The sequence below is a fragment of the Halovenus amylolytica genome (assembly GCA_004015825.1).
In the GTDB taxonomy this organism is placed as follows: Archaea; Halobacteriota; Halobacteria; order Halobacteriales; family Haloarculaceae; genus Halovenus; species Halovenus amylolytica.
In genome coordinates, this window is sequence record ML137215.1 from 1 (window position 1) to 113,790 (window position 113,790).

Consider the following 113,790-nt stretch of genomic DNA (forward strand, 5'->3'; position numbering starts at 1 on the left):
CCCAAACTGAGGTCTGGTTGACACAAGCCAAGATAACGACGAGCCAGATGTCGCCGGGGTCGAGGGGGCTCCCCTCGACGCCCGGCAACGGGAGTGGAGAAATGACTTCTTCCGCTATGTCTTTCACGTCCGACGCCGAAAGGTACCTGTCTGGATCGGGGATCTTGAACACATCCAGATCCAGACACTTTCTGATGGTTAATTCAGCGATTCAATTCCACTGATTACGCTGGTTGGGAAGTACCGGAGTTGCCATCGAGCGATACCAATAACGTAGAACTCTCGGCGTGATATGCTCGATCGAGTTCGCTCCCTTGCGTAATGCCGTGATGTTTCACGAGTTCTACTGGAACCGCAACATAGGTTGCACCACTACGTTGCTGCGCCTTTGCAGAGCCCTCGGGTGAGAGACTGTCTGAGTTGATGAGTGCCTGCTCGACTCGTCGTTCGGCACCTGTTTGTGACATCTCTATTCTGAAAGAGAGTGGCAAACAAAAATGTGCGAATCACCGACCTGTCTGGTTGCAACCGTTGTTCCCGGCTGCCTGTCGGTTTACCACATTGATCCCCGTGTACTGGCCCGTATCGATACATGTTACGGTCAGTAAAACTCGAAGAACTGTAGGGGATCGGAGGGATTGTGAACTACGCCGAGACGTGCTCACTTCGTTGCGCGCGTCTCGTCTATTCAAATTCTCCTCGCGTGATGGACTTACGGCTCACCGTGCGGTTCGCCGAAAGTAAATGGGCTCGGAGGGATTTGAACCCCCGATCGGCTGATATCTCCGGTGTGTGCCTCGGTACTCCAGAGGGTCATCAAGGCAGGCGGTGATCAGCCACCCGCTCAGTATATCAGCTGGAGTATCGTCACCGGGCACGTTTGCCTCTGGAGTCAGCCGCCTTCCCGGACTAGGCCACGAGCCCTCACTCACCCATTGGGTGAATCCTCCTAAATGGATTTCGATTACTCCCTGTCGGTGTCGCTCCAGTCACAGTCCTGGCACTTCCAGCCGGTGACAAATTCGAGTGCCGACGGCATATACCCCACTTCGAGGACACTCCCACCGCAGTCGGGACACTCCCTGTCGGCATCACTGATCGGCTCGGCATCCATCACATCCTCGCCTTCGATGAGTTCGGCCAGTTTCCCTGGCGTAACCATACGACCCTGCACGACGCGATTGTCGGCCATACCGTTGGAACGTTCTCGGCTCCCCTAATTCTGCCGAAGACCGAGCGGGAGTCGCTTCATTACTACAGACGAACATATGGGGTACTGTTATCTGTCGGCTACTCGTTTATCAGGCTGTATGACAGAGGAGACCATTCACGAATCCAGAGAGGTGCGAAGCCGACGAGGAATTTCCACATTTTTCCGTCGGCTCTCCCGGCGACTCCGCCGTGGCGAGAAAGTTCCGGTCAACGACGGTCAGACCGTCGCCTTCGATCCGCCAGCAGAAGCCGAGTTCGAAGTCGAAGTAGAGCGTCAGGACGGCGAGGTCCACTTCGAAATCGAGATGGACTGGCCCGAGGAGGATGGTGGTGTCGATACAGACGCCGACACGAGCAAGGCCACCTTCCAGGTCTACGAGGACAACGCAGGCGAGTACCGCTGGCGACTCCGCCACGACAACGGCAACATCATCGCCGACAGCGGCGAGGGGTATACCTCCAAACAGAACGCAAAAAAAGGGCTCGAGAGTGTCAGACGGAACGCGCCGGGTGGCTACGTCGTCGATCTCTCGAAAGACGAAGAAGCCGAAGACGAAGGCGGCAGTAACGCCACCTTCGAACTGTTCGAGGACAAGGGCGGAAAGTGGCGCTGGCGACTCCGCCACGACAACGGCGAAGTCATCGCGGACGGCGGCCAGGGCTACTCCACGAAGCAAAAATGCAAACAGGGACTCAGAAGTGTCAAGACAAACGCGCCCGGTGCGGCAGTCGAAGACGTAGACGAGTAACGAACGCGCGGATCCCTACTCGTCGCCGAGGATGACCCGCTCGGTCATCTTCCGGGGGTCGAGGACGTCGTCGGCTTCCTCTTCGGTCAGGTAGCCTTTCTCGACGGCGACCTCGCGAACTGATTTGTCTTCTTTCAGCGCTGCCTTCGCGACTTCACTGGCCTTGTCGTAGCCGATTGCCGGGTTGAGCGCCGTCGCCAGCGCCATACTCTGTTCGACACGCTCGGCGCAGTGTTCCTCGTTGGCTTCGAGTTTCCGGACAAACCTGTCACCGAAGACCTCGCTGGTGTTCGCGAGGAGTTTCGCCGACTGGAGGAAGTTGTACGCGAGCACCGGTTTGTAGAGGTTGAGATCGATCTGTCCCTCTGCAGCACCGGCCGAAACGGCGGCATCGTTGCCGACGACCTGTTTGTGGACCTGGTTGACAGACTCCGCGACGACGGGGTTGATCTTGCCGGGCATGATCGACGAACCGGGCTGGTTTTCCGGCTGTTCGATCTCGCCGAGGCCGTTTCTCGGCCCGGAGGCAAGCAACCGGAGATCGTTCGCGATCTTGTTGAGACTCCCTGCGACAGTTCGAAGCGCGCCGTGGGCCTCACTCATCGCGTCGTGGGCCGCCTGTGCCTCGAAGTGGTTGTCCGCTTCACGGAAGTCGATGTTCGTCTCCTCTGAGATGTACTCCGCCGCCAGTGCCGGGAACTCTGGATGGGTGTTCAGTCCGGTCCCGACGGCAGTTCCACCGAGCGCGAGTTCGGAGAGATGCTCTCGCGTGTTTCGGACGCGCTCGACCCCTTTCTCGACCTGGGTCCGATAGCCACCGAACTCCTGGCCGAGTGTGACCGGTGTCGCGTCCTGCAGGTGTGTGCGGCCAGTCTTCACCACAGTCTCGAACTCGGACTCCTTGGCTGCGAGTTCGTCACGCAGGGCCGCGAGTGCTGGGAGGAGGTCGCGTTCGACTGCTTCCAGCGACGCGACGTGCATCGCGGTCGGGATCACGTCGTTGCTCGACTGACCGTAGTTGACGTGGTCGTTCGGGTGGATCTCTCGCGTACCGATCTCGCCGCCGTACAGCTCCGTCGCACGGTTCGAGATCACCTCGTTTGCATTCATATTCGAGGACGTTCCCGAGCCAGTCTGGAAGATGTCGACCGGGAACTGGTCGTCGTGCTCGCCCGCGATCACCTCGTCGGCAGCCTCGACGATGCAGTCTGCCTTGTCCTCTTCGAGGAGGTCGAGATCCCGGTTTGCCTGCGCGGCGGCCTTCTTGACGATGCCGAGCGCGCGGATGAACCGGCGCCCGAATGTCAGATCCGAGATCGGGAAGTTCTCGACGGCTCGCTGTGTCTGTGCACCCCAGTAGGCGTCTGCCGGGACCTGCATCTCACCGAGACTGTCTCGTTCCGTTCGGTAGTCGTCGTCACTCATAGCTGTGGCTTCGAACGGGGCTGCGTAAAGAGTATTGATATCCTGCCGCAATCGTCCAGACAGAAGAGAACGGGGTACCTGGTCGGAACTGACCGAGTAGATTACTGGCCGGAGCCGGGCTCTTTTGCGCCGAGTTTCGCCGTCCCGGACGGTTGCTCCCCGAAGGCCGATCCCTTGTCGATGGTATCGAGGATGCCGGCGGCTTTCCGGCGGTTGACCTCGCCGATCCGGTCGGCGATCGTCTCGATCAACTCGACAGCGGAGTCGTTGACCGCACTTTCCTCGTTTTTGACGACGGGATCTGTAGTTCCGTCGGCACCGTAATCCTCGTGGATCGGGAGCGAGCCGAGGTTCTCGACACCGTAATCTTCCGCGATCTTCTCTGCACCGCCCGAACCGAACGGATCGTGCGTGTCGCCACAGTTCGCACAGTGGAACTGGCTCATGTTCTCGACGATGCCGAGAACGGGTGTGTCGTGTTTCTCGAACAGTCTGAGTCCTTTCCGTGCGTCGTCGACGGCCATCTGCTGGGGTGTCGTCACGATCACCGCACCGGCAACTGGCAGCGTCTGCAACAGATCCAGCGATGCGTCACCGGTCCCCGGCGGGAGATCCACGACGAGGTAGTCGAGCGTCCCCCACTCGACGTTTTCGAGGAAGTTGGTCATCACGTTGTTGACCATCGGACCACGCATGATCGTCGGATCGTCCTGATTTTTGGTCAGGAAATCCATGCTGATGATCTTGACACCGTCCGAAACGCCCGGCACCATCCGTTCCTCGTCGGCCAAGACACCTGGCTCCTCGTCGATGGGGAGAATCCGCGGGACGTTCGGACCGTGGATATCGGCATCGAGCAAGCCGACGCGTGCGCCGAGGTTGTCCAGCCCGGCAGCCAGATTCGCCGCGACTGTCGTCTTCCCCACACCGCCTTTCCCGGACGCAACCGCGATCACGTTCCGGATGTTCGGGAAGACCTCGTCGTCGAAGCCCTCGATCCCCTCTACGTTCGCGTGCAGGTCTGCTTCGAGTCCCTCTTCGTCCAGTACGTCCCGAATCTGCTCGCCGATCTCCATCTCTGCGGGAGCGAACGGGGAGTTGATCGCAAGCGACAGCTTCGCCGTCTCGCCCTCGATCTGAATATCCCTGACCAGCCCGAGCGAAACAATATCTTCTCCGATCGCCGGATCTTCGATCTCGCTCAGTCGTTCACTCACCTCTGCTTCCGTTGTCATAGAGGCACATTCGAGTTCTATTGGCCTATCCCTTTCGGGTTCGGCCCGACCAGGTCGACGGAGAAGGCTCTCGGGGTTCGAACCAGCGAAAATAAAAAACACCGATTAGCTGAAGAAAAACAACCGTATGACCATAGTTATCGCGTAGAGCCCGCCCCACAGCGAGAGGACGAGCGACGCGAACACTGACATCCCGAGAACGGTTGTACTCAGCGATCGCGGTTTCCCGAGGAACCAGCCGAGGAAGGCTGTGTACACCGGGAGCCCGATAACGCCGAAGATGACCCAGATACCGGGGTAGATCACGTCCCAGGTCATGCTCTCACCTCCTCACCCTCGTGGTCGTCGTGGTCGTCGTGGCTTTCGACAGCGTGGAGCTCGACGACCGGAACAACCTTGACGATGACCAGGAAGAAGATCGTACACAGCGATGCTGTCCCTGCCACCGAAAGCAGTTCGACGGTGCTCGGGAAGTAGTGACCCGGAACCGCGTGGTACAGACTGAACGTCGGGTACTCGAGCCCCTCGAAGACGAACAGTACCTTCTCGGTCAGCGTCCCCATCAACACCAGGAACGACGCAGCGAGCGACCGATTGAGCGAGAACACTCGCTTATCGACTGCCTGCGCGAAGACGTATGCCAGGACGATGGCGATAAACGTCATAGCTGCGATGTACTCGGGTGTCGTGATCTTGGCGAAGGAGAACTTCGATAGATCCTTCGGTGCGGCGAAGACGCCGGTGATGATCTGCTGGAGCTGCAGCCAGGTAAACAGCAGACTGAACAGACCGAGCCACGCGGTCAGTCCGCGGAACATGTTGTCAGTGAGGACGTGTTCCCAGTCGTATGCCCACCGGAGGGAATACGAGATGATGATGACGCCGGCAATTGCCGACATCAGTGCGATCGTCAGGAAGCTTGGCCCCTGCACAGCGCCCTGCCAGCCGGGCATCGACGGCAGCAGTGCGAACAGCCACGGAATCACACCACCGTGAAGCAGGAGTGGCGCGAGCACGATGATACCGAGCGCGAGCCACCAGACCATCCGTTCGATGATCTGATCTTCTTTCTTGGTGTAGCCGACCGTGAGGGCGGCGTACAGTGGTGCGAAGTATTTCGGCATCTTGTGTCGCAGTCGGACGATGTCGTATCGAAGCGTCAGCGCCAGATACGTCGCGGTCATCACGAAATACAGCGTGATGACCGTCACGTCCCACACCAGTGGTGAGGACTGCACCGTCCACGGATACGACTCGATGACGCTGGTGACGAGCCGGTCGGGACGACCGGTGTGGACGACGATGTAGATGCCGGCCATGCTCAACGCACCGATCGTCAGCAACTCGGCGACGCGTGCGACTGGCTGGTAGCGTGTCATCCCGAACAGCCTGACGGCTGCAGAGAGGATGATCCCGCCGTGGGCGATCCCGACCCACCAGATGAACGCGCCGATGTACAGGCCCCAGGTGACACCGCCACCGCTCCCCCAGTCTGCGAGGTTCGTCACGACGAGCCCTTCCTGGAGCTGATAGCCCCAGGCAGCGAGCCAGACCAGTGCAATCGCTGCAGCCACGCCGAAGGCGATAAACCACCGCCACGAGGTGTTCTTGATCGGCGTCAGTATATCGTCAGGTTCTGCATCTATTGCGGACATGGTTTATGCCTCCTCACTCTCGGTGTCTTCTGGCGGACCGCCAGCACCGTAGTCGAGGTGGTGTTTCCGGTTGTCCTTCACCGTGACAGGCCACTGGATATCCCGCTGGATATCCTCGTAGCCTGGGATATCGTCCACGGTCGACGGATCGACCTGCTCGTCGTCGGGTCCTGGCTCGTTGCCGATGTAGGTGATGTTCGGCTCCGTCCCGAGATCTTCGAGCAGTTTGAACGTCGACAGCTGAGAGGTGTCGTGTGGTGCCGGTGGATTCTCCCAGTCTTCCTGCGTGTAGATATCGTCTCGGGGTTGTGGAGTGGATCCCTCCTCCTCCCAGCCGAACCCATCCTCTTCGGGATCGGCCTCGTTCTTTTCGGTCGGGGACGGATTGAGGTTCTTTCGGCGTTCGAGATAGCGGACACCGCGGTCGTAGTCGTCACCGATTTCGGCGTCCATATCGCCGAAGTGGATCGCACTCATGCCCGTTTCGTCACAGGCGTTCATGCACGCGACGGTCCCTTTCGGGTTGTCGGTGTGTCCGTCCTGGCGGGATGGACACATCGTACACTTGCCCATCACGCCAGTCGGTGGGCGGCTGTCCGCCCACCAGCCACGTGCGTCGTAGACGTGGTCGTTGGCCTCCGAGAGTGCCTCGTGGCGGTCGGAGCCCTCCTCGGCGTAGGTCCCGGCACGGGCCTCGAATCCGTCGCCTGCATCCATCTCCTGAACCTCTGCTGGTGTCTCGTCGAGGAACTCCAGACGACCCATCTCGACGTCTGGTTCGCCCCACTGGAAGTAGTTGACACCGTACGGGCAGGCCACCTGGCAGTACCGGCAGCCGATACAGGTCTCGTAGTTGGTCAACACGAGCCCGTCTTTCTCGCGTGTGTGTCGTGCCCGAACGGGACAGACTTTCGCACACGGTGCGTTCGAACAGTGCTGACACGGTCGGACCAGGAAGTTCCGCTGTCCGGACTGGTCGTCCTCGTAGGCGAAGACGTACATCCAGTTGGCACCGGTCGAGGTCCCGTTCTCGTTGATACAGCCGGCAACACACGAGAGACAGCCATCACACCGATCGAGGTCGATGACCATTCCCCAGCGGTGCTCCCGTTCGTCTTCGCCCTGCGGACGAACACCACTGACCTGTTCCGGGATCTCGTCGTCCTGCTCGTTTTCGTGGGTCGCGTAGGCGCTGTAGCCGAGGAATAGACCTGCTGCACCCATCTTTTTCATCATGCTCCGCCGGGAGACGTCGTCGCCACTCAGGTCGACGTCCTGGAGCGACTCGAGCATGGACTGGTCGTCGCCGACCTCGTCGAGGTCGACCCCGTCGAGGTCGTCGAAGATCGGCCGTTCGTCGGCCTCGAACTCGTCTTCGACGTCGTCGTGATACTCGGCGTAGAACTCTTCTTCAGATATTTCTCCCGCAACGAGACGCTGTGCATCGCGAGCCATCTGCATACCGAGATCGGCATCGTATTCCGTCTCTTCGAGTTCGGCTCGCATCTCGTCTTCCCACTCTTTGCCCATCGGGTGGAACGACTCGTCGGTCTCGTAGGGGTGTCGTGGCTCGTCAGATTCCGATGATTCGTCAGTACTCATGGAAGATTCCTCCGGCTGTAGAGCGAGTTACGACTGCGTGCTTCGTAGCCGGCAGCTTCGTCATTCGACGATCACCGCTCCGTGCATACCGAGCGTGGAGTGGGGGTCGCACTGGTACATGTAGTTGCCCGACTCGAGTGTCTGCGAGAAGGTGTGACCTTCCTCATCGACGGTCTCGCTGCTGAAGTCTGTCGGTCCTTCCTGAACGTTGACGTTGTGCGCGCCACCGTTGCCGGTCCATTCCCACGTGACCTCCGTCCCGGAGTCGACTTGGACGGCCGCTGGATCGAAGGCGAGTCCTTCGTCTCCGGCGCCGACCTGAATCGTGACCGAACTGCTGCCAGTCTCGTCGGCGGCTGACCCGTCGTAGCCGTTCGCATCGTTGTCGCTCAGATACGTATCGACTTCTTCGGGGACGTCGACACCCGATCCGCCGTCGTCGCCGCCATCGTCACCGTCGCTGTCGCCGCCGCCACTACAGCCTGCAACTGCGATTGTGAGCGCTGTACCACTTGCCGCCAAAAACTTGCGTCGATCGCTGTTAATACCAGTCATCTGGCTTCAATGCGGGGGTTGCAACCACACATGATTGAAAGCTTCGGTTGCTGGACGAAAATCGGATAAGGGACGACGCTCGCATTCACGTCCCCCGTCTGTTACTGTCCTGCGGGAAACTGTCAGTCGACGATTACTGCGCCCCGATGGCCCGCCGCGGAGTGTGGACGGCATTCGTACAGATACTCCCCGGGCTGGTCGAACTGGGAGCTCACTTCGTAGCCGGTCGACTCCTGGGCTGTATCGATATCGAAAGTACCGTCCGAACTGGTCACGGTGTGGCCATTCGATTCCCACTCCCAGATCACGCGCGTCCCGGGATCGATTCGCACCAGTGCAGGATCGTACGCGAGGTTTCCACCGGGTCCAACCGCGACCACAAGTTCGCTTTCACCGGTTCGATCCGTGATCGAGCCGTCGACGTTGTTCGCACTGGAGAGGTGATCTGCGACCGGTTCGGGAACCTCGTCGTCGAATTCGACGTCCTCCTGGCCGAAACAGCCGGCAACCGAGATCGAAACCGACGTCGCACAGGCTGCCAGGATCGCTCGTCTACTTGGTGGCATTGCTACCGGTGGCTCGGTTGGCTGTAAAATTGAGTGCTTCGATCAGATGCGAGGTCCGACTAGAGATAGGATGCGTCCCACCGCGTCGGCTTCCGTGAGTTCCCACATTCGTCACACTGGATCCGACCCATCGCATCCATCGCGTTTGCGAGGTTGCCACACTGGGTACACCAGTAGCCGTAAATCTCCTCGCCTGCCTTCTGTGTGTAGACTACCTGGAACGGTGCGATCGATCCCCGCTCGGTATTTTCGTGGTCGATATAGACCGTCTGGCCGTCGTGTTCGTGCTCCTCGATCCCCTCCTCCTCGATCTCGGCCCAGACGTTTTCGACGTAGCTGGTGCCATCGATCTCGACTGTCTCCTCGCCAACTTTCGAGAGTTCCCGGTTCTCGTAGAACGCGTTCCCGCCCGCGTTGTCTGCGAGCACCCGTGCTTTCATACTCTGTACCCCTTCCGCGGCGAGATGGTTCCGCGTTGCTTTGTACAGCGTCTCGCCGTACTCTTCACCGCGGTAGTTGGGGTCGACGTGGAGCCAGAGTAACTCTGCGGCCTCCTCGCTGGTCCGTTCGCTTTCGGAGAAGGCAACGACCTGATCGTCGACATCGATGACGAGTAGCAGTTTGTCGTCGTCGGCGAGCATATCTTTCAGTCGGTTCTCGTCGTACCACTCCTCGATCGCGCCGTTGATCGCGCTCGGATTCAGCGAGTACGATGTCTGGAGGGAGCGACGAGCAACATCTCTGATAGCTGGTCGATCTTTCGGTTGTGCTTCTCGTACTTCCATACCTACCGTTCGAGACGGTCTGCAATAAACGTGCATCACACGTCCGAGGAAGTTCCGGTCAGGCGAGAGATCCGTTCCCTGACACAGTCTAGACAGCCGGCAGGATCAGTCGTCACCTGGAGACGGACGGTCGACAGGTGTGTTCCGCTGCTCACTGACGTGTCGGTAGACGAGCCTGATGATCTCGGCGGCGATCCCAGTCAGCACGACGACAGCCAGAATCTGGATGACGACCGACGCCAGCTCGACCGACGATGCAGTCCCAACCCACGATGGGTCCAGCACTGTCCGGACGTTACGGGAGGCAATGTACAGAAGCGCAGAGAGACTCGCTGTGAGAATGAACCCGGCCCCCAGCAGGAATCCGACCACCTGCTTGCTGGCATCCCAGTTCACGATCCAGACAGCGACTGTCAGCATCGACAGCCCCGCAAAGACCTGGACTGACGCACCGAAGAGTGGCCAGACGGTCGCCCAGCTCCCACTCGCGACCAGCAGATAGGCGAGCAGTGCCTGCACGCCTCCGGTGAGATACTTGTTGGTCACGGCCCGGGACATCCGGGTTGGGGTCGTCTCCGAGTCGACCATATCGGTGAGGAAATAGCGGCCGAGCCGGATCGACGTGTCGACGGTCGTCAGGGCGAACGCGGAGAGGACCAGCGCCATGAAGGGAGCACCGACGCCCGCCGGGATGCCGATGCTCGTCAGGATGAGTGCACCCCCATCGGCGAAGGCCGGCAACGCGAGGTTGATACCCGACCCCGACGGGACGGTCGGGATCACCGCGACGGTGCCGATGGCGACGACCGCGAGCAGCCCCTCCGCGAGCGTCGTCCCGTAGCCGACTGCTGTCGCATCGGTCTCCTTGTTGATCTGTTTGGGCGTCGTCCCACAGCAGACCATCGAGTGCAGTCCACAGACCGCCCCACAGAAGATAGTGGGGATCAACATCGGAAGCAACGGCCCCATCCCCTCGAAGGCCGGACTCATGAAACCGGTAAAGGGATCGAGGCTCATCGTCAGTGACGTGTCGGCGGTGCCGAAAAGCGTCCCGACGACGATCGAGAGGATCGCCCCGCCGAGTCCGGCATACAGCAGGTACGACGAGAGGTAATCCCGGGGCTGCAGTAGCGTCCAGACGGGGAGGACGCTGGCAGCGAAGGCGTAGAGCAACAGGACGACGAGCCACGCCGAGACGTTCGCGGAGATGACCGTCGGAAGCGGGATCGACGCGCCTGCTGGGATCAGTGTCAGTGGGTATTCGAGGCCGACGAAGACACCGCCGAACACCGCGGGGACGAAGATCACCGTCGCCACCCAGAACGGGACCGGTGTGTACCGTCGGACCAGCGCGAAGGCGAACGCGAGGACGAGATAGACGACCGAGGCCGTCGCCGCGGCCGGGAAGGCGTCGAAGACGACGGCGGTAACGAGCGAGAGCACCCCGATGACGAGGAGATTCGCCACGACAGCCAGTGTCAGGAGAAGCCGCTTCCCGCGCCTGTTGATGTACGTCCCGAAGATGTGACCGACCGACCGTCCGTCGTGGCGCATGCTGCTGGTCAGTGTCGCAAGATCGTTTAGCCCGCCGTAGACGACTGTTCCGATGACGATCCAGATCAGTGCCGGGGCCCAGCCCCAGGCGAGCGCAGCCGTGATCGGGCCGACGATGGGTGCACCACCCGCGATCGACGAGAAGTGGTGGCCGAACAGTTCGAGTTTTCGTGAGGGGACGTACTCGGAGCTGTTGTCGTGGGTGTGTGCCGGCGTCGCAGTGTCGTCGTCGAGTTCGAAGTATCGACTGAGCGACCGCGCGTAGACGACGTACGCGAGCGCGAAAATGCACACGACGACAGTGATGACCGTCAGTAGCTGGGGCATGAAATGTTAGTAGCTGTCAGGGGTGGCGATAATCGAACGGTCAGTCGTCCGAGGCGGCTTCCTCGCCCACGCTCTTCTCGTCGTCTTCGATCGACGTGACATCCTCTTCGTCTTCGATCGACGTGACATCCTCTTCGTCTTCGAGCGTCGTGACTTCTTCTTCGTCTTCGACGTAGCCTTTCTCGCTCATCCACTCGGTCGTCCCCTCGATTCGCTTCTCGTCGGGGGCCCGGACGGGGAGGAAATTCCGGAGTTCGAAGTCGGTCCGGAGGCGGTCGAAGTCGACGTCTTCGAAGCTATCCTCCTCTTCGGCAGCGGCCTCTTCGAGGAGATCCACGTAGACGTCGCGGTAGTGATCGAGGTCGTTGTTGATGTCCTCGACGGCGCTGTTGAGCGCGTTTCGGAACGCTTCGACCTGATCCGGATCGATCTCTGCGGGTGCGACCAGAGCGGCGCGGCACGGCCCCTCGTAGACGGATTTGAGTTCCTCGTCGTACTTGCCGAGGGTGACGTACGGTTCGAGGACGCCGATCGCGTCGATCTCGCCGGCTTTGACCGCGTCGAACCGATCTTCTGCAGAACCGATGTGTTCGAGGACGATTTCGTCTTCCTCGAAGCCCTCGTTTTCGAGCATCTCCGGGATCGAGTAAAACGACGTCGCGTACTCGTTGATCCCGATCGAGCGACCTTTTAGATCTTCGACGGAGTCGATATCCGAGTCGGCCGCTGCGAACAGGACGCGATCCCACTCGCTGTAGGATCCGATGATCTGTCGATCCGTCTCGGAGGATTCCTGCACTGCATTCCACTCACAGACGCCGTGGGTCTCACCCTCGTCGTCGAGTTCCTCCCACCAGTCTGTCTCGTGGGCGTTCTCCCCCTGGTCCGAGAAATCCTGTGTCCCCGGTGCGAAGTAGGAGAGATCAGTTTCCACGCCTTCCGCTTCGAAGTAGCCATTCTCCTCTGCAACCTGCTGTACGAGCTCCCACGTGAAGTACTCGTGAGCGATGTCGATGTCAGCCATGCAATCCAACAGAGGGGACACCCATACAAACGTCGCACCACCGCGGTAGGAATCTCACTGACCTGCGAGACCGACCGTCCACTCACGATCAATCCACCGTCGTTTAGCGGTGTTTTAAATGCTATAGAGCGTCTTTCAGTGCCAATCCCGGCGTTCGTTCAACCGACAACATTTGCCGAGATTGCGGTCGTACTGAAATCGTCGTACGATCCGATTTCGCCGGGCAAAGCGGATCGAACCGTGTTCTGCTCCTGCTGGCCATCTCACAGTTCTCGGATACAGTTGGGCGTCGATTTGACACCCTCTGTCTACTACAGGGGTATCGATCCGGCGAGGGTCTGCACCGGTGTTTGATCTCACACGGGTGTTCACACGTCACTTCCGCTGTTCCTGTGCCAGAGTCGGACTCCGATGTAGCCACCGAAACCACTCAGCCCGACGATAATGGCCACAGTAAACAGCAGTACGAAGACGATTCCGAGGCTGATGACCAGCCCAGCCCCACCGAGTCCAAGCTCCCCGGCTGTGACAACAACGCCACCAAGCAGAAAGGCGAAGAGGAGGACAACCGGGAGTGAAGCCACGACGCCCGCGTAAGTCCCGACACGAATCCCATCCCCGTTCTCTCCACCCCGGAGATAGCCGGCCACCAGCCCACCGAGGATCGGTGAGAACGGCACGAACGAGGTGACTCCGGTCACGACTGCGCCGACGATCGCGACTGTGGTGGTGTCGGGCCGGTTGCGGTCCGCCCGGTGGCGCAGCCGACTCCGGTAGAGCAAGAACCCTCCACCGGCGACGACCATCAACACGCCTGTGAGGATCAGCCCTGTCCCGCCCCACGTCGACAGCGCAACCGAGATATCCACCAGTTCGGTGTCCGTCAGCTGCGGGGCGGTGATCGTTCCGTCGGCGACGAGTTCGGTTATCAGATCACGATCTCCCAGCGTGTACAGTCCTGCACCGACAGTCGTTACAAACAGGCCAGCAACTACGAGAAATCCCGCCGCGAGCCAGCTGATGAGTTTGCTCAGCTCCTCTGATGGTTGCTGAGTCGGCCGTTTCTCCGCCGATTCGGTCGGTAATTCGGCCATATCTATCCCTACTCTCTAGTAGATGATAAACAGATTGCGCAGTTGCAGAACTGGCGACGTACTGCTAGCACTGTCGGTGTTCCACGGCTCGGTGCGGGTTCAAATCCCTTTCTGCGCGCTTCACTCGCTCACAAAAGTTCGCTCGTCGTAGTGCTCGGTGCGGGATTTGAACCCGTGTCATCGGCTCGAAAGGCCGATATGATTGGCCGGACTACACCAACCGAGCACACTCTCCCGTCTGTGGCTGTTGATAATAAACCCTGTCTTTCGTCGCCGAGAACTGTCACTGAAATATTGTTCTCTGTCGATAACTCAAATCGCTGTTTGTGTCACCATCGTGTATATATCCAAAACTGCTGTATCGACAACTGTATGCAACGGAACTACCTTGCCGCCACCGTACTCACAGTGCTCGTCGCGATGGCACTCGTGACCGCCGGAGGGATCGTCGCCTCCGGTAGTGTCGGTGCTCAGGATACTGCTGACACCGAATCGACGGACAGACAATCGATCCAGGTTTCCGCGACGGGAACTGCCGAAGCTGAACCCGATCAAGCTGTTGTCAGAGTCGCCGTCACCGCAGAGGGTGAAGAGATCGCCAGCGTGCGTGACGACCTCGCGACTGGATCTGCCGAGTTGACCGACGCGCTCGACGAACTCGATGTCGACTACGAGACGACCGATTACAACATCAGACAGCCCCGCGTCCCACAGGAAGAACGTGAACAACCACCGTACGAGGGGGTGCACGCCTACGAAGTGACGATCGACGACCCCGATCGGGCCGGTGAGGTTATCGACGCCGCAGCCGGTGCCGGCGCAGAGGTCGGAAACGTACAGCTCACACTCTCCGACGAGCGACGGACTGAACTGCGCGACGACGCCATCGAAGCCGCGATGAACGACGCCCGCCACCAGGCCGATACGATCGCAGCGTCGAGCGATCTCTCCGTCACTGGTGTCTCGACAGTCGATGCGTCTCAGCAGCGGTTCAGCCCGGTTAGCTTCGATACGGCCCGCAGCTTCGCAGAAGATCAGGACGCCGGTGCACCACCGACAGAGATCCAGTCGGGTGCCGTGTCGGTAACCTACAGCGTCACCGTCACCTACAACGCGAGTTCCTGAGACGCGGATTATTTTCCTTCGAACTCCGGATCTTCGTCGCTTTGCATCTTGCTCACACCTTCGAGCATATCTTCAGTCCCGACAAGGTGACCGAACGCGAACGCTTCCGTCTCCAGACCTGCGTCGGTCTGGTCGCGGCCGGCGTGGATTGCCTTCTTCGCGTACTCCATCGCGAGTGGCGGGCCAGCAGCGAGGTCGGCGGCGAACTCGATGGCCGCCTCGTTGAACTCGTCGTTGTCCACGAGTTCTGCGACGAATCCCCACTCCTGCATCTGTTCGGCGTCGAACCGGTCGGCCGTGAAGATGATCTGTTTCGCCCGACTCTCGCCGATGAGGTTAGCCAGTCGCTGTGTCCCACCCCAGCCCGGGATCAGTCCGAGATTAAACTCCGGCTGGCCGAACTCCGAGCGCTCGGTCGCGATCCGGAGATCGGCACAGGCGGCGAGTTCCATCCCACCACCCAGTGCATAGCCGTCGATCGCAGCCACGACAGGGACCGACGCATTCTCGAGTTTGCCCCAGGTCTCCTGGCCTCTCCGACCGAGCTCGACACCGTCGATTGGGTTCGCGCTCCCAGCCATTCCTGCTGCGTCTGCACCTGCACTGAAAGCCCGGTCGCCCGCACCCGTCACGAGAATCGATCGCACGTCGTCGTCCGCGTCGAGCAATTCGACTGCTTGACCGAACTCGTCTAGCATTTCCGGAGTGACGGTGTTCAGCTGGTGTGGCCGGTCGAGTTCGATCTGACCGACCATCTCGGCCGGATACTCGACGTTGATCGTTTCGAACTCGACGTCGCCGTCGTCCTCGTCGCCGCCGTAGAAGCCACCCGCCTCCGCGGCCGCTCTGAGCCCGTCGCTGACCTCGTAGCGGGCCGATCCGGTCTCCTCGGCGACTGCGTCGAGCGTCTCGATCGCCTTTTCCAGTCCAGCAGCGTCACAGAGTTTGGCGGGACCGTCGGGGAAGCCCGCACCCAGCTGGACGGCCTGATCGATGTCGCTCGCTGGCGCAACATCTTTCTCGATGAGTTTGCCAGTCTCGTTCGCGAGTACGGCGATCAGCCGGTCGTAGACGTCCTCTCGGATCGCGTCGGCCGGGAACTCTGCGCCCTCGCCGTCCTCGTAGTCGTAGAATCCTTTGCCGGTTTTCTTGCCCAGATGGTCGTTTTCGACCGTCTCTTCGAGAAGGGGTGCCGGTTCGTATGCCGCACCGAGCATCTCGTGCATGTACTCAAGCACGTGGTAGGTGACGTCGTTGCCGACCTGGTCGCTAAGTTCGAACGCCCCCATCGGAATCCCCAGCTCGAATTTCGCCGTCGAGTCGACCTCCTCGATCGTGGCTGTTCCCTCCTCGACGATCCAGCAAGCCTCGTTCATCAGTGGGACGAGAATACTGTTGACGATGAAGCCCGGCTCGTCTTTCCGAACACGGACGGGCGTCTTGCCCATCTCTTCGGCCAGTCCTTCGATGAGTTCGATGGTCTCGTCGTCGGTGTGTTCGCCGCGGATAACCTCGACGAGATCCATCCGGACCGGTGGGTTGAAAAAGTGCATCCCACAGAACTGTTCCGCTCGGTCGGTCATCTCCGAGAGATCCGTAATCGAGAGACTCGACGTGTTGGAGGTGAAGATCGTATGGTCTGGTGCATGCTCGGTCACTGCCTCCCAGACGTCGCGTTTGATATCGATATCCTCCGGAGCCGCCTCGATGACGACATCACTGTCGGCCAATGCCTCTTCGAGATCGACCAGCGGCGTGACGAGTTCTTTCGCTTCCTGGGCTTCCTCCTCGCTGATCCGGTCTTTCTCGGCCAGTTTGTCCAGACTCCACTCGATCTGGTCGTAGCCGTCCTGGACGAACTCCTCTTTGATATCACGGAGATTCACAGCGTAGCCCGCCAGCGCGGCGACCTCTGCGATTCCGTGACCCATTGTGCCCGCGCCGAGAACTGTGATTGTCTCCACGTCTTCGAGTTCCATTGGTACAGCTAGTATGCTCTGTCCCGCTTGATTTCAACGTTTTCCTTCGCTGTACCAACAACTCCTGCAAAGTTCATGATGGTTGTTGCTCGTGGTAATATAATTTGCTCTAAGAGATACAAACGATACGATAATAAATTTTGTAGATGTATCGTAAACCAACTAGCGCCTAGTTTCTAACAGTGGCAAAAAGTATTATACAGTGATAGAGAGAACATTCGGTATGGAGTTCGGACTCACGCAGGAACAGAGACAGATCCGCGACGAGGTCCGCAAGTTCGCCGAAAACGAGATCAGGCCAGTCGCGAGCGAGTACGATCGCGAGGAGAAGTATCCACACGAGGTGGTCGACGAGGCGGCGAAGATGGGGCTGCTGGGGGCACACATTCCGATGGAGTACGGTGGGGCTGGCTACTCGACGCTCGAATCGATGTTGATAAGCGAGGAACTGTTCGCCGCAGATCCCGGCATCGGTCTCTGTGTTATCTCCAGTTCGTTCGGGACGGAAGCGATCGTCGAGTACGGCACCGAGGAGCAAAAAGAGGAGTATCTGGAGCCGGTCGCCCGGGGCGACGCGATAACTGGGGCGGCGATCACCGAACCTCACGCTGGCTCGGATGTCTCCGCGATCTCGACGAGCGCCGAGAAAGACGGCGACGAGTGGGTGATCAACGGCAACAAGATGTGGATCACGAACGGCACTGTCGCAGATTACGTCGTGGTGCTCTGCGAGACCGATCCAGATGCGGAGGGTCGGTACAATGGGTTCTCCCAGATAATCGTCGAAACCGACCGCGATGGGTTCACGGCCGAGAAGATCACCGGCAAGATGGGGATCAGGGCCTCGGATACGGCGGAACTGATCCTCGACGACGTGCGCGTGCCAGAAGAGAATCTGATCGGGACACGTGGGGCTGGGTTCCTCCAGCAGATGCAGTTTTTCGACGCGACTCGGACTGGTGTCGCGGCGCAGGGGGTAGGAATCGCCCGCGGGGCCGCAGAGCGCGCGCTGGAGTACGCCGAAGAGCGCGAGCAGTTCGGCAAATCTATCGGCGAGTTCCAGGCGATTCAGCACAAGCTCTCGGAGATGTTCACCGACATCGAGGCCGCACGCCTGCTAACCCTGAAATCCGCCTGGGCCGTCGAGAACGATTCGGAGGCAAATCTGACGAAGTTGGCCTCGATGGCAAAGGAGTTCGGGTCACGTATCGCTGTCGAGGTTGCAGACGAAGCACTCCAGATTCACGGTGGCTCTGGGTATGTGGATGATTTCGACGTGGAGCGGTTCTACAGAGATGCGAAGATTACGCAGATTTACGAGGGGACGACGGAGATTCAGAAGAATATCATCGCGCGCGAGCTTCAGGGGAAGGGGATCGTGTAGGAGAAGCTATAAACTGTCTATTCCGTAGTTTTGAGAGGCCAGTCGAAGGTGGACGATCCACTGACGTGGTCGAGAACAGCAAGAAAGCCCCGCGGCTCTGAACTCGGGGGACCCATCTGCGCTCCAGTCGGTGGCCGCGGGTCACACCCGCGGGCCCGGGAGACGGAGTCTCCCGACGCTTGATGGGTCCGCCTTCGTCCAGAGCCGCGCCCCCTTTCAGTTCCACCCGCGTAGCTTGGTTAACCAGCTGATAGGGGTGGGACTGATAGTGTTTGTTGCGGTAATTTTCGTGACCACGTTACAAATATCGGTGTTTCACGCCATGTAATCAATGTCTTGTTACACGACGGCGGTAAAGACTCGCAACAAACACTATGAAAGGGGCTGTCTGCTTGATCCGTCCCGGACGCCGCAAGCACCGCAGTGCAACGAGGAGCGCAGCAAGTCCCGGACGGTCAAGCGGACAGGGGCTTTCTTGCTGTTCGTATCTATGCGACCTGCCCTGGTTTTATAATCCCCTAGGAGAGCAACGCAGATCTTTTTAAGACGTGGCGAAAAGAGTGTGGTATGTTTGGAGGAGGCGGTGGCGGACTCGACTCACGCAAAATGCAGCAGATGATGAAGCAGATGGGCATCGACATCGACGAACTCGATGCCGAGGAGGTAATCATCCGGACAGCAGACGAAGAACTCGTCTTCGAGAATCCGGATGTCCAGCATATGGATGCCCAGGGTCAGGACACCTACAACGTGGTCGGCACCCCGAACACCAGAGAACTCGGCGAGGGATCGACGACGGAAGCCGACGAATCGACCGACGATTCCGACGACGGGATTCCTCAGGAGGATATCGAAACGGTCGCTGATGCTGCCGGTGTCAGCCAGGATCAGGCACGCGAAGCACTCGAAGCGAACGATGGTATGCCCCTCGACGCGATCGAGAGCCTGGAAGAGTAGTCGTGGCACTCCTGTTCGTCTCCGACGACCGCGAGTATCTACTCGACGCGGGTGACCGACTCGAAACCGATCTCGGCATTCTCGAAGTCCCGGAGGATGTCTCGCCGGGTGACACTGTCGAGACCCATCTCGGCACCGAGTTCGTCGCCCGGAAGCTCCGCGGCCCGGATCTCTTCAATCACTTCGAGCGCACCGGTGCACCGATGATGCCCCGCGATATCGGCCTCGTGATGGGCCACACTGGAATCGCACAGGGTGATCGCGTCCTCGATGCCGGGACAGGCACAGGTGTCCTCTCCGCCGCGCTCGGGCGTGCGGGAGTGGACGTGCTCACCTACGAGCAAGACGAATCTTTCGCAGCGGTCGCTCGTGAGAACATGGCGCTGGCTGGCGTCGAGGATCGCGTCGATGTCCGGGTCGGCGACGTCACCGAACATCTCGACGACCTCGCGACGTTCGACGTCATCACACTCGATACGGCAGATGCGGCTGTGGTCGTCGAGCACGCGCCAGAACTGCTCGTCCCGGCTGGCTACGTTGCAGTCTACTCACCCTTCGTCGAATCGAGTCACGACGTCGTCGACACTGCCCGGGAGGTCGGTCTCGAAGCAATCGAAACACTGGAGACGATCCAGCGGGAGATGGATTTCGGCGACCGTGGCTCACGGCCATCGACAGCCGGCGTCGGCCACACTGGCTATCTCACGTTCGCACGAAATCCGGTGTAGTCCGGACGCCACTTCTGTTAGTTACTGGTCTTTTTCTGCGACACCACGGAGCAAGGAGACGAACTCCCTGCGGTACTCGTCCGGGGAGACACCGAGTGACTCCTCGTCTGAATCCAGATCGAAATGCGAGTCGAGAGTGACTGCGGGATAGCCGCCAGTGACAATACGGACCGTACCCGACGATGTCCAGACGGCGACCCAGCACTCTAGGGGGAGATCGAACGCTCCCTGTGACGAATCAGTCGCGGAAAAACACGTCAACCGCGCACGGCTCCGATCGGGGAGCCGGATCCGTTCTGTGTTTCCTTCCTCGATATCGACGAGTCCTCGCTCTTCGAGTCGCGTTTTGAAGGTCCGTCGCGCTTCCGACCGGAGCGTCGGGGCGAACATAGTCGGACTTACCCCTGGCGGTGGCGGTGGTTCGAATGACAGCCGTGTGACCGCGAAAAACCGGAGCTGCTGATCGATTTGGCCGTCCGTCGCCACACGGAGTGCATCCCTGGTCCGCTGGTCCTCGTACCGACGTGTCACTCCGCGGATCCGCATCGCGGGCATCTCGAAGAGAGTCTCCCGCTGGATCTCGGTCTGTTCCCACCCGCCACGTTCCAGGTCGGCTTCAGGGGCTGCTGGCGGTGTGAGTTCCTCGGTCATACCCTAGTGGTCGTCTTCACGCCACTTGTGTTCACACTCGGTGCACACAAAAAACCGGGTCTCGCTCTCGTCTGCCGCACGGATCTGTTGCATGTACCAGTACGCCCTGTCGTTGTCACACTGTGGACACTGCGCTGTCGTCGTTGGCCGACCCGAATCTTCCGCATCACTGATGTCGACGATCTCCGTCTCTTCCTGGCCAGTCGTCGTAACCATCCCTTTCTCCGATCCCTCGTCGCGGGCCTTCTCGTAGCCACAGCTTCCGCATATCCAGGTCCCGTTCTCGGTTTTCATCATAGAGCCGCACTCGTCACAGAATTCCATACCCCGGTTACACGCTGGTAGAATTATAAAATGCTGGTTTCGTCGGGACCCGCTTTCTCCACACCAGCAACTCCCCGGTGCTATTTTGCATACGATCCCCGAACCACCAGTATGTCTGTCAACAGATGGGACGATCCCGAACGAATCGACGAACTGGACGGCGAACGTCGGGTTCTCGGTTATACCGACGAGATGATGCTGGTTCATTACAGGCTGGAGGAGGGAGCAGTCGGCGAGCCACACAGCCACGACGAGACGACGCAGGCGAGTTTCGTCATCGAAGGGAGTCTCGACCTCACCGGGGAGTTTTCGACGACAGTCGAGGCTGGCGACTCGTATATCATCCCGCCAGGGACAGAACACGGTGTCCGTGTGCTCGAACCCTGCAAGGTAATCGATGCATTTTCGCCGCCGCTGAAAACATATCTGCCAGAGTAGCTAGTTTGCTTCCCACTGCTCGCAGGCGTCCATATCGTCCATCAACTCCTGGTCGAATCCACAGTAGGGGCGGATCTTCCCGTCGACGCGGACGTATTTGAAGTGCGCGCAGTTCCCACAGTACTTGTCCGGAATCCCTCGCTGCCGGGCTGCTTCGGTGATTTCGTCGTCGACGAACGGATCGTCGGCGACCGCGCTGCCCCCGTCGCTCGTGGGTTGTGGGTTCTGTGACTGGGTGGCTGTGGTATCCGAACCGCGCGTCACAGCCGCTTCGTTGGTCTGTGTCGGAACCGAGCCGTCGGGGTCGTTTCCGAAGAGCCCGACGCTGCCAGTGCCCGATAGATCTGGACTCTTGCTGACGACTTTGACCTTCCCCTCTTCGGTGATCTCGATGCGGGCCGTCCCACCGGGGTCTTGCCGCCGGTCGAAGGTCGCGACGCTGATGAACAGACACCAGACCGTGATGAGCGTTCCGAGCGAGTAAATCGCCGTCGTTGCGATCGCGAGCTGGGGGTTCGACGACAGCCACTGTTCGGGATACGCGAACTGGAAGAGGATGACACCGAAGGTAGCGAGTGTCGCGCCGATCGTCGCTGCCCCGCGGGAGGCGTTCCCTGCCGGGAGCACGACAAAGATACCGACGAAAACGGCAGGAATGCCGAGGCCTGCGAGAATGCCCGCTACCTCTCTCGCTGCGAGTGAATCCAGTCCCAGTATCGTCGAGAGATCTGTCGTCGCGATCGGAATCGAACCGACGACCATCGCCGCACCGATCACGAAAAGCCCCATCCCGAGCCGTCGCTGGCGGGGATCAGCGACGGTGTTGATACCGCCCTCGTACACGTCAGTGAGGCTAGTCATAGATCTCTATACTGTAGCCCACTACAAAGTTTCCCGTCAGACCTCCGTCTGACGTTTGTGAGTATCGCGACTATGATGTCACTGGGCGTGAGGACTGACCGGACTACTCGTGGAGGGTGGTCGAAGCGACACACTGCAAGACCCTCTCTCACCTCTACTCCCGCTCATCGAGGCGAAAGCACTAATCAGACGGCCGGCAAATGCCCGGGTATGGCAGATGACGAAGAAGAAGCGGAAGAGCCCGCTATCGAACTCGGCGACGCCCCTCCAGTCCAGGGTGCACCGATCGCCCGCATCTCGGCACGGTTCATGTGGGGGATCGAGAAAAGCGCGATCGAAGCCAGAGAGGGCGAAACGGCCATCAGAACACCGGAGGGACCGCGTGAACTGCACGATATCCTCTCCGAGGTCGACACCACTTACTTCGCGACCCGCCAGGAGTTCGAATCATCGATTCGAGACGTGATCGGCACTGGACCGGTACCAGTCGACAGCAGCGCCGAACGGGAAGCGTCCGAAACTGCCGACTCAGCCGAGTCGTCGGAGTGATGGGTTTTTCGCAGGTGGGCCCGAACAAACAGTATGGCACTTCCAATCGATCCAGAAGCCCTGACAGAAAGTGACATCGGTGAGAAGCGAGCGACTCTCGAGATGGACCACGAGGAAGCCGTCGAGTTCGTCAGAGAGTGTTGTCTCGAGGCTGGATTTGGTATCCCCGTGGAGTTCTCCCCATCGGAGATGCTCAACGAGAAGGTGGACGCAGACCGTGATCCGTACTACGTGCTCGGTGCCTGCAACCCGAGTGTAGCAGATCGGGCACTCGACGCCTCCGACAAACAGATCGGTGGACTCTTCCCGTGTAACGTGATTCTCTGGGAAGAAGAGCCTGGCCGCCAGCACGTCTACCACGTCTCGATTATGCGCATCGCACGCCTCGTCGGGATGGCCCCTGACGACGACACGATGGCGGAGATTATCGCAGATACGGGCGAAATTACCGAGGAACTGTTCGACCGAATCGAAACGGAATCTCCCTGAGACCGTCTGTTTGGTCGACTAACTCACGAAGTTAGCCCTGTAATACTGGCCACAAAACATATCGCAATCTCACGATTGAGAACTGAGGACGTACACTGAAGTGTGATGCAGTAGTGAGTGTATCCTGATGGGAGGGACAGATGGCCCGACACAGGATGCTCATCGATTAGCGCCAGCCGCAGACGACGAGCAGACGGTGTACGGTTCCTGCTCGCCGGGCTGGCATTCGGCCGGTGAGCACACTGTCTGTGTCCACGAGTGGATCGAAGACATGCAGTCGGCCGGTATCGAACGCGTCTGCTGTTTGCTGCCCGGTTCCCAGCTCGATACCGAGGGTGCGAACCTGCATCTGTACCGCGAGGCCTTTGGCCAGAAGCGAGTTCTCCACGCACCAGTCCCAGATCACCACCTCGTCGACGAGACGTTACTCGCAGACGAGATCCTTCCATTTCTCGATAGCGCCAGTAGAGCCGACGAACCGGTCGTCGTCCACTGTCTGGCGGGGATCGGTCGGACAGGACAGGTGCTCGCAGCGTGGCTCGTCTACGATCGAGCGTATCACCCCAAACAGGCGATCGACACCGTTCTCGAACTCGGTCGCGACCCCTACGATGCAGTCAATCACGGGAACGCGACACGCTCGGAGCTGTATCAGTTACTGGAATCTGTCGGCACAGACTGATCGACCGCACCGCCTCTTATATCCAGTCGGGCACAACGTCCCAGCAATGACGACGATCAAAGATAGCGTCCACGATCACATCGAGATCGACGGCGTCGCCAGCGCCCTGCTCGAGACGCCACCGGTCCAGCGCCTCCGCCGGATCAGCCAGCTCGGTACTGCGGTTCTCGTCTACCCCTCTGCGAACCACACCCGGTTCGAACACAGTCTCGGTGTCTACCATCTCGCTGACCGCGCACTCGGCCACCTCGGGATCGAGGGCAGACAGGCCGAGCGCGTCCGTGCCAGTGCACTCCTCCACGATATCGGTCACTCTCCGTACAGCCACAACATCGAGGAGTTACTGTACCGTCACACCGGGAAGTACCACGACCAGGTCGACGAGTTGATCGACTCCGGGCCAGTCGCGCGGGTGTTGACAGAGCACGGGCTCGATCCCGACCGGGTCGCCGGGCTGATCGCTGGCGAGGGCGAACTCGGCCAGCTCGTGTCGGGCGAACTCGACGTGGATCGGATGGATTATCTGGTCCGTGATGCCCACCATACAGGCGTCCCGTACGGAACGATCGATCACGGGCGACTCGTGCGCGAACTCCGCTTCGTCGACGGCAGTCTCGTCCTCGACGAGGGGAACGTCCAGAGCGCCGAGAGTCTCCTGCTCGCCCGCGCACTCATGAATCCGACAGTGTACGAGCACCACGTCTCCCGGATCGCGAAAGTGATGCTCCGACGGGGTGTCGAACGCGCGCTCGATGCTGGTGCGGTCGATCCGGAAACACTCCGACGGATGGACGACTATGCCCTCCGAACGATGCTTCGAGAGTGTCCGGAAAGCGAAACGATTGCCCACCGGCTCGACAACCGGAATCTCTACAAACGAGCCGTCTGGGCGGAGATCGAGGCCGTCCCGGAGGAGTTGCTGACCGCGGACCACGAGCGACAGCACGAACTGGAAGCCGAGATCGCCGACGAGGCTAACGTCGATCCCGCCGACGTGATCGTCGATATTCCGGCGGAGCCGGCGATGGCGGAATCGACCTCCCGGGTGCTGGTCAACGGGGAGGTTCGGCCGCTCGAAGAGCAGTCGACGCTCGTCAGCGCACTCCGGGCAGCCCAGCGTGATCAGTGGCGACTCGGGGTCTACGCCGCCGCGGACAAAAGCGACCGCGTCGGGGACGGGGCCGTCCGCGCGCTGGGGCTGGATCTCGACGGGACACGTGTCCGTGACGTCCGCCCGGGGCGACACGTCCCACTCGACGAATTTAACTGATCACTCGACGCCGACGACCTTGATCTCGAATTCGAGACTCTCCCCGGCGAGTTCGTGATTGAAATCCACTGTAACAGTATCCTCGCCGATTTCGGTCACCTCGCCCGGGAGCCCAGTTTCTTTGACTTCGACCTCGAAGCCCATCTCCAGTTCCCGATTACCGATCATCTCCTCGAACGCCTCGCGGTCGTACTCCGCGATACGGCTCTCTTTGTGTGGGCCGTAGCCTTTCTCGGGTGGAATCGACACGACTGTGCTCTCTCCCGGTTCCATCCCGATGAGTGCTTCCTGTAGCCCCGGAATGACGTCGCTGTCGCCGATCTCGATCGTCAGCGGTTTGAAATCCCGGTCCGGGTGTTCCGATGCCAGCCCACTCTCTTCCGCCAGCCGTCTGTCGGACGTGTCGAACAGGTCTCCGTCTGGAAGTCGGCCAGTGTACTCGATAGTCACTTCGTCGCCGTCGGATATTGTCATACTGGTGTCTCTGTGAGCGAACCTGATAAACGGGTCGGCATAGCACCGACGCTGGTGAGAGTCCGACGAAAAGACCGCGAAAAACAGCGCCGTATTAGAGCTCTTCGGCCAGATCCTCGGCGTCGATATCCGCATCTTCGAGCGCTTCTTCGATATCGCCGCCGCCCATGCCGCCGCCACCCATCATGCCGGGCATACCCATTCCCATGCCGCCGCCGTCGATGACTTCCTGGATGACAATCCGGTCGACGCCGGTGAAGTCGATCAGCTGCTGGCCGATCTGCTGTTTCTGCATCATCCACTGCTGGTTCATCGTCAGTTGTGGGGTCGCCTCGATGTACAGCGACTCCTTCTCGACTTCGACAGTCTCGTACTCGGGTTCGCTTTCCTCTTCGTCCTCGTCGTCGGACTCTGCCTCCTCATCTTCGTCTTCTTCGACGAGTTGCTCTTCTTCGACGGTGTCCGTCTCGAACCAGATTTCGAGATCCAGACCGAGGAACATATCGAGCAGGCCGCTGGCTTTCTCTTCGCGATCGGTCACTTCCTCGACGATCTCGTACTCGTACTCGACGTCGTCACCCGCGAGTGGGTGATTGAAATCCACGCGTGCGCGACCGCCGATGATGGTCTCGATGAACCCTTCGTCGCCGTCGATCCGGACCTGCCCGCCGGGGTAGCGGTCGTCTTCCGGGATCTTGTCCTTGCTGATCGTCCGGACCTGGTCCTCGTCGAACTCGCCGAAAGCCTCCGCGGCCGGGACGGTCACGGTCCCGGAGTCGCCGACCTCCTTGCCTGTGATGTCGTCTTCGACAGATGGGAAGATGTGGCCCTCCCCCAGCACGATCGTTCGTGGGCCGAAATCCTGCTCTTCCGTGTCCACATCCTCCGCTTCGGCGACTTCCTCGTCGGTCGTATCGACGAGGCGGTCGTCCTCGACAGTTCGGGCGGTGTAATCGATTTTGACGAAATCTCCGTCCTGCAGTCCGTCTACCTCTTCTTCCTCGCTGTCCGCTGTCTCCGCCGACTCCGCTTCGGAATCATTGCTCATACCGTTTAGGTCACTCGTAATACTCTTAAGGACATTGTTTCGCCGCGCTCGGAGTGTGTCGTGCCGCTGGATTCTACTCGTCCGGAACCAGTTTGGCACAGTGTTTGATTTTTACAATTGGTTAATAGAGTGCGATAGTACTAGATGTTTATAATGAAATATGGCTACTTTCCATCTAATTCCAGAGCTAGATGTCCTACAAATACTATATACGGTTGATTTATGTAGCACTTCTTTGGATTGTGAATTGAGATGTCAGATAAGCTGTCAGAAAGCGAACTTCCGCGAAGAATGTATCTCAAACTGGCTGCGGCGGCCGGCGGTGCAGCGGCACTCGCAGGTTGTTCGAGCGGTGACTCCTCGGAGGAGTTGCCGGATAACTCCACCGACCCGGAGCCCACGTCGGACACCGAGGCTGAACCGTTATCGAACGGAATCCCGGATATCCGGATGAGTACTGCCTCGTTTGCATCGGAGCGATCCTTCGACAACGGGGCTTACGAGCGGATGCACCTCTACAGGAAACGCCAGGCCATCGAGACGCTGCTCGAAGACCCCGAAGTAAACGACCTGGTAAGCAGTTGGATCGGAGCCTTCGAGGTCTACGAGGTGTTGACAAACCATCTCGAAGTCATCAGCCTCCAGGGTCCACCCTCGTTTTCAGTCGAAGAGAGTGGCTTTGTCTACCCCGGCGAGGAGGTCCCCGACGACGCCGAGGCGACGTTCAACGTCACGGCAGAGGACAGACAGACCGTCTACGGACTGATCGACCGTCACACCGACGAAATCGTGGCTCTGGAAATCACCGAGCCGGAGGATATCACCTGGGAGAAGACCCAGGACGCCGAAGACATGAAGATCGGACGGATGATCCTCGAAACTGATCTCGTCCAAGAAGAGTTCGGTGATCTCCGCGAGGCGACCTGGTATCCCTCCTTCAAGGGATCGGGCGGCGGATTCACTGCGCTCGGTGCTGGCGATCTCCAGCACGGAATGGGCGGCACGGCAGTGCTCAACGTCGAAGACGATGGAGAGCGGAATATTATCAGTGCCTTTTTCGACGGCTCTGGCGAGGAGCCAGAGATGATCAACATCACAGTCGTCGAGGACCACGTCGAGTATCAGCCACCGAGTCTCGCTGAGGAGATCGCAACGATGGACGAATCCGTGCTGGGAGAGGTTCCTGGTGTCCCATTCGAGAAACGGCCGTACTACACGGCGAACGAGGGGTGGCATCGTATCGAACCGCCAGAGAAATCCCTCGAACAGAACGGCTGGTCGATCGAGTGGCAAGAGCCGAACTATCAGGGTATCACGATGACCGGGTCGTACAATGGCAAGCCAGTGTTCGAATCGCTGGATACGCCGACGACGATCACTGCCTACTACCTTCCACCCCGTGAAGGGCGGAACACGCTGGAGTATTATTTCCCCGACGACGATTCGGTGTTGAACGGTGATCTCGGCTTCTGGGACGTTCACGGCACTGGCTTCGGTGGCCCGGGGCTGCTCGGGAAGGTCGATTTCCCCGAGAACAACGGACGGCCAGCAGGGTTCCAGCTCAAGACCCACTACCATACCGGTGCTGTCGGGGCTGAAAGCGTCGACTTCCACTCCGGATTCCGCTTTGGCCCGTACAACTACGATATCGCCTACGACTTCTACGAGGACGGTGTCATGCGGCCCGTCTTCCGGCGTGCTGGCCCGGGATTCGTCAGACAGTTCGTGAACAAGGTGCAGGCAAACTCGGACACCTACGGCGAGGACGGGAGCTACGAGGAGCCTGTCGTCCAGCACTACACCTCCACGCAGGCGTTCGATATCACCCCGGGGACCGACGAAGGCGTCGCGGTCGAACTGTTCGACGGCGAGGAGTGGAGCCAACCCGAGGAGGAGCTCTATGTCGACGGCGAGACGGGAATGAAAGTCCGGTTCAGCAACCCCGACGGCCCCGAGTCGGTCGATATGCCACTCGACGAAGACACGGAGATCGTCGTCGTGCGCCGCCACGAGGACGAGATCGGTCCCGGCGAGTCGACCGCGGAGCGCCTCGAAGACGAGGGGACCCCCTCGGAGTTCTATCATCCCGCACAGTACGTCGACGGCGAACCGATCCAGGGCGAGCGGCTGATCGTCTGGCTGTTGATGGTCGGCGCGACCAACCAGGTGCCCTACGCCTCCGGGACGACGAACTTCACGACGGCCGCACAGGTCGAGCTTTCGGGCTACGAGTAAGACGATGGAGCTACCGGAGTTTCCGTTCGACAGCGACTCACAGCTGTCGCGTCGGCAGTTCGTGCGCGCAGCCGTGGCTGCCGGTGGAACGGCCGCACTGTCGGCCTGTCTCGACACGGAAGACCGGGAATCACTGGACGCGCCGACGGGTGTCTCCGACCCGGGGACGCTTCCGGACCGACAGCACGCCTGGAACGACGTCCTGCCGGTCGATTCGGATGGGAACGTCAGCCGAGCATCCCACCACGTATTCCTGAGTCTCTCGCTAACCGGCGAGCCGGACTCAGCTGGCCGCGAGCAGGTCGAAACGACACTCAAGACGCTCGAACGCGCACTCGAATGGGGACCCGACGGCGTGCTGTTCACCCTCGGCTATACGCCGGCGTATTTCGACCGGTTCGATGGCTCTCTGCCCGACTCGGTCGATCTTCCCGACCCGGAGCCGATCACGGCCATCACAGCCGAAAGCCAGGTCGAAATAGACGACAGCGACGCAATGTTGCATCTCGCGAGTGACGATCCTGCGGTCGTTCTCGCCGTCGAAGAGGCACTCTTCGGCGAGACGGACAGTCTCAACGGCACTGCAATCGACGAAGGACTCACACCGGTGTTCGAGCGAACGAGCCGTCGGACGGGGTTCGTCGGTGCTGGGCTGCCGGCTGACCGCCAGACTGGCCTGGATGGAATCCCCGAAGGTGAACCCGTTCCCGAGGAAGCGCCTTTCTTCATGGGTTTCCGGTCAGGATTCAGGGAGAGTCAGGCGACGGAAGATCGTGTCACGATAGAGAGCGGTGCATTCGCCGGTGGCTCGACACAGCACTTCGAGTCGATGGAACTGGACCTCGAGATCTGGTTCGACGACAACGACCACGAGCAACGTGTCGCCAGGATGTTCAGTCCCGAACACGCCAGAGAGGAGTCTGTCGGGGCCGTCGGCGAAAAACTGGAGACGGAAACTGGTGCCCCTGCCGTCACAGAGGAAATTCACGAACACGCACGCGAGGAGGGAGCCGTGGGCCACGCCCAGAAACTCGCCCGGGCCCGCGACGACGGGCAGCCGGTGCTGCTCAGACGCGATGTCAACACGACTGACGGTGACGCTGCCGGACTGCATTTCCTCTCGCTTCAGCGGGAAATGACGGAGTTTACACGAGTCCGAGAAGCGATGCTCGGTGAGGAGTTCCACCAGCACGGACTCGGCCCACGACAGCCAAACGGCATCCTCCAGTACATCCGTCTTCGTCGCTGGGGGAGCTATCTCCTCCCACCCCGGTCGCTCAGGTCGCTCCCCCAGCCGAGCCCCTGACTCGGCAGCCGTGAGTTAAATAACAATTATTTGATTAAATCCGGATAGTAGAACCTGCTGTATCGAATGTAGCATCTGGATCAGAGCCGAGGAACGGCCGGAAAGAGGACGGAAGTTTTAATTTGGTGAAAATACCATAGATCTCTATTGTGGCGTCAGATATATTTCAATTATTCTATATTACCTCCTTTATCGTCGCCGCGACGGTCTGTTTCTCCGGGTTGATCGGTATCCGGTCGCTGGATCATCCCGATGTGCGGTATGGGCTGGCTTCGTTGCTCGCGCTCAGTGGGGTCTGGTCGGTGCTTACAGCACTGCAACTCGCCATTGTGCCACCAGCGTTCCAGCGCTGGATCCATGTCGGTGCGTTGATCGTCGGCATCTCGACAGTGTTCGCCTGGCTCGTGTTCGCGTCGGCCTACGCCGGTCGGCAGTATCACAGGAACCGACTGCTGCAGGCGAGTGCAATCGGTATCTTTCTGGCGATTATTTCGGTCAAACTCACGAACCCGATCCACGGCCAGTACTTCACCAGTTCGGTCGCGACAGAGCCGTTCCGTCACACAGCGTTCAGTTACAGAGCCCCCCACTGGTTCGTGACTGGGTTCTCGTATACCGCTGCTGCCGTCGGATTTCTCTGGCTGTTCGAATCGTTCGATCAGCGGGGATCACAACCGTTTGCGCTGTACGTACTCGTTCTCGTAACTGGGGCGCCGATACTGCCCTACGCACTCTCCGGGTTCTCGGAGTGGGTGCTCAGCATCAATTACGAACCACTCGGTGTCGCAGTGTTCGCGGTCGGTGTCCTGTTTTACGCGCGCACCGAGTTCGAACATCACAGTTCGCCCGGGAACGCCGCACTCGCAGACAGTCTCTCCGACGGCGGCATCATTCTGGACGACTCGAATATCGTCATCAACTACAACGACCGGGCAACCGAGATTCTCGGCGTCGAGCGGATTCCACGCGTCCCGATCGGTGAGATCGATCCCGACCTCGCGAGGCTAGCTCGTGGTGATACCAAGCGGGTGACCTACGAGGTGGATGGATACGATCGGACGTACGAACTCGGCCGGTCTGCTGTTTCGGATTCACTGATCGCCTCCGATATTATTACCCTGAAAGACGTGACCAGGGCGACACGACTGGAACAGCTGATGGGATTGCACCGCGAGATCAGCGAATCCCTGGTGAGTACCACCGACCCCTGGGAGCTGATCCGGGCGGTTCCGGAGACGTTCGCACAGATCGACGCGTACGACCTCGTCTGGCTGTACCCAGTGGCAGACGGGGGAGTCGACGGTGTAGCTACTGTCTCGCTAACCCGCGACGAGTCGCTCGGTCACTCTTCCGAGGAGTATCCGGGGATCGCTGCGGGCGAGGCTACGGCTTACGCCAGATGGACAGCCGCGAACGCCGAGCAAAGGGAGCCAGTGCTCGGTGCAGCAACCGGCCAGACGGCCACTCATGTCAGAGTGGACGACGGCGGGACAGCGTGGGAGCGGCAAGCGGCAGACCACGGGATAACCGGCTGTCTGGCCGTCCACATGGAGGTCCCGGGCGAGCAAAGCTACGTTCTCGGTGTGTACACCACCGCGCCGAACGGGTTCGACACGCCCGAACGGAACGTCATCGAGGAGGTGAGCCAGCGTATCCCGGAGGCGATCGAGACCATCGAAGCACACGACGAGGCACTGTTGTACAAAGAGGCGATCAAACACGCGGGAACTGCGATCACCATCACAGACGACGACGGGGGAATCCAGTACGTCAATCCGGAGTTCGAGTCGCTTACTGGCTATACGGAAACAGAGGCGATCGGAGAGACACCCTCGATTTTGAGCTCGGGGGAGATGAGTGACCAACACTACGAACAGCTCTGGGCGACGATCCGCTCGGGAGAGGTGTACGAAGAGCAGTTCGTCAACAAGACCAAAGCTGGTGACCGGTATATCGCCCAGGAGACGATCTCACCGGTGACCGGCGAGGACGGCGAGCCGAAGGCGTTCGTCGCGATCCAGTTCGATATCACGGATAAGCTGGTCCGCGAGCAGCGCCTCTCTGTCCTCAACAGGGTCCTGCGCCACAACCTCCGCTCGACAGTGAATATCATCAACGCACACGCGACGCTTCTCGAAGACCGGATCGACACGACCGAACAGGGGTCCGAAATACAAACGTCGATCGAGACGATCCGAGACCAGACCAGCCAGTTGCTCGGCCAGTCCGAAACAGCACGCGAAATCGAGCAGATCCTCGCTCTCGATGGGACTGGTCGCGAAGTAACAGCCGTCGAAACGCTCGCCGAACACGCACAGACGACGGCATCGGAACTGGGTGGTAACTGTACGATCGATCTGGATTCTGATCTCGATGAATGCACTGTCGACGCCGAGCTCGAACTGATCGTCGAAGAACTCGTCGAGAACGCCGTCGTCCACAGTGACGGGCAGCCGTCGACAGCCGACGTCTCTGTCTCCTTCGTCAAGGACGCGAACGATCTCATTCTCACTGTCGAAGACGACGGGCCAGGTATGTCAGACCAGGAACTGGTCGTCGTCGAGAAAGGCGAGGAAGATCCGCTCCGACACGGCAGCGGCCTCGGTCTCTGGATGGTCAACTGGCTCTCGATCTCCCGGGGTGGATCAGTCACGGCGACGACCGACGAGAGCGGGACGACGATTCAGGTCAGTGTTCCACTCCGGGGCAGGCCTGACGAGCAGGACGCGAGATACCCGGCGTAGTGGTGTCGTCACAGTTTTGCGTTCCCCCTGTCCACGTCTCCCTATGTACGAAGTCGAACTGAAGGTTCGAGCAGACCACGACACTGTCGGGGAGCGTCTCGACGAAATCGGTGCACAGCGGATCGGCACTGTCTCCCAGGAAGATGTCTACTACGACGCGCCGGACCGGGATTTTGCAGAGACTGACGAGGCACTCCGGATCAGGACCGAGAGCGCAGACGAACCCGTGACCCGCCTCACCTACAAGGGCCCGCTCGTCGAAAGTGAGTCGAAAACCCGGCAGGAAGCCGAAACAGCGGTCGCCGATCCAGCCGAAATCCGTGCTATTCTCGACGGTCTCGGCTACGAACCCGCCGCAACGGTCCGGAAAGACCGGGAACAGTACGCCGTCGATGGCTGTACTGTCACGCTCGATGCTGTCGATGGGCTGGGGGAGTTCGTCGAGGCGGAACTGGAAGTCGAAGACGGAATCGACGAGGCACGGGGACGACTCGAAACTGTCCTCGAAAAGCTGGGGCTCGATCCGGAGGATCAGATCCGAACGTCCTATCTCGGACTCCTGCTTGCCGAAGCGGACGCGGATCCGACTGATCCCTAGCGAGCATCGCGTAATTACTCTTGAGTATGGTGGGGGCAAAAATTGTTTCCGAAAGTTATAATCCCGCAGCTACCGAATTCTGCCCCAATGAGTGAACGGAACATCCACGTAGAGCCAGCGGCGGCCCAGGCCGTCGAAGACCAGCATATCGAGATCGTCGAGCGAAAGGGGATCGGCCACCCCGATTCGATCTGTGACGGTGTCGCAGAGGAGGTCGCGCGCGCACTCGCACACGAGTATCTCGACCGCTTTGGCAAACTGCTGCATTTCAACACCGACGAAACTCAGCTCGTCGCTGGAACGGCTGCGCCGGCCTTCGGCGGTGGCGAGATGCTCGAACCCATCTATCTGCTCATCGTCGGCCGCGCAACGAAAACCTACGACGGCGAGCGCATTCCGGCGGAGACGGTCGCACTCCGGGCGGCTCGCGAGTATCTCGACGAGACCTTCCCGAATCTCGACGTCGGATCGGACGTGATCGTCGACGTCAAACTCGGGGAGGGAAGCGGTGATCTCCAGGAAGTGTTCGGCGAGGAATCGAAGGTCCCGAACGCGAACGACACGAGCTACGGTGTCGGTCACGCCCCGCTGACGGAAACCGAGGAGATCGTCTACAACACGGAACGGGAACTCAACACGACCTACGCCTCCGACAATCCGGAGATCGGCCAGGATATCAAGGTGATGGGCAAACGCGAGGGTGACCAGATCGACGTCACTGTCGCTGTCGCGATGATCGACGAGTACATCGACGGGATGGAGTCGTACAAAGACTCCGTCAGTGCTGTCCGTGAGTACGTCGAGGAACTCGCCACAGAGTACACGGACCGGGAAGTGACGGCCCACGTCAACACGGCCGACAACTACGAGGAGGGATCGATCTATCTCACCACGACCGGCACCAGCGCCGAGCAGGGTGACGACGGCTCCGTCGGGCGTGGCAACCGTGCGAACGGGCTCATCACGCCGAACCGTCCGATGAGTATGGAAGCGACGAGCGGGAAGAACCCGGTCAACCACATCGGCAAGATCTACAATCTGCTCTCGACGGAGATCGCCCAGGCCGTCGCCACTGACGTCGACGGCATCCGACAGCTCCAGATGCGCCTGTTGAGCCAGATCGGCCGACCGATCGATCACCCACACGTCGCCGATGCGCAGGTGATTACCGAGGAAGGTGTCGAAATCGAGGAGATCCGTGAAGATATCGAGGCGACCATCGACCACGAACTCGCGAACGTGACGGGAATCACCAAGCGCGTGATCGAAAACGAACTCTCGACGTTCTAATCGAGCGAGCTGTTCGAGGCACGAACCGGCCGACCAAAGGCTGTTTATTGGGTGGTAGCCAACGGACAGCCATGCATCCGCCTGGAGCCGGGACCGTCCTCGTCAGGTACGGCGAGGTCGGGATCAAAAGTGATCAACTCCGCACGCGCATGGAAAAACAGCTCCAGGCGAATAGTCGCGCGATTCTCGACGACCGCGACCTGCCGGGCTCCGTCGAGCAGGCCTACACCAGACTCTACGTCCACACCACGCCGGCCCGGATCGACGAAGTGACCGATGCGGTTACAGACGCCTTCGGCGTCGTCTCGGCAAGTCCAGCACTGCGGGTCGATCCGACGATGGCGGCGATCTGTGACGCGCTGGCCGACGCTGCCCGTGACCAGTACGATGGGCAGACGTTTGCCGTCCGGGCCCAGCGCGCCGGGCCACAGTCGGCCCACCCGTTTTCGAGCCCCGAACTCGAACGCGAGGGCGGGTCGGTCGTCCACACGGCGGCCCAGGAAGAAGGGTACGAGCCGACTGTCGACCTCGACGACCCCGAGATGACCTTCTCGGTGGAGTGTCGCCAGGACGATGCCTACGTCTTTCTCGAACGGCGTGACGGTCCCGGCGGGCTTCCAGTCGGGACACAGAAGCCCCTCGTCGCGCTCGTCAGCGGCGGCATCGACTCCCCGGTTGCGGCCTGGCTCACGATGAAACGCGGGGCACCCGTCATCCCGCTGTACGTCGATCTCGGCGAGTACGGCGGGGTCGACCACCGGATGCGGGCAATCGATACTGTCGAGCGTCTGCGCCGGTTCGCACCGAACGTCGACTGTCGACTGCGTGTCGCTCCGGGCGGCGAGGGGATCGAACAGATCGCAGGCGTCACCGAGATGTACCGGATGCTGGTCGCCCGCCGGTTCATGTTCCGGATCGCCGCAGCCGTCGCCGAGGATGTCGGCGCAGTCGGCGTCGTCACTGGTGAGTCGATCGGGCAGAAATCCAGCCAGACTACCGCGAATCTCCGGGTGACCAGCGCGGCGATCGATCTCCCGATCCATCGACCGCTGCTCTCAATGGACAAGCCGGAGATTACCGAGCGAGCGAAGAAAATCGGGAGCTACGACGATTCGACGATCGACGCCGGCTGCCAGCAACTCGCCCCGGAAGCCCCGGCGACACAGCCGCCACTCGAACGGATCGGGGCCGCCGAACCCGACGATCTCGCCAGGCTCGCTGCGGAGGCGGCAGCGGCGATCACCGTCGCTGATGGCGATCCGTCAGCTTGATTGCTCGTCTGGGTGAGTGATGCGTATGGCCGTTCGACTCCTCCACTACTCCGATCTGGAAACCGCGCTGGACGACCCCGACCAGTGTGGTTCCCTGGCTGGTGCCCTCCACGCCAGCCGGGACGACGGGACGCTCGTCGTCGGGAGCGGCGACAACACCGCGCCATCGGCGCTGTCGCTTGCGACCGAAGGCGGGTGTGCACACGAATTTTTCGACGCGGTCGATCCGGACTGTGAGACCTTCGGCAACCACGATTTCGATTTCGGGGCCGACCGTGCGGGCGAACTCGCGGCAGGCACCGACCACTGGCTCTGTGCGAACGCGACGGTCGCGGGCGAGCAGTTCGCCCCGGAGGCAACAGAACCGAACAGGCTGGTCGAAGTCGATGGCACCCTCGTCGGCATCATCGGCGTTGCCCACCCGGAGACTGACAGTATCAACCCAAAAGCCGAAGCTGTCGAATTCAGTGATCCAGTCCGAATTATCCGGGAGCAGGCCAGTTCGCTGCGTGGGGCGGGTGCCGAGTATATTGTCGTCGCCTCTCACTGTGGCCACGGCGACGAACGGATCGCCCGGGAGACGTCGGTCGATGCCGTCCTCGGTGGCCACGTCCACGACGTGCATGCCGAGCTGATCGAGGGCACTGCTGTCGTGCGCCCCGGCCGGGCAGGGGAGCGGTTTTCCGAGGTACTACTCGGGGATAGTACAGAGATTGCGATCCACGAAGTCGACGACCAGCCTGTCGACGAGGGAGTCCGAGACGAACTGGTGGATCGAGTTCAGGCGTTGCTGGCAGAACACGGTCTCGACGAAGTCGTCGCAACAGCAGAAGACCCGATCGAACGAACCGAAGAGACGGCGACGGTCGCAGAGAGCCGGGTCGGAAATCTCGTCGTCGACGCGATGCGCTGGAAAACTGGTGCCGATGTCGCTTTGAGCCCGCCGGGTGCGATCCGATCGGGCCCGCCGCTCGGGGACGACGTCACAGTTGCGGACCTGATCGCGCTGACACCCTACGACGATCAGCTCGCAGTCGTCGAACTCTCCGGCGAGCGACTCCGGGAAGCATTCGTCGCGGTTCCGTTCGGCTACTACAACGACGGCTACCCGAACCGGCACTGCAGTCACGTCAGCGGTGCTCGGATCGTCTGGGACGACAGTTCGGGTGAACTGAGAGACGCGACTGTCGCCGGCGAACCGATCGACGACGACCGGCGGTACACGATCGCGGTCGCCGACTATCTCGTCGAGACCAGCCACGTCAACGATGCGTTCGACGAGGCTGACGTGATTGGGCGGTACGGGCTCGCACGCGATGCGATCGTCGAGTACGCACGCGAGGTCGGGCTCGATCCCACGCTCGACGGCCGAATCCAGCGACCGAGTCTGGCCTAGTGATCTGTTTCAGCCAGCCGGAACTCACGCTGTGACGAGTCCTTCGAACGAGTACGTAGCTCCCGTCAGTGCTTCACTACGCTCCCACAACTGTCTGGCGTCGGCTTCGTCGTAGGAGGCGTCGCTTGACTCCTGGCGTTCGGGTGCGCCGCGCATATTCATCAGTCCACCCGGCCCGTAGTACTCGCCGCCCTCGACATCGAGCGCGGTCGCGGCGTAGAGCAACGGGAGCGCTCCGTTGCTGGCTGACTGCGCGAACACACCGTTTGCGACACGCATCATCGCATATTTGATCCGCGATCCGGACTGTTCCGGCCCGCGATACTGGAGATTCGTATCCGCGTAACCGGGGTGGCAGGCGACGCTTTTCGTCTCCGTGATGCCAGCGTCACGCAGTCGTCGCTGCAGTTCGTACGCAAAGTGCAGGTTCGCCAGTTTACTCTGTCCGTAGGCCTCCCACTTGCTGTACGATCTCTGGCGGTGGAGATCGTCGAAATCCAGTTCCCCGGCGGTGTGAGCCCCACTCGAATGGGTGACGATCCGCGTCTCGCCCTCAGTTCCGACGATCAGATCGAGGAGCTGGCCGGTCAGCGCGAAGTGCCCGAGATGGTTCACACCGAGTTGCATCTCGAAGCCATCCTGGGTTTCACTGCGCGGAATCGCCATCACGCCCGCGTTGTTACAGAGGATGTGGAGGTCGTCGTAGACCTCACGGACCTCCTCGGCGAAGGATTCGATCGAATCCAGCGAAGCGAGATCGCACTGTCGGACGTTGAGCGTCGCGCCCGTTCCACCGGGGAGTTGCTCTGCAACCTCCTGGGCGGCCTGTTCACCGCGCTCGGGACTCCGGCAGGCCATGATGACGGTTGCCCCCTTCTTTGCGAATGCTTTCGTCGCCTCGAACCCGAGCCCACTGTTTGCACCCGTGATCAGCACCGTCTTCTCCGAGCAGTCCGGCATCTGGTCTGCTGTCCAGGATTCTGACATTGCCACTCGTTAGGTCTCGTCGCTTACAACTGTCCGGGTTCCGGCTGTTTCTCCCACTGTCAGTCCCGCCGACCAGAAACCGGTATTTAGAACACCGTCGGTCCCGCAGGCACAGGCATGGTTACAGCAAGCGCTCCTGGGAAGGTGTATCTCTTCGGGGAGCACGCGGTCGTCTACGGCGAACCGGCGGTTCCCTGTGCGATCGAACGGCGGGCGACGGTCACAGTGACCGAACGCTCCGACGGACTCCGCGTCCAGGCGGACGATCTCTCTCTGAACGGGTTCACTGTCGAATACGAGGGGAAAGCCACCGACCGGCCGGATATCGACGTCTCCGAATCACTCGTCGACGCGGGAATGGGGTATATCAACGAAGCGATCGAACAGGTCAAAGACGCGACTGGCGCGGAAAGTGTCGGCTTCGACGTCGAGATCAACAGCCAGATCCCGCTGGGGGCGGGACTTGGCTCCTCGGCGGCCGTCGCCGTCGCTGCAATCGATGCCGGCACGCGCGAACTCGGCGTCGAACTCCAGCCCGAAGAGATCGCAGACCGCGCGTACCAGGTCGAAAAGAAGGTCCAGGATGGGGAGGCCTCGCGTGCGGATACGTTCTGTTCTGCGATGGGCGGCGCAGTCCGTGTCGAGGGTGACGACTGCCGGCAGATCGAGGCCCCAGAACTTCCGTTCGTCGTCGGCTACGACGGCGGTGCGGGAGATACCGGTGCGCTCGTCGCCGGGGTACGACGGCTCCGTGAGCAGTACGATTTCGCCGCGGACACTGTCGAGGCAATCGGCGATATCGTCCGGAACGGCGAGCAAGCACTCGCAGACGGCAATGTCGAAGAACTGGGCCGACTGATGGATTTCAACCACGGCCTGCTCTCGGCGCTTGGTGTTTCCTCGCGCTCGCTGGATGCGATGGTCTGGGCCGCCCGCAACGGTGAGGCCCACGGCGCGAAACTGACCGGTGCAGGCGGCGGCGGCTGTATCGTCGCCCTCGACGAGACGGCGGAATCACTCACTGCGATGGAGTATACCCCCGGCTGTGAACAGGCCTTCCGGGCCGAACTGGATACGACGGGTGTTCAGATGGAGGCCGAGTGATGGTCACGGTTCTCAAACTCGGCGGCAGCGTCATTACGGACAAAGATCAGCCCGAGACCGCCGACCAGGGCGCTATCGAGACCGCAGCCGCTGCGATCGGGGGGTTTCTCCAGGCTGACGAACAGCTGGTGGTGGTCCACGGAGGTGGCAGCTTCGGCCACCACCACGCCGCCAGAGTCGGTGTATCGAGTACCGATGGGAGCCGTGACGTCGCCGGGTTGCTGGCGATACACCGCGCGATGGGCGACCTGACGGATATTGTCCTCGATACGCTCCACGATCACTCGGTCGATGCACTCCCAGTTGCCCCGCTGTCGGCGGCCCACCGGACAGCGGACGACACCGTCGAGTTCCCGTCGAGCCATATCAGAACGATGCTCGACGAGGGATTTACACCGGTTATCAACGGCGACGTTGTCGCCCACGCCGGGAAGGGCGCGACAGTTCTGAGTGGGGATACCATCGTCGTCTCACTGGCCCAGTCGCTCGACGCCGACCGTGTCGGACTCTGTTCGACTGTCGGGGGTGTTCTCGACGATTCAGGGGATGTGATTGCAGAGATCGAGGCCTACGACGATGTCGCGGACGTACTCGGTGGGAGCGAGTCGACCGATGTTACCGGTGGGATGGCCGCCAAGGTGAGACAGCTTCTGGACCTCGACGTTCCAGCGTCGGTGTTCGATCTCGGTTCGCTGGCGGCGTTTCTCGACACCGGCAGTGCTGGCACCGTTGTGCGGTGACGGCTCCTGGTGCCGAAATACCTTTAGGGATTTCCCACATGGCCCATTATATGTCCATAATAACTTTTAGGGAGAGTCTGAAGTATGGCGGTCGTCTGTTTGCCCTCTGGTTTGCGGTCACTCTCGTTGGCGGCGGATTGACTGTTCTCGGGGGCTATCTGGCAGTGCCCGAAGTTCGGGGCCTGATCGCGAGTGGGACTGGCGCTGTCGAGACCGCGACACTCGCGGGCGGACTCATCCTCGCATTTTTCGGTCTCGCTTCGCTTATCGTCGGTAATTTCGCACTCGTGTACAAGTTCCTCGGGGACGCCGTTTCGAAGGGAATCAGGGCCACGTCGGCGGAGACACTCGATGGGGCGGTCGCTGTTACGTCCGAACCCAGTGGCGAATCGACGGATAGTTCTCCCGAGACAGCAGCAGAGTCGTCAAAACCGGCAGAGACTGCACCAACGAGTTCGGACGAGGCCGTTCAGGGGCCAGCAGCGGTGCCGGCGTCCGAACAGCCAACTGCCGAGACAGTCAGACAGCCAGCCAGCCACGACGGTAACCAGCCGACACCGGCACAGGAAGAGACGACCGAACCAACAGCGACCGACCAGTCGCCGGTGGATGAGGAACCCGTCCAGGCCAGCCGGGAACCAGCCACCGAATCAGCACCGTCAGCCCAGTCTGCAGCGGCCGACAGCACGCCCCGGACGGAGCCAGCCGTCGAACAGGAGTTCGCACCTGAGAAAGAACAGCCCGGTATCGATCAGCCCGAGAGACGAGAGCGAACAGCAGAGGAAATTGCGTTCGGGGCGGAGGGCTCGGACCGACCCTCGGAGCAGCCACCGGAGACCGAAGAGACGACCGCTGTCACCGACGACGAGTGGTTCGACGAAGAAGCTGACCCGGAGCAGGATACCGATCGTGGTGCGGAGACGTTCGAAGAAGAACCAACAGAGGAGGCCGACAGAAAGAACGTGGAGACGGCAAACGACTCCTCGGCAGACCCCCTTTCAGATCAGTTCGACGAGTGAGCTACGAAACCTTTCACTGCAGTCGTAAATCAGCGGCCCAACCGACGTTCTTTTGACGCTTGCGATAAAAGTAGTCAGTATCCGAGCGAACGGTCGCCACGGGCCTCTCGGGCGACCGGCGCGCCGCTGGCGGATTACGCTGGGGCTGATGGCCCCGGCGTGAGACAGCGGCCGACCGACAGAGTCGGGACTCCAGGACAGCCGACTATCGGCTGTGTTCGTTGTCGCCGGTCACCCCGGGCGTGGCGACCGCCTCGGCGTGATTCCAATGGAAATCGAAATTGCAACGATTGGCGGCTACGAAGAGGTCGGGCGACAGATGACGGCTGTCCGTGCGGGCGACGACGTCGTCGTCTTCGACATGGGCCTGAACCTCTCGAAGGTACTGATTCACGACAACGTCGAAACGGAGCGGATGCACTCGCTTGATCTGATCGACATGGGCGCGATTCCGGACGACCGCATCATGTCCGATCTGGAAGGCGACGTCAAAGCGATCGTGCCGACACACGGCCACCTCGATCACATCGGGGCGATCTCGAAACTCGCACACCGCTACGACGCACCTGTCGTCGCCACGCCTTTCACGATCGAACTGGTCAAACAGCAGATCCAGGGCGAGGAGAAGTTCGGCGTCCAGAACGACCTGATCAAGATGAACCCCGGCGAGACGATGAGTATCGGTGACCGGAACGAACTCGAATTCGTCAACGTCACCCACTCGATCATCGACGCCATCAACCCGGTCCTTCACACCCCCGAGGGTGCGATCGTCTACGGGCTCGACAAACGGATGGACCACACACCGGTCATCGGCGATCCGATCGACATGGATCGGTTCCGAGAGATCGGCCGTGAGGACAACGGCGTTCTCTGTTATATCGAGGACTGTACCAACGCCAACAAGAAGGGCCGAACGCCCTCCGAGTCGGTCGCCCGACGCCACCTCAAAGACGTGATGCACAGTCTGGAAGATTACGATGGCGGGATCGTCGCGACGACGTTCTCCTCCCACATCGCGCGTGTGAAGAGTCTCGTCGAGTTCGCAGACGATATCGGTCGTCAGCCGGTCCTGCTCGGCCGGTCGATGGAGAAATACTCCGGTACGGCAGAGCGACTCGACTTCGTCGACTTCCCCGACGATCTGGGGATGTACGGCCACCGGAAGTCCGTCGACCGGACATTCAAACGGGTCATGAACGAGGGCAAGGAGAACTTCCTGCCGATCGTCACCGGCCACCAGGGTGAGCCACGCGCGATGCTCACACGGATGGGCCGTGGCGAGACACCGTTCGAACTCGACAACGGCGACAAAGTTCTGTTCTCGGCCCGCGTGATTCCGGAGCCGACCAACGAGGGACAGCGCTACCAGTCCGAGAAGCTCCTGGGCATGCAGGGTGCGCGAATCTACGACGACATCCACGTCTCCGGCCACCTGAACAAGGAGGGTCACTACGAGATGCTGGATGCGCTCCAGCCACAGAACGTCATCCCGGCTCACCAGGATATGAGCGGCTACGCCGACTACGTCAACCTGGCAGAAGACAACGGCTACAAGGTGGGTCGTGATCTCCACGTAACGCGTAACGGGAACCTAATCCAGCTGGTCGAGTAAACGATGACGCGCCAGCAGGCAGTCGAAGCCATAATCGAGAAACGTCGGAAGATGGTCAACAGCGCGATCGAGGAGGATCTCCCGATCGACGAGCCGAGACGGCTCTACGAGGCCTCACGCTACCTGCTCGAAGCCGGCGGGAAGCGACTCCGGCCGACGATTACACTCCTCGCAGCGGAGGCACTCGCTGACGTGGCGGTCGGTAGCGAGGAGTTTCGGGCGTTTCCAGCCGCTGATAGATCGCCAGTCGACATCATGGCGGCGGCAGTCAGCATCGAGATCATCCAGTCGTTTACGCTGATCCACGACGACATCATGGACGACGACGATATGCGTCGCGGCGTGCCTGCGGTCCACAGGGAGTACGATCTCTCGACGGCGATTCTCGCGGGGGACACGCTGTACTCGAAAGCCTTCGAGAACATGCTGGACACCGGCGCGCCGGCCGAACGCTCGGTTCGTGCGCTCTCGGAACTCGCGACCACCTGTACGGAGATCTGTGAAGGACAGTCGCTGGATATACAGTTCGAACAGCGACCGGCCATCACACCCGACGAGTATCTCGGGATGGTCGAACTCAAAACAGCCGTGCTGTACGCAGCGGCGGCCTCCATTCCGGCCGTCCTGCTCGGGCACGACGAGGCCGTCGAGCCACTCCACAGCTACGGACTCGATATCGGTCGCGCCTTCCAGATACAGGACGATCTCCTCGATCTGACGACACCGACCGAGAAACTCGGCAAGCAACGCGGCAGTGATCTCGTCGAGGGTAAACAGACGATCATCACCGTCCACGCTCGTGATCAGGGTGTCGATATCGAATCGCTCGTGGATACGAACTCGGTCGAGGCAGTCACCGAAGCGGAGATAGACGACGCCGTGGCCGAACTCGAACGTGCAGGGAGTATCGAGTACGCCCGCTCGACTGCCCGCGAACTGGTCGACAGTGGGAAATCCCACCTCGACGTGCTTCCGGAGAACGAGTCGCACGAGCTGCTCAACAACATCGCCGATTACCTGATCGAACGGGAGTACTGAGCGACGCTGCGTTTCGTGAGTCCAGATTCACGCTATCTGGTACCTACCGAGCAGTGCTGTTCTGCCGAACATGTAATCTGCTTAATTATTGTCTGACAAAATTTAATTACCAGTTGTGACAGTTTTTGTCACATGGCAGTTCAGAATGTCGAAACGAAGTGGCGAACGGATGGGAGCAACTCCTCGGCCGACCAGACGATCGCAGTGGCGGTGATAGAGGCAATCAGCGAGGTAACAGACGACTGCTCGCCCGAGGACGAAATCACACTGTACGATTACATCGATCCCGACGCTCTAGAGTCGATGCTGGCACATTCTGGGTCGAACGCAGCGACAAACTGGGAGATCCAGTTCGACATTGACGAGTACACTGTGACGATAACCAGTGACGGGCAAGTAGCAGTAACGTAATCGAATCTTCCTGGGCATTGGCTCATTTTCTGGCACGCTCGTAGAACGAAGACTCGAAGGCCCTACTCCGTCTATTGGCGGTATGGAGTTTGCAGACAGTCTCGAACTGGCGGCGTCGCTTCCGGACTCTCTTGGCCCGCTGGTTGCCGATATAGATGGGACGCTCACGAATGATACCCGCACGATCGATCCTCGCGTGTCTCCGATCATCAACTCCTGGCCCGCGCCAGTCGTGATCGCGACCGGCAAGGCGATGCCGTACCCGGTTGCACTCTGTGAGTTTCTCGGTATCGAGATCAACGTCATCGCCGAAAACGGCGGTGTTGCCCTCGCCGGTCGATCCGGTCGGATCCAGTTCGAGGGCGACAGAGCGGCCGCCGCAGCGGTCGCCGAAGAGTACGAACGCCAGGGGTACGACGTCGGCTGGGGAGCCGCAGATCTGGTCAACCGCTGGCGGGAGACGGAGATCGCGGTCAGCCGTGACTCACCGCTTGCACCACTCAGATCGATCGCAGCCGACCACGGCCTCGAAGTCGTCGACACCGGCTACGCCTATCACGTCAAATCGGCCGAACAGAGCAAGGGCCGGGCGCTATCGGTCCTCGCCGAGGAACTGGGATACGAACGGGATGCGTTTCTGGCTGTCGGAGACTCGGTCAACGATGTCGCCACGTTCGAGGTTGCAGGACTGTCAGTCGCCGTCGGAAACGCCGACGACGCTGCAACCGAGGCGGCCGACCACGTTACCGAGTCTGCGTTCGGAGATGGCTTTCTCGAAGCTGTCTTGTGGCTCTCCGAACAGGGAAACTCCTGAGCGAGATCGGCGTCTAAGCTCTGCTACACCCAGTATCCTCTCCGAACGGCACAGTATCAAAATATGAAATTTGACGGCAGGGTATAAAATAAAAGAACTGTATTTTTAACTATGGAAACGGATACCACTCTGTACCGAAGCTGCACGCCGGTGGTAGATACCTGGTACAAGAACGACGGGAGTCGGACCATACCCGAAGCGATCGTCGATGCAATCGCGGAAGCAGAGGGGAAAGAGGTGACCGATATTTCACCGCTGTACGAGAGTATCGATCTCGAAAGTCTCTCACGGCTGTTCGAGGGATACGACGGCACAGATCAGGATCCTCTGATCAGTTTCTCACACGAACACTGGAACGTCTTCGTTCGCGCCGATGGCCGTATCCGGGTCTGCGATGGCACACGAGCGACCGATCCCAAGCCCGTCTTCGAAGGCCGCCCAGTTCCGTAACGCTCGTACTGGTGGTTATACGAAACTGAAGAATTTCGCACACCCTGGGTGCGAATCGCTTTGGGAATGTATCGCCACCAGTATCACTCCCGGTCCGGGTGCCAGCTCTCGCTTCGCTCTGTGCCCGTCCGGAGCAATCCCTGCATCGTTCTCACCTCTCTGGGGGTCGGATCTGCACGTCCCAGCAGTCGCCGGAACAGCCGCCTGGCTTTGGGCTGTTTGTTCTCCGGGTGGTCGATGGCGTCCAGATACGCGGCGAACTGATCGTGGAGGCGCTCGATCTCCGGCTGCGGGGCACGTCTGTGAAGGTCCTCCGGGTGCTGGCTCTCCGAGAGTGCCAGGTCGCGGAGTTCGTACAGCACGATGGTCGCTGCCTGGCCGAGATTCAGCGAGGGGTATTCGGCACTCGCAGGGATGGAACAGATCGTGTCGATCCGTTCGAGTTCCTCGTTCGTGAGCCCGACGCGTTCCCGTCCGAAGACGATGGCAACCGTGCTATCGATGCCTTCGAGAGAATCAGCCAGTTCCCGCGGGGTCTTTGCTGGATATCGCATGTGATTCGCGGGGTCCTCGTTGGTCGTCGCCGTACAGCCGACCGTATAGTAGTTCTCGGTCAGATCCTCGAAGGAGATCTCGTCGGCGTTCGGGAGAATATCCTCGCGTGCCTGGCCGGCGAAACCGTAGGCCTCGCCGTCGGGATCGAGTGCCGGTGGATCGACGAGAAGCAGTTCCGAGAGCCCGTAGTTTTTCATCGCACGGGCGATGGTCCCGATATTCCCGGGGGTCTTCGCTCCCACGACCGCGACGGCGATCTCCGGTCCAGCTCTCTCCTCGGGCGAGGCCATTGTTGGACACGCTACGTCAGGTGGCACAATAAGTAGACGGAAGTCGGGACCATTGAAGTACGAGCCACCCATCGACAGTGTATGGAACCGGATCTCACCGAACTGGATGCACATCTCGACTCGGCCGGTGTCGATGGCTACCTCCTCGATGCCGACTCCGAGGACGCAGATCAGTACTATCTCTCCGGCTTCGACGCACCGGACCCATTCATCACACTCTATACGGGCTCTGTTCATCTCCTCTTTACACGGAGTCTGGAGTACGGACGGGCCAAAACAGAGGCACGGGCAGAGACAGTCGAGCGCGGCAGTGATTTCGACTACCAGCGAAAAGTGGAGGAGTACGGCATCGCCGAGGGCCGAAGCCGTGTCCTCGCTGCATTTCTCGAATCCCACGGTGTCGACTCCGTCTCGGCACCACCGCGGTTCCCGCTCCAGACCGCGGACGGCATCCGCGAACAGGGGATCGAGGTTACCGCAGACACCGACGCGACGATCACGGAGGTACGCGCGACGAAAACGGCGGAGGAGGTCGAACACATTCGCGAGGCACAGCGGGCCAACGAGGCTGCGATGGCACGCGCAGAGGAACTTATCGACACGGCAGATGCCGATACTGACGGGACACTCCACCACGACGGTGAGGTGTTGACCAGCGAGCGCGTCAAAGAGGAGATCGAGGTGACGCTGTTGCGCCACGGCTGTGCACTCGACGAGACGATCGTGGCCTGTGGCACGGACGCCGCGGAGCCACACGACCGCGGTAGCGGTCCCCTCACAGCCGGTGACCCGGTCATCGTCGATATCTTCCCGCGGAACAAATCGAGCCGGTACCACGCCGACATGACACGGACATTCTGTTACGGCGAACCGAGTGAGACGCTCGAAACGTGGTACGAACTGACAAACGAGGCCCGGCGAGCAGCCATCGAGGCCATCGAACCCGGTGTCGAGACGAACACTGTCCACGGTGCCGCCTGTGACGTCTACGAATCGGCCGGCCTCCCGACACTGCGCGAGAACCCGACGACCGAGACGGGATTTACACACAGCACTGGTCACGGGGTCGGACTGGACGTCCACGAGCACCCGAGTGTCGCAAACAGCGGGGAAACACTCGAACCCGGCCACGTCATCACCATCGAACCGGGGCTGTACGATCCGGACGTGGGTGGTGTCCGGATCGAGGATCTTGTCGTCGTCACCGAGAACGGCTACGAGAATCTGACCGACTACGAGACAGAACTGATCCTCGGCGACCTGTAACTCCCTCGCACTCCACTCGCCGGAGTATATCATTAACATTTATTAGGGATGGCCACAGAGAGAGTAGTACAATGATCGTGCTTGGGGTACGCGTACGCTGCCTGTCATAACTATTCTGGAAACGCGTCGCGCGCCAACTACCTTCGACACACCCCAATCATGAGCACACAACAGCCTTCGACCGCACAGACAATCCAGACAATCCCGACAACCGCCACGGAGGACGCGCCGTTGACCTTCGATCCGTTCAACACGAATCCGACGCCACAGATGTTTGCCGACAAGTGGCAGTCGACCGAAGAATAACCCTTCGAGTAGTTTCCTCGCAGTTCGGTACTGTTTCACCGTCCGAAACCCTCCCTGCAGATATACGGCTCTCCCGACAGACGAGAGGATATGAGCGAGCGCCACCAGACGGCGGCTGCCGACCGTTCGGTTCTCGGTCGGCTGTTCGGTGTCACCACCGACCGGGAGAGCTATCGATCACTCGCCTACCTGTTGCTTCGATTTCCAATCGGAGTCGCGTACTTCACGACGTTTGTCACAGGGCTCGTGCTCGGTCTCGCACTGATCCCACTCGGTGTCGGTGTGCCACTGCTCGTGATCGTCCTCGGTGTCGCCGATCACGCCGGCCTCGTCGAAGCAGGGTTGCTCCGTCGCGTCCTCGGTCGAGACGTGAGCTGGGAACCGATCGATCCGAACCAACTCCCGGTCTGGCAGTATCTCAAAACGGTCGCCACCGACGGACGGAGTTACTTGCTTTTCGTCTACTGTCTGGCGACGTTCTGGATCGGAATCATCTCGTTCACACTGCTCGTAACCTGGTTCAGCTTCTCGGTTGTCTACCTCGTTGCCCCGCTTGTCTTCTGGCTACCGGGTGTCTCCTATCGTCCTCAGGCAGGCACAGAACAACTCGTCGAGATCGGGCCAACGACGATCACGACGAGTAATCCGGTGTTCGACCTTTTCACGATCACGACCCTCCCGGAGGCACTGCTCGGATCGGTGATCGGCGTGATCGGTTGTATCGCTGGCCTGCACGCGTTCAGCGGCGTTGGCCAGGTACTGGCCAGCCTGACAGAACAGTTGCTCACACGGCGGTAGTCAGTATGTCGGGAGCCGGGCCGATTCGTCCGATCCATCGACGAAGGGGAGGTCGACACCCTCTGCTGGACGTTCGTCACCGTCGATCCGGATCGTGAGTTCGGCGTCGTCGAGTGCTGTGGCAACACCTTGATCGAGCAACGCGAGTCCGATCGGTTTTTCGAGTGTCGGGCTCTCGACGCCACGCGTCACCTCCCCGGCAGTTTCGTCACCGTCGAACACCGTCGCGCCGGCGTCGGGCACCGCGTCGGTAGTCAGGCCGACGAGCCGCTTGGTCGCGCGGCCACGGTTTTCGACCCGTGAGACGACCTCCTGGCCGACGAAACAGCCCTTCTCGAAATCGACCGCGTTTCGCAAGCCGAGATTGTTCGGCACCTCGTCGTCCAGTTCGGTCTCGAAAAGCGGTGTGCCGGCTTCGAGTGTCAGCGTCTCCCAGGTCCGGTAGCCGAAGGGTGCTGCGTTCAGGCCACGGTTTGCGAGCGTATCGAAAACGTCCTCGGCCTCGGAGACAGAACAGATTATCTCGTACCCCTCCTCGCCAGTCAGTCCGTCCGTTCGGATGACGGTGACACCTGCATCACCCATCCCACCGCGCACGAAGGAGAGATGCTGTTCGGGTGTCTGTTCGACGAAAACGCTCGCGATCTTTTCGGTCGCCTTCGCGCCGTGGACACCGAAAATAGCGAACTCGTCGGTCGCGTTCTCGATCTCGACATCCTGGATGAACGTCTTGCCACGCCACTCTTCTGCGAGTTCCTCGCCGTTGCCCGGCGGGACGAACACGAGCAACCGCTCCCCGGCGTTGTAGACGTACATATCGGTCCGGATGCGGCCCTGTGGATCGAGCAAGAGCGCGTAGACGCCAGTCTGGTCTTCGCTCGGCACACGGTTCGAGAGGGCGTTGTCGACGTAGTCGATGCGGTCGTCTCCCGTCACCACGAGTACGTCGTAGGCCATCTCGATAACGCCGGTGACATTGCGAACGGCTCGATGTGTTCGCTCCGGTCGGCCGTAATCTCTGACGACCTGTCGACCGCCGCGCGTCTCGTAGGTCGCGTCGTGGCGGTCGTGTACGTCTACGAGTCCAGTCATTGGACTCAGTTGCGTGTCAGGAAATGTAAGTCCCCCGAAGATCGGATCGGGTGAGGTGTTCAGGACGTTTGTCGCCGTGACAGTGCGATCGTCAGCCCTGCGATCACCAGGACAGCAACAGCAATCCCGAATCCGGTTCCGACGCTATCCGTGCTACCGTCTTCTGTCTCGTTGTCTGCTGTTTGCTCGACTCCCTCGATGCTGATCGAATCTTCCAGCCCACGGTACTCCACGCTGATGGTGTTCTCGCCAGCGTCAGAGACGGTGAACGTCGCACTACCCTGCGAATTCGTCTGGGCAACACCCTCCCCGTTGAGAGAGACAGACGCCTCCGGGACAGGATCACCGTACGCGTTCGTAATCGTCACCTGTGTTTGCTGTCCGGCAACAACAGCCGTCTGGAGTGGCTCGATACTGATCTCCGGCGTCCGACGGATCGTCAATTCGAAGCCTGCTGGCTGTTCACCGACCTGTAGCTCCCTCGTCTTCTCGGTGTAGCCTTCTTTGGCGACCGTGATATCGTAGTTGTCGTTGACTGCCAGACGAGTTACCTGCGTCCCGTCGCTCGTCGTCGTTCCGGCGGAGGAGCCATCGACTGTGATCGCCGCTCCCTCGACAGGGGAGTCGAGATAGTTGTCTGTGATGTTGAACTCGATTTCGACGTTCCTGCTCTCTATTTCGATCTGCTCGGTTACGTCGTTCCCGTCGAGGTCGAGCGTCGTCTCGTTGATCAGATAACCCGGCCTGTTCGTCTCGACAGTGTACTCCCGTTGCTCGATCTCTGCAATTTCGGCGACACCGTTTCCATCGGTTTCGATGGTGGCAACCTCCGCGCCGTCGTCGTGTTTCCCCACGTTCGTGTGTGTGAGTGTGAGTTGGACATCTTCGACCGGTTCGCCGTTCTCCTCGTCGACGACCGTTATCTCTGCAGCCCCCGGTTCTAACATCTCGATACTGACTGTGTTGTCCGGATCGTCGACCGTTTTCGGAATATTCTGGACGTACTCGGGATGTTCGACCGAGACCTCGATATCGGCATCAGTCGGGACGTCGATGAGTGCGTTTCCGTTCGACCGTGTCGTGGCAGTCCCGTCCCCGTCCCCCCAGGACGCCGTTACCTCGGCATCCGAAATCGGGTTTCCGTCCCCGTCGGTGACACTCACTGTCATGGTCGTCTGTTGCTGTGCAGAGACAGTGCCCACTGCCCCAATGGTCAGACCAACAACCAGTACAACCACCACTACTGTCGCTCCCAGTCGCTTCATACGAAATGAATCGGAGGGGAGGATTATATGCGTACCGGCGCTCACTGCGAGTTCTCGACGACCCGCTCGGCGAGGGGTTCGATCTCCCCCGCAGTCGTGGTCAGGAAAGGGCCTGGAACCGTCCGGACGACCGTCGATGCTGCGACTGCATAGGTCAGCGCCCTGGCTGTATCCGAGCCCTTGATCAGTTGCTGCAAGAAGGCACCCACGAAGGCACCGGTCTTGCCTGTCGGATCGACATCGCTGCTCTCGATCGGATCCCGCTCGTGGATGATGTTCGTCCCCGGCGTATCCCGAAGTGCAACAGCGCCACCGCTGGATCGCAAAATTACCATAATCTCCAGTTCGTAGTCGGATGCAATCGTGTTTGCAAGCTCCCGGGGCCCTCCGTTCCGGTCGAGTGCCTCGCGTGCATTTTCCTCGCGGGCGAACAGGACGTCGATATCGTCGGCGAGCGTTTCGAGTACACCGCTGTAGGTCTCCGGCGGGGCGAGGCCAGCACTGTAATCGAGCGAGACGGCAGTCAACGCTCCACTGCCGCCGGCTGCCCGGAGTAGGGCACCGGTGGTTTTCGCTGCCTGTTCGGAGAGGACGGCAGTCCCCAGCCCGGCAAAGATCGTTTCGGTGTTCTGGACCGCCTCCATCGGAAAGTCGGCTGGTTTGGCCGTGGCAGCGGCCGTATGTCCCCGGTCGTGCCAGTACTGGCTCTCTCTGGGGTCTGCACCGGATTCCCGGAACAACAGTCCCTGTCGGAGTTCGCCGTCGTCACTCCAGGCAATATGTGTCTCGATACCCTGTTCTTCGAGTTGGGTTTCGACACGGCGGCCCAGCGGCGTCTCCGGTAGTTTCGAGAGCCAGATCGGTTCGGCACCGAGTTCGTGGGCTGCGATCGCCGCGTTGCTCGCCGTCCCGTCGGCATAGATCGTCGTCTCGCGCGCCATCTCCAGGCGCTGGTTCCCCGGCGGTGAGAATCGAAGCGGTGTCTCCCCGAACGTAATTAACTCTGCCATACCAGGCACATGCACACTGGGGGTCTTAAGTCAACTGCCCAGTTACAGATTCTGCAACTGCTCGGAGAACCACAAGAAAGTGTCCGCATCGCTCAGTATCAGACAGACGCCCCGAGACCACAGTCTACATGCCACCGCCACCCCGAACGCAGATATGGACGCGATCAGCCGACTCCTCGCCGAGGCACGTTCGACCAACGAGCGACGGCTGGTCGTCCTCACGGGTCCAGCCGAGACAACGCGGCGACGAATCGAGGACCTGCTCTCTGCGACCGATATCGATCCGGGAGCGACCAGCTACGTCGGACCGGAAGACGCCTTTCACTGTGAATCGCTTTCTCACCACGAGGCCGACCGCTTACTTGGGACGTCCAGAGAGGCCGTCGTCTACGACTGTCACGAGCGGTGTGAACCGACGTCGCTCGGACAGATTGTCGGGACTGTCGTCGGTGGCGGGCTGGTCGTCCTGCTGACACCACCGCTCTCTGCATGGCCCGACAGCCGTGACGAGTTCGACCGATCGCTCGCTGTGCCGCCGTTCGATCTCTCTGAAGTGGGAACTGCGTTCAGACGCCGACTGATCGAAACACTCCGGACACATCGAGGGATCGCGGTTATCGACGCCGAAACCGGCACTGTCGAACAGGATGGGCGCTGTCATCCTGCCCCGCGGCTCCCGAAACAGCCACCAACCGCACCAGCAGACCATCGCTTTCCAGACGCAGCCTACGACGCCTGCAAGACCGGGGATCAGGTCGAAGCCGTCCGAGCCTTCGAGAGACTCCGGGACGTCGACGAGGCGGTCGTCGTCGAGGCCGACAGAGGTCGCGGCAAGTCGAGTGCTGCCGGGCTCGCTGCGGCCTCACTCGCCAGTGCTGGGCAGGATGTCCTCGTCACTGCGCCGTCTTCAGGGAGCATCGCGGCACTGTTCGACCGGGCGTCGGAGTTACTCGAAGCGATTGAGACCCCATTCGAGCAGCGCGATGATCGCACGGTCGAGACCGAACGCGGCCGGATTCGCTACGAAGCCCCGACGGAAGCTGCGACCCTTCCCGACGACCCCGACACCGTCTTCGTCGACGAGGCAGCCGCGATTCCGGTTCGACTGCTCGGCGACCTGCTCGCTGCCCGATCGATCGCATTCACCACCACAGTGCGGGGCTACGAGGGGACAGGCCGCGGTTTTTCGGTCAGATTCCGGGGAGCGCTGGCGGAGAGTCGGTTCACAGTCACGGAGCTGTCTCTCTCCGAGCCGATCCGGTACGCCGCCGGTGATCCGGTCGAGGTGTGGCTCTTTCGCGCGCTCGCGCTCGATGCGAGCCCGCCGGTCGACGCAGTCGTCGAAGACGCGGCGCCGGACACTGTCGAGTATCGCCAGATGTCGAGTGCCGAACTGCTGGCCGACCCACACCTCCTCCGCGAGCTGTTCGGGCTGCTCGTGACCGCTCACTACCGGACGGAACCGAACGATCTGGCACGCCTGCTCGACGCACCGAACGTCTCTATCCACGCACTCACGAGTGACGACCACGTCGTCGCCGTTGCGCTGCTCGCTCGCGAGGGGTCGCTCCCGGAGACGCTTCGAACTGCGATCTACGAGGGCCAGCGAGTCCAGGGTAACCTGATCCCGGACGTGCTGACGAGCCAGCTACGCGACGAGAACGCGGGCAAACCGGACGGCTGTCGTGTCATGCGGATTGCAACGCACCCCGCTCGCAGATCCCAAGGGCTGGGTTCACACCTGCTCGACCGGATCGGCGCGGATGCCAAAGAGCAGGGCGTCGACTGGCTGGGGGTTGCCTACGGCGTCACGCCGGAACTCGTCGAGTTCTGGATGCAGAACGGCTACCGGACGGTCCACCTCTCCACGACGCGCAACGACCGCTCGGGTGAGCACTCGGTCGTCATGCTGCGACCACTGTCAGACCAGGGAAAACAGCTCCACCATCGCCACACGGAATGGTTCCTTCGTCGGACGCCAGAGACACTCCGTGAATCGCTCTCGACGGTCGAGCCGGCGGTCGTCCGGGCGGCCTGTCGATCGACGAGCGGTGACCCGGCGCTCGATCTCACGAAGTGGGAGTGGCGACACGCCGCCGGTCTCCCACACGGGAAGGCGATATTCGAGACAGCACCACGGGCTGTTCGCAAACTCTGTTTCAGATATCTTGTCGACGACGCAGATCTACTCTCCCCCGAACAGGAGCGACTGTTGATCCGGAAAGCTCTGCAGGGACAACCCTGGGCGACTGTCACCGAGATGGAAGGGTTTCAGACGGAGTCGATCTGCAAGCGAACGCTCGGCTCTGCCGTCGAACCGCTCGTCGAACAGTACGGGACAGCTGCTGCAGTTGCCGAACTCGAACGGTACCGGTAGTCTCAGTCGTTTTGTGTCACTGCAACCGGTATTTTCTCAATCACTCCCTGCGAAGTGTCAGTAATGACGACAACTGTCTCCGAAATCATGACCACACCCGTCCTGACTGTCGACCCCGAGAGGAGCCTCGACGAGATTGCGGACGCGATGCTCGATCAGGGGATCAAATCGATCGCAGTCATCGACGACGACTGTACTCCCGTCGGGATTCTTACCTCGACCGATTTCATCGAGGTCGTCTCGGCAGACCAGTCCGGCGCCGAACTGACTGTTAGCGAGTACATGACAACAGAGATCGTCACTGCGCCGGCGGAGATCTCGGTCACCCAGGCCGCCGCGGAGATGGTCGAACACAAAATCTCCCATCTCCCGGTCATCGAAGATGGCACTGTGGTCGGCATAGTCACGTCGACCGATATCGCGAGGCACGTCGGAACCGAAAAGTAGTGTTCTCGCCGCAGACTTCCGAGGTTCAGGCAGTCGTGGCGATCTGTTCTGCCTCTACGCGATCCCGAACGATCCCGGTGAAGTTCTCGAATACTGTCTTCGCCTCACAGGCTGCCGCGTAGTTTTCCTCGTCGATGCCGTCGAGTACTGCTTCGAGTCGCTCGTCCGAGAGTTCGTCTTTTCCCTTCGTGACCGATTCGGCCGTCGCCTCGTCGTACTCGGGGTGAAACTGGACGCCGAAGACGTTGCCCTTCCGGAAGCCGTGAACGCCGTACTCGTTTTCAGCGATGCGCTCTGCCCCCGGCGGCAGCGAACCCACTCGATCGGAGTGTGTCGTAAAGACGGTAAACTCCGGATGGATCCCATCGAAAAGCGGGGAGCTGTCGTCGTGTCGCACCTCCCGGTAGCCGATCTCGTACTCGCCCATGTCCTCGACGGAGCCGCCGAGTACGTTCGCGAGTAGCTGGTGGCCGAAACAGACCCCGAGAAACGGCATTCCGGTCTCGATTGCATCCCCGATCCACCGCTTGAGATCCTGGATCCAGGGCTCGTCCCAGTAGACCGAGGCCCGGGAGCCAGTGACGATACAGCCGTCGTACTCGAAGGTCTCCGGTAGCTCCCGCTCGGTGACGTGAAACTCGACGAGATCCGCGTCGACCTCCCGCCGGAAGTTCCGTCGGGTATCCGCACCATCGTGGGCAGCGTTCAGCAACGCAATGCGAAGTCGGCTCATTACACACGGAAACGTGCTCGTCGGATAAAAGACCCCCTCAACTGGTGATTTCTGCCGTCCTTTGCGACACGCCTGAGAACTATTTCTCGCGGCTGTGCGCTGTCAGAAATCCGTCGATCCGGTCGGTGACGGCACGCGAGTGTTCGATGTGACAGAGCCGTTTGCCCGCCACTGGCTCGAACGTGCCGCGGGGTAGATCCGCCGCAAGCTCTCGTCCGACGTCGATTTCGACCACCGGATCGTCGAGGCCGTGACAGACGAGCGTCGGGAGTGTCTGTTCGTACAGTGGCCCTGCCTCGAAGTCACACATAGCTGCTACCTGGGCCTCGAAGCCGGACTTTTCTGCATCCTCCTCTCTGCGCCACTCACAGATCCGATCGATCGTCTCCGACTGATCGGAGCGAAACTCCGCCGAGAAGGCACCGTTCAGGGACTCTTTGAGTTCGTCCATCGACGGATCTGGCGGGTGAAGTGCCTGGAGTGTATCCCGGTCGACGAGGTCACCGCGCGGTGCTGTCCTGAACAGTGTGAGCGTTCTGGCCCGGCCGTACTCCCGTGCGTACCGGAGTGCGATCATCCCACCGAGTCCTGCTCCGATAACGTGGGCGCTTCGGACCTCGGTAGCGGCAAGAACGGCCTCCAGGTCGGTTGCGAGCGTCTCGATATTGTAGGGTCCGTCTGGTGTGTCAGACTGGCCCGTTCCGGGGAGATCCCAGACAATCGCTCTGTAGGGGCCCGCGAGGCCGTCGTACTGCCAGGCCCACTGCCAGGCACCGTAGCCCACGTCGGGGACGAAGACCACGGGCTCGCCGGATCCGGCGGTGTCGTAGTGGAGGGTGACGCCATCCGAACGTGTCGTTGGCACGGCTATCTCTTCGACTGGCTACGAGAAATCGGTACCGGAAACGCCTCGCCCCCTCGATTCGAGGAGTTTGCGAACACGGTCCCGGTCGACAGTCCCGGAGTGGGTTCGCGGGATCTCTGTGGTGACGGCGATCGTTTTCGGGCGCTTGTAGCCAGCGAGATTCGCCCGGCAGTACTCGATTGCCTGTTCTCGGATCGCTGCAGCATCGAACGCTTCTTGGGCAACCGCGACCACCGCACCGACCCGCTGGCCCCACTCGGGATCGTCGAGTCCCAGGACTGCTGCATCCGTGACGCCGGGTGCCTCCTGCAACGACTCGGCGACGTCAGTCGGCGAAACGAGTTCGCCGCCGGTGATGATCGTCTCGTCGCGGCGGCCGAGTACCCACAGCCGCCCGTCCTCGTCTCTGTAGCCGATATCGCCAGTGTGTAACCCCCACTCGCTGAACGCGTCTGCAGTGTTCGAGGCGTCCAGATAGCCCGGGCTGACTGTCGGGCCGTCGACGACGATTTCGCCGCGCTCCCCGGGATCGAGGAGCTGACCGTCTTCGACGATCCGAACCGTCGTCCCGAGCAGTGGCTGCCCCACAGTGTCGGGAAACTCCGCCGTCTCGGCTGGCAGTGCCGTCGTGGCCTGTGAGGCGGTTTCGGTCAGCCCGTAGGTCGGATACACCGGGAGACCGGCCTCCCGGGCGCGGTCGAGCAGTCGACCCGGAGCGGGTGCACCGCCCAGTAGAATCGTCCGGAGCCGGTCCGGATCGATACCCTCGTCGAGCAACCGTGTGAGCTGTGTCGGAACCAGCGAGACGCCGGTAACGCCGTCGGATTCGAGAACCTGTGCGGTTTGGGAGGCATCGAACTCCTGTTGCACGAGGAGTTCGGTTCCGTAGAGAACCGACCGGATCGCCGGTGCGAGACCACCCATGTGGTACATCGGCAGACAGCACAGCCAGCGATCGTCAGGATTCACACCCAGCCGGAGCGCAGATGCGAACGCACTCGAAGTGAGATTTCCACCAGTCAACTGTACAGCTTTCGGGTCACCAGTGGTCCCGGAGGTAAAGAGGATCAGACAGGTGTCCTCGAAGCTGGGAGGTGCTGGATCGAACGGCTCCGATTCGCTGAAAAGTGGTGCCGTCCCCTCGACGGTGGGCTCGTCGACCGAGAACAACGGCGTGGTCTCAGTATCGATCACGTCGGCTGCGAGTTGCTCTGTCTCCCGTTCACAGAGACAGATATCCGGTTCGACCCGGTCGATCTGTGTGGAAAGCGAACCGGTAGCGAGTGCAGTGTTCAGCGGGACGACCTCCCAGCCCAGCCGCACTGTCGCGTAGAATCCGACGACGAACTCGGGCGATGGCGACAGTGCAATCCCGAGTCGAGTCGGCCCAGACTGGTCACTGTCCCGGGCGTTCAGTGCCCGCGCGGTTTCTGTGACTGCCTCGTCCAGTTGGCGGTACGTGTAGGACTCCCCGGTCTCTGCCGAACGGAGGGCAGTCCGCTGTGGCGTCGCCTCGGTTCTGGTTGCGAGCAGATCGAACCGCTGGAGCGGCCCCGACATCTCAGATCGGGCTGTCGACGATACCGAGGCCGTCTTCCTGTGGGACCCTGATCTGGCCGTCCTGGACCGGGGCCGGATCGCGCGCCAGATCGGTCGCGAGCCGTCCCCCTGTGGCGAGTCCGCAGGGCCGGATGTCCGGGATCGCAGCAGCGGCGTGGACTGCACCGACACGGGCGACGACGGCGTCGATCGTCGTCGAGATCACCGGGACGATTCCTGCCTCCCGGCAGCGCTTTGCTGCCGCGACAGTTCGATCGGGCCCGCCGAGCACCATCGGTTTGAGAATCAGCACGTCGGCTGCGTCCGACTCGATGATATCCACGACATCGTGTGCAGCCAGGGACTCGTCGAGTGCGATATCGACGCCACGTCCCCGTAGTCCCGCGTGTTCGCTCAGATCGGCCGTCGGGAGTGGCTGTTCGATGTAGGAGACGTCCAGGGCTGCGAGCCGATCGATCGCCTGGATCGCCTGCTCGCGGGTCCAGGCCCCGTTCGCGTCGGCACGGAGTTCGATCTCGTCGCCGACTGCGTTCCTGACGGCACGGACCCGTTCGACATCCTCTTCGATCCCGTTCGTCCCGATCTTGAGTTTGATCGAACGGTATCCCTGTTCGACCGACTGGGCTGCCCGCTGTGCGAGTGCCGCGGGTTCGTTGGCCCCGAGTGTAACGTTGACCGGCACCTGTTCGACACTGCCCGACCCGCCGAGTGATCTGTACAGCGGTTGACTCTCCTCTTTCGCACGCCCGTCAGCGAGCGCGAGTGAGAGTCCGTGGCGCGCTGCTGGGGCTTCCAGTTTCGCGAGCGCGATCCCCCAGTCGAGTTCCTTCGCGATCTCCTCGCCGCGGATCAGTGCGTCCTGGCACTCCTCGTAGGACTCCGTCCAGCCAACCAGTGGCGTGGCCTCGCCGATCCCATCGAGTTCGTCAGTTTGGACCCGGATCAGAAATCCCTCTCGGGCGTCTATCGTCCCGCGTGCTGTCTCCAGTGGCGAGTCGAGCTGTACGGTAAACGGCTGTGTTTCGAGCATCTCAGATCACCTCCGGGACCAGAAGTCCCACTGCGAACAGGATCGCGTACAGCGCGAGCAACTGACCCGTCTGCTCCAGTGCGGGATTGAGGCTTTCTCCGTCGGTCTGTTCGAGGACGATAGTTGCGATCCTGGCTGCCAGCGGAGCCGAGAGCAGGGGAAGGAGTACCGCGATGTGGTAGCCGAAACCCAGCCACAGCAGGGCCGGGACGGCGTAGGCAGCAGCCAGGAGGCCACCGAACTCGACCCGGGAGAATCTGTAGCCAAACTTGACCGCGAGTGTGCGTTTGTCTGCCTCGCGATCGGTTTCCAGATCACGGATGTTGTTGATCACGAGGACACAGGTTGCGAGCGCGCCGGCGGCGACACCGCCCAGTGCTGTGGCGGCGGTCACCGTTCCTGCAGGGAGCCCCAGCGGGAACACACCCGCCCCGGTAGTCGTCACTGCCTGCACGTAGTAGGTGCCGGTGACGGCGACCAGTCCGAAGTAGACGAATACGAACAGATCACCCAGTCCGTAGTAACCGTAGGGGTAGGGGCCACCCGTGTACAGAATGCCGGCGAGGATACTGGAGAGACCCACAGCGAGAATCGGCAGGCCGCCGATACCCACGAGGTAGAGCCCGACGACAACCGCCAGTCCATACGAGCCGATCATCGCCAGTTTCACCCGCTCAGGTTCGATCAGGCCACCAGCAGTGACCCGCGTGAACCCCTCGCGGTCGTCCGTATCGGCCCCGTTGACCGCGTCGTAGTAATCGTTCGCGAAGTTGGTGCCAATCTGGATGAGCAAAGCACCGACGAGTGCTGCGACTGCAGGCAAGGGTGCAAATACGCCGTCCGCGACTGCCAGTGCGACGCCGATCAGGACCGGCGCGCCACCGGCTGGCAACGTCTGTGGCCGTGCAGCCATCAGCCAGGCCTGCCGCCGTGAGACGTCAGCAGTCGCTGTCATTACACAATAGTACGGACGGGAGGTTCAAAGATGGCTCGCTTCTAGTAGTGCCACGGGAACTGTCGGAACTCCGGCTCGCGGTTTTCGTTGAACGCATCCCGCCCCTCCTGGGCCTCCTCGGTCATGTAGCCGAGTCGTGTCGCCTCGCCTGCGAACACCTGCTGGCCGACCATCCCATCGTCGGTCATATTGAAGGCGTACTTCAGCATCCGGATCGCCATCGGAGATTTGCGGGTTATCTCGTCGGCCCACTCCAGAGCGGTCGCTTCGAGTTCTTCGTGAGGTGTCACTTCGTTGACCATGCCCATCTCGGCGGCCGCTTCGGCGTCGTAATCCCGACCCAGGAAGAAAATCTCGCGGGCTTTCTTCTGGCCGACCTGTTTCGCGAGGTAGGCCGATCCGAAGCCGGCGTCGTAGGATGCCACGTCGGCGTCGGTCTGTTTGAAGATCGCGTTCTCGCTGGCGATCGTGAGATCACAGACGACGTGCAGCGAGTGGCCACCGCCGACTGCCCAGCCCGGTGCGACACAGATGACGGGTTTGGGCATGAATCGGATGAGTCGCTGGACTTCGAGGATGTGGAGTCGACCGAGTCCCTCCTGTGCGGCGGGTTCCGCGTCGTCGTCCTGGTACTCGTAGCCCGATTCGCCGCGGATCTGCTGGTCGCCGCCAGAACAAAAGGCCCAGCCGCCGTCTTTCTCGGATGGCCCGTTGCCGGTCAGCAGAACACAGCCGACGGTCGCCTGTCGGCGGGCGTGATCCAGCGCCGTGTACAGCTCGTCGACTGTCTCCGGCCGGAAGGCGTTCCTGACCTCGGGTCTGTCGAATGCGATCCGGACTGCCGGGACGTCTGTTCCTCTGTGATAGGTGATGTCGGTAAAATCGAATCCGTCGATCCGTTCCCAGTGGTCGTCGTCGAAGAGTTCCGATACCATACTCGTTCTGGGGTCGGACTGTGCAAAACCGTTTTTGTGTTACCTGGCTACTGGTCTGCTCGAGGATCGTCCGTACCGTCTGCTTCAGCGTCCCCGTCATCGTCGCTTCGATCCTCACTCTCGTCCTCGATGGTGATCTCGACTGACTCTCCATCCGTGGTTTCCGTGGGTCCAGCAGTGTCGAACAGGAATCGCTGAAGTCTGTTCATCGCACTGCCGGGGTAATCGGGATCACCCTCCTGTGTCACCCGGGTGACGTCGATCGTCCGGTCCTCGCCGAGCACGTCTGAAACCCCCTGGAGAAAGCGAACGAAGGGCTCGCCGAGTTCACTCGGACGGCCGGGATCGTTCCCCAGAACCCCCCTGTTGTCGAGATACTCGGTGATCCCGAGGCTGTCAGTTGTGGGCCAGCCCAGTTCCTCGGCGACGAGCTGTGAGGCCTTCGAGATCGCCCCCACAGAGCCGAGATGACCCGCACCGATTCCTGCTTTGGTCGCTTTCGCTGGCTCGCCGCTGAACACCACTGGGCCGACTTTCGCGACGGCCCCATTGCCGACGCTGACGACCCAGCCTGGCGAACTGTAGCTGTACTGGGTCAGCGACGTCTCGGCGGACTCGTCGGGTTCAGCAGCCTCCGACTGGCTGTCTTCGCCATCTTGGCCGGTCACAGGAATCGTGACTGTCCCACTCTCTGTCCCTGTTTCGCCGACCAGCTTCAGGATGTTTTCTGCGGCCACACCACCTTCCCGGATGGCTGTCTGTGCACTTGCTGGAACGACTCGGTCAGCCTCGTCGGTCACATTTGCAGCGTCACCGACGACGAACGTACTGTCGCTGACGCGCAGATCACCTGCGGTCGCGAGCCGGTCACCGCCCAGTGATGCGGGGCCACGAATCCCACCGGTCCAGACGAACACTTCGGCGGACAACGACCGGCCGTCTTCGAGGTGGACGACCGATTCGTCGGCCGACTCGATCGCGACACCGGTTTCGACCGTCACGTCCCGGACTTCGAGTTCCCGGCGAATCGCCCCGGCGAACGTCGCATCGAATCCGGGTGCGACCTGGTCGGCCATCTCGACGATCGTCACGTCGAGATCCAGTTCCTCCTCCGTGGCCAGTTCGGCGAGTTCACCGGCGGTCTGGATACCGGACAGACCGGCCCCGCCGACGACGGCATCGCCGCCACTGGCTGCCAGCGCATCCGCACGGATCTCGCGTGCGTGCTCGATTCGCTTGAGTGGCGTGGCGTATTGTTCCACGTCAGTGAGTCCGTAGAACTCGGTTTCCGCACCGAGACAGACCGCAGCGTAATCGTATTCGAGGGTCTCCGTCTCACCGTCGTCTTCGAGTGTCGCGACACCTGCCTCGGTATCGATATCTGTCACTGTCGCCTGCTCGATCCTCGCAGACGTGAGGATATCGTCGAGTGGGACGGAGATCACGTCAGAGAGCTCTGGATACCGGACGAGCCGGTGGAGTTCGTGCTGGACGACGTGGTCTGATGATTCGTCGACGACGACCAGTTCGACGTCGTCTGGCAGTGTGCGTTCGAGCCGGCAGGCGACTGTCAGTCCGGCGTAGCCAGCGCCGAGTACGGCAACACGCATACAGCCATATTGGCGTGGACAGGCAAATGCGCTCCGACTACGACAGCATCGACACCGGTTGCGTCAGGCAGATCGGCCAGCATCCTTTTACATGCAGTCGGCTACAAAACAGACGTGACTGATATACAACCGTCAGATACGTCGCACTCAAAGATCGAAGACAGCGACGGTACACTACAACGGCGGAAATTTCTCGCAGCGAGTTGTGGGGCCGGTGTCACGATGTTCGCTGGCTGTGCATCTGAGAGTGGGACAGATGACGACTCGCCCGACGGTTCTTCAGACGGTACAGGTTCGGAGGACGGCTCGGATGAAACCGAAACAGACAGTGGAAGCTTCCGGCTGCTCGTCAGCGATATGCCGGCCGACATCGGGGATTTCGACCGCCTCGACGTCAGTTTCGACCGGGCCCGGATTTTCGATGGCGGCGGGGATTCGGAAGACGGAGAGACGGACTCGGACGATGATGCCGGGGAAACGAACGAGACCGAACAAAATGCAACGGCTGCCGCCCAGGAAACAGATGATGGCGAGCAGGGCGACGGCGTGCAGGACGACAGTGAGACGGAGGAACGTAGTGCCGAGAACTCCTCCGAGGAGGACCCGTCAGATGATGAATCGGACGAAGATTCGGACGGTGGAGCGGGCCGGGGTGGCTTCTACACTCTCGATCTGGACGGTGCAACCGTCGATCTCACACAGGTCGTCGACGACCGTGCGATCTCCGTTTTCGACGGGGAGCTGTCGGAGGGGCGCTACACCAAGATCGAACTCTACGTCGCCGATATCGAGGGCGTCGTCGACGGCGAGGTTGCAGAGGTGAAGGTGCCGAGTGGAAAACTACAGATTACACAGAGTTTCGACGTTGTCGCTGGTGAGGCAGTCGAGTTCGTGTTCGACATCAACGTCGTCAAGCGCGGCCAGAAGCTGCGATACAATCTGACCCCCGTCATCTCCAAAAGCGGGGTTCGCGGGGAGGATGTCGAGGTCGAAGAGGTGGCTGACGAAGGCGACGAGGAGGAAACTGGTGACGCGACGGATACTGATGGAAACCAGACGGGAGAAGATGGCAGTGGGGATCGGCAAAACAACGAGAGCAGCGAGCAGTAGGCGATCTAGGTTCTGTAATATCCTGAGCGAGGGGGATGCTGATCGACAGCGTTCCGGCGGGTTTACGAACACAAAGCAATTTTCCGTCCGGCAAAGTTTGATACGCCATCCGGCTGAATGATTATAGTATGCTAATTGGAGTCGTCTCTGATACGCACGACAATCGAGATGTCATCACTGCTGCTGTCGACCTCTTCGACGGAGAGGTTGACTCAGTCATCCACTGTGGCGATATCGTCGCGCCCTTCTCTGTCACACCGTTCGATGGTGATTTCGACTTCTACGCAGTCCGCGGGAACAACGACGGCGAGTGGGCCCTGCAGGATGCCGTGCGGAATGTCGGCGCGTACCTCGGTGAGATGGGTGAGCTCTCCCTTGGCGGCAAACGAGTGGCGATCTATCACGGGACAAGTTCGCCGATTGTCGACGCACTTGTCGAATGTGGCAACTACGATTACGTCTTTCACGGCCACACACACACCAGAGCCCACGAAGAGCAGGACGGCACTGTTCGGATCAATCCGGGCGGGATCCCGACCGATTCGGAATCCACCGAGCAACCTGCAGGGGTAATCCTCGACACCGAAACTGGCGAGGTCGAATTCCACGACCTTCGGTAATCGCGTCTTCCCTCGCCCGTCGGAACCCAGCGAGATAGCGCGGATGTGTTCTCCGCAGACAGACACTACGTGCCTTCTTTACAATCCAGCCCCTAGATCCCGGTAGAATGGCCCCACCCTCCGAATCCGAGCAGTTCGAGGCCATCCAGGAGGCCCAGCAACTCTCCGATCTCTCCGAGACGTTCGGAATCGGGTCGATTCACGAGATCTATTTTTCAGCGAAAGAGATCTGGCAGTCGGTACTCCGGGAACGACAGCGAAATCGGACAGACGCATCCGGGCTGGCAGGGACAACTGTCGACATCGACGGCCAGACATTTCACGTCCACGGCATCACACACGTCGGGACCGAGCCAGAGGCGGAGTATCTCCGGGAGTACGTGACCGAGTATCTCCGCAGCAACGGGTCTGTCTACTGTGAACAGGGGATCCGTTCGATGTACTTCGAGGACTTTCCCGAGGTCTGTGAGATGGACGACTACCTCTGGGCGATGGATCGATGCGAGGGGGTCGAAACCGCCTCGCACGTGGACCGTCGAAGCAGTTCCGAACCGGTGTTCGAGGAAACCGCGCCTGTCACAGGCGAGTTCCGGGACGCGACCTTCTCGCTTATCGATTCGGGCAGTACGATGTACGGTGAGAAGTTCGAACAGACACTGGGTGATATCGCAGCGAGTTTTCTGACCGATCACGCTGATATCGGGGTCGGCAAAAGCTACGAGGCCTTTCAGCTCCGGGCCGAGGCGAGCCGGAATCCAGAACGACTCGTCGACCTGCAGGAGTACTACGAGCGAACCTTCCTCCCGCAACCACTCGAACGCGAGTGGCTCCGGTATCACGATCCGGAACTCGAACTCATGTCACACGCACGCAACGAACGGATGGCGGAGTATGCAATGTATCACAACCAGAACGCCGAAAATGTCCACCTCGTCGTCGGTGCTGCACACCAGCCCGGCGTCGTCTACTATCTCGAACAGTACAGGGACGGTCGGGAGCTCCCGGCCGAGTTCGAACTGTACTAGCTGGTCGGTGCACTACCGGACAGAGTAGCCAGACTGGCCACACCGAGGTGTACCAGTCCGACAGGAAGTGCACCGACAGCGACGCCTGCCACAGTGTTCCCCGAGGCGAACGGGCCGGTCGATCCTGCCAGCCCCAGCGCGATCGCTGTCCCTGCGAGGATGCCGACGAACAGAATATACCCGACAACGGTACCGAGAAACCCCAGGAGCGGCCGAGTCCCGTCTGTGACCCAGACTGCGCCGATGGCTGCGAGCAGTGGCCCACCCAGATAGACTGCGCCAACAAGTAGCTCCGGGCCTGCCGAGGCGGGGGTCACGGAGAAGAGTTCCAGAGTCGCCACGAGACTCCCGTATCCCACACCGACGAGCACGTAGAGCCCCAGAATCGTCGTCACTTGCTGAACAGCTGCCCCCTCGAAGACGCTGTCAGTCGGTGCGTCGAGAACGGGTCCGTCCTCGATACTGAACTCGTCGATGAAGGCGTCGTCTATCGTCGCTGGGTCAATAAACTCGATTCCCTCCTCCTGACTGATCTGTCTGGCATCGTCGTCGAGACCGGCGCGACACGTCGCCATCATCTGATCGACGTCGTTTTCCTCGGCGGCATTTCGCAGAAACTCCAGCTGCTCGCCTGTGAGATTCGTCTCCTCGTCGATGGCCACGATAGTCAGCATCCGGTCGTAGTACGTATCGCTCTCCCGCGTTCCTGTGACGACGTAGGCACTCTCGGCCAGTTGACTGGTCGAGGTGTTCCACCCCTTTGTCTGTAGAAAGCGGACGACTCGCTCGAAATACTCCTGTGGTTCCATCTGTTCCCCCATACTGCGCTCAGTCGCGTAGCTAGTGGATTAGTTGCGGATTACATCAGTATTGTGATACTCTATATTCACTACCAATCACCACGATCATACGCACGAGCGAAGCGAGTGCGTTTCACCGCGACGAACGGAGTGAGTCGCGGCCTTTTTGACCCTGTTTTTTCGTGGTGTGGTTCGCGCTTCGCGCCACCCCGACGATGAAAAAGGTGGTTTAGAAGGTATAGGCCATCATCACTTCGTCGATCAGTTCGTCCTCGATTGTGTAGTGGTCGCGGCGAATGCCTTCCGTCTCCCAGCCGTGGGCTTCCAGAAAAGACAGCGCCCTGTCGTTGGTCATCGGGATGCTGTTGTACACCTTCTGGTAGCCGTTCGCTTCGGCCCAGTCGAGTCCGCGGCCGAGCAACTGACTGCCGACGCCGCGCTGGCGGTGTGACTCCCGGACACCGACAGTCAACTGTGCCGTGCTCTGGAGCTTGTCCGTCTGTGGCAGATCCAGGTGTGTCCAGCCGATCACCTCGCCGTCGTTCGTCGCGACGAAGAAGACCCGGGATTCGACCGTGTTGTGTCGCTGGACCGTATCCTCGTACAGCAGGCGGTCGGCGATACTCTCCGCGACCACGTAGGTGTCTTCCGCGGTGACGTCTCGGATCGTATCGACCAGTCCCTCGAAATCCTCCTGGCGCGCTGGCCGAATCGTGTAGGTGAAATCGGCGGAGACGTGTTCCTCGACAGAGCCGGCGTTGAGCCCGATCCGAAGTGTTCCGCCCTCGTCTTCGAGATACCCCTTCGTCATCAGCCACTCGAGTTCGTCTTCGAACTCGCCCGAAGAGAGCCCGGCTGCACTGCGGGTCTGATGGCGTGCAGCAGTTCCGTGGCGCTCGACGTACTGGTAGATCTGCTTGCTCGCCTCGGATCGAAAGGTAGGCCGCTCTAGTGGTTGCATACCTCTCTTTTGGAGCAGACCCCTCTTGGTTATACTGCAATATGTCGAATAAGTTATCCGAGGTAGTGTGGATCGCTCTCACGACTCTCGAATGATTTAAACTGCCTCAAATCGTAATTCGAGCAATTATGATGGTCGGACACGCAGCGCTGGCATTCGCGCTCGGTGCCTGGCTCGCGGACTGGGCCGGTGTCGATGCGGGGAAAGCGCTGTTGATCGGCGCTGCGGCAGGGGGGTTCGCCATCGTTCCGGATGCCGATATGGGATACGCCTTGATCGGGATACTCACTGCAGGAACGCTGGATCCCAGCGTCCTGCTCAACAGCTTCTGGGATGCCGGGCTGACAGTCCACCGTGGGATGACACATTCGCTCGTGATCGGGCTGTTCAGCGCCATCGCCTTTGGGCTGTTCGCGGGACGGGATCTACGACGGGTCGCTGGTGTCGCACTGCTTGGGGGCTCCGTTATCGCGACGGGCGTTCTCGTTGGCTTTCTTGAGGGTGGCGTCATGGCCTCTTTCGTCGTCGCGGGTGTCGCGGTGACGTTGATCGCACGCCGTGCGGGATTGCAGCCACAGACGGTGTTCGGGGCTGCTCTGATCGGATTGCTCACGCACCCCTTCGGTGACCTCTTTACCGGCACTGCACCGACACTGCTGTACCCCTTCGACGTCCGGTTTCTCCCGACGAGGGTGACACTCGCTGCTGATCCGACGATCCATCTGATCGGCGCCTTCGCACTCGAACTCGCGACGATCTGGTTTGCGGTTCTCGTCTACGCCAGACTCCGGGAGCTTCCAGTCGCCGAGCGGGTTCACCCAACTGCAGCAGTGGGCGCAGTGTACGCCGGCGTCGTACTCTTCATTCCGCCGCCGACGCTCGACGTCTCCTATCACTTCGTCTACAGTGTCCTCGCCGTGAGTTCTATCGGGTTACTGACTAATCTCCCGCGGCCCGATCTCCGATCGGCAGGGACCCGACAGGCGGCACTTCTGACCGGTTTGACCGCGGTGACGGTCGCATTGCTGTCCTACGGGGCCGCCTACATCGTCGTCGGGACCACACTGATTTAATCCCTGACGACAAATTTGAAATATGTCGCAGTCTGTCGCCGACAATCTCCTCCGTAACAGGCGGACGAACGCGGTCATTGGGTGGGCACTGCTACTCTTTCTGGCTATTGTCGTGGGTGAGAGTGCCATCACTGGGGATCTGGCGTGGAGCCTCTTCGTATCGGGGATCATCGCACTCTGTATCCTCCCACCACTCGCATTCCGCAACCCCGAGACGATGCTCCCCTGGGAAGTCATCGCGATGGCTGCCTTGCCAGCGCTGGGCCGGGCGATCGCTGTCTTCGATATCACCCAGGCGATCAATCTGTATCTCTCGATTGCAGCCCTGGCTCTGATCGTCGCGGTCGAACTCGAACTGTTCACCACTGTCAAACTGACCGTCGGCTTCTCGATTATGTTCGTCGTCGCGAGTACGCTCGCGGCGACGGCGGTCTGGTCCGTGTTGCAGTGGTCGCTGGATCTCCTGATAGGCACCGAGTTCCTCATCGTCCCCGGAAAGACTGACCGGGCGATCCACGACGATCTCATGCTGGAGTTCGTCTATACGGCGATCGCAGGGGTGCTCGCCGGCCTCATCTTCGAGTTCTATTTCCGCCGGAAGGCCTCGGTCTCGCGACGCATCGACGAGGAGGTGCCCGAGTGATGAGTATCGCGAACTATTTCAGACTCTCTCTGGACCGCCAGCGCCAGCTCTCGCGTACGATGCAGTTGATCCTCTTCGGGCTGATCTTCGTCGGACTGGAACGACAGTCTCCGACGATCGTTCTCAACGCGTTGCTCGGTTTTTCCATCACGTTCCTGCCCGCAATCCTGGAACGCGACCTCGAAATCCCGATGAATCCCGGGCTCACGATGTGGATTACTGCCGCTGCCTTCCTGCACGCGATCGGTATCGTCGGCATCCCGGGAACGAACGTCGGACTGTACAACGCGATCCCGTTCTACGACCACATCACGCACGCCCTCTCGGCGTCGGTCGTCGCCGGGGTCGGCTATGCGACTGTCCGGGCGCTGGATCAGCATTCGGACGGGATCGACCTCCCACCCCGTTTTATGTTCGTCTTTATTCTCGTCTTCGTCCTCGCCTTCGGCGTCGTCTGGGAGATCGTCGAGTTCAGTGTCGACGTCGTCACAACGCGTCTTGGAGTCGAAATGAGCGGTTTCACACAACACGGGCTGAACGACACGCTGCTCGATCTCGTCTTCAATACGATCGGGGCGGTCATCGTCGCAATCTGGGGGACGGCGTATCTCACGGATGTCGTCGACGCAATCGAAAAGCGAATCGAGAAAAGAGAAGTCGACGTCGAGGAGCGACAGTAACCGCCGGATCGATTATTCGTTCTCTTCGTCGTCTTCGTCCTCACTCGCCAGGAGTTCGAACTCTTCGAGATAGGCCTCTCGCTCTGCCAGATCGTGCTCGTGGAACTGCTCCGTCTCGACGCTGATCGTCGCGATCCCGATCCCTTCCGGTTCGAGGCCATCCTCGGAGACCGATTCGAGTGCTTCGAGTGCGAGCCTGACACCGTCGTCGAGCGACAGATCGTCATCGTAGTTCGCTTCGAGGTAGTCGCGAATGTCACTCCGGTCTGCGCCGACCGCGAGCGCTTTCCACTCGTATGGCGTCCCCGATGGATCAGTCTCGTAGAGTTTCGGCACGCCGTTGGCGATGCCGGCGATGATGAGCGCGACACCGAACGGACGCGCACCGCCGACCTGCGTGTACTGCTGGATGTAGTCGGTGACTTCCTTGGTCAGCGTCTCGACGGCGATCGGTTCACCGTAGCGGAGTTCGTTGACCTGGGCCCGCCGGCGGGCGAAATCGATCAACTGGCGCGCGTCCGCGACGTGGCCCGCGCTCGCGATTCCGATGTGGTCGTCGGCCTTGTGGATCTTCTCGACGCTGTCCCGTTCCATCAGCGGCGAGCGGATCCGTTTGTCGACTGCGATGACGACCCCCTCGGGCGTTCGAACGCCGATGCTTGCAGTCCCGCGTTTGACCGCTTCGCGGGCGTATTCGACCTGGTAAAGCCGACCGTCGGGCGAGAAGATCGTGATCCCGCGGTCGTAGGCTTGCTGTTGATTTTGTCCCTGCATAGTTACTGGAGATCGAGGTTCGTCGCCCCTGCGAACGCACCGTCGACCGAGATGTCCACCCGCCCGTTACGGACGAACGCCGATCGGTCGGCGCCACCGAATGCGACGTGTCTCTGGTCCTGGTGTTCCCGTCGGTCACCCATATACTTTTCTTCACAGGCCCGGATCGTCCCGCTGACGCCCGCGACGCGGACGCCCACTGGCGTGCCATCGATCTCGTCGAGACAGGCGATTGCCGCACGCGCCCGGTCGACTTCGTCGCGTCTGACCCGGACGATCACTTCCCCTGTCGGTCCGTCGAACCGGAACCGGACGACCGAGAGTGCGAGCTCGGCACTCCCCGTCTCACCCAGAAGATTCCCGGCACTGTACCAGAGATTCCGCTGGAAGCTCTTTCGGTCGATCTCCGCGTCGGGCCAGCTCTCGACGGTTACCCCGACGTACCGCCACCGCGGCCGGAGATGTTTCGGGAGGTGTTTCATCAGTCTAACTTGACACCGCGCCCTTTTGAACACCACGACCGAGCTCAAAATTATCAGACATATTATAATTAATCAGCGAATGAGTAATTTAAATACGAGGGGTTCAGGTTGTGTATCCTATGGAGGCGCGAAAGATCTACGGGGTGGGGCTCGCGGCGGCGGGGGTGGTGTTGACCGGAATCCAGCTGATACAGGGGCGACAACAGCTGCAGGATATGGGGCCGCTTTCGGCCCCCGACCAGCTTCTCGCGTTCGGCTTTGGCACTGTTCCCTTCCTGCTGATCGGGCTCTCGCTCGTCTACGTCGGTTACTGGCTCGGGACCCAGCTACGCTACGAACCGTTCCTCGGGCAGATCGTCGGCTGGGGTGTCGGGAGCACCGTGCTGTTTGCCGCTGTCGGGGCACTGCTTCTGTTCAACCAGCAGATCACACTGAACACACTCGAACAGGGGCAGTACGTCGTGATGAATCTGGTGACAGTGGGCGCAGTTGTCGGCGTGCTCGTGGGGGTGTACGACGCGCGGGGTCGCGCTCGCAAGCAGGAACTCGAACGCGAACGCAACCGGATCGGGACCTTCGCCGGCAAGGCGGCAGATATCAACAACTACGGCCGGGAACTCAACCGCGCCGGGTCGATCGAGGAGGTGAGCGCACTCTGCATCGAGGGGCTACAAACCTTGCTGGGGCTGACCGAGACCGGGTTCGTGGTGATCGACGGAGCGGAGCAGACGGTCGTCAACAGTACGATCGTAACCGTCGACGAGGAGCGACTGGGTGCTGTCGCCGCCAATTCGACCGAACAGGACCGGGCCACAGTCGAGATCAGGGACAAAGAAGTCGCCGAGAGAGAGGATCGACTGCTCTCGATGCTCGTGACAGCACACCACGACTCCGCGGTTGTCCTGCTCGCGTTTACCGGGGAGACCACCACCTTCGCCGACGAGGACATCCAGCTAGTCGAGTTGCTCATCTCACACGCAGGGACCGCACTCGACAGAGTTCACGGACTGAACAGTTCGATGGCAGAAGAGGCTTCGAGCTAGCTCTGGTGGTACGGGGTATCTACTCGACACGTTCGAGCAACAGTGCGTCACAGAGCGCATCCTGGCCCTGATTGGTCCGCAACCGCCGCTGTTTCTGTGCACCACTTTCCGCGTCGAGTAACTCCCGTAACACTGGGAGGTCGAGTCGATCTGTCTCGGAATCGACGAACTCCTCGATTCCGATCGTTCCCGACCGATCCTGTTTGATGAACTCCGCATCCTGTCCGTGCCGGATCGCGCGCCACTTGTTCTCGTCGAGTATCTCACGGCGGTGGTGATAGCCCGTTTCGTCGTCCTCGTAGCGTTCACAGAGATCGATCACCAGCGCGTGGATATACTCGACGAAGGCGAGAACGCGCTCCGGGTCGGCCTGGCCGTCCGGTGCACGTACCTCGACAGTGCCGTGTGCGGAGTGGGGCCGGACGTCGTACCAGAGTTCGCCCCTGTCGTCGATCGAATCGGTTTCGAGCATCTGGCGCTCGAACCGGTCGAAGTCCTCGTAGGAGTCGAACAGCGTCGGTACACCCGTGTTCGGCAGTGCCTCGAAGATCTTCGCGCGAGCGGACTGCAGTCCGGTGTCGAACCCGTTCCAGTACGGCGAGTTCGCCGAGAGCGCGAGCAGCGGGGCGAGATACCAGCGGACCTCGTTTGCGACCCACACGGCCTTGTCCGCGTCGTCGACACCGACGTGGATGTGGAGGCCAGCAGTCGTGTTCCGGTGCTGTGGGTACTGGATGCGGTCGAGCTGCGAGCGATACCGCGGTTTCTCGGCGTGTTCGAGTTCACGCCAGCGAGCTAGCGGATGCAGTCCAGCAGCCGCGATCCCGTAGCCGTGAGTGTCCGCGTGTTCGACGAGCGCGTTGCGCACCGCGAACAGATTGTCTCGGGCGTCCGCCTCGTCTTCTATCAGGGGTGTCTGTGTCTCGATGACGCATTTGAACAGTTCGTGGTCGAGACGACCGTCGAGAATCTCCGGCGGGGTCGACTCGTAGACGAGCGTGTCCGTTCCTGCGGTCGGGCGACCGCGTTCGTCGACGACAAAGAACTCTTCTTCGATTCCGAGTGATCCCATCCGACTGAAATTCTCGGCGTCTCCCCGATCCATTGTGACCGGATTGTACGCCACTGGGCTAAAGTATTCTGCTCCAGTGTGGGAGTTGTGCCAGGCCGCGTTTCGAGGACAATCAGACGGGGAGTCGACAGCTTCATTCGGCAGGCAACACAGGAGTGGGTATGGAACGCCGTCAGGTGTTACTGGTGGATGTCTTCGCCGAGGAGCCGACCGGTGGCCGGCCGGTCGCGGTCGTCCCAGACGCCTCCCTTCCGGACAACCAGCTGGACGCGATCGCGAGCGAACTCTCGACGAGTGGTGTCGTGACCGACGACGACGGGACACTCACGTACAGGGATCGTGACGGGACGCAGGCAGTCATCACCGCTGCTGTCGGGGGCTACGCAGCACTCTCCAACCGTGGCTCGATCGCATCGGGGACACACGAGCTGGTCGTCGATGGTGTGCAATCTGCTCCCTCCGACCCATTTCTCGTCGATCTCGCAGACGACGGCAGCGTGAGCGTCGACGTTCCCCACGAGACACCCGAACCAGTCACGGTAGAGACCGAAAAAATCGCCGCAGCGGTCGGTGTCGACGTCGCAACACTCGACGATGTCGGAGCCGATCTGCCAGCCGCAAAGACGGATGCCTTCGGCGGGACCGTTTCAGTCCCTGTCAACTTCCTCGAACATCTCTCCTCGGCATCCCCGGACGTCGGTGCACTGGCGTCGCTACTGGAATCTGAAGACTGCTCACGGCTGTTCGCCTTTACATTCGATACGCTCGAACCGGATACCGACGTTCACGCACGGGTCTTCGACCCCGATGCCGCAGGCAACGAGCGGCCGGCAAGCGGTGTCGGAGCCGCCGCCTGTAGCGCCCAGTGTGCCCGGTGGAGTGCCTTCGACGGCGACCGTGAACGGATCACTTTCGAGACTGGCCGATTCATCGATCGGCCCGGGCGAATCGAAACGACCGTTTCCGAGCAACCGACAGTCGGTGGCACTGCCCTGACCGTTCTCGATGCCGATATTTCACTTCCACCCGAAGAGGATGGCGACGGAATTATCGAGGTGTAGCGGGGCACACCAATCGGAATATCGTTACAGCGAATCCGAGTAAATATCTGATAATTTTTCCAGAATTCGAGACAGGACAGAAGTTTCATTAGGACGCTCGGAGTTGCAACAACCACGTACATGGCTGTGTTATGGCTGGACGAAATCCGGGCTGACGACCTGGAGACAGTTGGCGGCAAGGCCGCATCGCTCGGGGAGATGACGACAGCTGACCTCCCTGTCCCACCCGCATTCGTCGTGACAGCGGGCACCTACCGGCGGTTTATCGAGGAGACAGGGATCGACGAAGAGCTGTTCGAACTGGTCGACATCGAAACTGAAGACTCCAAAGCGCTATCGGATGCCGCACAGGCCGCACAGGAGCTCATCGAAGAGACGCCGATTCCGGACGACCTCCGGGACGAAATTCTCGGTGCGTACGACGACCTCGACGACAGCCCGCCGGTCGCGGTCCGGTCCTCCGCGACGGCCGAAGACCTGCCCGACGCTTCCTTCGCCGGGCAACAGGAGACGTTCCTGAACGTGACCCGCCCGGATCTGGTCGACAGAGTCCGGGAGTGCTGGGCGTCGCTGTTCACCCAGCGGGCGCTGTACTACAGAAAAGAACAGGGATTCGAAAACGAGCTGGTCGATATCGCGGTGGTCGTCCAGCAGATGGTCGACGCCGAAAAAAGCGGTGTCATGTTCACGAGTCAGCCGTCGACGGGCGCGCCAGTCGTCACGATCGAGGCCGCCTGGGGACTCGGCGAGGCTGTCGTCTCCGGAGCAGTAACGCCCGACAACTACGTGATCGATCGGACCACGGGCGACGTACAGGACAAGACGATCGCCGAGAAGAAGGTGATGCATATCCGTGATCCTGAGACCGGCGAGACCGTCGAGCGTGAGGTTCCGGACAAAAAACGGACGGCAGCCGTCCTCTCGAGGGAGGAACTGGACGAACTCCGGGACGTCGGTGAGATGATCGAGGAGTACTACGGCGAGCCCCAGGACGTGGAGTGGGCGATCTACGAGGGAGATATCTATCTCCTCCAGTCCAGACCGATCACGACGATCGACGAGGATGCTGCCCAGGCCAGTAACGAGGCCACCGGCGAATCCGACGACGATGGCGAGGTACTCATCTCCGGGCTCGGCGCGACCCCGGGGAAAGCTTCCGGCGCAGTGAAAATCGTCGACAAACTCGACCAGCTCGACAAGGTCGCGGAGGGTGACATCATCGTCACGCAGATGACGACCCCGGATATGGTGCCGGCGATGAAACGGGCTGCGGGGATCATCACGGACGAGGGCGGAACCACCTCACACGCCGCGATCATCTCCCGGGAACTCGGCGTCCCAGCCGTAGTCGGCTCCGAGTCCGCGACCGAAGAACTCGAAGACGGTACTGTCGTAACGATCGACGGCGAGAAAGGGACAGTCGAGGCGGGTGCCGAGGAAGAGGCCGAAACATACGATCCTGTCGAGGAGGTCCGTCCGGAGACGCCGGTCAAACCGATGACCGCGACGCGGGTGAAAGTCAACGTCTCGATTCCGAACGCGGCCCAGCGTGCAGCCGCGACGGGCGCCGACGGTGTCGGGTTGCTCCGGATCGAGCACATGATCCTCTCGCTTGGCAAGACGCCCGAGCGCTACATCGAAGACGAAGGGTCGGAGGCGTACGTCAACCAGATCGTCGAGGGCGTTCGAGGTGTCGCCGAGGAGTTCTATCCACGGCCAGTGCGGGCCAGAACACTCGATGCGCCGACCGACGAGTTCCGTGAGATGGAGGGTGGCGAAAACGAACCGGACGAGCACAACCCGATGCTGGGCTACCGGGGGATCAGGCGCAGTCTCGACAACCCCGACGTGTTCAGACACGAACTCGAAGCCTTCCGGAAGCTGTACGATATGGGGTACGACAACGTCGAACTGATGGTCCCGCTGGTCAACGACAAGGAGGATGTCCTCCAGGCGAAGGCACTGATGGAGGAGGTCGGGATCGATACAGAAAAACGCTCCTGGGGCGTGATGATCGAAACGCCTGCTGCCGCGCTCGGTGTCGAGGAGATGGCCGAGGCGGGGATCGACTTCGCGAGTTTCGGGACGAACGATCTCACCCAGTACACACTCGCAGTCGACAGAAACAACGAACGGGTCGCAGACCGGTACGATGCGACCCACCCAGCGGTGCTGGATCTGATCGGCAGAACCATCGAGCAGTGTCGGGAATACGACGTCGACACGAGTATCTGCGGACAGGCAGGCTCCGATCCGGATATGGTCCAGTATCTCGTCGAGAAAGGCGTCACGTCCATCAGTGCGAACATCGACGCCGTGCGAGACGTCCAGCACGAGGCCAAACGCATCGAAGAACGGATGATACTCGACTCGGTGCGGTAGTCTGGGGGCTGCGCTTCCCCGCTCTCTTCACACTTATCACCGTGGCAGCCGATTGTGGGGATATGAGTCTTGACGTCGAGCTCCCTGACCCACCCGAACTGGAGGAGATGAACCCCAACGAGTACGAGGACGCCGAGATCATCGGCGAGACGGATTACCGCCGTGACGAACTGGAAACCTACCTGAACGAGGGTGCCTGGGAGACGGCCTTCTCGGAGTGGGCGACCGAGACGGATCTGACCGAGGAGAGTTTCGAGATCGCGATGGATCTCGATTTGATCCAGCGGTTCGATTTCTTCTGGGATTCACACGCCGACCGCGTCGGCTACCACGCCCCGGGCATCCCGGAAAACTGGAAAGAACGGGAGTACCACCCCGACATCGAATCCTGGGGAACGGTATCGAGCATCAATGCGTCGCTGACGGAACTCGGCCAACGCGTCTGTGAAGTCCTCAAAGAGGAGTACATCGACTGGGAAACCGAGTACGAAGCCCCCGACGATCTTCCGGATTTCTAGCCAGGCTGTGCAGGTTCGAGCGGTTGTTGCACAGTACTGGCTGTAACCAATTGTTGGCAACTCGTCAGTAGAATGTTATTAAACAGAACTTTTTCTGGAATAAATATAGGTAGGGGAAAATTATATCTGTATCTATTTTGAGTATATATGTATGAATCGGCGAGAATACATTATTTCCGCGACTACCGTGTCCATTACTGCCATCGCCGGTTGTAATAGTTCGGGTGACGATGAGAGTGATGGGTCGGATTCCGACGACGAGCCGGAGTCGGAAACGCCCGACGAGGAGCCGGACCCCGAACCGCAAAACGCGACCGAGTCGGAGACCGAAGAAACCGAGGATGACGTCGAGTTCGTCGAGGGGTCACCGTCAGAACTTCTCCCGGGTGAAGATTTCGACCCGTACGGCTGGGTGTACACGGGGGACAACACGGATCAATCAGCGATTTCGACACCGGGGGCGTATCGGGAACGGTCATACGTCCTCGAGAATCACACCCTCTCTTTCGAGGTCTGGGTGTTCGATTCAGTGGCGGGTGCCAAGAGTGGGTTCGAAACCCGGATCGACAAGATGCCCGATAGCCGGGAGCTGATACCGGAAGAGATCGGAGACGAGGGCTACCGCTACAGATCTGGCGCATACTATATTTTCTTCCGTGAAGCGAACGTGATCGCCAGTGTCAGAACCGACCAGAATTACTCGGTCGCCAGAGAAAATGCACAGACGATGCGCGAATCCTGGTAATCACCAGAGAAGTCCGCTCCGTCGCTTACTTCTCGATGATACTCTCTTCGACAGCCTCGCCGAAGTGCCGGGCAGTGTCCTCGTAGTAGACGAGCAGTTCGTCGCCTTCTTCGAGATCAGTGACCGCCTTCCGACCGTTGCTCGTGTGAACTTTGATCGTCTCGGCGTTCTGGATCAATGTCTCGATCCGGTCACCGTCTGCTGTTTCGGCCTGAACCCGGAACATCGGGCGTTTCTCGATTTTGGCCCGCCCGACGATCGCTTCGCGGGTCTTGCCGTTCGTGTCGACTATCTGGACCTCGTCACCGCTTTGCAGTTCGGAGAGGTACTTCGTTTCGCCGCCGGGCGATCGGACGTAGGCGTGGACTGCGCCGGCGTTGACCCGGAAGGGGCGCGATGCGACGTAGGGTGATTCTGCGGTCTCCGCGTGGACGAAAAAGAGTCCACGGGACATCGAGCCGATGAGCATCCCTTCGTCGTGATCCATCAGCGAGCCCGTATCGATACAGACACGGTCGGCGGAGCCAGTCTGTTCTATTGCCGTGACTTCGGCCCACTGGAGATCCAGTGTTTCCCGCTCGGCCTCGTCGCGCACCTCGACAGTTCTGCGGATCTCGTCGGGGTCGTCCGTGTCGAGCAACACCGCGTCGGCTCCGATTTCGAGCGTCTCGTAGGCAGTCTGGGCTTCTTCGGCCGTCTGGACGCCGGCGACGAGTTCTGTCTCCTCGCCGATGCGTGCGATCAGATTCTCCAGCGGGATGATCTGCCAGTCACTGCCGATGATGATCGTGTACTCGGCGTCGCGAGCGACTTCCTCGGCGAAGGTTTCGTACTCGGTGTCGAGAATACGTACGTAGCCACCCATCGGCTGGTCACCGTCCTGACGGATCGCAGAGAGATCGGCAGAGCCGGAGAAATCGGGCGGGAGATCGACCGTGCCGTCCCCTTCGCCGTCTTTCCCGATGATCGTCGCATCCGCCGTGGTTTCGTCGTCTTCGGCCTCCATCACGTGGACATCGTCACCGCCGAAGGCTGCGATGTTGACCGCACCGAGTTCACGGACGCGGTCGACGTCTTCCTCGTCGACGAGAACCCAGTCGACGCCGGCCTCCAGGCCAGCAGTAATACGGCGTTTTCTATCTTCCCAGCTACCCACTTCGTCGTCTGCTTTGAGCCAGACGGATCGTGTCATGTGGATATGCTCACGGCGCTGGCGCTTGAACGTGGCGGATTACTCTTCGAGCGCCTTGGCCACCACTGCCGACCGCGTCGGGTAGCCGTGCACCCGAGCGTACTGGTCGATCTCTTCGAGTAAGGACGGGGGCAACGAAACGTCGACAAGCATTTGCGACTCGTCGTCAGTAGCTGTCGTCATGCTCGTACCGAACATCTCAACGAAAATAAAGCTACCGCGGTGTCCGACGGACGGCTGACGTATTTCCGGGGGCAGCTCACGACTGTAATCGTCACAAACCGAGCTGCAGCTGACTGAAATCGTGATCGAAGAGCAGTTTCGACCGCTATCGATGGCTAAAATAGCCATTTGTGTCTAGGATATCGTTTTTTAACCGAGTGGTGTATGTCGAGGTACGATGAGCAGTATCTTTCCGTTACGAGATACAGTTCGCCCCGACGAGTCGCGGGAACCCCGGTTGGTCGACCTCGACGAGGAGACCGCAGACGAGGTGTTCGAGACGCTGGCCGCGACCACGACGCGCAAGATCTTCCTCTCACTGCACGAGGAGCCACAGACGGCGTCTGATCTCGCCGAGGTGACCGATACGTCTGTCCAGAACGTCCAGTACCACCTCGAAAAACTGCAGGATGCCGAACTCGTCAGTGTCGTCGACACCTGGTACTCCGAACGAGGGTCTGAGATGCAGGTCTATGCGCCCGACGACGAGTCGCTCGTGTTGTACGCGGGGCGAGACAAACAGTCCACCTTCCGATCGATTTTGAACAGGATGCTCGGGCTGGCGAGTTTTCTCGTCCCGACGAGTGTGCTCGCCGGTTGGGCTGCGCGCCAGACCGTACAGCGAGGATCCGACCCGTCTTCCGGAGCAGCGGCTGGCGACCCTGAACAGGTGGAAGTCGAGACGCGTGAGATGGGTGAGGAGGGTACCGAAGAAGTCGGCTCGAATACAGGCGATATCGGTCCGCAGTCGACCGCGGATGCGAATACCACTGGCTCGGGCAACGAAACGGACGGTGTCGAGTTCGTCATCGATGGGAACCAGACAGATCCAGTACTGATTACCGATGGTGGTAACGTGACGGTGCTCCCGGAGGAGGCAGTCAGTGCTTCGACAGAATCGACAGCAACCATCGATCCGGCGTTGGTCGGGGGGATTGCATTTCTCTGTGGTGCGATTGTGGTAATTCTCGCGCTGTGGGCCTGGTACGGCACTCCTGACTGATCGAGCGGTTCGAACCGACCGGCTTAACAGTTTCAAAGCCAACACGACTGTATGCGAACAGTCGATGCAGCCGGACTGAAGATCGGTGACGAGCAGCCGACGCGGATCATGGGTGTCCTGAACATTAGTCAGGAGTCGCCCTACAAACCCTCCGTGTTCGACGACCCGGGCGAGGCCGCCGCCTACGTCGACTCCGAACTCGTAGAGCAGGGTGCCGACATCGTCGACGTCGGCCTCGAATCCGCGAACAAACGTTTCGAAGTCCTCTCTGCGGAGGAAGAACTCGACCGTCTCGACACGGCCATCGAGACGATCCAGAGTGTCAGCGGTGACGCGGTGTTCTCGATCGAAACCCGATACCACGAAGTCGCCGAGGAAGCACTCAAGCGCGGCTACGATATGGTCAACGATATCTGTGGCTTCGCAGATCCCGAGATGCCCCGTGTCTGCCGGGAGTACGACGTCGCGGTCGGCAAGATGGCCAGCCCACCGGATCTCGAACGACCGGGTGCGATCGAAGACGTCGACGATATCTACGAGGCACTGAGCATGAACGGCCTCACCGACAAGACGATCGTCGATCCGGCTTTCGGTGGCTGGAGCGAGGAGAAGACCGTCGAGGACGACCGCGAGACGTTCCGGCGGCTCCGGGAGTTCCGTGGCTACGGCCAGCCTATTCTCGTCTCGATCAACCGGAAAAACTTCCTCCGGCAACTCGCAGGGAGAGAGACAGAGGATGCCCTCGCAGTCTCTCTTGCTGCGACATCGATGGCCATCGAACGCGGGGCACACGTCATCCGAACTCACGACGTCGCCGAAACCCGCGACGCTGCGCTGATCGGCGACGCCTTCACGCCGGAACGGGTTCGCGACCAGCGTGGAGAGATCGAAATCCAGCAGCTCGATGTCAGAACGACCGCAGAGTTACGACGCCACCTCGACCGGGTCGGCGACAGCGAGACTGATCCGACCGGCGGTGTCTCGCGTGTTTTCGAACTGGCGGGACTCACCGAGAGCCAGCGGCGCGAACTGATCGAGGCCGCGACAGCCTGTGATCTGCTGGTCACCGACACCGACCCAGCTCTGGTCGCGGGCTCGATCGACCGACTGCAAAAATTACATGATTATCTCGATAGGAATACCGTATTAAGCCGGGCTTTCTCGATTGCCGTACCCGATTCGCGGTAAGAAAACTTATACCCAAAGAGTCTGAATAAACTGGTGACGGCCGAAAGGGCATACTCGGGCAGGGGCAGTTCGGTGTGCCATTTCGGCTTAACTCGGTTTATATGGAACCCATCATCGAAAAGAGGTATTGCTGTCCGTCACCACGGCAGAGACATGAACTTCGAGGAGTGGGAACCAGTCTACGAACGGATACTTACCGACTTCGGCTACAGTCGAGCGGGTGACGAACAATCCCGGGATCGTCTCGCTGACATCATCACCGGGCCACTGTTCGATCCCGCCAGTCTCGATTTCGACGGACAGACCGTCGCAATCGCTGGCGGTGCTGACTCACTCGTCGACGAACTGGATGTGGTCCGCGCAGCCGACGCTGTCGTCGCTGCCTCGGTTGCTGCCGACACAGTTCTCGAAGCAGATATTTCGGTCGACTGTATGGTTACTGATCTGGACAAGACGCCGGAGACTGCACAGAAGTTGGCCGATGGTGGAACACCGGTTGCGATCCACGCTCACGGCGACAACGTGGCTGCCATCGAATCCTCCGTTCCAGACTTCGACCACACCGCGGTAATCCCGACGACGCAGGCACAACCAGTGGGACCTGTTCACAACTTCGGTGGGTTCACCGACGGCGACCGGGCGGCGTTTCTGGCAGATACGCTGGATGCCGCCGAACTGATCTTCCCGGGGTGGGATTTCGAGGATGAGAGTGTCGGTGCCGAGAAAGCGAAGAAACTGGTCTGGGCCGAGCGACTGCTTTACTGGTTGGAACGTCGCCGTGAAGCACAGTTCACCCTTCTCGACGGCAGACGCGATCAGATCGATATCGCAGCGCTGCCGATCCAGTAGCTATCGGTCTCCGAGGTATCGCAACAAAAAACGAAACAAACCGGCCGTCTAGAGAAGACCCGTCTTCTGCAGTTTCATCAGATCCTCGGTGTCGAGGGTCTCGCCTTCCTTGAACTGCTGGTAGATTTCCTCGGCTTCCTCGCGTGCGGCTTCCTGTTTTTCCTCGCGCTGTTCGCGCTCCTGTTCTTCCTCTTTCTTGTCCAGTTCGCGCAGGCGCTTCTGGACACGGACGAAGTCCTCGTGGTGCTGGTCGGCCGCTTCCTGGGCCTCGACGAACTTCTCGTGCATCTCGTCGGCCTCGTCACGGATCTCGTCGGCCTCGCGGTAGGCCTCGATCATCTCGTTGTGGTGTTTCTGGGCCTCGTCTGCGAGTTCCGTCACCTTCTGGTGGTGTTTCGAGGCTTCGGCGCGTACCTCTTCGGCCTCTTCTTCGAGATCGTCGAGTTCCTCGTTCTGGTCGAGTTTCTCCTTTTTCTCGGAGAGTTTCTCCCGTTTCTCCTCGATTTTCTCGATGAGTTCGCGCTCGTCTTCGGTTTCGAGCACTTCGGTCTGCTGTTTGAACTCGAGATCCTCGATCTCGCTTTCGAGCTCTTCGATATCTTTGCCTTCGTCGATCTTCGCGTCGTCTTTCAGATTCTCGACTTTGTCGAACAGCTCGTTCGCTTCGGCGTTGAGCTCGTTTCGTTTCTCCTTGTGCTCCTGGACCTGCTCGTTGAGCTCGTCGCGTTTCTCACGGTGTTCCTGGGCCTCGTCGACCTTCTCGCGGGTTTTCGCGTTCAGGTCGTCGCGGCTGGATGCCCGCTCCGAGGCCATCTGGTTGAGTTCGTTGCGCCGGTCGCGCAGCTTGCCGGCGAGCTTGATGAGCTCGCCTTTTGATTTATTTTCTAGCTCTTCGTCTGTCACTTCGATGTTTTTCGAGTCGTCTATCGAGTCTGCCATGGTTGAACCTCTATGCCATAACCGGTGCGGGTATCAGTAGCACTAATCGTCGGTATCTGCTGTGGTCGAGAACTAAAGTTCCCTGTCATGTTGGGCGTATGCCTGTGCTACCGAAACGCCGCACGCGTTCTGGTATCTAGTACATCTGTCGGATTGGATTTAAACATTCCGGTCGACTAACACTGTGTCCCTGCATCGCATACTCACGATCTCAGCGGTCGTACTGATTCTGTACTGTCTGTTCCCCGACATGGACTGTGAGCGTCACGGTTTCGGTCCCGGAGGGTATCTCGATCGGTCCTGCCGGCGACCGGCCAGCTGCATCCACGGTGAGTTCAGCCGATCCCTCCGAGTCACCAGCCTCCCACTCGACAGTGACAGTTCGTCCGCGCGCGGTGTCGTTGACCACGACGAGTTCGCTCCTGCTCTCGGACGGCGTTTCGAGAAACGCCTGGATCGGCTGGAACGCATCTGTCACGACATCTGCGGCGGTCTTTTTCGAGCCGTCCGCTCCGAACACCCCCATCCCTGCAGTGTCTGTGTCCCGGAGTGCAAACGCGATCGCACCGGTTCGGCCCCGTCTGAGCCGTTCGATGATGCGCCGCAGGACAGTTGCCTGGTACTGCTGGGAGTCGTCGACGCCGCCCGAGACGTGGCGGTCGTGTTTCCGCCGGTCGAAGCCAGCCGCGCGGGAGAGATCCTCGTCAACGCCGTCCGGCAGCGCACCGACACCGAACTCGGCGACGACAGCCGCGGGATATCGGTCGAGCAGGGTACCGATATCGGCTGCCTCGCCGTAGTCCCAGCCTGGGTAGTACGATGCCGCGTCGCCAGCGATACCTGGACCACCGATAACGGGGAACACAGACCGTGTTTCCGGTAACTCCCCGGCGACGCTGGTCGCCGGGCCGTCGTCGTAGCTGCTCTGCCAGGCCCGCCAGCGTAGCCTGAGTCTGTCCAGAAACCCACTCCCCAGTCCCTCACCCGCGATATCGAGTGGATCGTCGTGGACACCGTACACTGCAAGACACGGATTGCGTCCGTACTGTCTGGAAATCTCCCGTGCAACAGTCTTCCCGCGTTCGCTGTCGAAGTCTCCAGGGCCTGTCAGCGGGAGATCCTGCCAGACGAGTATACCCGCCTCGTTGCATTCCTCGTAGAGTTCGTCTGGGAGTACGTGCGCGTGAGCGCGCACGAGGTTGGCATTCAGATCCAGCGCACGGTCGATGTCGGTCTCGTCGGCCGTCAGTAGATTTATTCCTCTGACCGGGACTGGCTTGCCGTTTACGTGTAGCTGGCCGTCAGCGAAATGGGTGTTACAGATACCGGTCGTAATGCTGTATTCGGTCCCGTGTAGTTTGGCAGTCAGTTCGTAGCGGTTCTGCTCACCCATATCGCGGGGCCACCACAGCGCGGGATCGTGGACGTCGATCGTGTGCTCGACGACGGTTTTCCCGGCCTCATCTGTCGAGACGTTCGCCCGTTCCATCATCCCCCTGGTCTGGAGATCACCAGCCGGCCGGAGCGAGTAGGTGATCCGCTCGTCGATCGCGCCATCTGTGACGACTGTCGTCCGGAGATGCAGTTCGGCTCCCTCATCTGTGAGTTCGGGTTCCGCATCGATCGAGTCGATGAACGGCAGTGAGTGTGATTCCAAGGAGACGCCCCACCAGATGCCCGGGACGGAAAGCGACTCGGGCACCATGCTTGTGTCGTGTATCCCCCCGAACCGGTCCTCTGGGACTCGACAGGTAACCTCGATGTCGTTCGTCTCGTCCGGTTCGAACGGGATCCGCAGCGGACGAAAGTAGCTATCGTGTTCGATCGGCCCGGTGCCATCGAGCCGGTCCCCGCTCACCTCGATTTCGCTGTGGGCGTACAGTCCCCGCAACTCCAGGACGGCGATGTCGTCCTCGGCCCCGCGAGGGTCGTCGAAGGAAGTCGTATACCTGACCGCCTCGGCACCCGCAACCGAGATCGGTCGGCCCGGAACCGAGACCGAATAAGACTCGGATCCGTCGAGTGTGATGGCCTGCCACTCATCGAGCATATTACCGAGCGCGTCCGCCGTCGGCATATCCTTTACGTGTTTTTACTGAGGTTTACTTTCACTTTCACTCCGGGGGTGGCTCGCATTGATACGTCCTTTGGTTCTATCAGTAGATATGCTCGAAAACCTCGCAAGTACCTGTGAAAACGCCGGCTGTAACCGAACACTCCAGGAGTCAGACTGTATGCTGGTTTACCAGACAGAGGCCGGAACGCGTCGCGCCTACGAGTGCTCCTGTGGTGCGGTCACGATCACCGTGACAAAATAGACTGGGCGTCTCCCCGCTTGCCGAAGACAGCCGGAATCGGCAGTTGTTTACTCCGCAGTTAAATACAGTACGTATGAACGAAACCGGCGCGTGGGTCAGTCTCTTCTCCGGGGGGAAAGATTCCTCCTGGGCGCTGTACCGCGCACTCCAGGAGGGCTTATCCGTCGAGCGACTACTTACTGTCCACCCCGACGGCGACTCGTACATGTATCACGTACCAGCCACCGAACTCGCCTCGCTGGCTGCAGAGAGTATCGGGATCGAACTCGTCGACGTCTACCCTGAAGCGTTCGGGGCAGAGCAGCGAGATGTGGACGCGGGCGAGCAGGGCGACAAAGAAGTCGAACCCCTCGAAGCGGCCCTCCGTGAACTCGATGCTGAGTTCGAAAACGGGCTCGCCGGTGTCACAGTCGGCGCGGTCGAAAGCGAGTATCAAAACGACCGTGTCGAGGCCATGTGCGAGCGACTCGGGATCGACACGTTCGCACCGCTATGGCAGCGTGATCCCCGAGAGATCGCCGCGGAGATGCTCGCTGCGGGGTTCGAGATCAAAATTATCAGAGTCGCTGCTGGCGGGCTCGACGAATCCTGGCTCGGTCGAACACTCGACGCCGACGCGATTGCCGACCTCTACGAACTCCACGAGGAGTACGGTGTCCACCTGCTCGGTGAGGGCGGCGAGTTCGAGACACTCGTTACTGATGGCCCGCACATGTCCCGACCGATCGAATTCGACTACGAAACCGAGTGGGACGGGACACGCGGCAGTCTGCGGATCGACGACGTCTGGCTCGGAGAGTAAGGTAGCTGATTGCTGGCGCGAAGCCCCTTTCCTCGACGAGCAGCGCAGTCCGCGCAAGCGGGCAAGAGTGCAGTCGGGAGAGGATACGGCGCCGTCTTTGAATTCCTTTCACGCTGTGCCGTGGATCGACAACAGTCCCAGTCGAAGATACATTGGGAGTCGGTTTCGGGGTTCCGTCTTCAGTCGTCAGTGTATTCAACGTGATCAACTTCGCGCCGCTGGAGTTGCCCATCCTCTCTGGCATATCGGTAGCAGGTATCATCCTCTTCGTCGCTGGTCTGTCTGTGTGTGCCGTCACAGAAAGGGTACTCTGCGGACAGCCCACACTGACAGACTGCGATATCTCCCTTTTCTGGATCGATGTCCGATTCGTCGAGTTTGCGCGGCCCGGTGGCGTCGTGTTCGACTAGTCGTCCCATACTGGGGAGTTGAGTGCGAGGGGAATTAAAATCGAGTATGGTTTCGAACAGTGTCCTTGTCCGTTTGTATAAACCCGTCAGCCTCTGGACTCAGATGTGTCAACTGTCGTTGAATCCGTGCCTGCAGTTCTTACCGTGGTTATGGCGGTAATCCTTGGTTTGAGTCGCACAACCATTATAATCTACTGGCACAATCTTTCGGTAATGTCAGACCCGGAGTCCGAAGCGGACCCATCGAACGAATGTGAGTTTGTCCTTCAGGAGGCGAATATCGAACGACTTTCGCGTCAGTCTGTCGCCGACCAGATCGAACTCTTTTCGACAGTGAGCAACGAGACGCGCTACCGAATTCTCACGTATCTCATCGCGGCCGACGAACCGATCTGTGGATGCGAACTGGAACCCCATCTCGACGTTGGACAGAGCACTGTGAGCCAGTCGCTGAATCGACTCCGGAAAACCGGGCTCGTGACGAGAACGAAAGACGGTCGCTGGCGGTACTACGAACCGACACCAGTGGCCGAACAGCTCGTCGAACTCGTCGAAGATAATTTTGCTGACGAACTGCTGGTCGCTGACTGAACGCACGCAACCAATTAATTCGTTTGTGGGAAATTATTTGTTCTGCCCAGTATCTATAAGGAATAATTATTTGTATCCCCATATTGCAATATGTAGATATGGGTCTCGACTACACAGACAGGCAACAACTTCGGGGAGGGGAATCGAGATGACAGAACAGGATCTACGCCGACGATCGTTTCTCGCGACAGCAGCCGCTGCAACCGGGAGTGCGCTCGCGGGATGTAGCTCGATTTTCGGGGATGGGGACGACGACGATGACGGGAGTCAACCCGACGACGCCCCGACGACACGGGCCGACAACGTCGAGAAATATCCGCGTATCCAGGTCGGCACTGTCGACGACCTGTCGGCAGGAGACGTACAGACATTCGACTACCCGCTCGACGGCAAGAGTAACTTCCTGACTCGCATCGACGGACAAGCGTGGGGCGGTGTCGGTGAAGAGGAGAGCATCGTCGCCTACAGCAGTCTCTGCACCCACATGGGCTGTGGCGTCTCGGAGCAGGTGAAACCAGACCAGGAGATGGCCGGCCCCTGTCCCTGCCACTACACCACCTTCGATCTCTCGAAGGGTGGGCTAGTCGTCAGCGGTGCGGCGACGACGGATCTCCCACAGATCCGACTCGAGGTCGAAGACGGTGAGATATACGCGACCGGCATCGACGGCCTCGTCTACGGACAGCGGCACAACTTGCAAGATGGCGACCTAATCAGTGCGGAGGAATAACAATGGCAGACAATCCCTGGAAAAACGAGGTACCCATTCCTCCAACGGATGCTGAACAGAGCGCACGATCGTGTCGATACTGCATCGTCGGCTGTGGCTACGAAGTGTACAAGTGGCCTGTCGGCGAAGAAGGCGGCCCAGCGCCCGATGAGAACGCCCTGGATCTCGAGTACCCTGCGGGATACGGCGAGTGGGTCTCGCCGAACATGCACGAGATAATCAAAGAGAACGGCCAGGAGTATCACGTCCTATTTGTTCCTGATACGGAGTATCCAGTCAACGAGGGGTCGCACTCGATTCGCGGTGGAACGCAGGCCCAGTCGCTGTATTCACCGAACAACGAGGACTACGACGATCGGCTCACGAAACCCCGGATCCGGATCGGTGGCGATCTCGTCCCCGTCGACTGGGAGACCGCCATCGAAGCGTGGGCCCGCGCGACCGAGATTGCGACAGAAAACGGCCAGAATCCCAACGGCTACGGGCAGAAGCTATATTTCTACCAGTTCGTCGAAAACACATATTCCGGGACCAAACTCTGTTACGACGTGATCGGTTCACCCAACTGGGGCGGGCACAATCGTCCAGCACTGACCCCGGAATGTCCCGGGATGGTCAATGCGGGCCTCTCGGAGTGGTCCTATGCCTACGAGGACGCTGCCGAGGCAGACACACTCGTTCTAGCAGGTGTCGATCCCAAAGAGAATCAGGATGTTATCTTCAGCAAGTATATTGACGAGGAGGGTGACCCCGACATCGTCTACATCGATCCACGACGGAAGTTCACTGCGAACTACGCCGAGAACAATGGCGGCCTCCATCTGCAGGTCAACGAAGCGACGGATCCGATCCTGCTCAACTCCATTGCCCGCCACATCGTCGACCAGGGCTGGCATAACGAGGAATTCATCGAGCAGTGGGTGATGGACAACCGCGAGACGATCGACGAAGAGGGATGGTATCAAAAAGAACTCGGTGTCACCCCCGAGGAATACTTCGACCTGCTGGACGATCCACGATATGCGCCGGAGAACGCAGCCGAGACAACCGGTGTGCCAGCAGCGGATATTAAAACGGCAGCAGAGCTAATCGCCCAGCCCGACGCAGACGAGACCAAGACGCTGTTTATGCTGGAGAAGGGACTCATCTGGGGCTGGTCCCACGAGAACACCGGTGCGATGGCGAATCTGACACTGCTCACTGGAAGCGTCGGTCGGCCGGGGACCGGGATTACCCGTGGCGGCGGACATCAAGAAGGCTTCTGGACCAATGGGGCCGAGGGCGACGTTATCGCCGAACGCTCGACGCAGACCTTCGATGGCGAGCGCGTCGAGGACGTTCCGATCGCTCCGAACACTGTCGAACGCGTCAGGAACGGTGAGATCCAGCACTGGCACGTCATCGGCAACGATCCGGCCCGCCACTCCTACGAGACACAGGACCTCCGCAATACACTCCGCGAGCGTACGAGTGGGCCCCAGCCCCAATCCGCCGAAATCGACGAGATCGAACGGGCGTTCCGCGAACGGATCGAACAGGGTGGAATGGTTCTCACCCACCAGGAGTTGTACCCCAACACGACGACGCAGTTTGCCGATATCGTCCTACCAGCCAGGGCTGTCGAGTCTGGTGAGGGTGGCGATTACCACCGCTGGAACGGTGAACGTCGGTTCCGGCAGTATCAGGGCTTCATGCAGGGGCCTGCCGGGGCGAAAGAGGACTGGGAGATCTTTGCGATGATGGGCCAGCGCCTCGGTGCCGACGATATGGACTGGGAAAACTCCCGAGAGATTTTCAACGAAATCTGCACTGAGCATTCCGGTGCCGGCGGCGAACACTCTCTCCAGGGGATCACCGACGCCGCTGAGGCGCAGGGCATGACGCCGGCTGAATATATGGCCGACGTGGATCAGGGTGTCCAGTTGCCAACCTACGAAGAAGACGGGGACGTTCAAGGGATACCGCGTATCCACGCTCCCGAAGACGAGCGGGAGGTCTTAGACCATCGGTTCCACACCAGCACGGGAGAGGCTATTTTCCAGCGTGTCGACTGGGACCGGGTCGTCGATCCCGACGCTGGACTCACAATCGGTGACGTTTACGAGGAACTCAGTCCGGGTGACGACGAACTCTGGATTACGAACGGTCGACTCCAGCACCTGTGGCAGAACATGTACACCCACCAACGACTCGAATACGTCCAGAAACGATTCGAGCAGAACATCCTCCAGTTACATCCCAACGATGCCGCCAAACACGGCATTGAAGCCGGCGACCTTGTCGAAATTGTCAACGAGACAATATTCAATCTGAATGGGGAGAACACCAGCGGAGGTTTCACCGCTGTTGCCTACGTCGTCGACGAGGATGACGCGGCCCAGGGCCAGCCCGTTCCCGAGGGTCTCGCATACGCCTACTGGCTGTATCCCGATCAGGTGAACAACGATATCAACCCAGCGTATCTCGACCCCGCGAATCCCAATCCCGGCTACAAGTACGGCAAAGGTCGGATTCGACGGCTTGGTGAAAGCGAGAGCAAAGATAGCATGAGCTTCAAGCCGATGAACCTCGCACTTGAATGATGGACACAGCAACCACTCCGGAGGAACGGCAGTACCTCAAAATCAAGTACGTTGCACGCACAGAGAATGGACGGATCATCGACACGACAGAGTCAGATGCGGCAGCGGAGAGTGATCTCGCCGATGTGGAGGCGTCTGGTCCGATCATCGTCGTTCCGGGTGAGGGACACCTCTTCGAACCACTCGAAGCTGCGATCCGTGACGCCGACATCGGCGAGCACCTGAAGGTGACCGTCGAGCCAGCGGATGCGTTCGGGACTGCCGATCCAGGGAACACCGCGACAGTCTCCAGTGAGGCAGTCGCACCCGAAAACCGCGAACCCGGAACGACCGTCGACCTCGGTGGACGCCGGGGGGTCGTCGAGGATGTTTCCGAGGAGACGGTGACCGTCGATTTCAACCATCCACTCGCGGGCATCGCACTCGAATACGAGATCGAGGTACTGGACCGAATCGACGGGATCGAAAATCGTGCGGCCGGTCTGGCGACGACCCACGGACTCCGGGATATCACTGTCGAGTACGACCAGTCTGAAGGGACACTCACTGTGCGCTACTCGGCGTCGGAGCCCGACGCTGACCGAGATTCGCGTCTGCGTGCATACCTTATGGATGTTCGCCGGCTGCTAGAGATTAGCTCGGTCAGGGTGAATGCAAACTACGAGCTGTAAAGTTCGGACGTACACCCACCAGGGTCAGTGGTCTGTTCGATACGGCGAAGTCAGATCTTGTGATCCATTCACCCCATCCCGTGGGAAAAAACCAATTCAGGTACCTCAGATGACATGGCTCAATAGACTGATCGTGATAGTACAGTCAATGACGACGCGATCACCGCATCAGCGTCTCTCGCGAGTGCTCGCCAAAACGCTGCTGTATCGGATCCTGATGGTTCTGATAACTATTGCTGTCGCGTTCTTGTTTACAGAGAATACTGGTGACGCTCTCAGTATTGGAATTCTGTCTAATCTTATCAAGACTGGGACCTATTACGGGTACGAGCGGCTGTGGGACAGAATAACATGGGGTGTAGGGACGACCGAAACGTAGCCACTGCTACTGAGATGTCGTGTCTGTCTCGGACGCATCGAGCAGTGAGCGTCCCGCTGAACGTAGCTATTTCCATCCCAGCTTCGAGCGCAACTGATTGTCGTGGTCCCTGGTGTCCTAACACCCGGGTACGACCCCGTCACAGCGTTCATCGGTGCGCTCGGTACGGTGGGAGCTCCCTACGCCGCGGTGCTACCCATCAATTTCGCACTCCTCGGCAGCAGTATCATTGCGTTCGCTACTACCACGCCTACCAGTTCTTTTGGCACCTACGAGACCGCCACTCCATCTCGGAGTGGCTCGAATTCCTCGACTTCGCCCTTCTAAACCAGTGATAGCGGCCGAATCAATCGCTATTCAAGTGAGTATTTTCTGCCAATTTTCCCTTTTTGTACCAATTAATATCTCTTGTTCCAGCGAGCCCCGAGGTCAATGGGTAAGACCCCCCGAATGATAACAAAACCAATAGATGTAGTTATTTCCGCAGATGTCGCCCGAGTAGCACCGCCAGTCCGACCGCCAGCACCGCGACGAGGAGTCCGAACCCGGGGCCGTCACCGGTGGTCGGGGGCTCACCGGTCGGAGGTTGCGTGGTGGCCTCCGAGACAGTCACGTTGAGCGGGGCGGTGTCGTTCGCGGAGCCGACGGTGATTACGCCCGTCACACCGCCGTCGGCCCGCCGCGGCGTCCAGGAGAGCGTCACGGACGTACTCTCGCCGGGGTCGAGCGTGACCCGGACCGCGTCCTGGTGGCCCCCGGTGAAATCGGTGTCCGTCAGCGTGACAGACTGGGCGCCGCGCGCGCCGTAGTTAGTCACGTTCACTGCGACAGCGAGCGTTTCTTCCGCCACGATGGACGCCGTCGTCTCGGCGACGGTCACCGTGAAGAAGGGCCCGGCGTCCTCCCAGGCGAGCACCGGGTACGAGTCGGTCAGGTACCAGTCCGCTGGGACGTCGAACCCCCGCATGTGCTCGCGAGGTGCGTCGCCGGTCATCTGGGCCGTGGTCAATCTCGTCCCCCCGCCTGACGAGCCGGATCGCGTCGTCGTCTCGCGGTCCCAGTAGGAGCCGGCCACCGTACCAACACTGGACTGACCGACGAGCCCGCCGCCGCCACGGTTGAGGACGGGCCCCGCCGCGTAGGATCCGTGGACGGTCCCACCTAACAGCTGCCCGACAAGACCGCCTACCCGAGCGGAACCGTCTACCGAGCCCCGCGCGTACGACCTGGACGTCGTGGACTCGAAGTTCCACCCGACGAGGCCGCCAACTTCGGTCGTACCCGTCACGTTCCCGGTCGCGGTCGAGCCGGCGAGCACGCTGTACTCGAGGAACCCGACGAGCCCGCCGACCTGGGTGGCGCCAGCCCCGTTCCCCTTCGCCGCGGAATCGAGTACGGGACCTCGCTCGCTCACGCCAACGAGGCCACCAACCTGGTCGGGGCCAGCGACGTCGCCCGTCGCGACGGAGCCGATCACTACGCCGGATAGGTGTCTGCCGACGAGCCCGCCGACGCCGATCCCGCCGCTGTCGACATCGCCGGTGGCGGTCGAGTCGACCACGTTGCCATTGAAGTTATCCCCGACGAGCCCGCCCACGTCGCGGCCGCTGGTGCCGGAGCCGCCGGTCACGTCGCCCGTTGCCGTCGAGCCGGTCACCAGCCCGGCCGAAGAGAAGACGCTTGTACGTGCCGTATTGCTCCCGACGAGCCCGCCCACTTTTTCCTCACCGCGAACGACTGCCGACGAGACGGAGTCGGTCACCGTTCCTCTGTTGATCCCGACGAGACCGCCCACTCCCCTGACCCCGTCGACGGACCCTGTCACGGTCACCCCGGTCACCGTGCCCAGGTTTTCACCCGCGAGGCCGCCCGCCACACTGTCGCTGGTGACTTGCACGTTCTCGAGGCGGAGGTCCCTCACGTCACCCGGGTGGTCCGGGCGGCCACCACTCGGGCGGTCGATCACGGTGAAGATCCCGCCTGTCCCCCTGACCTGCAGGTTGGAGACGACGTGGCCGTCGCCGTCGAGCGACCCGCTGAACGGCCCGACCGGGGTGAACCCCGAGGCGTCGATGTCCCCGGCCAGCACGTAGTGGGCTGAGAGGTCGGCCGCCATCGCCTGTAGCTCGGAGACGTCGGTGATCCGGTAGGGATCCGCGAGCGTCCCCGTCCCCGCCATCGCGACCAGTTCGGCGGGCGCGTCATCGACCGTCCCGGCGGGGTCCTCCGTCGGCGTGCCTGGTTCCTGCGGAGTGCCAGCAGTTTCGCCGTCGCCCTGAGCGAGAACCCCTTCTACGGTCCCCGGCCCCCGGTCGACCTGCCACGCGAGCACCGGGTACGTCTCCGTCGCGCGCCACTCGGCCGGGAATTCGAGGGTGGCCATCCCGTCGCGGGCGGCCGGACCGGTCATCCGCGCCATCGACAGCCCGGTCCCGTTGCCCGTCCCGTCTTCTATCCCGACGCCAACGGTCTGGCCGCTCGTCTCTACGTCCCAGTATGAGCCAGCGATGTCGCTGTCGGCGATATTGGTCCCGACGAGTCCACCCGCGAGGCGCGCACTGACGACGGGCCCGGTCGCGTACGACCGGGAGATGTAACTATTTTGATTTCCCGCAGCAAGCCCACCAGCCACGAGGTCGCCGGTGACGCGCCCGGTTGCGTACGAGCGACTGATTAGGCTCAGGTCAGCGCTGTTACCGACGAGACCGCCAGCGTTATTGCCGCCGGCGACCCTCCCTGTGGCGGCTGACCGGACCACGGAGGTGTACGTCTGCTCTCCGACGAGGCCACCTGCTATCGCGGAGCTCCCGGGAGCGGTGACTCTCCCGGTCGCCACAGACCCGGTCACGAGGCCACTATAGCTGTTCCCCACGAGCCCGCCCGCTCTCGCAATGTCACGGGTGGCCACCACTTCCCCCGTTGCCGAGGAGTCGATCACTGTGCCCTGTCTGTTCTCTCCCACGAGCCCGCCTGCCAACCTGCCACCGGTGACGTCGCCCGTCGCCGAGGAGCGCATCACGACGGCGTTTCTGAACGCGATATCGGTAGCCGGCTGTCCACTGCCGATGTTCTCCCCGACGAGGCCGCCCACGGAGGCTACGCCGGTCACGTCGCCGGTCGCCGTGGCGTCGATGACCACGCTCGCCCGCCAGTTCGCGCCGACGAGACCGCCCACACTCAATTCGCCCGTGACGGACCCAGAGGCCGAGGCGTTCCGGACCAGGTTGCTCTCGCCGGCGCGCCCTACGAGCCCACCCACGCGGTCCTCACCGCGGACCGTCACCGCCGCCGAGGTGTCGACAACCTGGCTGTACGACTCGAGGTGCCCGACGACCCCACCGACCCTGTCTGCGCCGGTCACCGTTCCCGCGACGGCGACGTCGGTCACGGTCGACATCTCGCCCTCGCCGACGAGCGTGCCCGCGTCGTTCCGACCCACGATCGAGGCGTTCTCGAACCTGACGTCGGCGACGACAGCGTGAACCACGACTCCGAACAGCCCGACCTTGTCCGTCGCCGGCCGGTCGATCGTCAGCCCGGAGATGGTGTACCCGTTGCCGTCGAACGAGCCGCGGAACCGGTCTGTGTCAGTTCCAACGGGGACGAACCCCCGCCCGCCGTTCCACGCCGCCGTCTCGGAGGCGTCCACGTCCGACGCGAGCACGTAGTGGGCGTCGAGGTCGTCCGCCATCGCCTGCAGGTCGGCGGCGGTGGTGATCTGATAGGGATCGGTCGCCGTGCCCGCACCCGCCAGCGAGGTCACGCTGTCGTCCCCTTGGGAGAGGGCCGCAACGGCCACTCCCGACTCCGAGGCGATGCCGCCGATCAGCATCGATGCGACCATCAGCAGGATCGAGACCCGTCCGAACCAGCTCCGACGGTCGCTCTCGGACCGACCCAGAAACCGGGTCACTTTGGATGTCCACCGCCAATTCATGCGACCTGGAGGCGTCGAGCCGATATATAATTTGTGTAACACTTGTCCGCGTAACAATCACCTACCAACGGTCGAATACGTACGCCGACCCCCCGTTCTCACCCTCCGGGTCTTCGTCGAGGGGAGCGCCGACGAGGACTGTTCGGCCGTCGCCCGACAGCGCCGCGGACCATCCGAAAATGTCGCCGTCGTCGCCGTCAGCGGGAAGGAGTTTTACCTGCCGGGTCCAGGCGCCATCGACCCGGGAGTACATGTACGCCCCACCGGCCTCGATACCGCGAGGGTTATCGTCGCGCCGTGCCCCGACCAACGCGACGGTGCCGTCATCCGACAGGGCGACTGCGTAGCTGAACTCGTCGTTCCGGGCGCCGTCGGTGGCGACGAGTCGCTCGCCCCGGACCCAGTCGGACCCGGACCGCGTGAAGACGTGGCCCGCCCCCGCGAGCGCGTCGTTCGAGGTCGTCTCTGCCGGGGCCCCGACCAGAAGTGACTCGCCGTCGCCTGCCAGCGCGACCGTCCACCCGAATCCGCCTAGAGTATCGCTGCTGAGCGGTTCGAGTGTGTGCACCTGGGACCACACGTCGCCGTCCCTGGTGTAGACGGCCACGAAGCCCGGGGTGAAGTCGTTCAGTCTCGACCTGGGGAAGGCCCCGACGAGGGCGCTTCGTCCGTCGTTCGAGAGCGCTACCGAACGGCCCCAGTTGTCGGCCAGACCTCTTCGCGTCGGGGTCAGGAATCCCTCGAGAGACCACTCCATGCCCGACAGCGAGAAGATACTTGCAGCCCCGTTGTGCTCCGGCCCTCCACTCGGAGCCCCGACTATCGCACGGGTGCCGTCGGCTGACAGCGCGACCGACCAACCGAACCTTTCGAGCAGTGGCCCTCCAGTCCTCGTGACCAGTTTGGCGGTCTGTCGCCACTCGCCGCCTTCCAGCGCGAACAGGTACGCGGAACCGTAGTCGGAGTCGAGCGGGTCCTCGTCTCGAGGGGCGCCGACCAGAGCGACGGTCCCGTCGGCAGACAACGCCACCGCTGCTCCGAACTGGTCGCCCACGTCGCCGTCGGCTGCGGCGAGTTTGCCGGCGGGGCCCCACTCGTCCCCCTCGCGCGTGAAAACGTAGGCCGATCCCGAGTTCGGGCCGTTGGGATTCTCGTCGAGGGGCGCACCGAGTAGCGCGGTGGTGCCGTCGCCTGAGAGTGCCCCCGCGTGACCGAACCGGTCCTCCGGCCCCCCGTCCCAGGCGGCCAGTTTTGCGACCTGCACTGGCTTCACAGGCGTCGGGGAGGGCCTCGGCGTCGGTGCAGGCGTCGTCGTGTTCCCGGCGGGGGACCCGTTTCCGACGCACCCGGCGAGACTGGTCACTACAACCATCCCAGCCCCCGTGAGTACCTCTCGTCGCGTCGTCTTCATGCGATCTGTAGGCTCTGTTCCGAGTTAACGTTTATCGAACTGATACTACCGTTGCGAACCCCCCCTCTGTACGGAGCGTACGGGCCCCGATCCGGTTTCTTGTGAGTACGCGTCTCGGGTAGTCACCGACCCCGGAGACGGAGTTCAAACGCCACGCGACACCGACGTGATGTCCGACATCAGCGACGAACTGGTCGGGTGGTGCCGTCCGGGCCATCAATCTAAAGTCCCTCTACGAACTGCCGTGTTGAATAGATCTTGAGGTGTGCTTCAAACCTCTTTTTGCGAAGGAGTCGTATTATCAGCGAGTAGATAGTACCAACATCTGATAGAAGCGGAGAGACCGATAGAGAGCGTGAGTTCAGCATTCTGTTACCCATCACTAGAGTTACGAAGTTCCGGTTCCTATGGCCAGTATGAGCGAAGAACAGGCACTCATTCTCGGTATCATCGGCATTATCCTGTCCGTTCTGACTTTGAGCTATACCGTTCTCTGGTTCGCTGGAATCGTGTGAACTGTCTGACCGACTCGCGCGTTCTATTCAGCACGGCTACTGAAACCTATCACCACGTGAGGGTTTCACAAGGCCTCCAGGATTGAATTTCGAGATCGAACAGCCCATTGTTACCAAATAGTGACTCTCTTTGAGCCGGTCGAGATCAGCAACATATTTTGGCTCCCGGTCTGTGATATCGATCCCGACTTCCGACATCACTTGCACAACTTCATCATGAACACCGTCTGCAGGGTCTGTTCCACCAGAGTAAATCTCGACATCCGATTCAAGATTTCGCTCGGCACATTCACGCTCGGCGAACGCAGCCGCCATCTGACTGCGTCCAGCATTGTGGACACAGACGAAATCGATCCGAATTGTATCATTGTCTGTCATGAAATGACATAGCATGAAGTAGTATAATAATCCTCATATGTGAGTTATATATGCATATTTTCCGACATTTTTTCCAATGACTAGCTGTTCATCTTTGTGTTAGAACTCTGGTTAGGCGAAAAATCCAAATAATCCAGGACCCGATATATAGCCCACAGTAGAAGTCTTAGGAAGTATTATTCCACGTGCTACGACTACATTATCCCTGGTTGCAAAAAAACACTGAAATTCGGGTTTGTGTGTGTCCAGAATGCAGGGCGGAGCCAGATGTCCGCAGCATTTACACGACGGGAACGCAAACGGCGAGGACTCGACGACGAGGTAGAGATTCTGACTGTCGGTCCCCATCCCGACGACGAAGTGCATCCAGATGTCGTCGAGGCGATGGACGATCTCGGTATCGAAGAAACGGCTACATATCACAGAAGGTACCGTTCTGTTTGCAGCATCGAATCGCTGGCTGCACTCACCTCTCGTGGAGCGGCGAGCGCAGTGGTAACTGTGCCGTCGGAATATGCATCTGCCTCTCAGACATCGCTTTCTGTGGATGTCTGCTGTTGGTGGTGCCGTCGCAGGACGCCAACTTTGTTCGCGACCGTCGCCGCCAACTCTTGGAAGGCCGTCGCGGTCTCCCCGGTGTCCCGGCGAACGATCGGCTTCCCGGCGTCAGCGCCCACGCGGATCGCTGGATCCAGCGGGAGCGATCCGAGGTACGGGACATCGACTGCGTCGGCAAGTGACCGGCCACCCTCCTCGCCGAAGATGTCGTGAGCATCCCCACAACTGGGGCAGACGAAGCCACTCATATTCTCGACGACGCCTAACACGTTGGTCTGGTACTCGCCGAGCATCTCGACACCGCGACGGGTATCGTCCACGGCAACGGACTGTGGTGTCGTGACGACGACCGTTCCGGTAACTGGGAGCTGTTGGAGGACCGTTAGCTGGACGTCACCGGTACCCGGTGGGAGATCTACGACCAGATAGTCCAGTGACCCCCACGAAACGTCCGTGAAGAGGTCAGTGAGTGTGTTCTGTGCGACCGGACCACGCCAGACGACCGGATCGTCGTCTTCGATCATCAATCCAACGCTCATCAGTTCGAGGCCGTGAGCTGTCGGTGGTTCGATCTGGTCTTCGCCATCGACGGTTGTAACGTCAGGGTCGTCGTCGACACCGAGCATCTGCGGAACATTCGGCCCGTAGACGTCGGCGTCGAACAGGCCAACGTTCGCCCCGCGGTCGGCGAGTCCGGCAGCGAGGTTCACAGCAACAGTGCTCTTGCCGACGCCACCCTTGCCAGAGGCGACGGCGATCACGTTTCGGACGCCGGGCAGGACTGACGACTCGGCGGCATCGAACAGTGGGACAGTAGCCGAGAGGGTACTTTCTAGTCCCACTTCGTCGACGACATCGCGGACACGGTCCGCAATAGCGGACTCGTCGGGTGCGTGGGGCGCGCCAAGGGCAAGTTCGATTGCAGCGGTCCCATCTTCGATAGCGATGTCGGTAACGAGCCCAGCAGTGACGATATCTGTGTCGAGCGCCGGGTCGTCGACAGCGCGAAGGCGATCACGGAGTTTGGCATCGGAGATCTCTGTCGTTGTCATAGTGTAAGATCAGGAGTGTGTTGTTTCGGATGGTTGCGGGTCGGTTTGTGTGACTATCTCTGTGTCCCACGCAGTGAACGTCCGCGCGAGACGGGTTATCGCAGCGAAGACGCCTTCGACCGTGTCGTGGCTCGCAACAGCTTCTTCGAAGCGATCGATCCACCCAAGTTGGGAAAGTGTCAAGCTCTGGAGTTCGCGGACAGCATCGAGGGTCTCCTTGCTCTCGCCGTCCCCGAGAAGCGCCGCCTCTCGTTCACACAGCGCGCGCATAAACTCGAAGTACGCGGCTATGTGATCGGGGATGTCGTCTCCGCGCTCGGGTGAGAACGCGGCAACGTCGTACAACTGCGCCATATCGGCAGCAGGATCACCGAGGAGTTCACCGGCCTCGCCGGCGGTGTGATACCGTGAATCGGACTCGAACTCCTCGCCTGGATCGGTCGCGTGGGCAGACGCAAACGGCGGAACGTAGTGACTCCCCGGCACGACGAACAGATTGTCGTAGCCGATGGCCAGCGAGTCTGCGTCGTAATCGTCACCGCGCAGTGCTGTCGTTTCGATTGCAATCGGGAACAGATCGGCGACGGCTGCGAACGTTCCCCGTTCGAACGCAGTGGCAATGGTCTCCGTCTCGCCGTCGAATGCTGCGGCCAACAGTCCGTAGAGGCGAGCACGGGCTGTCGCCATCGCAACCTCGTCCGGGGAGTCGGATGATTCCGGGTCGTCGGTTAGCGGCGAGACACTGATACTGTCGCTCGGACTGGTGTCGGTATTCTCTGACATTTGGATCACCGTCGCTCCACATCGACGAAGGCATCGTACTGTGCGTTGCTCCCACCGACGAGATCCGAGAGGCCGGTGTCACCGAGTTGCTCGTCTAGCGGCTGGATGTGGTTGATCGCGAAGCCGGCATCACGGCCTTTCGCGTATCCGGCTTCTTCGACCATCGGTTCGTCGAACTGGTAGGAACTGTGGCCGTCGGCCTCGACCGATGGGCGTGTTTCGCCGTCGATCGTCTCCGCCGTCGCCCCGTCGCCCGTGCGCCCCCACCCCCACATTGCACCGACGACACCGGGACGGATTCCACCAGTGACCATCGCAACCGCGTCGACGGTCTCGCGGCCAGCGTCGATGGCGATCTCGTCGCCGTTCTCGATACCGCGGTCTTCGGCGTCGCGCGTGTTGATCCACACAGGATTCTCGGGCCGCGTCTCACGGAGCCACGGGCTGTTCTGGGTCCGGTGCATCCCCTGGGTCCGTGGCTTCCAGTTGATCAGTCGAAGGGGACGCTCTTGTTCGCCCGACTCGGTCACTGCGGCCTGCACCGTGCCGTCGTAGTGTTCGATGTCGTCGACCTTCGGAAGCGGATCGAACCGCTCGCCGGTGAAGGAGTGTTTCCCGTTCGGGACGACCTCACTGTAAAAGTCGACCCGGGACTCGAGTTTGTACCGCATGTGCTCGCCGTCGTAGGCGTTCGAGTCCTCCCCGCGTTCGGCGTAGTCGTAGTCGTGACCCTGCTCGGCGAACGCCTCGTCGTAGCCCGCTGTCGGTTCCTCGAAGCGGCCGCCTCGGTTCAATATCGTGACCACTTTCGCCCATTCCTGGTCGGTGACGGCGGCCTGCCAGCGTGCGAGATCGAACTGTTCGCCGAGGCCGTTCTCGTGGCTCTCGCGGAACACACGCAACTCGTCCTCGCTCGCGTCTTCGACTGGGTCGCGGTCGTAGGCGATGTTGGCGGCGAGTTTCAGGTAGAAGTCTTCTGCCTGTTCGAGCGGCCAGAGATCGCCGTTCGCGTCTGGGATGGCATCCTCGCCGACGCCGGGAAAGTCGAGTTCCGACCATAGCTCGATGAGGACGTCCTCGAACGGGCGGGCGTTGGGGACGACCGAAACCGCCGGCTGGCTGATCTTCTCGTCGGCCAGCCGTTTGTTCGGGTACGTGCCAAAGTTCTCCCACCGTTCGAGGTAGGTCGGCTCGGGCAGGATGTAGTCGGCGTACTGGCTCGTCTCGCCGATGACCGTGTCCGAGGCGACGATCAGTGGGATCGTGTCGGTGTCCTGGAGGATCGCCGGGATTTCGTCGCCGCCGGCGACTGCCATGACGTGGTTGTTCGAGTACGGCCGGATGAACAGTGCCTCGACGCCGTACGGGTACTCGTCGGTGGCACTGCCGTAGAGTTCCTGTGTGGCCTGCGGTGGCGCGACGGGGAACCACGGTCGTTTCGCCGGGTAGCCATCGTCGCGATCGAAAAGCGAGGTGTCCTCGTAGTTGACCCCACCCCGCAGCAGGGGGATACCCCACGGCGAGTGGCCGTCGGGGACCGACCCGAGTTCGTACCGCCCCGACATGGTGTCATAACCCGCGTCGGGCGTGATCTGGCCACCCTTCCAGTCGTAGTTCCCGATGAGGTGCTGGAGCGTCGCAATCGCCCGTGTGTTGTAGAAGCCATTCGTGTGCTTCGCCGGCCCGCGGTAGGCCATGATAGCCGCGCGTTTGCCGTGGCTGGTGAACTCGTCGGCGATTTCGGCGATCTGATCGGCCGGCACGCCTGCCATCTCGGCGTACTCCTCGACGGTGTGCTCGAAGACGCGTTCGCGGTACTGGTGCCAGACGGTCTGGACAGTCACACCGTCGACAGTCACGTCGCCATCGAGAACGGCGGTTTCGACCTCGCTGGCGGGGCGTACCTCGCCGGTGGCTGCATCGATCACGGCGAAGTCCTCGGCAGTGGCCGCGTCCTCGGAAACGAGTCCAAGGTCGCTGGCACGTGCCTTCGGCCCCGCCGGCTCGTCGACGAGGACGAGGTGGTTCGCGTCGCTCCACGTTGGCTCGTCATCGTCGTTGGCAGCCGATTGCGAGGGATTCTGGAGATAGTCCAGATCGTGGCGGTCATTCTCGATGATCCAGCGCGCCATCCCGAGCGCGAGCGCTCCGTCCGCGCCAGGTTCGACGGGGACCCACGTGTCGGCCTTCTCGCCGGTCTTCGACAGTCGCGGGTCGACGACGTCCATCCGCAGTCCGTCTTCGATGGCGTTGGTCAACTTTGGAGCGAGCCACGTTGGACCCTTGTTGGCGACCATCGGGTTGGTCCCCCAGACGATGAGGTACTCGCAGTTCTCGATGTCGGGGTACTGCCGCTTTTTCGGCGCGTCGTGGGAACGAACGTTGCCCATCACGCTCGAGAACCCGCAGGTTCCGGCGTGGTGAATACTGTTTATCGATCCCAGTCCCTGGTGCCAGAGCCGGTTCCGGATGAAGTTACGCCGGAACCCACCGACGTCGACGATCTGGTTTGACTTCGGCCCAAGATCGGGGTGGTCGGTGTCGATGAGATCGTCGGCATATTTCTCGTCGAACTCCGCTCTGGCCATCTCGCCGGATTGCACGGCATCCCAGTCACTCATGACCGCTTCCTCCGGGGCGTACCCCCAGAGGTCAGCCAGGCCGGGATGACCGAGGTCGTCATCGCCCTGGATGATATCCTCTACCGCCTGCTCCCACGAGACGGTCTTCCACTCACCCGATCCGCGCGGACCGACCCGCTTCATCGGCTGGCGGACCCGGTAGCTGTCGAAGGCCGTCTGGATGCCTGCCTGTCCTTTCAGACAGATCCGGCCGCCGGACAGCGACCAGCGGTCCTTGTCGACGTCGCCGCTCCCCTCGACATCACCCATCGCGACATCTTCCGGGTCGCTCCCGTAGGGAACCTGCGAGAACGGCTGCGTATTGAGGAACGAATATGGATTTCCAGCAAGCTTCCTGACGAGCGAACTGTACTCGCCAGTACCGCTCCCATCAGCAAGCTGTACCTTGACTGGACAGAACGTGTTACACTGTCCGCAGGTTGTGTGGATCACGTCGCTTGCGTCGTATTCGCCGTATTCGTCTCCGACGTAGTGGTGCTCGTCGTCCGTCCACAGATCGTCTACGTCTAGTTCGATCGCCGCGTTGCTGCCCGCTGCGACGAGGCCGATGCCTCCGACTGCTTTGACGAAGTCGCGTCGTGAAATCTCGGCGCGATCGTCTGTGTCTTTGGAACTCATTCGTGATCACCTTCTGAAAACGGCGTCAGCGGAAGCACCTCTGCACCAACTGTGTACAGCAGGAGGCCGACGCCGACGATGCCGATACTCGTCCCCCACTCGACAGGCGTGGGGAAGTACGATCCGTGTGGAAGCCCCTCCATGACGGGGATAATCTGGGCCGGAATAACGATGTTGAACCGGACGGCGACGATCCCGATGACAGCGGTCAGCCCGGCGACGACCATCACCCACGGCGTTCGTCGCCAGGACCGCCTGGTGAGCATCACCATCGGGAACACCCAGCTGAAACCGATCATGAACCACCAGAACGACCACGACATCTCTCCGAACATGACGACGAGCCAGGTATCGACTTCGTGTGGGTGGACACTCGAGAACGCAATCAGCGCCTCGACGGCCGTGAGCGCGGCGTCGATGATAATAAACCCCATCAACAGCTGTGCGAGCTGTTCGAGGAGATCCAGATCGACGCTTTCGCCATCGAACAACCGTGTTCGGAGCACGTACAGCACCATCACCAGCGCCGTCCCGCTCAGAAGCGCCGAGATGATGAAGATGACGGGAAAGAGCCCGCTGTTCCAGTACGGCCGGGCCTTCGAGACAGCAAACAGCACGCCCGTCCCGCCGTGGACCATGAAGATGGCCAGCGGGATGCCGACGATTCCGACGCGTTTGAGCCACCGCTGGTCGAACGCCTGGGAGGGGTCGCCCGTGTCGAGACGACCGAGTGCGAGGAGTCCGTACAGTTTCCCGCGCACGCCGTCCAGGCGGTTCGCCAGTCGTGCCAGATCGATCCGCATCGAAAAGTACAGTTCAGTGACGAGGATTCCGATGTACGCCACGTAGGCGTGTACTTCCCAGGACAGCGCCGAGGTCAACTGTCGCCAGATGAACGGAAAGTACATCCGGTCCATCCGTCCGAGGTCGATCCAGACGAAAAGCAGCGCAACCGCCATGCTGATGATTGCGGCAAACAGCGCGTCCCTGTCGATCCGGTGCATCTCCCCGATCTCGAAGACGTTCGCCAGCGTGCTAACGAGGAACGCGCCTGCAGAGAGACCCACGAAGTAGATGTAGAAAGCAACCCACGCCCCCCAGGGAACGATACTCGTGAGGTTTGTACTGGCCATCCCCTGCGTCAGCCGAAGGTACGTTGCGTATGCTCCGCCAGCGAGGAGCAGGCTGATGAACGCGTACCAGGCGATCCGAAGCCGGGTATTTTCGAATCCGGGGGCGAAGTCGAACTGTGAACCTTGTGTTGCCATTGTCCTATTTGAGGTAGTAGACGTTGGGGTCGGTCCCCTCCGCTTCTTTCAGTTGGAACGCACGCGAGGAGTCGGCCATCTGTGCCACCTCGCTGTCGGGGTCGTCCAGATCGCCCATGTTGCGGGCGTCCCCGATGCAGGTCTCGACACAGGCTGGCTCCTCGCCGCGTTCGAGACGGTGCGTACAGAAGCTACACTTGCGGACGTTGCCGATCGGTGATTTGCCGTCCTCACGTGTGCCGCGGTCGACGCCGTACTCCGGACTGGTCAGTTCGCCTGCCTCGTCGACTTCGTCGTCGTAATTCTCGCCGAAATCGAAGTAGCGTGCGCCGTACGGGCAGGCGATGATACAGTACCGACAGCCGATACACCGATCGTAATCGATGTTGACGACACCGTCGTCCATCTTGTACGTCGCGGAGACCGGACAGACCTGCACACAGGGCGGATTATCACACTGCATGCACGGACGTGGCACGTTCGTCCGGGTGACATTCGGAAACTCGCCGTGTTCTTCCTCCATCACGACGTTGTACGAGACACCCGGTGGCGTCCGATTCTCGGACTTACAGGCGACCGTACAGGAGTCACACCCGACGCACTTCTGGAGATCGATCACCATTCCCCACTTCTGGTCGCCTGTGCCGATCCCGTTGCCCGAGTCGTCGCCTTCGACCTGTGCCGGCTCGGTCGAGACAGTGTCCATCGATCCGACGGCACAGCTCAGTGACTCGGCTGTCTCCGTCGAGATAGTCTGGTCACCAGCGTCGACCGCCGGGTTCGGCGTCTCGTGGTACGCCTCGCCGAACTCGTCGGCCGCGGCTTCGTCGTACCTGTCCCAGTAGTCGTCGCCACTGAGTTCACCGCGTGCGACGCGCTGTGCGTCCTCGGCCATCGCGACGCCCAGGTCGGTGTCGGCCTCGACGTCTGCGAGCTCTTCTCTGGGATCGGGCCGCTCGTTTTCCACCATCGTGTCGAGGTCGGCTTTCCCGACGTTCGGGATGCCGGGGAGAGTGTCGTCGTCTGAACTACTCATGGCTGGCACCTGTCCTCGCCTGTCCCGCCGACTAGTGTCTGGTCCTGTGCCGGCCGGTTGATCTCGTGGTTCATACACGTAGATGTACGCAGACGCTCGTGGAAAGCGGAATACCAATACAGATTGAGTTACCCCAGATCCGGGAAGACACCCCATATCGGACATACCAATACTGTTTGGGTCGGTGCGGATGGGCGCCGAATCGGGCCGTTTCGCCCCGCGTAGCAGAGACACGCCACTTATCAGCGAGAATGGCTATTTCAGAGCATGAACTGGATCATCGCCCTCTCCATCGGACTACGGCTGCTCGGAGTCGGCTACTCTGTTCTGCTGCTTGCTCGGACCCGTGATAGACGGTTCGGTTTCCTGCTTTTCCTCCTGTCGTTTATGACGCTTCGACAACTGCTCACCGTGCAGACGGCACCCACTGGACTCGAAGAGCTTCCCGGCCTCATTGTGAGTGTTCTCGCCGTACTCACAGTGTACTACCTCTCCGAGTACATCGACGAAGAAAAAATCATCAAAACACAGCTACAGCAGGTAAACGAACGTCTCCGGGGCTTTCGAAAGGCCATCGAACACGCCGGACACGCGATCTTTCTCACCGACCCGGACGGAACCATCGAGTACGCAAACCCAGCCGTCGAGACGGTTACGGGGTACGAACCGGAGGAGGTCGTCGGAGAGAATCCACGACTCTGGCAGTCTGGAACGCACAGCGAGGACTTCTACGCAGAGCTGTGGGAACAGATCGAGTCGGGGTCCGTCTGGGAGGGAGAACTGACAAATCGGCACAAATCAGGGGAGCTTTGCTGGGTCGATACGACGATTGCCCCGATCACCGAAGACGGGACCGTGGAGCGCTACGTCGCAATCGAGCGTGACATCACCACACGAAAGGAACGCGAGATGTACATCGAGGACCAGAACGAGCGTCTGACCCTGCTGAACAACACGAACGAGGTACTCCGCGATATCAACCGCGAACTCGTTGCTGCGTCGACACGCGACGAGATCGAGTCTGCGGTGTGTGAACAGTTCTGTTCGTCTGATCTCTTCGACGTAGCCTGGATCGGCAGCCGAGGGCTCGTCGACGGCACGGTGAGCCCGCGCTCGTGGGCTGGTATCGATATCGATTCGCTCGACGATCAGGTCGAGACTCTGTGTGCGGCGGATCCGAGCCCAGTGGCGCAGGCACTGGACGGACAGGAGCCAGTATTCACCGATATCGAGGACGACCTGCTGTCTGGGGAGGCCCGGAGCGTCGTGGTTCCGCTCGCCTACCGTGGTGCAGAGTACGGCGTCCTCGTTGTGGTGACCAGCAACGGGAACGCGTTCGATCTGATCCAGCGGGATATTTTCGCTGAACTCGGCCGTACCGTCGCGGATGCGATCAGTGCCGTCGAGAGCAAACAGACACTCGCCTCCGATAGCGTGACCCAACTGGAGTTTCAGTTGACAGGGATCGACGAGCCGTTGGCGAATATGGCGGCACAGCTCGACTGTACTGTCTCCATCGAGCACGTTGTCGGCGACGGCGACGGCGATCGGATCCAGTACGTGACTGTCACCGGCAGTGAGCCAGAAGCCGTCGTCGAGTACGCGTCCGGTGCCGACCAAATTGGCAGTGTCCAGCACATCTACACGTACGACGACTGTGCGCTGTTCCGCCTATCGATCGACGAGCGGTCGATCGTCGCCACACTGGCGCAATACGGGGCCAGCATCGAGTCGCTGTCGGTCACTGGAACGAGTGGGAAACTTATCGCACAGGTCGCCAGTTCGAACGACATCCGATCAGTCGTCAACGCACTCCAAACCACCTACGACGACCTGACCCTGGTCGCACAACGCGAGTGCGAACGGGATGTACAGACCGAAGCTGCGTTCCGAAAACAGCTTGCAGCGGCGCTGACAGACCGCCAGCTCGAGGCGGCACGGACTGCACACTTCGCCGGGTTCTTCGATTGGCCCCGTGAGCACAGCGGAGAGGAGGTCGCGTCAATGATGGATATCTCGCAAACGACGTTCACACAGCACCTCCGGGCTGCCGAGGGCAAACTCTTCTCTGCACTGTTCGATGAGACGATGACCAATCGGGTTGAGTAGCACTGCTCCGTTATGCGCGGAACCCCAGGACAGACGCTCTTGTTTGAATTGAGTCAGTGTTTCGCCGGGCAGGATTCGAGCGGCTTCAAGAAAATACCAATAATTTCATCTGTAACCCGGATTCTGTTCTGTCATCACTGCAGTCAATGTTAGCGTGTCACAGGATGACTCTATGAAAATCCCGCAACTAAGCCCCTGGTGCGTGAATCAAGTCAACCGGGGTTGACAGAGAGCGATTGAGATGGGCTACCAGCCCGTTGACCGAGCGGGGAGTCATCTGAAACTTCGATATATCCACCCAGAAACTGGCGAGATTCGAAACGTGACAATTCCGATGGGAAAAGAGATTAGCGGCGATACGTTGCGCAATATCGCCAAGCAGTGTAACCCATTTTGTATGCCACGGTATACCAAGAGCACAGTGTGCTAGATCGGCCCACTTAATGTCAATAGAAATATCCATGAGGAGTATTAAAACCATTGCGTTCTGATTGAACATGCATGCAAGCATTTAATGTGAGCGATGTGGCGGCTGAGATTCCAGATAACGAAGAGTCAACTGAAACGGTTCGGAACGACGCCGTGAGTCTCGAAGTGATGAAATTCGAGGAAGGCGACGATGATCCGATGCATGCCCACGCCGAAGACGAAATCTATCACGTTGACTCCGGCACAGGAAAGATCAATGTCGAAGGAGACACAACGGATGTCTCGGAAGGTGACGTGATCCATCTCGAACCGGGAACCGAACATCAGTTTCTCGACTTCGAGGACGAACTTGTGATTACGGCGTTGTACGCCCCGCCAAAGGGTTCGGCTGAATAGCTGTTCTCATCGGATTGGCACAGATCTCCACCCCAACTTTGTCAGAGATAATCACTCGTCGGTGAGATCTTCAATCCAGGTAACTGCGGCCATCGCCTTCGGGAAGCCAATAGTCGGCATGGCAAGAATAGCGGCGTGTTTCAACGCTTCCGGTGAGAGACCTTCATCAAGTCCCCGTCGGACGTGGGAGTGGACTGCGCCTTCTGACTGGGACCCGATCGCGATCGCGAGTTTGACCAGGCGTTTCGTCTCCCCATCGATCGGTCCCGCCTCGGCTGTAGCCTTGCCCAGATTGGAGTACGCTTCCCACACCTCGCTGTGTTCACCCGCGAACTCGCCGGCAGTCGCTGGCAGTTCCTCTGTCGGATCCTCGACTGTATCTGACATATACTGTGTTGGGTATCCAACTCGTATAAATATACACGCGGATAGTTGAACCGTATAAGACGGGTCGAAAAAACTGCGCCCCCTGTTACCGTAGCTCGACGCCGGCAACCTCGGCACGGTTGAGCGCACCGATCAGATTTGTTACCGTGTCACGAAGTTCGGCAAACTGCGCTGCAGCGGACCCCTCCTGTAGCGCTGCAACAGGTGCGTTCTCCCCTCCGGACTTGATTTGTGGGTCCATCGGGATTTCAGCGAGCAGCGGGACGTCGAACTCGGCGGCGAGTGTCTCGCCGCCACCACTCCCGTAGAGGTCGTGAACGTCGCCACAGTTGGGGCACCGGAACGAGGTCATGTTCTCGACGATTCCGAGCACTGGTGTCTCGTGGTCTTCGAACATCCTGATCCCCTTACGGACGTCTTCGAGTGCGATATCTTCCGGTGTCGTGACGATGACTGCCCCGGTCACCGGGACGTGCTGAACCAGCGTGAGCTGTTCGTCACCCGTCCCCGGGGGGAGATCGACGAGGAGATAATCGAGTTCCCCCCATTCGACCTCTTCGATCAGTTCGGTGAGCACTTTGTCGACCATCGGCCCCCGCAACATCGCCGGATCGGACTCCTCTTCGGCCAGCAATGCCATGCTCATCAGTTTCACACCGTCCACTGTCGGAGGGAGGACATTTCCGTCCTGACTCACACCGGGCTGGGCGTCGGCACCGAACATCCCCGGCACGTTCGGCCCGTAGATGTCCGCATCGAGCAAGCCGACCCGGGCACCAGCGTCGGCCAGCGATGCTGCGAGGTTCGTTGCGACCGTCGTCTTCCCGACACCACCTTTTCCCGATGCGATCGGGACGACGTTTCTGACATCTTCGAGCGGACTATCCGGGTCTTCCCAGGAGCGACTCACCGAGAGCGAGGCCTCGAGGCCGAGATCCTCGACGGCATCGCGTATGCGGTCACCAATTGCCGATTCTTCGGGTGCGAATGGGGCGTTGAACTCCAGTCTAACCTTTACAACTCCGTCGTCGGTCACATCGATGCTGTCGATCAGATCTAGCGAGACGAGGTCGTCGCCCAGTGCCGGGTCTTCGACGTTCCGGAGCCGGTCACGCACTTCCGGTTCACTCGCTGTCATCTGTCCCCCCGATCCGTTCCGGACTGCTATTCTGAACCTCGTCTAACCGGTCGGCCAGCCGCGTGCTGTCCGCCGAGACGAAGGTGGCTGCCTCCCTCGCAAGCAGCCGATAGAACTCGGTCTCCGCGTTCTCTTCGACGCGGTCTGCGAACTCGGGGAGCCAGCGCCCGAGGTGCGTTCCCAGGAACGCCTGCTGTTTTTGCAGGTAGATGGTTGCTGTTTCGAACTCGGCGTTGTCGAGAGCGGTCACCTCCCTGTGAGCCAGCAGGTACATGAATTCGAGTTCCGCGGCGACGTGGTCGGCTGGTTCGTCGAGTGTCACGTCGAGTTCTTCCTGCCGGTAGCGGCGCTCGACGTCCATCGTCGAGTCGGTCATGACCTGTCCCTTACCGTCGAGATAGACCGATCCGTACGGTGGAGCCAGCAGTTCACGCGGCCCGACGAACAGCTTCGCGTAGTCGACCCGCAACGACTGGATCTCGTCGGGGAGTTCCGAGACGAGACCGCCGATCGCCACGGTCACGCGCAGATCGTCGTCCCCTGCAACGTCTTCGAGCAGCTCCAGCAGTTCGTGATCTGGAACGTGGAACGCCTCCGAGAGGAGTCGGTAGGTGTTCACCCGAGCCTCCCCGTCGGCCAACCACTCGTCTGTTTGCGGTTGTTCGTTCATTGTCTGTTCAAAGCTTTTCGACGTCGACTCGCATGCTACCGTAGGTCACGGAGCTTCCGCTCAGGCGGTCGTAGTCGGCGACGTGGAGTCGGTTGTTGTTCCCACCTTTCGGCTCGCTGCCGAACTCTTCGGATGCGACGTCACCGTACGCCCAGTGCCCCTGGCCGTAGGTTTTGACGACGGTCCCTGGCTGAGTACCCTCCCACACCTTTGCGGTACAGGTGATCTCGTCGACCGGGGAGACGAGCCTGATCTCGTCACCGTCCTCGATGTCGAGTCGGTCTGCGTCGACCGGGTTGAACCGTGCGACGTCTTGATCTGGCTCGTCACCCGGATCGACGTCTTTGAACTCCTGGTACAGCGGCGTGTTCGCCGACCGACCCTCCCTGTTGAGTTTGGACTTGTGTTCGACGAAGTCGAACTCCATGTCCTCGCCGTTGACGTACGGCTCCTCGTAGTGGGGGATGAAGGCCTGCTCGCCGCGGGCCTCGTACTTGCACGTTTCCATGATATCGTCGACGTCGGTGTCGTGCCTGTCGGCGTGTTTCCCGAGGGCTTTTTCGAGCGTCTTGCTGTAGAACTCGAATTTGCCGGTCTCGGTGCCGAACTCGCCGCCTTCCGAGGGCCACCTGTTGCGGTACTCCCACTCTTCGGAGTTCCAGATGCCGGCTTCTCTGAACTCATCCCAGCCGTCGTACTCGTCGCCCGGCGGTGCATCCATCTCGGGATCCCACAGTGGCTGCATCCGGAGTTTGATCGCGTTGCGGGCAAAGGCCTGTGCTTTCAGCTCCCGGTCGTCGTACTCCTCGCTGGGCGCGAGCCCTGTTTCTGGGTCTGCGAACTGCTCTTCGAAGAAATCGAGCATGTTCGTAAAGCCCCGATCGGCGAGTTCGTCGGCGATCATGTAGGGGATCTCCACCTCCGAGGATTTGGTGTTCCAGAGCCGACTGTCGATGACGTCTTCGGGATCGTTCGGATCGTCGGCCAGCACCGGCTGGAGCAGGCTCGTCTGTCCACGCCGGTTGGCCATGCTCTTGAGCTGACCCCACCGTTCGAACTGGTGGTGGGTCGCCGGGAGCAGAATATCGGCGAAGTGGGCCGTCTCGCTGGCGTGGGTCTCGATCGAGATCATAAACGGAATCTTCGCGAGGGCCTCTTCCCACCGCCTGCTTTCGGGGTTGGAGAACGCGAAATTGTTCCAGTAGGAGATCAGCATCTCGATTTCCATCGGGTCCTCTTCGAGGACACCATCGGCGGCGTTGTTGGTCACGACACCACCGCCGGATTTGCCTTTTTTGAGCGACGGGAACTCCTTGGAGCCACGCTGGTCGATCTTGTCACCGCTGCCGTTCTCTTTCGGGAAGTCGATGCCCTGCTGTGCGACCTCGTCGACGTACGGGCTCGGATCAGGGAGGTCGGCGGTGCCGTCCGACGGGGCGTACATCGGACCACCTTCGTTGCCGACCGACCCGACGAGGCCGTTCAGCGCGTGTGCTGCCATACTGTTGTAGCTGCCACGCACCTGCATGACCGGGCCGCCACCGACCCACGACATGGCGTGTGGTGCTGCCTCGGCGAAATCGACGGCAACGCGCTCGATCTGGTCTGCCTCGACACCGGTCCGTTCGGCTGCCCACTCGGGGGTTCGGTCTTTCAGTTCCTTGTTCCACCACTTGACGAGTCCGTAGACGTTCTCGGTCTCGTCGAAACTTTCCTCGTCGACGGTTTCGCCGGCGACGAACTCGCTGTCGTCGGTGAAGTCGCCGACGAACTCGCGATGCCAGAGCCCCTCGGTGAGGATGACATGCGCGAGCGCAGTTGCGAGTGCGCCGTCCTGGCCTGGTTCGACCGGCATGAACTCGTCGGCTTTGGCCGCAGCCGAGGAGAGACGCGGTTCGACGACCGCGACGCCGGCCTGGTCGAGCACGTCACCCCACTGGTTGGAGTAGTGCGAGACCTGGCGGTTGGTCGAAATCGGATCGGCGCCCCACAGCAGGACGTACTCCGTCTCGCTGACGTCGTACTGCCGGTAGGACCACTCGCCTTCCGTGTAGTAGGGGCCGAACTTCTCGGCTTCGGCACAGCTGGCGCTGTGTGAGATGTTGTTCGGTGAGCCGATGATCTTCGGCAAGCTGCCGTAGAGGACGTGCCGGAGGTACGTGTACCGACCGCGGGTCAGCATGAACTTGTGGGTCTCTTCGTTGTCCCGCAGTTCCATGATCTTGTCTGCGATCTCGTCGATCGCCTCCTCCCAGGAAATCGGTTCGAACTCGGGGTCGACATCGCGGCCTTTCTCCGAGTTCGTCCGGCGCATTGGCTGGGTGATCCGGTCGGGATCGTACAACTGCTGCAGGGACAGATCCATCCGGGGACAGTCGTTGTTCCCGTGGATTTTCGAGAGCTCGTTCCCCTGGGTTTTGTACGCACGTCCGTCCTCGACGAGAATCTGTGAGGCACACCAGGAGGTACAGCCTGCACAGGTACTCTTTCGCCACTCTGCGTCGGTCCCTTCGTTCATCTGTGCCGGGACGCTGTCAGCCTCGGTGAACGAGGTCAGGTTCGGTCCGAGCGTGGCTGCTGCGGCCCCGGCACCGGTGAGCTTGAGAAAGCCCCGGCGAGCCATCGGCGCCACATCGTGGTTGTCGTTCGATTCAGTCTCGGTGTGTGTTTTCGACATTGGAATCACCTGTACAGTTCGTGGCGTTCTTTGATTTCGGGCACTTCACCTTTGCCGGCGTCGTGAC

General features: G+C 60.6%; 108 protein-coding genes, 2 tRNA genes and 2 pseudogenes (1 of these 112 only partly in view). 55 read left to right on the forward strand and 57 right to left on the reverse strand.

The window, feature by feature from the left end; all coding sequences use genetic code 11:
• The 4 genes and pseudogenes from EOW68_RS00005 to EOW68_RS00010 all read right to left on the reverse strand — a co-directional run.
• Positions 1-172, reverse strand: a pseudogene (locus EOW68_RS00005) (ISH3 family transposase); the annotation flags it as partial.
• Between the two features lie 52 nt (positions 173-224).
• Positions 225-467: a hypothetical protein gene (locus tag EOW68_RS18290; RefSeq protein WP_152035113.1), complete on the reverse strand. Its 243-nt coding sequence runs from the start codon at positions 465-467 to the stop codon at positions 225-227.
• A 278-nt stretch (positions 468-745) separates the two neighbouring features.
• Positions 746-924, reverse strand: a tRNA-Trp gene (locus tag EOW68_RS18295).
• A gap of 40 nt (positions 925-964) precedes the next feature.
• Positions 965-1,192 carry a DUF5795 family protein gene (locus EOW68_RS00010; protein WP_128223125.1) on the reverse strand — a complete coding sequence of 76 codons (228 nt, stop codon included), beginning with the start codon at positions 1,190-1,192 and terminating at the stop codon, positions 965-967.
• 118 nt (positions 1,193-1,310) lie between these two features.
• Here EOW68_RS00010 and EOW68_RS00015 point away from each other — a divergent pair, with 118 nt between their 5' ends.
• On the forward strand, positions 1,311-1,961 hold the full coding sequence (locus EOW68_RS00015; RefSeq protein WP_128223126.1) for an HVO_2922 family protein: 651 nt from the start codon (positions 1,311-1,313) through the stop codon (positions 1,959-1,961).
• Positions 1,962-1,976: 15 nt separating this feature from the next.
• Here EOW68_RS00015 and EOW68_RS00020 read toward each other — a convergent pair whose 3' ends face one another.
• The 12 genes from EOW68_RS00020 to EOW68_RS00075 form a co-directional block, all read right to left on the reverse strand.
• Positions 1,977-3,386, reverse strand: a complete 1,410-nt coding sequence (locus EOW68_RS00020; RefSeq protein WP_128223127.1) for a class II fumarate hydratase — start codon at positions 3,384-3,386, stop codon at positions 1,977-1,979.
• Positions 3,387-3,487: 101 nt separating this feature from the next.
• The gene (locus EOW68_RS00025) at positions 3,488-4,621 is read right to left on the reverse strand and encodes an Mrp/NBP35 family ATP-binding protein (protein ID WP_128223128.1); all 1,134 of its coding nucleotides are present in this window, start codon (positions 4,619-4,621) and stop codon (positions 3,488-3,490) included.
• Between the two features lie 105 nt (positions 4,622-4,726).
• Positions 4,727-4,939, reverse strand: coding sequence for a hypothetical protein (locus EOW68_RS00030; protein ID WP_128223129.1), 213 nt, complete (start codon positions 4,937-4,939; stop codon positions 4,727-4,729).
• Positions 4,936-6,276, reverse strand: coding sequence for an NrfD/PsrC family molybdoenzyme membrane anchor subunit (gene nrfD, locus EOW68_RS00035; protein ID WP_128223130.1), 1,341 nt, complete (start codon positions 6,274-6,276; stop codon positions 4,936-4,938). The genes EOW68_RS00030 and nrfD (EOW68_RS00035) overlap by 4 nt, the downstream gene beginning before the upstream one ends.
• Positions 6,277-6,279: 3 nt before the next feature.
• Positions 6,280-7,878: a 4Fe-4S ferredoxin N-terminal domain-containing protein gene (locus tag EOW68_RS00040; protein WP_128223131.1), complete on the reverse strand. Its 1,599-nt coding sequence runs from the start codon at positions 7,876-7,878 to the stop codon at positions 6,280-6,282.
• A 60-nt stretch (positions 7,879-7,938) separates the two neighbouring features.
• Positions 7,939-8,433 (reverse strand): halocyanin domain-containing protein, encoded by a 495-nt coding sequence (locus EOW68_RS00045; protein ID WP_128223132.1) that lies wholly within the window; start codon positions 8,431-8,433, stop codon positions 7,939-7,941.
• A gap of 122 nt (positions 8,434-8,555) precedes the next feature.
• Entirely contained in the window at positions 8,556-8,999 is a 444-nt protein-coding gene (locus EOW68_RS00050; protein ID WP_128223133.1) for a plastocyanin/azurin family copper-binding protein, read from the reverse strand.
• 59 nt (positions 9,000-9,058) lie between these two features.
• Entirely contained in the window at positions 9,059-9,784 is a 726-nt protein-coding gene (locus tag EOW68_RS00055) for a GNAT family N-acetyltransferase (protein WP_128223134.1), read from the reverse strand.
• Positions 9,785-9,889: 105 nt separating this feature from the next.
• Positions 9,890-11,665 carry a carbon starvation CstA family protein gene (locus tag EOW68_RS00060; protein WP_128223135.1) on the reverse strand — a complete coding sequence of 592 codons (1,776 nt, stop codon included), beginning with the start codon at positions 11,663-11,665 and terminating at the stop codon, positions 9,890-9,892.
• 40 nt (positions 11,666-11,705) lie between these two features.
• The gene (locus EOW68_RS00065) at positions 11,706-12,689 is read right to left on the reverse strand and encodes an ABC transporter substrate-binding protein (RefSeq protein ID WP_128223136.1); all 984 of its coding nucleotides are present in this window, start codon (positions 12,687-12,689) and stop codon (positions 11,706-11,708) included.
• Positions 12,690-13,057: 368 nt separating this feature from the next.
• Positions 13,058-13,783 (reverse strand): DUF5518 domain-containing protein, encoded by a 726-nt coding sequence (locus EOW68_RS18335; RefSeq protein WP_431358664.1) that lies wholly within the window; start codon positions 13,781-13,783, stop codon positions 13,058-13,060.
• Positions 13,784-13,934: 151 nt separating this feature from the next.
• A tRNA-Glu gene (locus tag EOW68_RS00075) sits at positions 13,935-14,009 on the reverse strand.
• Positions 14,010-14,155: 146 nt separating this feature from the next.
• On the opposite strand from EOW68_RS00075, the gene EOW68_RS00080 reads away from it, so the two are divergent.
• Entirely contained in the window at positions 14,156-14,908 is a 753-nt protein-coding gene (locus tag EOW68_RS00080; RefSeq protein ID WP_431358665.1) for an SIMPL domain-containing protein, read from the forward strand.
• 8 nt (positions 14,909-14,916) lie between these two features.
• Here EOW68_RS00080 and EOW68_RS00085 read toward each other — a convergent pair whose 3' ends face one another.
• Entirely contained in the window at positions 14,917-16,887 is a 1,971-nt protein-coding gene (locus EOW68_RS00085) for a 3-hydroxyacyl-CoA dehydrogenase/enoyl-CoA hydratase family protein (protein WP_128223138.1), read from the reverse strand.
• A 223-nt stretch (positions 16,888-17,110) separates the two neighbouring features.
• Between EOW68_RS00085 and EOW68_RS00090 the strand changes: the two genes are divergently transcribed.
• From EOW68_RS00090 to EOW68_RS00100, 3 genes are all read left to right on the forward strand, one after another.
• A complete protein-coding gene (locus EOW68_RS00090) occupies positions 17,111-18,271 on the forward strand; it encodes an acyl-CoA dehydrogenase family protein (RefSeq protein WP_128223139.1) in 1,161 nt (386 codons plus the stop codon).
• Between the two features lie 567 nt (positions 18,272-18,838).
• Positions 18,839-19,228 carry a nascent polypeptide-associated complex protein gene (locus EOW68_RS00095; protein ID WP_128223140.1) on the forward strand — a complete coding sequence of 130 codons (390 nt, stop codon included), beginning with the start codon at positions 18,839-18,841 and terminating at the stop codon, positions 19,226-19,228.
• A gap of 2 nt (positions 19,229-19,230) precedes the next feature.
• Positions 19,231-19,956 (forward strand): methyltransferase domain-containing protein, encoded by a 726-nt coding sequence (locus tag EOW68_RS00100; protein WP_128223141.1) that lies wholly within the window; start codon positions 19,231-19,233, stop codon positions 19,954-19,956.
• A 21-nt stretch (positions 19,957-19,977) separates the two neighbouring features.
• Here the strand turns inward: EOW68_RS00100 and EOW68_RS00105 are convergent, their stop codons facing one another.
• Positions 19,978-20,607 carry a DUF6517 family protein gene (locus EOW68_RS00105; RefSeq protein WP_128223142.1) on the reverse strand — a complete coding sequence of 210 codons (630 nt, stop codon included), beginning with the start codon at positions 20,605-20,607 and terminating at the stop codon, positions 19,978-19,980.
• A gap of 3 nt (positions 20,608-20,610) precedes the next feature.
• Complete coding sequence (locus EOW68_RS00110) at positions 20,611-20,931, reverse strand: transcription factor S (protein WP_128223143.1); 321 nt, start codon at positions 20,929-20,931, stop codon at positions 20,611-20,613.
• A 111-nt stretch (positions 20,932-21,042) separates the two neighbouring features.
• On the opposite strand from EOW68_RS00110, the gene EOW68_RS00115 reads away from it, so the two are divergent.
• Positions 21,043-21,369 (forward strand): cupin domain-containing protein, encoded by a 327-nt coding sequence (locus tag EOW68_RS00115; RefSeq protein WP_128223144.1) that lies wholly within the window; start codon positions 21,043-21,045, stop codon positions 21,367-21,369.
• Here EOW68_RS00115 and EOW68_RS00120 read toward each other — a convergent pair whose 3' ends face one another.
• Positions 21,370-22,230 (reverse strand): cell division protein CdpA domain-containing protein, encoded by an 861-nt coding sequence (locus EOW68_RS00120; RefSeq protein ID WP_128223145.1) that lies wholly within the window; start codon positions 22,228-22,230, stop codon positions 21,370-21,372.
• A gap of 210 nt (positions 22,231-22,440) precedes the next feature.
• Here EOW68_RS00120 and EOW68_RS00125 point away from each other — a divergent pair, with 210 nt between their 5' ends.
• From EOW68_RS00125 to EOW68_RS00140, 4 genes are all read left to right on the forward strand, one after another.
• Complete coding sequence (locus EOW68_RS00125) at positions 22,441-22,779, forward strand: DUF5789 family protein (RefSeq protein WP_128223146.1); 339 nt, start codon at positions 22,441-22,443, stop codon at positions 22,777-22,779.
• Positions 22,780-22,812: 33 nt separating this feature from the next.
• Positions 22,813-23,268, forward strand: coding sequence for a DUF302 domain-containing protein (locus tag EOW68_RS00130; protein ID WP_128223147.1), 456 nt, complete (start codon positions 22,813-22,815; stop codon positions 23,266-23,268).
• 127 nt (positions 23,269-23,395) lie between these two features.
• On the forward strand, positions 23,396-23,950 hold the full coding sequence (locus EOW68_RS00135; protein WP_128223148.1) for a protein-tyrosine phosphatase family protein: 555 nt from the start codon (positions 23,396-23,398) through the stop codon (positions 23,948-23,950).
• A gap of 46 nt (positions 23,951-23,996) precedes the next feature.
• Positions 23,997-25,220 (forward strand): HD domain-containing protein, encoded by a 1,224-nt coding sequence (locus EOW68_RS00140; protein ID WP_128223149.1) that lies wholly within the window; start codon positions 23,997-23,999, stop codon positions 25,218-25,220.
• On the opposite strand, the gene EOW68_RS00145 is transcribed toward EOW68_RS00140, so the two are convergent.
• Together EOW68_RS00145 and EOW68_RS00150 are read right to left on the reverse strand one after the other, a co-directional pair.
• Positions 25,221-25,694, reverse strand: a complete 474-nt coding sequence (locus tag EOW68_RS00145) for an FKBP-type peptidyl-prolyl cis-trans isomerase (protein WP_128223150.1) — start codon at positions 25,692-25,694, stop codon at positions 25,221-25,223. It abuts the gene before it with no gap.
• Between the two features lie 94 nt (positions 25,695-25,788).
• Positions 25,789-26,742, reverse strand: coding sequence for an FKBP-type peptidyl-prolyl cis-trans isomerase (locus EOW68_RS00150; RefSeq protein WP_128223151.1), 954 nt, complete (start codon positions 26,740-26,742; stop codon positions 25,789-25,791).
• A gap of 252 nt (positions 26,743-26,994) precedes the next feature.
• Between EOW68_RS00150 and EOW68_RS00155 the strand changes: the two genes are divergently transcribed.
• From EOW68_RS00155 to EOW68_RS00185, 7 genes are all read left to right on the forward strand, one after another.
• Positions 26,995-28,977 (forward strand): hypothetical protein, encoded by a 1,983-nt coding sequence (locus EOW68_RS00155; protein ID WP_128223152.1) that lies wholly within the window; start codon positions 26,995-26,997, stop codon positions 28,975-28,977.
• 4 nt (positions 28,978-28,981) lie between these two features.
• Positions 28,982-30,283 (forward strand): DUF7405 family protein, encoded by a 1,302-nt coding sequence (locus EOW68_RS00160; RefSeq protein WP_128223153.1) that lies wholly within the window; start codon positions 28,982-28,984, stop codon positions 30,281-30,283.
• A gap of 149 nt (positions 30,284-30,432) precedes the next feature.
• Positions 30,433-33,027 (forward strand): PAS domain S-box protein, encoded by a 2,595-nt coding sequence (locus tag EOW68_RS00165; protein ID WP_128223154.1) that lies wholly within the window; start codon positions 30,433-30,435, stop codon positions 33,025-33,027.
• 43 nt (positions 33,028-33,070) lie between these two features.
• Positions 33,071-33,625 carry a class IV adenylate cyclase gene (gene cyaB / locus EOW68_RS00170; RefSeq protein WP_128223155.1) on the forward strand — a complete coding sequence of 185 codons (555 nt, stop codon included), beginning with the start codon at positions 33,071-33,073 and terminating at the stop codon, positions 33,623-33,625.
• A gap of 87 nt (positions 33,626-33,712) precedes the next feature.
• A complete protein-coding gene (locus EOW68_RS00175) occupies positions 33,713-34,915 on the forward strand; it encodes a methionine adenosyltransferase (protein WP_128223156.1) in 1,203 nt (400 codons plus the stop codon).
• A 71-nt stretch (positions 34,916-34,986) separates the two neighbouring features.
• On the forward strand, positions 34,987-36,186 hold the full coding sequence (locus EOW68_RS00180) for a tRNA sulfurtransferase (protein ID WP_128223157.1): 1,200 nt from the start codon (positions 34,987-34,989) through the stop codon (positions 36,184-36,186).
• A gap of 25 nt (positions 36,187-36,211) precedes the next feature.
• A complete protein-coding gene (locus EOW68_RS00185) occupies positions 36,212-37,582 on the forward strand; it encodes a bifunctional metallophosphatase/5'-nucleotidase (protein WP_431358666.1) in 1,371 nt (456 codons plus the stop codon).
• 24 nt (positions 37,583-37,606) lie between these two features.
• Here the strand turns inward: EOW68_RS00185 and EOW68_RS00190 are convergent, their stop codons facing one another.
• Entirely contained in the window at positions 37,607-38,569 is a 963-nt protein-coding gene (locus tag EOW68_RS00190) for an oxidoreductase (RefSeq protein WP_128223159.1), read from the reverse strand.
• A gap of 117 nt (positions 38,570-38,686) precedes the next feature.
• Here EOW68_RS00190 and mvk point away from each other — a divergent pair, with 117 nt between their 5' ends.
• The 8 genes from mvk (at position 38,687) to EOW68_RS00230 (ending at position 45,760) form a co-directional block, all read left to right on the forward strand.
• Positions 38,687-39,673, forward strand: coding sequence for a mevalonate kinase (gene mvk, locus EOW68_RS00195; protein WP_128223160.1), 987 nt, complete (start codon positions 38,687-38,689; stop codon positions 39,671-39,673).
• Positions 39,673-40,413 (forward strand): isopentenyl phosphate kinase, encoded by a 741-nt coding sequence (locus EOW68_RS00200; RefSeq protein WP_489666322.1) that lies wholly within the window; start codon positions 39,673-39,675, stop codon positions 40,411-40,413. The genes mvk and EOW68_RS00200 overlap by 1 nt, the downstream gene beginning before the upstream one ends.
• Before the next feature lie 50 nt (positions 40,414-40,463).
• Positions 40,464-41,432, forward strand: a complete 969-nt coding sequence (locus tag EOW68_RS00205) for a prolipoprotein diacylglyceryl transferase (RefSeq protein WP_128223162.1) — start codon at positions 40,464-40,466, stop codon at positions 41,430-41,432.
• A 268-nt stretch (positions 41,433-41,700) separates the two neighbouring features.
• Complete coding sequence (locus EOW68_RS00210) at positions 41,701-43,047, forward strand: RNase J family beta-CASP ribonuclease (RefSeq protein ID WP_128223163.1); 1,347 nt, start codon at positions 41,701-41,703, stop codon at positions 43,045-43,047.
• A 3-nt stretch (positions 43,048-43,050) separates the two neighbouring features.
• Positions 43,051-44,085: a geranylfarnesyl diphosphate synthase gene (gene idsA3 / locus EOW68_RS00215; RefSeq protein WP_128223164.1), complete on the forward strand. Its 1,035-nt coding sequence runs from the start codon at positions 43,051-43,053 to the stop codon at positions 44,083-44,085.
• Positions 44,086-44,217: 132 nt separating this feature from the next.
• Complete coding sequence (locus EOW68_RS00220) at positions 44,218-44,496, forward strand: HalOD1 output domain-containing protein (protein ID WP_128223165.1); 279 nt, start codon at positions 44,218-44,220, stop codon at positions 44,494-44,496.
• 82 nt (positions 44,497-44,578) lie between these two features.
• Entirely contained in the window at positions 44,579-45,310 is a 732-nt protein-coding gene (locus EOW68_RS00225; RefSeq protein ID WP_128223166.1) for a phosphoglycolate phosphatase, read from the forward strand.
• Between the two features lie 150 nt (positions 45,311-45,460).
• Positions 45,461-45,760 carry a HalOD1 output domain-containing protein gene (locus EOW68_RS00230; protein ID WP_128223167.1) on the forward strand — a complete coding sequence of 100 codons (300 nt, stop codon included), beginning with the start codon at positions 45,461-45,463 and terminating at the stop codon, positions 45,758-45,760.
• An 83-nt stretch (positions 45,761-45,843) separates the two neighbouring features.
• On the opposite strand, the gene EOW68_RS00235 is transcribed toward EOW68_RS00230, so the two are convergent.
• The gene (locus EOW68_RS00235) at positions 45,844-46,605 is read right to left on the reverse strand and encodes an RNA methyltransferase (protein WP_128223168.1); all 762 of its coding nucleotides are present in this window, start codon (positions 46,603-46,605) and stop codon (positions 45,844-45,846) included.
• Between the two features lie 81 nt (positions 46,606-46,686).
• Between EOW68_RS00235 and EOW68_RS00240 the strand changes: the two genes are divergently transcribed.
• The 3 genes from EOW68_RS00240 (at position 46,687) to EOW68_RS00245 (ending at position 48,975) form a co-directional block, all read left to right on the forward strand.
• Complete coding sequence (locus EOW68_RS00240; protein ID WP_128223169.1) at positions 46,687-47,871, forward strand: M24 family metallopeptidase; 1,185 nt, start codon at positions 46,687-46,689, stop codon at positions 47,869-47,871.
• Between the two features lie 159 nt (positions 47,872-48,030).
• Positions 48,031-48,177, forward strand: a complete 147-nt coding sequence (locus EOW68_RS18340; protein WP_431358667.1) for a hypothetical protein — start codon at positions 48,031-48,033, stop codon at positions 48,175-48,177.
• Between the two features lie 90 nt (positions 48,178-48,267).
• Positions 48,268-48,975, forward strand: coding sequence for a sensor domain-containing protein (locus EOW68_RS00245; protein WP_128223170.1), 708 nt, complete (start codon positions 48,268-48,270; stop codon positions 48,973-48,975).
• On the opposite strand, the gene ygfZ is transcribed toward EOW68_RS00245, so the two are convergent.
• From ygfZ to EOW68_RS00260, 3 genes are read right to left on the reverse strand one after another with little or no spacing between them, the layout of a single operon-like run.
• A complete protein-coding gene (gene ygfZ, locus EOW68_RS00250; RefSeq protein ID WP_128223171.1) occupies positions 48,976-50,067 on the reverse strand; it encodes a CAF17-like 4Fe-4S cluster assembly/insertion protein YgfZ in 1,092 nt (363 codons plus the stop codon).
• Between the two features lie 59 nt (positions 50,068-50,126).
• Positions 50,127-51,332 carry a SpaA isopeptide-forming pilin-related protein gene (locus EOW68_RS00255; RefSeq protein WP_128223172.1) on the reverse strand — a complete coding sequence of 402 codons (1,206 nt, stop codon included), beginning with the start codon at positions 51,330-51,332 and terminating at the stop codon, positions 50,127-50,129.
• A gap of 41 nt (positions 51,333-51,373) precedes the next feature.
• Positions 51,374-52,342, reverse strand: a complete 969-nt coding sequence (locus EOW68_RS00260) for a PfkB family carbohydrate kinase (protein WP_128223173.1) — start codon at positions 52,340-52,342, stop codon at positions 51,374-51,376.
• A 154-nt stretch (positions 52,343-52,496) separates the two neighbouring features.
• On the opposite strand from EOW68_RS00260, the gene tmcA reads away from it, so the two are divergent.
• Positions 52,497-54,719 (forward strand): tRNA(Met) cytidine acetyltransferase TmcA, encoded by a 2,223-nt coding sequence (gene tmcA / locus EOW68_RS00265; protein ID WP_128223174.1) that lies wholly within the window; start codon positions 52,497-52,499, stop codon positions 54,717-54,719.
• 63 nt (positions 54,720-54,782) lie between these two features.
• The gene (locus EOW68_RS00270) at positions 54,783-55,166 is read left to right on the forward strand and encodes a CBS domain-containing protein (RefSeq protein WP_128223175.1); all 384 of its coding nucleotides are present in this window, start codon (positions 54,783-54,785) and stop codon (positions 55,164-55,166) included.
• 25 nt (positions 55,167-55,191) lie between these two features.
• Here EOW68_RS00270 and EOW68_RS00275 read toward each other — a convergent pair whose 3' ends face one another.
• The 7 genes from EOW68_RS00275 to EOW68_RS00305 form a co-directional block, all read right to left on the reverse strand.
• A complete protein-coding gene (locus EOW68_RS00275) occupies positions 55,192-55,899 on the reverse strand; it encodes a type 1 glutamine amidotransferase (protein ID WP_128223176.1) in 708 nt (235 codons plus the stop codon).
• A gap of 79 nt (positions 55,900-55,978) precedes the next feature.
• Positions 55,979-56,764, reverse strand: a complete 786-nt coding sequence (locus tag EOW68_RS00280) for an alpha/beta fold hydrolase (protein WP_128223177.1) — start codon at positions 56,762-56,764, stop codon at positions 55,979-55,981.
• A gap of 18 nt (positions 56,765-56,782) precedes the next feature.
• A complete protein-coding gene (gene menE / locus EOW68_RS00285; protein WP_128223178.1) occupies positions 56,783-58,324 on the reverse strand; it encodes an o-succinylbenzoate--CoA ligase in 1,542 nt (513 codons plus the stop codon).
• 1 nt (position 58,325) lies between these two features.
• Complete coding sequence (gene menC, locus EOW68_RS00290; RefSeq protein ID WP_128223179.1) at positions 58,326-59,354, reverse strand: o-succinylbenzoate synthase; 1,029 nt, start codon at positions 59,352-59,354, stop codon at positions 58,326-58,328.
• Position 59,355: 1 nt separating this feature from the next.
• Positions 59,356-60,309, reverse strand: a complete 954-nt coding sequence (locus EOW68_RS00295) for a 1,4-dihydroxy-2-naphthoate polyprenyltransferase (protein WP_128223180.1) — start codon at positions 60,307-60,309, stop codon at positions 59,356-59,358.
• A gap of 41 nt (positions 60,310-60,350) precedes the next feature.
• Entirely contained in the window at positions 60,351-61,244 is an 894-nt protein-coding gene (locus EOW68_RS00300) for a 1,4-dihydroxy-2-naphthoyl-CoA synthase (protein WP_128223181.1), read from the reverse strand.
• A 47-nt stretch (positions 61,245-61,291) separates the two neighbouring features.
• Positions 61,292-62,854: an NAD(P)/FAD-dependent oxidoreductase gene (locus EOW68_RS00305; RefSeq protein WP_128223182.1), complete on the reverse strand. Its 1,563-nt coding sequence runs from the start codon at positions 62,852-62,854 to the stop codon at positions 61,292-61,294.
• A gap of 114 nt (positions 62,855-62,968) precedes the next feature.
• On the opposite strand from EOW68_RS00305, the gene EOW68_RS00310 reads away from it, so the two are divergent.
• The 3 genes from EOW68_RS00310 (at position 62,969) to EOW68_RS00320 (ending at position 65,609) form a co-directional block, all read left to right on the forward strand.
• The gene (locus tag EOW68_RS00310; protein WP_431358668.1) at positions 62,969-63,964 is read left to right on the forward strand and encodes a DUF4382 domain-containing protein; all 996 of its coding nucleotides are present in this window, start codon (positions 62,969-62,971) and stop codon (positions 63,962-63,964) included.
• Between the two features lie 128 nt (positions 63,965-64,092).
• Entirely contained in the window at positions 64,093-64,584 is a 492-nt protein-coding gene (locus tag EOW68_RS00315; protein ID WP_128223183.1) for a metallophosphoesterase, read from the forward strand.
• 107 nt (positions 64,585-64,691) lie between these two features.
• Positions 64,692-65,609: a hypothetical protein gene (locus EOW68_RS00320; protein WP_128223184.1), complete on the forward strand. Its 918-nt coding sequence runs from the start codon at positions 64,692-64,694 to the stop codon at positions 65,607-65,609.
• On the opposite strand, the gene EOW68_RS00325 is transcribed toward EOW68_RS00320, so the two are convergent.
• Both EOW68_RS00325 and EOW68_RS00330 read right to left on the reverse strand, forming a co-directional pair.
• Complete coding sequence (locus tag EOW68_RS00325; protein ID WP_128223185.1) at positions 65,606-66,430, reverse strand: hypothetical protein; 825 nt, start codon at positions 66,428-66,430, stop codon at positions 65,606-65,608. The two genes, EOW68_RS00320 and EOW68_RS00325, sit on opposite strands and share 4 nt — an antisense overlap.
• A gap of 208 nt (positions 66,431-66,638) precedes the next feature.
• The gene (locus EOW68_RS00330; protein WP_128223186.1) at positions 66,639-67,370 is read right to left on the reverse strand and encodes a GNAT family N-acetyltransferase; all 732 of its coding nucleotides are present in this window, start codon (positions 67,368-67,370) and stop codon (positions 66,639-66,641) included.
• 128 nt (positions 67,371-67,498) lie between these two features.
• On the opposite strand from EOW68_RS00330, the gene EOW68_RS00335 reads away from it, so the two are divergent.
• Genes EOW68_RS00335 through EOW68_RS00345 form a run of 3 tightly spaced genes read left to right on the forward strand, consistent with a single transcriptional unit; the run spans position 67,499 to position 69,766 of the window.
• On the forward strand, positions 67,499-68,443 hold the full coding sequence (locus EOW68_RS00335) for a metal-dependent hydrolase (protein ID WP_128223187.1): 945 nt from the start codon (positions 67,499-67,501) through the stop codon (positions 68,441-68,443).
• Between the two features lie 22 nt (positions 68,444-68,465).
• Positions 68,466-69,086: a hypothetical protein gene (locus EOW68_RS00340; protein ID WP_128223188.1), complete on the forward strand. Its 621-nt coding sequence runs from the start codon at positions 68,466-68,468 to the stop codon at positions 69,084-69,086.
• Positions 69,086-69,766, forward strand: a complete 681-nt coding sequence (locus tag EOW68_RS00345; protein ID WP_128223189.1) for a DUF2238 domain-containing protein — start codon at positions 69,086-69,088, stop codon at positions 69,764-69,766. Before EOW68_RS00340 ends, EOW68_RS00345 begins: the two co-directional genes overlap by 1 nt.
• 12 nt (positions 69,767-69,778) lie before the next feature.
• On the opposite strand, the gene psmA is transcribed toward EOW68_RS00345, so the two are convergent.
• Together psmA and EOW68_RS00355 are read right to left on the reverse strand one after the other, a co-directional pair.
• Positions 69,779-70,540 (reverse strand): archaeal proteasome endopeptidase complex subunit alpha, encoded by a 762-nt coding sequence (gene psmA, locus EOW68_RS00350; protein ID WP_128223190.1) that lies wholly within the window; start codon positions 70,538-70,540, stop codon positions 69,779-69,781.
• A gap of 2 nt (positions 70,541-70,542) precedes the next feature.
• On the reverse strand, positions 70,543-71,022 hold the full coding sequence (locus EOW68_RS00355) for an Rpp14/Pop5 family protein (RefSeq protein ID WP_128223191.1): 480 nt from the start codon (positions 71,020-71,022) through the stop codon (positions 70,543-70,545).
• A 119-nt stretch (positions 71,023-71,141) separates the two neighbouring features.
• Between EOW68_RS00355 and EOW68_RS00360 the strand changes: the two genes are divergently transcribed.
• Positions 71,142-72,065 carry a hypothetical protein gene (locus tag EOW68_RS00360; protein WP_128223192.1) on the forward strand — a complete coding sequence of 308 codons (924 nt, stop codon included), beginning with the start codon at positions 71,142-71,144 and terminating at the stop codon, positions 72,063-72,065.
• A 19-nt stretch (positions 72,066-72,084) separates the two neighbouring features.
• Here the strand turns inward: EOW68_RS00360 and EOW68_RS00365 are convergent, their stop codons facing one another.
• Positions 72,085-73,170: a glutamate--cysteine ligase gene (locus EOW68_RS00365; protein WP_128223193.1), complete on the reverse strand. Its 1,086-nt coding sequence runs from the start codon at positions 73,168-73,170 to the stop codon at positions 72,085-72,087.
• A 128-nt stretch (positions 73,171-73,298) separates the two neighbouring features.
• Between EOW68_RS00365 and EOW68_RS00370 the strand changes: the two genes are divergently transcribed.
• The 4 genes from EOW68_RS00370 (at position 73,299) to EOW68_RS00385 (ending at position 77,843) form a co-directional block, all read left to right on the forward strand.
• Complete coding sequence (locus EOW68_RS00370; protein WP_128223194.1) at positions 73,299-74,198, forward strand: PhzF family phenazine biosynthesis protein; 900 nt, start codon at positions 73,299-73,301, stop codon at positions 74,196-74,198.
• Between the two features lie 120 nt (positions 74,199-74,318).
• Positions 74,319-76,580: a phosphoenolpyruvate synthase gene (ppsA, locus tag EOW68_RS00375; protein ID WP_128223195.1), complete on the forward strand. Its 2,262-nt coding sequence runs from the start codon at positions 74,319-74,321 to the stop codon at positions 76,578-76,580.
• A gap of 62 nt (positions 76,581-76,642) precedes the next feature.
• Complete coding sequence (locus tag EOW68_RS00380) at positions 76,643-77,098, forward strand: DUF7992 family protein (RefSeq protein WP_128223196.1); 456 nt, start codon at positions 76,643-76,645, stop codon at positions 77,096-77,098.
• 151 nt (positions 77,099-77,249) lie between these two features.
• On the forward strand, positions 77,250-77,843 hold the full coding sequence (locus EOW68_RS00385; RefSeq protein WP_128223197.1) for a hypothetical protein: 594 nt from the start codon (positions 77,250-77,252) through the stop codon (positions 77,841-77,843).
• 25 nt (positions 77,844-77,868) lie between these two features.
• Here EOW68_RS00385 and EOW68_RS00390 read toward each other — a convergent pair whose 3' ends face one another.
• On the reverse strand, positions 77,869-79,035 hold the full coding sequence (locus EOW68_RS00390; RefSeq protein WP_128223198.1) for a 3-dehydroquinate synthase II: 1,167 nt from the start codon (positions 79,033-79,035) through the stop codon (positions 77,869-77,871).
• 39 nt (positions 79,036-79,074) lie between these two features.
• On the reverse strand, positions 79,075-79,218 hold the full coding sequence (locus EOW68_RS00395) for a ribbon-helix-helix domain-containing protein (RefSeq protein WP_128223199.1): 144 nt from the start codon (positions 79,216-79,218) through the stop codon (positions 79,075-79,077).
• A gap of 217 nt (positions 79,219-79,435) precedes the next feature.
• Between EOW68_RS00395 and EOW68_RS00400 the strand changes: the two genes are divergently transcribed.
• From EOW68_RS00400 to EOW68_RS00410, 3 genes are all read left to right on the forward strand, one after another.
• Positions 79,436-80,260, forward strand: coding sequence for an ArsR/SmtB family transcription factor (locus EOW68_RS00400; protein WP_128223200.1), 825 nt, complete (start codon positions 79,436-79,438; stop codon positions 80,258-80,260).
• A 51-nt stretch (positions 80,261-80,311) separates the two neighbouring features.
• A complete protein-coding gene (gene folP, locus EOW68_RS00405; RefSeq protein ID WP_128223201.1) occupies positions 80,312-81,448 on the forward strand; it encodes a dihydropteroate synthase in 1,137 nt (378 codons plus the stop codon).
• A 153-nt stretch (positions 81,449-81,601) separates the two neighbouring features.
• Positions 81,602-82,297, forward strand: a complete 696-nt coding sequence (locus EOW68_RS00410; protein ID WP_128223202.1) for a 6-hydroxymethylpterin diphosphokinase MptE-like protein — start codon at positions 81,602-81,604, stop codon at positions 82,295-82,297.
• A 48-nt stretch (positions 82,298-82,345) separates the two neighbouring features.
• Here EOW68_RS00410 and EOW68_RS00415 read toward each other — a convergent pair whose 3' ends face one another.
• Positions 82,346-83,236, reverse strand: a complete 891-nt coding sequence (locus EOW68_RS00415; protein ID WP_128223203.1) for a coiled-coil protein — start codon at positions 83,234-83,236, stop codon at positions 82,346-82,348.
• Between the two features lie 211 nt (positions 83,237-83,447).
• The gene (locus tag EOW68_RS00420; RefSeq protein WP_431358669.1) at positions 83,448-85,313 is read right to left on the reverse strand and encodes a glycoside hydrolase family 2 protein; all 1,866 of its coding nucleotides are present in this window, start codon (positions 85,311-85,313) and stop codon (positions 83,448-83,450) included.
• A gap of 88 nt (positions 85,314-85,401) precedes the next feature.
• Between EOW68_RS00420 and EOW68_RS18345 the strand changes: the two genes are divergently transcribed.
• Together EOW68_RS18345 and EOW68_RS00425 are read left to right on the forward strand one after the other, a co-directional pair.
• Positions 85,402-85,554, forward strand: a complete 153-nt coding sequence (locus EOW68_RS18345; RefSeq protein ID WP_431358670.1) for a hypothetical protein — start codon at positions 85,402-85,404, stop codon at positions 85,552-85,554.
• A gap of 73 nt (positions 85,555-85,627) precedes the next feature.
• Complete coding sequence (locus EOW68_RS00425) at positions 85,628-86,356, forward strand: diphthine--ammonia ligase (protein WP_128223204.1); 729 nt, start codon at positions 85,628-85,630, stop codon at positions 86,354-86,356.
• 179 nt (positions 86,357-86,535) lie between these two features.
• Here the strand turns inward: EOW68_RS00425 and EOW68_RS00430 are convergent, their stop codons facing one another.
• Positions 86,536-86,775: a CDGSH iron-sulfur domain-containing protein gene (locus tag EOW68_RS00430; protein ID WP_128223205.1), complete on the reverse strand. Its 240-nt coding sequence runs from the start codon at positions 86,773-86,775 to the stop codon at positions 86,536-86,538.
• A gap of 204 nt (positions 86,776-86,979) precedes the next feature.
• Here EOW68_RS00430 and EOW68_RS00435 point away from each other — a divergent pair, with 204 nt between their 5' ends.
• The 5 genes from EOW68_RS00435 (at position 86,980) to EOW68_RS00455 (ending at position 91,719) form a co-directional block, all read left to right on the forward strand.
• Positions 86,980-87,357, forward strand: coding sequence for an ArsR/SmtB family transcription factor (locus EOW68_RS00435; protein ID WP_128223206.1), 378 nt, complete (start codon positions 86,980-86,982; stop codon positions 87,355-87,357).
• Between the two features lie 148 nt (positions 87,358-87,505).
• The gene (locus EOW68_RS00440; protein ID WP_128223207.1) at positions 87,506-88,087 is read left to right on the forward strand and encodes an arsenate reductase (azurin) small subunit; all 582 of its coding nucleotides are present in this window, start codon (positions 87,506-87,508) and stop codon (positions 88,085-88,087) included.
• 2 nt (positions 88,088-88,089) lie between these two features.
• Entirely contained in the window at positions 88,090-90,669 is a 2,580-nt protein-coding gene (locus EOW68_RS00445; protein ID WP_128223208.1) for an arsenate reductase (azurin) large subunit, read from the forward strand.
• On the forward strand, positions 90,669-91,340 hold the full coding sequence (locus EOW68_RS00450; protein WP_431358671.1) for an FKBP-type peptidyl-prolyl cis-trans isomerase: 672 nt from the start codon (positions 90,669-90,671) through the stop codon (positions 91,338-91,340). Before EOW68_RS00445 ends, EOW68_RS00450 begins: the two co-directional genes overlap by 1 nt.
• A gap of 148 nt (positions 91,341-91,488) precedes the next feature.
• Complete coding sequence (locus tag EOW68_RS00455) at positions 91,489-91,719, forward strand: DUF2061 domain-containing protein (protein WP_128223210.1); 231 nt, start codon at positions 91,489-91,491, stop codon at positions 91,717-91,719.
• A 475-nt stretch (positions 91,720-92,194) separates the two neighbouring features.
• Here the strand turns inward: EOW68_RS00455 and EOW68_RS00460 are convergent, their stop codons facing one another.
• The 3 genes from EOW68_RS00460 to EOW68_RS00470 form a co-directional block, all read right to left on the reverse strand.
• Complete coding sequence (locus EOW68_RS00460) at positions 92,195-95,656, reverse strand: beta strand repeat-containing protein (RefSeq protein ID WP_128223211.1); 3,462 nt, start codon at positions 95,654-95,656, stop codon at positions 92,195-92,197.
• 61 nt (positions 95,657-95,717) lie between these two features.
• Positions 95,718-97,067, reverse strand: coding sequence for an FG-GAP repeat protein (locus EOW68_RS00465; RefSeq protein ID WP_128223212.1), 1,350 nt, complete (start codon positions 97,065-97,067; stop codon positions 95,718-95,720).
• A 551-nt stretch (positions 97,068-97,618) separates the two neighbouring features.
• A complete protein-coding gene (locus tag EOW68_RS00470) occupies positions 97,619-97,960 on the reverse strand; it encodes an arsenate-mycothiol transferase ArsC (protein WP_128223213.1) in 342 nt (113 codons plus the stop codon).
• Between the two features lie 267 nt (positions 97,961-98,227).
• On the opposite strand from EOW68_RS00470, the pseudogene EOW68_RS00475 reads away from it, so the two are divergent.
• Positions 98,228-98,365: pseudogene (locus tag EOW68_RS00475) on the forward strand (low molecular weight phosphatase family protein); the annotation flags it as partial.
• Between the two features lie 122 nt (positions 98,366-98,487).
• Here EOW68_RS00475 and EOW68_RS00480 read toward each other — a convergent pair.
• The 5 genes from EOW68_RS00480 to EOW68_RS00500 all read right to left on the reverse strand — a co-directional run bounded on the left by EOW68_RS00480 (position 98,488) and on the right by EOW68_RS00500 (position 105,917).
• The gene (locus EOW68_RS00480) at positions 98,488-99,570 is read right to left on the reverse strand and encodes an Mrp/NBP35 family ATP-binding protein (protein WP_128223214.1); all 1,083 of its coding nucleotides are present in this window, start codon (positions 99,568-99,570) and stop codon (positions 98,488-98,490) included.
• 9 nt (positions 99,571-99,579) lie between these two features.
• Positions 99,580-100,257 carry a TorD/DmsD family molecular chaperone gene (locus EOW68_RS00485; RefSeq protein ID WP_128223344.1) on the reverse strand — a complete coding sequence of 226 codons (678 nt, stop codon included), beginning with the start codon at positions 100,255-100,257 and terminating at the stop codon, positions 99,580-99,582.
• A gap of 101 nt (positions 100,258-100,358) precedes the next feature.
• A complete protein-coding gene (locus EOW68_RS00490) occupies positions 100,359-103,613 on the reverse strand; it encodes a molybdopterin-dependent oxidoreductase (RefSeq protein WP_128223215.1) in 3,255 nt (1,084 codons plus the stop codon).
• Entirely contained in the window at positions 103,610-104,881 is a 1,272-nt protein-coding gene (gene nrfD / locus EOW68_RS00495; RefSeq protein ID WP_128223216.1) for an NrfD/PsrC family molybdoenzyme membrane anchor subunit, read from the reverse strand. Before nrfD (EOW68_RS00495) ends, EOW68_RS00490 begins: the two co-directional genes overlap by 4 nt.
• Positions 104,882-104,885: 4 nt before the next feature.
• Positions 104,886-105,917 (reverse strand): 4Fe-4S dicluster domain-containing protein, encoded by a 1,032-nt coding sequence (locus EOW68_RS00500; protein ID WP_431358672.1) that lies wholly within the window; start codon positions 105,915-105,917, stop codon positions 104,886-104,888.
• 267 nt (positions 105,918-106,184) lie between these two features.
• Between EOW68_RS00500 and EOW68_RS00505 the strand changes: the two genes are divergently transcribed.
• From EOW68_RS00505 to EOW68_RS00515, 3 genes are all read left to right on the forward strand, one after another.
• On the forward strand, positions 106,185-108,026 hold the full coding sequence (locus EOW68_RS00505; protein ID WP_128223218.1) for a bacterio-opsin activator domain-containing protein: 1,842 nt from the start codon (positions 106,185-106,187) through the stop codon (positions 108,024-108,026).
• A gap of 241 nt (positions 108,027-108,267) precedes the next feature.
• Positions 108,268-108,456 carry a type II toxin-antitoxin system HicA family toxin gene (locus tag EOW68_RS00510; RefSeq protein WP_128223219.1) on the forward strand — a complete coding sequence of 63 codons (189 nt, stop codon included), beginning with the start codon at positions 108,268-108,270 and terminating at the stop codon, positions 108,454-108,456.
• 71 nt (positions 108,457-108,527) lie between these two features.
• Positions 108,528-108,851 (forward strand): cupin domain-containing protein, encoded by a 324-nt coding sequence (locus EOW68_RS00515; protein ID WP_128223220.1) that lies wholly within the window; start codon positions 108,528-108,530, stop codon positions 108,849-108,851.
• A gap of 51 nt (positions 108,852-108,902) precedes the next feature.
• Here the strand turns inward: EOW68_RS00515 and EOW68_RS00520 are convergent, their stop codons facing one another.
• From EOW68_RS00520 to EOW68_RS00540, 5 genes are all read right to left on the reverse strand, one after another.
• Positions 108,903-109,238, reverse strand: a complete 336-nt coding sequence (locus EOW68_RS00520) for a carboxymuconolactone decarboxylase family protein (RefSeq protein ID WP_128223221.1) — start codon at positions 109,236-109,238, stop codon at positions 108,903-108,905.
• Between the two features lie 85 nt (positions 109,239-109,323).
• Complete coding sequence (locus EOW68_RS00525; RefSeq protein ID WP_128223222.1) at positions 109,324-110,376, reverse strand: Mrp/NBP35 family ATP-binding protein; 1,053 nt, start codon at positions 110,374-110,376, stop codon at positions 109,324-109,326.
• Positions 110,363-111,046 carry a TorD/DmsD family molecular chaperone gene (locus tag EOW68_RS00530; RefSeq protein ID WP_128223223.1) on the reverse strand — a complete coding sequence of 228 codons (684 nt, stop codon included), beginning with the start codon at positions 111,044-111,046 and terminating at the stop codon, positions 110,363-110,365. The genes EOW68_RS00525 and EOW68_RS00530 overlap by 14 nt, the downstream gene beginning before the upstream one ends.
• A gap of 7 nt (positions 111,047-111,053) precedes the next feature.
• Positions 111,054-113,723, reverse strand: a complete 2,670-nt coding sequence (locus tag EOW68_RS00535; RefSeq protein ID WP_128223224.1) for a molybdopterin-dependent oxidoreductase — start codon at positions 113,721-113,723, stop codon at positions 111,054-111,056.
• 5 nt (positions 113,724-113,728) lie between these two features.
• On the reverse strand, positions 113,729-113,790 hold the final stretch of the coding sequence (locus EOW68_RS00540; protein WP_431358673.1) for a 4Fe-4S dicluster domain-containing protein. 1,027 nt of this gene lie beyond the right edge of the window; 62 of the gene's 1,089 nt are visible here — the last part of the coding sequence; the start codon falls outside the window, past its right edge; it ends in the stop codon at positions 113,729-113,731.

Bases quoted from the DNA above. Each gene is read 5' to 3' on its own strand.
- EOW68_RS00410 (WP_128223202.1), top strand. From the start codon at position 81,602: ATGAACTTCGAGGAGTGGGAACCAGTCTACGAACGGATACTTACCGAC.
- EOW68_RS00435 (WP_128223206.1), top strand. From the start codon at position 86,980: ATGTCAGACCCGGAGTCCGAAGCGGACCCATCGAACGAATGTGAGTTT.
- psmA (WP_128223190.1), bottom strand. From the start codon at position 70,540: ATGCAGGGACAAAATCAACAGCAAGCCTACGACCGCGGGATCACGATC.
- EOW68_RS00510 (WP_128223219.1), top strand. From the start codon at position 108,268: ATGGGCTACCAGCCCGTTGACCGAGCGGGGAGTCATCTGAAACTTCGA.
- EOW68_RS00180 (WP_128223157.1), top strand. From the start codon at position 34,987: ATGCATCCGCCTGGAGCCGGGACCGTCCTCGTCAGGTACGGCGAGGTC.
- EOW68_RS00520 (WP_128223221.1), bottom strand. From the start codon at position 109,238: ATGTCAGATACAGTCGAGGATCCGACAGAGGAACTGCCAGCGACTGCC.
- EOW68_RS00045 (WP_128223132.1), bottom strand. From the start codon at position 8,433: ATGACTGGTATTAACAGCGATCGACGCAAGTTTTTGGCGGCAAGTGGT.
- EOW68_RS00390 (WP_128223198.1), bottom strand. From the start codon at position 79,035: ATGACACGATCCGTCTGGCTCAAAGCAGACGACGAAGTGGGTAGCTGG.
- EOW68_RS00500 (WP_431358672.1), bottom strand. From the start codon at position 105,917: ATGAGTAGTTCAGACGACGACACTCTCCCCGGCATCCCGAACGTCGGG.
- EOW68_RS00355 (WP_128223191.1), bottom strand. From the start codon at position 71,022: ATGAAACACCTCCCGAAACATCTCCGGCCGCGGTGGCGGTACGTCGGG.
- EOW68_RS00150 (WP_128223151.1), bottom strand. From the start codon at position 26,742: ATGAGCAATGATTCCGAAGCGGAGTCGGCGGAGACAGCGGACAGCGAG.
- ppsA (WP_128223195.1), top strand. From the start codon at position 74,319: ATGGCTGTGTTATGGCTGGACGAAATCCGGGCTGACGACCTGGAGACA.
- EOW68_RS00105 (WP_128223142.1), bottom strand. From the start codon at position 20,607: ATGACCGAGGAACTCACACCGCCAGCAGCCCCTGAAGCCGACCTGGAA.
- EOW68_RS00260 (WP_128223173.1), bottom strand. From the start codon at position 52,342: ATGGCAGAGTTAATTACGTTCGGGGAGACACCGCTTCGATTCTCACCG.
- EOW68_RS00470 (WP_128223213.1), bottom strand. From the start codon at position 97,960: ATGACAGACAATGATACAATTCGGATCGATTTCGTCTGTGTCCACAAT.
- EOW68_RS18345 (WP_431358670.1), top strand. From the start codon at position 85,402: ATGCTCGAAAACCTCGCAAGTACCTGTGAAAACGCCGGCTGTAACCGA.
- EOW68_RS00185 (WP_431358666.1), top strand. From the start codon at position 36,212: ATGGCCGTTCGACTCCTCCACTACTCCGATCTGGAAACCGCGCTGGAC.
- EOW68_RS00420 (WP_431358669.1), bottom strand. From the start codon at position 85,313: ATGCCGACGGCGGACGCGCTCGGTAATATGCTCGATGAGTGGCAGGCC.
- EOW68_RS00160 (WP_128223153.1), top strand. From the start codon at position 28,982: ATGGAGCTACCGGAGTTTCCGTTCGACAGCGACTCACAGCTGTCGCGT.
- EOW68_RS00040 (WP_128223131.1), bottom strand. From the start codon at position 7,878: ATGAGTACTGACGAATCATCGGAATCTGACGAGCCACGACACCCCTAC.
- menC (WP_128223179.1), bottom strand. From the start codon at position 59,354: ATGCTCGAAACACAGCCGTTTACCGTACAGCTCGACTCGCCACTGGAG.
- EOW68_RS00490 (WP_128223215.1), bottom strand. From the start codon at position 103,613: ATGAGTTCCAAAGACACAGACGATCGCGCCGAGATTTCACGACGCGAC.
- EOW68_RS00275 (WP_128223176.1), bottom strand. From the start codon at position 55,899: ATGAGCCGACTTCGCATTGCGTTGCTGAACGCTGCCCACGATGGTGCG.
- EOW68_RS00085 (WP_128223138.1), bottom strand. From the start codon at position 16,887: ATGGAACTCGAAGACGTGGAGACAATCACAGTTCTCGGCGCGGGCACA.
- EOW68_RS00190 (WP_128223159.1), bottom strand. From the start codon at position 38,569: ATGTCAGAATCCTGGACAGCAGACCAGATGCCGGACTGCTCGGAGAAG.
- EOW68_RS18290 (WP_152035113.1), bottom strand. From the start codon at position 467: ATGTCACAAACAGGTGCCGAACGACGAGTCGAGCAGGCACTCATCAAC.
- EOW68_RS00415 (WP_128223203.1), bottom strand. From the start codon at position 83,236: ATGGCAGACTCGATAGACGACTCGAAAAACATCGAAGTGACAGACGAA.
- EOW68_RS00360 (WP_128223192.1), top strand. From the start codon at position 71,142: ATGGAGGCGCGAAAGATCTACGGGGTGGGGCTCGCGGCGGCGGGGGTG.
- EOW68_RS00505 (WP_128223218.1), top strand. From the start codon at position 106,185: ATGAACTGGATCATCGCCCTCTCCATCGGACTACGGCTGCTCGGAGTC.
- EOW68_RS00030 (WP_128223129.1), bottom strand. From the start codon at position 4,939: ATGACCTGGGACGTGATCTACCCCGGTATCTGGGTCATCTTCGGCGTT.
- EOW68_RS00235 (WP_128223168.1), bottom strand. From the start codon at position 46,605: ATGGCCTCGCCCGAGGAGAGAGCTGGACCGGAGATCGCCGTCGCGGTC.
- EOW68_RS00330 (WP_128223186.1), bottom strand. From the start codon at position 67,370: ATGCAACCACTAGAGCGGCCTACCTTTCGATCCGAGGCGAGCAAGCAG.
- EOW68_RS00380 (WP_128223196.1), top strand. From the start codon at position 76,643: ATGAGTCTTGACGTCGAGCTCCCTGACCCACCCGAACTGGAGGAGATG.
- EOW68_RS00315 (WP_128223183.1), top strand. From the start codon at position 64,093: ATGCTAATTGGAGTCGTCTCTGATACGCACGACAATCGAGATGTCATC.
- EOW68_RS00430 (WP_128223205.1), bottom strand. From the start codon at position 86,775: ATGGGACGACTAGTCGAACACGACGCCACCGGGCCGCGCAAACTCGAC.
- EOW68_RS00095 (WP_128223140.1), top strand. From the start codon at position 18,839: ATGTTTGGAGGAGGCGGTGGCGGACTCGACTCACGCAAAATGCAGCAG.
- ygfZ (WP_128223171.1), bottom strand. From the start codon at position 50,067: ATGACTGGACTCGTAGACGTACACGACCGCCACGACGCGACCTACGAG.
- nrfD (WP_128223216.1), bottom strand. From the start codon at position 104,881: ATGGCAACACAAGGTTCACAGTTCGACTTCGCCCCCGGATTCGAAAAT.
- EOW68_RS00115 (WP_128223144.1), top strand. From the start codon at position 21,043: ATGTCTGTCAACAGATGGGACGATCCCGAACGAATCGACGAACTGGAC.
- mvk (WP_128223160.1), top strand. From the start codon at position 38,687: ATGGTTACAGCAAGCGCTCCTGGGAAGGTGTATCTCTTCGGGGAGCAC.
- EOW68_RS00525 (WP_128223222.1), bottom strand. From the start codon at position 110,376: ATGACAGCGAGTGAACCGGAAGTGCGTGACCGGCTCCGGAACGTCGAA.
- EOW68_RS00450 (WP_431358671.1), top strand. From the start codon at position 90,669: ATGGACACAGCAACCACTCCGGAGGAACGGCAGTACCTCAAAATCAAG.
- EOW68_RS00220 (WP_128223165.1), top strand. From the start codon at position 44,218: ATGGCAGTTCAGAATGTCGAAACGAAGTGGCGAACGGATGGGAGCAAC.
- EOW68_RS00480 (WP_128223214.1), bottom strand. From the start codon at position 99,570: ATGACAACGACAGAGATCTCCGATGCCAAACTCCGTGATCGCCTTCGC.
- EOW68_RS00440 (WP_128223207.1), top strand. From the start codon at position 87,506: ATGACAGAACAGGATCTACGCCGACGATCGTTTCTCGCGACAGCAGCC.
- EOW68_RS00050 (WP_128223133.1), bottom strand. From the start codon at position 8,999: ATGCCACCAAGTAGACGAGCGATCCTGGCAGCCTGTGCGACGTCGGTT.
- EOW68_RS00120 (WP_128223145.1), bottom strand. From the start codon at position 22,230: ATGACTAGCCTCACTGACGTGTACGAGGGCGGTATCAACACCGTCGCT.
- EOW68_RS00090 (WP_128223139.1), top strand. From the start codon at position 17,111: ATGGAGTTCGGACTCACGCAGGAACAGAGACAGATCCGCGACGAGGTC.
- menE (WP_128223178.1), bottom strand. From the start codon at position 58,324: ATGTCGGGGCCGCTCCAGCGGTTCGATCTGCTCGCAACCAGAACCGAG.
- EOW68_RS00385 (WP_128223197.1), top strand. From the start codon at position 77,250: ATGAATCGGCGAGAATACATTATTTCCGCGACTACCGTGTCCATTACT.
- idsA3 (WP_128223164.1), top strand. From the start codon at position 43,051: ATGACGCGCCAGCAGGCAGTCGAAGCCATAATCGAGAAACGTCGGAAG.
- EOW68_RS00060 (WP_128223135.1), bottom strand. From the start codon at position 11,665: ATGCCCCAGCTACTGACGGTCATCACTGTCGTCGTGTGCATTTTCGCG.
- EOW68_RS00335 (WP_128223187.1), top strand. From the start codon at position 67,499: ATGATGGTCGGACACGCAGCGCTGGCATTCGCGCTCGGTGCCTGGCTC.
- EOW68_RS00455 (WP_128223210.1), top strand. From the start codon at position 91,489: ATGACGACGCGATCACCGCATCAGCGTCTCTCGCGAGTGCTCGCCAAA.
- EOW68_RS00295 (WP_128223180.1), bottom strand. From the start codon at position 60,309: ATGACAGCGACTGCTGACGTCTCACGGCGGCAGGCCTGGCTGATGGCT.
- EOW68_RS00125 (WP_128223146.1), top strand. From the start codon at position 22,441: ATGGCAGATGACGAAGAAGAAGCGGAAGAGCCCGCTATCGAACTCGGC.
- EOW68_RS00370 (WP_128223194.1), top strand. From the start codon at position 73,299: ATGGAACGCCGTCAGGTGTTACTGGTGGATGTCTTCGCCGAGGAGCCG.
- EOW68_RS00155 (WP_128223152.1), top strand. From the start codon at position 26,995: ATGTCAGATAAGCTGTCAGAAAGCGAACTTCCGCGAAGAATGTATCTC.
- EOW68_RS00530 (WP_128223223.1), bottom strand. From the start codon at position 111,046: ATGAACGAACAACCGCAAACAGACGAGTGGTTGGCCGACGGGGAGGCT.
- EOW68_RS00300 (WP_128223181.1), bottom strand. From the start codon at position 61,244: ATGGTATCGGAACTCTTCGACGACGACCACTGGGAACGGATCGACGGA.
- EOW68_RS00485 (WP_128223344.1), bottom strand. From the start codon at position 100,257: ATGGCGACAGCCCGTGCTCGCCTCTACGGACTGTTGGCCGCAGCATTC.
- EOW68_RS00055 (WP_128223134.1), bottom strand. From the start codon at position 9,784: ATGGAAGTACGAGAAGCACAACCGAAAGATCGACCAGCTATCAGAGAT.
- EOW68_RS18340 (WP_431358667.1), top strand. From the start codon at position 48,031: ATGAGCACACAACAGCCTTCGACCGCACAGACAATCCAGACAATCCCG.
- EOW68_RS00515 (WP_128223220.1), top strand. From the start codon at position 108,528: ATGCAAGCATTTAATGTGAGCGATGTGGCGGCTGAGATTCCAGATAAC.
- EOW68_RS00365 (WP_128223193.1), bottom strand. From the start codon at position 73,170: ATGGATCGGGGAGACGCCGAGAATTTCAGTCGGATGGGATCACTCGGA.
- EOW68_RS00080 (WP_431358665.1), top strand. From the start codon at position 14,156: ATGCAACGGAACTACCTTGCCGCCACCGTACTCACAGTGCTCGTCGCG.
- EOW68_RS00270 (WP_128223175.1), top strand. From the start codon at position 54,783: ATGACGACAACTGTCTCCGAAATCATGACCACACCCGTCCTGACTGTC.
- folP (WP_128223201.1), top strand. From the start codon at position 80,312: ATGCGAACAGTCGATGCAGCCGGACTGAAGATCGGTGACGAGCAGCCG.
- EOW68_RS00240 (WP_128223169.1), top strand. From the start codon at position 46,687: ATGGAACCGGATCTCACCGAACTGGATGCACATCTCGACTCGGCCGGT.
- EOW68_RS00225 (WP_128223166.1), top strand. From the start codon at position 44,579: ATGGAGTTTGCAGACAGTCTCGAACTGGCGGCGTCGCTTCCGGACTCT.
- EOW68_RS00015 (WP_128223126.1), top strand. From the start codon at position 1,311: ATGACAGAGGAGACCATTCACGAATCCAGAGAGGTGCGAAGCCGACGA.
- EOW68_RS00320 (WP_128223184.1), top strand. From the start codon at position 64,692: ATGGCCCCACCCTCCGAATCCGAGCAGTTCGAGGCCATCCAGGAGGCC.
- EOW68_RS00325 (WP_128223185.1), bottom strand. From the start codon at position 66,430: ATGGGGGAACAGATGGAACCACAGGAGTATTTCGAGCGAGTCGTCCGC.
- EOW68_RS00205 (WP_128223162.1), top strand. From the start codon at position 40,464: ATGTCCATAATAACTTTTAGGGAGAGTCTGAAGTATGGCGGTCGTCTG.
- EOW68_RS00110 (WP_128223143.1), bottom strand. From the start codon at position 20,931: ATGGAATTCTGTGACGAGTGCGGCTCTATGATGAAAACCGAGAACGGG.
- tmcA (WP_128223174.1), top strand. From the start codon at position 52,497: ATGGACGCGATCAGCCGACTCCTCGCCGAGGCACGTTCGACCAACGAG.
- EOW68_RS18335 (WP_431358664.1), bottom strand. From the start codon at position 13,783: ATGGCCGAATTACCGACCGAATCGGCGGAGAAACGGCCGACTCAGCAA.
- EOW68_RS00400 (WP_128223200.1), top strand. From the start codon at position 79,436: ATGAGCAGTATCTTTCCGTTACGAGATACAGTTCGCCCCGACGAGTCG.
- EOW68_RS00340 (WP_128223188.1), top strand. From the start codon at position 68,466: ATGTCGCAGTCTGTCGCCGACAATCTCCTCCGTAACAGGCGGACGAAC.
- EOW68_RS00535 (WP_128223224.1), bottom strand. From the start codon at position 113,723: ATGTCGAAAACACACACCGAGACTGAATCGAACGACAACCACGATGTG.
- EOW68_RS00010 (WP_128223125.1), bottom strand. From the start codon at position 1,192: ATGGCCGACAATCGCGTCGTGCAGGGTCGTATGGTTACGCCAGGGAAA.
- EOW68_RS00130 (WP_128223147.1), top strand. From the start codon at position 22,813: ATGGCACTTCCAATCGATCCAGAAGCCCTGACAGAAAGTGACATCGGT.
- cyaB (WP_128223155.1), top strand. From the start codon at position 33,071: ATGTACGAAGTCGAACTGAAGGTTCGAGCAGACCACGACACTGTCGGG.
- EOW68_RS00140 (WP_128223149.1), top strand. From the start codon at position 23,997: ATGACGACGATCAAAGATAGCGTCCACGATCACATCGAGATCGACGGC.
- EOW68_RS00255 (WP_128223172.1), bottom strand. From the start codon at position 51,332: ATGAAGCGACTGGGAGCGACAGTAGTGGTGGTTGTACTGGTTGTTGGT.
- EOW68_RS00025 (WP_128223128.1), bottom strand. From the start codon at position 4,621: ATGACAACGGAAGCAGAGGTGAGTGAACGACTGAGCGAGATCGAAGAT.
- EOW68_RS00065 (WP_128223136.1), bottom strand. From the start codon at position 12,689: ATGGCTGACATCGACATCGCTCACGAGTACTTCACGTGGGAGCTCGTA.
- EOW68_RS00305 (WP_128223182.1), bottom strand. From the start codon at position 62,854: ATGCGTGTTGCCGTACTCGGCGCTGGCTACGCCGGACTGACAGTCGCC.
- EOW68_RS00345 (WP_128223189.1), top strand. From the start codon at position 69,086: ATGAGTATCGCGAACTATTTCAGACTCTCTCTGGACCGCCAGCGCCAG.
- EOW68_RS00175 (WP_128223156.1), top strand. From the start codon at position 33,713: ATGAGTGAACGGAACATCCACGTAGAGCCAGCGGCGGCCCAGGCCGTC.
- EOW68_RS00135 (WP_128223148.1), top strand. From the start codon at position 23,396: ATGGGAGGGACAGATGGCCCGACACAGGATGCTCATCGATTAGCGCCA.
- EOW68_RS00210 (WP_128223163.1), top strand. From the start codon at position 41,701: ATGGAAATCGAAATTGCAACGATTGGCGGCTACGAAGAGGTCGGGCGA.
- EOW68_RS00145 (WP_128223150.1), bottom strand. From the start codon at position 25,694: ATGACAATATCCGACGGCGACGAAGTGACTATCGAGTACACTGGCCGA.
- EOW68_RS00020 (WP_128223127.1), bottom strand. From the start codon at position 3,386: ATGAGTGACGACGACTACCGAACGGAACGAGACAGTCTCGGTGAGATG.
- EOW68_RS00445 (WP_128223208.1), top strand. From the start codon at position 88,090: ATGGCAGACAATCCCTGGAAAAACGAGGTACCCATTCCTCCAACGGAT.
- EOW68_RS00395 (WP_128223199.1), bottom strand. From the start codon at position 79,218: ATGACGACAGCTACTGACGACGAGTCGCAAATGCTTGTCGACGTTTCG.
- nrfD (WP_128223130.1), bottom strand. From the start codon at position 6,276: ATGTCCGCAATAGATGCAGAACCTGACGATATACTGACGCCGATCAAG.
- EOW68_RS00245 (WP_128223170.1), top strand. From the start codon at position 48,268: ATGAGCGAGCGCCACCAGACGGCGGCTGCCGACCGTTCGGTTCTCGGT.
- EOW68_RS00200 (WP_489666322.1), top strand. From the start codon at position 39,673: ATGGTCACGGTTCTCAAACTCGGCGGCAGCGTCATTACGGACAAAGAT.
- EOW68_RS00465 (WP_128223212.1), bottom strand. From the start codon at position 97,067: ATGAAGACGACGCGACGAGAGGTACTCACGGGGGCTGGGATGGTTGTA.
- EOW68_RS00425 (WP_128223204.1), top strand. From the start codon at position 85,628: ATGAACGAAACCGGCGCGTGGGTCAGTCTCTTCTCCGGGGGGAAAGAT.
- EOW68_RS00460 (WP_128223211.1), bottom strand. From the start codon at position 95,656: ATGAATTGGCGGTGGACATCCAAAGTGACCCGGTTTCTGGGTCGGTCC.